General features: G+C 71.1%; 82 protein-coding genes (1 of these 82 running past the window's edge). 37 read left to right on the top strand and 45 right to left on the bottom strand.

What is annotated here, in order from left to right; translation table 11 throughout:
* A protein-coding gene (locus AC3WXD_RS00705) for a sensor domain-containing diguanylate cyclase (protein ID WP_454733002.1) crosses the window boundary here: on the top strand, positions 1 to 1,808 show its 3' portion. 166 nt of this gene lie to the left of the window's left edge; only the last 1,808 of its 1,974 coding nucleotides appear in the window; its start codon lies off the left edge, out of view; its stop codon occupies positions 1,806 to 1,808.
* Between the two features lie 73 nt (positions 1,809 to 1,881).
* Positions 1,882 to 2,343, top strand: a complete 462-nt coding sequence (locus tag AC3WXD_RS00700) for a GNAT family N-acetyltransferase (RefSeq protein ID WP_492322797.1) — start codon at positions 1,882 to 1,884, stop codon at positions 2,341 to 2,343.
* Positions 2,344 to 2,352: 9 nt separating this feature from the next.
* Here the strand turns inward: AC3WXD_RS00700 and AC3WXD_RS00695 are convergent, their stop codons facing one another.
* Positions 2,353 to 3,774: an MFS transporter gene (locus tag AC3WXD_RS00695; protein WP_020206416.1), complete on the bottom strand. Its 1,422-nt coding sequence runs from the start codon at positions 3,772 to 3,774 to the stop codon at positions 2,353 to 2,355.
* A 157-nt stretch (positions 3,775 to 3,931) separates the two neighbouring features.
* Positions 3,932 to 5,407: an MDR family MFS transporter gene (locus AC3WXD_RS00690; protein WP_059413925.1), complete on the bottom strand. Its 1,476-nt coding sequence runs from the start codon at positions 5,405 to 5,407 to the stop codon at positions 3,932 to 3,934.
* Between the two features lie 282 nt (positions 5,408 to 5,689).
* Between AC3WXD_RS00690 and AC3WXD_RS00685 the strand changes: the two genes are divergently transcribed.
* The 8 genes from AC3WXD_RS00685 (at position 5,690) to AC3WXD_RS00650 (ending at position 30,819) form a co-directional block, all read left to right on the top strand.
* On the top strand, positions 5,690 to 5,923 hold the full coding sequence (locus tag AC3WXD_RS00685) for an MbtH family protein (RefSeq protein ID WP_020206418.1): 234 nt from the start codon (positions 5,690 to 5,692) through the stop codon (positions 5,921 to 5,923).
* Between the two features lie 2 nt (positions 5,924 to 5,925).
* Positions 5,926 to 6,711 (top strand): thioesterase II family protein, encoded by a 786-nt coding sequence (locus AC3WXD_RS00680; RefSeq protein WP_492322796.1) that lies wholly within the window; start codon positions 5,926 to 5,928, stop codon positions 6,709 to 6,711.
* Between the two features lie 59 nt (positions 6,712 to 6,770).
* Positions 6,771 to 11,408 carry a condensation domain-containing protein gene (locus AC3WXD_RS00675; RefSeq protein WP_492322795.1) on the top strand — a complete coding sequence of 1,546 codons (4,638 nt, stop codon included), beginning with the start codon at positions 6,771 to 6,773 and terminating at the stop codon, positions 11,406 to 11,408.
* 4 nt (positions 11,409 to 11,412) lie between these two features.
* The gene (locus AC3WXD_RS00670; protein ID WP_492322794.1) at positions 11,413 to 14,709 is read left to right on the top strand and encodes an amino acid adenylation domain-containing protein; all 3,297 of its coding nucleotides are present in this window, start codon (positions 11,413 to 11,415) and stop codon (positions 14,707 to 14,709) included.
* A 49-nt stretch (positions 14,710 to 14,758) separates the two neighbouring features.
* Positions 14,759 to 26,722, top strand: a complete 11,964-nt coding sequence (locus tag AC3WXD_RS00665; protein WP_492322793.1) for an amino acid adenylation domain-containing protein — start codon at positions 14,759 to 14,761, stop codon at positions 26,720 to 26,722.
* A 377-nt stretch (positions 26,723 to 27,099) separates the two neighbouring features.
* Positions 27,100 to 29,298, top strand: coding sequence for a TonB-dependent siderophore receptor (locus tag AC3WXD_RS00660; RefSeq protein WP_492322792.1), 2,199 nt, complete (start codon positions 27,100 to 27,102; stop codon positions 29,296 to 29,298).
* A gap of 70 nt (positions 29,299 to 29,368) precedes the next feature.
* Complete coding sequence (locus tag AC3WXD_RS00655; RefSeq protein ID WP_492322791.1) at positions 29,369 to 30,535, top strand: PepSY-associated TM helix domain-containing protein; 1,167 nt, start codon at positions 29,369 to 29,371, stop codon at positions 30,533 to 30,535.
* Positions 30,536 to 30,546: 11 nt separating this feature from the next.
* Entirely contained in the window at positions 30,547 to 30,819 is a 273-nt protein-coding gene (locus AC3WXD_RS00650; RefSeq protein ID WP_454732994.1) for a hypothetical protein, read from the top strand.
* Between the two features lie 35 nt (positions 30,820 to 30,854).
* On the opposite strand, the gene fhuF is transcribed toward AC3WXD_RS00650, so the two are convergent.
* Positions 30,855 to 31,634: a siderophore-iron reductase FhuF gene (fhuF, locus tag AC3WXD_RS00645; protein ID WP_454732993.1), complete on the bottom strand. Its 780-nt coding sequence runs from the start codon at positions 31,632 to 31,634 to the stop codon at positions 30,855 to 30,857.
* Positions 31,635 to 31,818: 184 nt separating this feature from the next.
* On the opposite strand from fhuF, the gene AC3WXD_RS00640 reads away from it, so the two are divergent.
* The 4 genes from AC3WXD_RS00640 to AC3WXD_RS00625 all read left to right on the top strand — a co-directional run bounded on the left by AC3WXD_RS00640 (position 31,819) and on the right by AC3WXD_RS00625 (position 37,202).
* Positions 31,819 to 33,492, top strand: coding sequence for a cyclic peptide export ABC transporter (locus AC3WXD_RS00640; RefSeq protein ID WP_492322790.1), 1,674 nt, complete (start codon positions 31,819 to 31,821; stop codon positions 33,490 to 33,492).
* Positions 33,493 to 33,535: 43 nt separating this feature from the next.
* On the top strand, positions 33,536 to 34,534 hold the full coding sequence (locus AC3WXD_RS00635) for an alpha/beta hydrolase (protein WP_454732991.1): 999 nt from the start codon (positions 33,536 to 33,538) through the stop codon (positions 34,532 to 34,534).
* A gap of 141 nt (positions 34,535 to 34,675) precedes the next feature.
* The gene (locus AC3WXD_RS00630) at positions 34,676 to 35,788 is read left to right on the top strand and encodes a GNAT family N-acetyltransferase (protein ID WP_492322789.1); all 1,113 of its coding nucleotides are present in this window, start codon (positions 34,676 to 34,678) and stop codon (positions 35,786 to 35,788) included.
* Between the two features lie 52 nt (positions 35,789 to 35,840).
* The gene (locus tag AC3WXD_RS00625; RefSeq protein WP_454732989.1) at positions 35,841 to 37,202 is read left to right on the top strand and encodes a lysine N(6)-hydroxylase/L-ornithine N(5)-oxygenase family protein; all 1,362 of its coding nucleotides are present in this window, start codon (positions 35,841 to 35,843) and stop codon (positions 37,200 to 37,202) included.
* A gap of 160 nt (positions 37,203 to 37,362) precedes the next feature.
* On the opposite strand, the gene AC3WXD_RS00620 is transcribed toward AC3WXD_RS00625, so the two are convergent.
* Positions 37,363 to 38,862, bottom strand: coding sequence for a methyl-accepting chemotaxis protein (locus AC3WXD_RS00620; RefSeq protein WP_492322788.1), 1,500 nt, complete (start codon positions 38,860 to 38,862; stop codon positions 37,363 to 37,365).
* 439 nt (positions 38,863 to 39,301) lie between these two features.
* On the opposite strand from AC3WXD_RS00620, the gene AC3WXD_RS00615 reads away from it, so the two are divergent.
* The 4 genes from AC3WXD_RS00615 to AC3WXD_RS00600 all read left to right on the top strand — a co-directional run bounded on the left by AC3WXD_RS00615 (position 39,302) and on the right by AC3WXD_RS00600 (position 47,128).
* Complete coding sequence (locus AC3WXD_RS00615; RefSeq protein WP_492322787.1) at positions 39,302 to 40,891, top strand: GGDEF domain-containing protein; 1,590 nt, start codon at positions 39,302 to 39,304, stop codon at positions 40,889 to 40,891.
* Positions 40,892 to 41,065: 174 nt separating this feature from the next.
* Positions 41,066 to 44,086, top strand: a complete 3,021-nt coding sequence (locus tag AC3WXD_RS00610; RefSeq protein WP_492322786.1) for an MHYT domain-containing protein — start codon at positions 41,066 to 41,068, stop codon at positions 44,084 to 44,086.
* Positions 44,083 to 45,108: a response regulator gene (locus tag AC3WXD_RS00605; protein WP_492322785.1), complete on the top strand. Its 1,026-nt coding sequence runs from the start codon at positions 44,083 to 44,085 to the stop codon at positions 45,106 to 45,108. The genes AC3WXD_RS00610 and AC3WXD_RS00605 overlap by 4 nt, the downstream gene beginning before the upstream one ends.
* 64 nt (positions 45,109 to 45,172) lie before the next feature.
* Positions 45,173 to 47,128, top strand: coding sequence for a putative bifunctional diguanylate cyclase/phosphodiesterase (locus tag AC3WXD_RS00600; RefSeq protein ID WP_492322784.1), 1,956 nt, complete (start codon positions 45,173 to 45,175; stop codon positions 47,126 to 47,128).
* On the opposite strand, the gene AC3WXD_RS00595 is transcribed toward AC3WXD_RS00600, so the two are convergent.
* The 3 genes from AC3WXD_RS00595 to AC3WXD_RS00585 form a co-directional block, all read right to left on the bottom strand.
* Positions 47,069 to 48,622, bottom strand: coding sequence for a sensor domain-containing diguanylate cyclase (locus AC3WXD_RS00595; protein WP_492322783.1), 1,554 nt, complete (start codon positions 48,620 to 48,622; stop codon positions 47,069 to 47,071). The genes AC3WXD_RS00600 and AC3WXD_RS00595 overlap by 60 nt on opposite strands.
* A 408-nt stretch (positions 48,623 to 49,030) precedes the next feature.
* Entirely contained in the window at positions 49,031 to 50,047 is a 1,017-nt protein-coding gene (locus AC3WXD_RS00590) for an LLM class flavin-dependent oxidoreductase (RefSeq protein WP_492322782.1), read from the bottom strand.
* A gap of 124 nt (positions 50,048 to 50,171) precedes the next feature.
* On the bottom strand, positions 50,172 to 50,912 hold the full coding sequence (locus AC3WXD_RS00585; RefSeq protein ID WP_492322781.1) for a 4'-phosphopantetheinyl transferase family protein: 741 nt from the start codon (positions 50,910 to 50,912) through the stop codon (positions 50,172 to 50,174).
* 434 nt (positions 50,913 to 51,346) lie between these two features.
* Here AC3WXD_RS00585 and AC3WXD_RS00580 point away from each other — a divergent pair, with 434 nt between their 5' ends.
* On the top strand, positions 51,347 to 51,916 hold the full coding sequence (locus AC3WXD_RS00580; protein ID WP_020203887.1) for an RNA polymerase factor sigma-70: 570 nt from the start codon (positions 51,347 to 51,349) through the stop codon (positions 51,914 to 51,916).
* Positions 51,917 to 51,949: 33 nt separating this feature from the next.
* On the opposite strand, the gene zigA is transcribed toward AC3WXD_RS00580, so the two are convergent.
* The 11 genes from zigA to AC3WXD_RS00525 form a co-directional block, all read right to left on the bottom strand.
* Positions 51,950 to 53,146 (bottom strand): zinc metallochaperone GTPase ZigA, encoded by a 1,197-nt coding sequence (zigA, locus tag AC3WXD_RS00575; protein ID WP_020203886.1) that lies wholly within the window; start codon positions 53,144 to 53,146, stop codon positions 51,950 to 51,952.
* A gap of 295 nt (positions 53,147 to 53,441) precedes the next feature.
* Positions 53,442 to 54,653 carry an acyl-CoA dehydrogenase family protein gene (locus AC3WXD_RS00570; protein WP_454732980.1) on the bottom strand — a complete coding sequence of 404 codons (1,212 nt, stop codon included), beginning with the start codon at positions 54,651 to 54,653 and terminating at the stop codon, positions 53,442 to 53,444.
* A gap of 56 nt (positions 54,654 to 54,709) precedes the next feature.
* The gene (locus AC3WXD_RS00565; protein WP_492322780.1) at positions 54,710 to 56,089 is read right to left on the bottom strand and encodes an MmgE/PrpD family protein; all 1,380 of its coding nucleotides are present in this window, start codon (positions 56,087 to 56,089) and stop codon (positions 54,710 to 54,712) included.
* A complete protein-coding gene (locus tag AC3WXD_RS00560) occupies positions 56,086 to 57,063 on the bottom strand; it encodes a tripartite tricarboxylate transporter substrate binding protein (RefSeq protein WP_492322779.1) in 978 nt (325 codons plus the stop codon). Before AC3WXD_RS00560 ends, AC3WXD_RS00565 begins: the two co-directional genes overlap by 4 nt.
* A gap of 62 nt (positions 57,064 to 57,125) precedes the next feature.
* Positions 57,126 to 57,953 (bottom strand): 4-hydroxy-2-oxoheptanedioate aldolase, encoded by an 828-nt coding sequence (gene hpaI / locus AC3WXD_RS00555; protein ID WP_492322778.1) that lies wholly within the window; start codon positions 57,951 to 57,953, stop codon positions 57,126 to 57,128.
* Positions 57,950 to 58,987, bottom strand: a complete 1,038-nt coding sequence (locus AC3WXD_RS00550; RefSeq protein ID WP_492322777.1) for a hydroxymethylglutaryl-CoA lyase — start codon at positions 58,985 to 58,987, stop codon at positions 57,950 to 57,952. Before AC3WXD_RS00550 ends, hpaI begins: the two co-directional genes overlap by 4 nt.
* Positions 58,988 to 59,012: 25 nt before the next feature.
* Entirely contained in the window at positions 59,013 to 59,897 is an 885-nt protein-coding gene (locus AC3WXD_RS00545; RefSeq protein ID WP_059415378.1) for an SMP-30/gluconolactonase/LRE family protein, read from the bottom strand.
* A gap of 17 nt (positions 59,898 to 59,914) precedes the next feature.
* On the bottom strand, positions 59,915 to 60,403 hold the full coding sequence (locus AC3WXD_RS00540; RefSeq protein ID WP_492322776.1) for a hotdog family protein: 489 nt from the start codon (positions 60,401 to 60,403) through the stop codon (positions 59,915 to 59,917).
* Positions 60,404 to 60,407: 4 nt separating this feature from the next.
* On the bottom strand, positions 60,408 to 60,923 hold the full coding sequence (locus AC3WXD_RS00535) for an FAS1-like dehydratase domain-containing protein (RefSeq protein ID WP_063923089.1): 516 nt from the start codon (positions 60,921 to 60,923) through the stop codon (positions 60,408 to 60,410).
* Positions 60,924 to 60,950: 27 nt separating this feature from the next.
* On the bottom strand, positions 60,951 to 62,225 hold the full coding sequence (locus AC3WXD_RS00530; protein WP_492322775.1) for a CaiB/BaiF CoA transferase family protein: 1,275 nt from the start codon (positions 62,223 to 62,225) through the stop codon (positions 60,951 to 60,953).
* Positions 62,226 to 62,293: 68 nt separating this feature from the next.
* Complete coding sequence (locus AC3WXD_RS00525) at positions 62,294 to 63,457, bottom strand: NADH:flavin oxidoreductase/NADH oxidase (protein WP_492322774.1); 1,164 nt, start codon at positions 63,455 to 63,457, stop codon at positions 62,294 to 62,296.
* Between the two features lie 135 nt (positions 63,458 to 63,592).
* Between AC3WXD_RS00525 and AC3WXD_RS00520 the strand changes: the two genes are divergently transcribed.
* Positions 63,593 to 64,378, top strand: a complete 786-nt coding sequence (locus tag AC3WXD_RS00520) for an IclR family transcriptional regulator (protein ID WP_492322773.1) — start codon at positions 63,593 to 63,595, stop codon at positions 64,376 to 64,378.
* A gap of 31 nt (positions 64,379 to 64,409) precedes the next feature.
* On the opposite strand, the gene AC3WXD_RS00515 is transcribed toward AC3WXD_RS00520, so the two are convergent.
* The 14 genes from AC3WXD_RS00515 to AC3WXD_RS00450 all read right to left on the bottom strand — a co-directional run bounded on the left by AC3WXD_RS00515 (position 64,410) and on the right by AC3WXD_RS00450 (position 80,766).
* Positions 64,410 to 65,273: a GntR family transcriptional regulator gene (locus tag AC3WXD_RS00515; RefSeq protein ID WP_492322772.1), complete on the bottom strand. Its 864-nt coding sequence runs from the start codon at positions 65,271 to 65,273 to the stop codon at positions 64,410 to 64,412.
* On the bottom strand, positions 65,270 to 67,072 hold the full coding sequence (locus AC3WXD_RS00510) for an acyclic terpene utilization AtuA family protein (RefSeq protein ID WP_492322771.1): 1,803 nt from the start codon (positions 67,070 to 67,072) through the stop codon (positions 65,270 to 65,272). The genes AC3WXD_RS00515 and AC3WXD_RS00510 overlap by 4 nt, the downstream gene beginning before the upstream one ends.
* A 445-nt stretch (positions 67,073 to 67,517) precedes the next feature.
* Entirely contained in the window at positions 67,518 to 68,876 is a 1,359-nt protein-coding gene (locus AC3WXD_RS00505) for an NtaA/DmoA family FMN-dependent monooxygenase (RefSeq protein ID WP_492322770.1), read from the bottom strand.
* A gap of 26 nt (positions 68,877 to 68,902) precedes the next feature.
* Complete coding sequence (locus AC3WXD_RS00500) at positions 68,903 to 70,603, bottom strand: dipeptide ABC transporter ATP-binding protein (RefSeq protein WP_492322769.1); 1,701 nt, start codon at positions 70,601 to 70,603, stop codon at positions 68,903 to 68,905.
* 79 nt (positions 70,604 to 70,682) lie between these two features.
* Positions 70,683 to 71,600 (bottom strand): ABC transporter permease, encoded by a 918-nt coding sequence (locus AC3WXD_RS00495; protein ID WP_492322768.1) that lies wholly within the window; start codon positions 71,598 to 71,600, stop codon positions 70,683 to 70,685.
* A complete protein-coding gene (locus AC3WXD_RS00490) occupies positions 71,597 to 72,559 on the bottom strand; it encodes an ABC transporter permease (protein WP_492322767.1) in 963 nt (320 codons plus the stop codon). Before AC3WXD_RS00490 ends, AC3WXD_RS00495 begins: the two co-directional genes overlap by 4 nt.
* Complete coding sequence (locus AC3WXD_RS00485) at positions 72,556 to 74,190, bottom strand: ABC transporter substrate-binding protein (RefSeq protein WP_155888126.1); 1,635 nt, start codon at positions 74,188 to 74,190, stop codon at positions 72,556 to 72,558. The genes AC3WXD_RS00490 and AC3WXD_RS00485 overlap by 4 nt, the downstream gene beginning before the upstream one ends.
* A 132-nt stretch (positions 74,191 to 74,322) precedes the next feature.
* Positions 74,323 to 75,072, bottom strand: coding sequence for an ABC transporter ATP-binding protein (locus AC3WXD_RS00480; RefSeq protein WP_492322766.1), 750 nt, complete (start codon positions 75,070 to 75,072; stop codon positions 74,323 to 74,325).
* Positions 75,059 to 75,781 (bottom strand): ABC transporter ATP-binding protein, encoded by a 723-nt coding sequence (locus AC3WXD_RS00475; protein ID WP_492322765.1) that lies wholly within the window; start codon positions 75,779 to 75,781, stop codon positions 75,059 to 75,061. The genes AC3WXD_RS00480 and AC3WXD_RS00475 overlap by 14 nt, the downstream gene beginning before the upstream one ends.
* A complete protein-coding gene (locus AC3WXD_RS00470; protein ID WP_492322764.1) occupies positions 75,778 to 76,656 on the bottom strand; it encodes a branched-chain amino acid ABC transporter permease in 879 nt (292 codons plus the stop codon). Before AC3WXD_RS00470 ends, AC3WXD_RS00475 begins: the two co-directional genes overlap by 4 nt.
* Complete coding sequence (locus AC3WXD_RS00465) at positions 76,653 to 77,540, bottom strand: branched-chain amino acid ABC transporter permease (protein ID WP_492322763.1); 888 nt, start codon at positions 77,538 to 77,540, stop codon at positions 76,653 to 76,655. Before AC3WXD_RS00465 ends, AC3WXD_RS00470 begins: the two co-directional genes overlap by 4 nt.
* Positions 77,541 to 77,549: 9 nt before the next feature.
* The gene (locus tag AC3WXD_RS00460; protein WP_020203874.1) at positions 77,550 to 78,701 is read right to left on the bottom strand and encodes an ABC transporter substrate-binding protein; all 1,152 of its coding nucleotides are present in this window, start codon (positions 78,699 to 78,701) and stop codon (positions 77,550 to 77,552) included.
* Positions 78,702 to 78,781: 80 nt separating this feature from the next.
* A complete protein-coding gene (locus AC3WXD_RS00455) occupies positions 78,782 to 79,912 on the bottom strand; it encodes an LLM class flavin-dependent oxidoreductase (protein WP_020423830.1) in 1,131 nt (376 codons plus the stop codon).
* 17 nt (positions 79,913 to 79,929) lie between these two features.
* Positions 79,930 to 80,766, bottom strand: coding sequence for an ABC transporter substrate-binding protein (locus AC3WXD_RS00450; protein ID WP_492322762.1), 837 nt, complete (start codon positions 80,764 to 80,766; stop codon positions 79,930 to 79,932).
* Positions 80,767 to 81,087: 321 nt separating this feature from the next.
* On the opposite strand from AC3WXD_RS00450, the gene AC3WXD_RS00445 reads away from it, so the two are divergent.
* Positions 81,088 to 81,756: a CGNR zinc finger domain-containing protein gene (locus AC3WXD_RS00445; RefSeq protein ID WP_454732963.1), complete on the top strand. Its 669-nt coding sequence runs from the start codon at positions 81,088 to 81,090 to the stop codon at positions 81,754 to 81,756.
* Positions 81,757 to 81,790: 34 nt separating this feature from the next.
* On the opposite strand, the gene AC3WXD_RS00440 is transcribed toward AC3WXD_RS00445, so the two are convergent.
* The 3 genes from AC3WXD_RS00440 to AC3WXD_RS00430 all read right to left on the bottom strand — a co-directional run bounded on the left by AC3WXD_RS00440 (position 81,791) and on the right by AC3WXD_RS00430 (position 85,534).
* Entirely contained in the window at positions 81,791 to 83,320 is a 1,530-nt protein-coding gene (locus tag AC3WXD_RS00440) for an aminotransferase-like domain-containing protein (protein WP_492322761.1), read from the bottom strand.
* Between the two features lie 106 nt (positions 83,321 to 83,426).
* Entirely contained in the window at positions 83,427 to 84,482 is a 1,056-nt protein-coding gene (locus AC3WXD_RS00435) for a threonine aldolase family protein (protein WP_492322760.1), read from the bottom strand.
* Entirely contained in the window at positions 84,479 to 85,534 is a 1,056-nt protein-coding gene (locus tag AC3WXD_RS00430) for a carbon-nitrogen hydrolase family protein (protein ID WP_020203868.1), read from the bottom strand. Before AC3WXD_RS00430 ends, AC3WXD_RS00435 begins: the two co-directional genes overlap by 4 nt.
* A 299-nt stretch (positions 85,535 to 85,833) precedes the next feature.
* Between AC3WXD_RS00430 and AC3WXD_RS00425 the strand changes: the two genes are divergently transcribed.
* Entirely contained in the window at positions 85,834 to 87,951 is a 2,118-nt protein-coding gene (locus AC3WXD_RS00425) for a hydantoinase/oxoprolinase family protein (protein WP_492322759.1), read from the top strand.
* Positions 87,948 to 89,573, top strand: coding sequence for a hydantoinase B/oxoprolinase family protein (locus AC3WXD_RS00420; protein ID WP_492322758.1), 1,626 nt, complete (start codon positions 87,948 to 87,950; stop codon positions 89,571 to 89,573). The genes AC3WXD_RS00425 and AC3WXD_RS00420 overlap by 4 nt, the downstream gene beginning before the upstream one ends.
* Positions 89,574 to 89,596: 23 nt before the next feature.
* On the opposite strand, the gene AC3WXD_RS00415 is transcribed toward AC3WXD_RS00420, so the two are convergent.
* Positions 89,597 to 90,574 carry a LysR family transcriptional regulator gene (locus AC3WXD_RS00415; RefSeq protein WP_020203865.1) on the bottom strand — a complete coding sequence of 326 codons (978 nt, stop codon included), beginning with the start codon at positions 90,572 to 90,574 and terminating at the stop codon, positions 89,597 to 89,599.
* A gap of 485 nt (positions 90,575 to 91,059) precedes the next feature.
* Here AC3WXD_RS00415 and AC3WXD_RS00410 point away from each other — a divergent pair, with 485 nt between their 5' ends.
* Together AC3WXD_RS00410 and AC3WXD_RS00405 are read left to right on the top strand one after the other, a co-directional pair.
* Entirely contained in the window at positions 91,060 to 92,052 is a 993-nt protein-coding gene (locus AC3WXD_RS00410; protein WP_492322757.1) for a Bug family tripartite tricarboxylate transporter substrate binding protein, read from the top strand.
* A gap of 213 nt (positions 92,053 to 92,265) precedes the next feature.
* Positions 92,266 to 92,376, top strand: coding sequence for a hypothetical protein (locus AC3WXD_RS00405; protein ID WP_492322756.1), 111 nt, complete (start codon positions 92,266 to 92,268; stop codon positions 92,374 to 92,376).
* A gap of 843 nt (positions 92,377 to 93,219) precedes the next feature.
* Here the strand turns inward: AC3WXD_RS00405 and AC3WXD_RS00400 are convergent.
* Positions 93,220 to 93,915 carry a GntR family transcriptional regulator gene (locus tag AC3WXD_RS00400; protein WP_020205312.1) on the bottom strand — a complete coding sequence of 232 codons (696 nt, stop codon included), beginning with the start codon at positions 93,913 to 93,915 and terminating at the stop codon, positions 93,220 to 93,222.
* Between the two features lie 276 nt (positions 93,916 to 94,191).
* On the opposite strand from AC3WXD_RS00400, the gene araD reads away from it, so the two are divergent.
* The 4 genes from araD to AC3WXD_RS00380 all read left to right on the top strand — a co-directional run bounded on the left by araD (position 94,192) and on the right by AC3WXD_RS00380 (position 97,953).
* The gene (gene araD, locus AC3WXD_RS00395) at positions 94,192 to 95,931 is read left to right on the top strand and encodes an L-arabinonate dehydratase (protein WP_020205313.1); all 1,740 of its coding nucleotides are present in this window, start codon (positions 94,192 to 94,194) and stop codon (positions 95,929 to 95,931) included.
* Positions 95,931 to 96,668: a ribonuclease activity regulator RraA gene (locus AC3WXD_RS00390; RefSeq protein ID WP_454732960.1), complete on the top strand. Its 738-nt coding sequence runs from the start codon at positions 95,931 to 95,933 to the stop codon at positions 96,666 to 96,668. Before araD ends, AC3WXD_RS00390 begins: the two co-directional genes overlap by 1 nt.
* 95 nt (positions 96,669 to 96,763) lie before the next feature.
* On the top strand, positions 96,764 to 97,702 hold the full coding sequence (locus tag AC3WXD_RS00385; protein ID WP_059415307.1) for a 2-hydroxyacid dehydrogenase: 939 nt from the start codon (positions 96,764 to 96,766) through the stop codon (positions 97,700 to 97,702).
* Positions 97,703 to 97,818: 116 nt separating this feature from the next.
* Positions 97,819 to 97,953: a hypothetical protein gene (locus AC3WXD_RS00380; protein WP_020205316.1), complete on the top strand. Its 135-nt coding sequence runs from the start codon at positions 97,819 to 97,821 to the stop codon at positions 97,951 to 97,953.
* A gap of 29 nt (positions 97,954 to 97,982) precedes the next feature.
* Here the strand turns inward: AC3WXD_RS00380 and AC3WXD_RS00375 are convergent, their stop codons facing one another.
* Positions 97,983 to 98,666: a GntR family transcriptional regulator gene (locus AC3WXD_RS00375; protein WP_020205317.1), complete on the bottom strand. Its 684-nt coding sequence runs from the start codon at positions 98,664 to 98,666 to the stop codon at positions 97,983 to 97,985.
* Between the two features lie 204 nt (positions 98,667 to 98,870).
* Between AC3WXD_RS00375 and AC3WXD_RS00370 the strand changes: the two genes are divergently transcribed.
* The 3 genes from AC3WXD_RS00370 (at position 98,871) to AC3WXD_RS00360 (ending at position 103,024) form a co-directional block, all read left to right on the top strand.
* Entirely contained in the window at positions 98,871 to 100,295 is a 1,425-nt protein-coding gene (locus AC3WXD_RS00370) for an amidase (RefSeq protein WP_492323344.1), read from the top strand.
* Positions 100,296 to 100,332: 37 nt separating this feature from the next.
* The gene (locus AC3WXD_RS00365) at positions 100,333 to 101,334 is read left to right on the top strand and encodes a tripartite tricarboxylate transporter substrate-binding protein (protein WP_492322755.1); all 1,002 of its coding nucleotides are present in this window, start codon (positions 100,333 to 100,335) and stop codon (positions 101,332 to 101,334) included.
* 103 nt (positions 101,335 to 101,437) lie between these two features.
* Positions 101,438 to 103,024, top strand: coding sequence for a Na+/H+ antiporter (locus AC3WXD_RS00360; protein ID WP_492322754.1), 1,587 nt, complete (start codon positions 101,438 to 101,440; stop codon positions 103,022 to 103,024).
* A 17-nt stretch (positions 103,025 to 103,041) separates the two neighbouring features.
* Here the strand turns inward: AC3WXD_RS00360 and AC3WXD_RS00355 are convergent, their stop codons facing one another.
* A complete protein-coding gene (locus AC3WXD_RS00355; RefSeq protein ID WP_043367104.1) occupies positions 103,042 to 103,551 on the bottom strand; it encodes a helix-turn-helix transcriptional regulator in 510 nt (169 codons plus the stop codon).
* A gap of 78 nt (positions 103,552 to 103,629) precedes the next feature.
* Positions 103,630 to 103,842, bottom strand: coding sequence for a hypothetical protein (locus AC3WXD_RS00350; RefSeq protein WP_492322753.1), 213 nt, complete (start codon positions 103,840 to 103,842; stop codon positions 103,630 to 103,632).
* A gap of 244 nt (positions 103,843 to 104,086) precedes the next feature.
* Here AC3WXD_RS00350 and AC3WXD_RS00345 point away from each other — a divergent pair, with 244 nt between their 5' ends.
* The gene (locus tag AC3WXD_RS00345) at positions 104,087 to 104,617 is read left to right on the top strand and encodes a Fur family transcriptional regulator (protein ID WP_492322752.1); all 531 of its coding nucleotides are present in this window, start codon (positions 104,087 to 104,089) and stop codon (positions 104,615 to 104,617) included.
* Positions 104,618 to 104,626: 9 nt separating this feature from the next.
* On the opposite strand, the gene AC3WXD_RS00340 is transcribed toward AC3WXD_RS00345, so the two are convergent.
* The 5 genes from AC3WXD_RS00340 to AC3WXD_RS00320 are packed head-to-tail and all read right to left on the bottom strand — an operon-like array spanning position 104,627 to position 109,382.
* Positions 104,627 to 105,088, bottom strand: a complete 462-nt coding sequence (locus tag AC3WXD_RS00340; protein WP_059415295.1) for a hypothetical protein — start codon at positions 105,086 to 105,088, stop codon at positions 104,627 to 104,629.
* 23 nt (positions 105,089 to 105,111) lie between these two features.
* The gene (locus AC3WXD_RS00335) at positions 105,112 to 105,951 is read right to left on the bottom strand and encodes an FAD:protein FMN transferase (RefSeq protein ID WP_492322751.1); all 840 of its coding nucleotides are present in this window, start codon (positions 105,949 to 105,951) and stop codon (positions 105,112 to 105,114) included.
* Positions 105,952 to 105,958: 7 nt separating this feature from the next.
* On the bottom strand, positions 105,959 to 106,519 hold the full coding sequence (locus AC3WXD_RS00330; protein WP_029044107.1) for an FMN-binding protein: 561 nt from the start codon (positions 106,517 to 106,519) through the stop codon (positions 105,959 to 105,961).
* Between the two features lie 46 nt (positions 106,520 to 106,565).
* Positions 106,566 to 107,975, bottom strand: coding sequence for a porin (locus tag AC3WXD_RS00325; RefSeq protein ID WP_492322750.1), 1,410 nt, complete (start codon positions 107,973 to 107,975; stop codon positions 106,566 to 106,568).
* A gap of 36 nt (positions 107,976 to 108,011) precedes the next feature.
* Entirely contained in the window at positions 108,012 to 109,382 is a 1,371-nt protein-coding gene (locus tag AC3WXD_RS00320) for a cytochrome-c peroxidase (RefSeq protein ID WP_492322749.1), read from the bottom strand.
* A gap of 819 nt (positions 109,383 to 110,201) precedes the next feature.
* Here AC3WXD_RS00320 and AC3WXD_RS00315 point away from each other — a divergent pair.
* The 4 genes from AC3WXD_RS00315 (at position 110,202) to AC3WXD_RS00300 (ending at position 115,176) form a co-directional block, all read left to right on the top strand.
* Positions 110,202 to 110,714 carry a sigma-70 family RNA polymerase sigma factor gene (locus AC3WXD_RS00315; RefSeq protein WP_020205328.1) on the top strand — a complete coding sequence of 171 codons (513 nt, stop codon included), beginning with the start codon at positions 110,202 to 110,204 and terminating at the stop codon, positions 110,712 to 110,714.
* Between the two features lie 6 nt (positions 110,715 to 110,720).
* Positions 110,721 to 111,701, top strand: coding sequence for a FecR domain-containing protein (locus AC3WXD_RS00310; protein WP_492322748.1), 981 nt, complete (start codon positions 110,721 to 110,723; stop codon positions 111,699 to 111,701).
* A gap of 139 nt (positions 111,702 to 111,840) precedes the next feature.
* Entirely contained in the window at positions 111,841 to 114,384 is a 2,544-nt protein-coding gene (locus AC3WXD_RS00305) for a TonB-dependent siderophore receptor (protein ID WP_492322747.1), read from the top strand.
* Positions 114,385 to 114,399: 15 nt separating this feature from the next.
* Positions 114,400 to 115,176 carry a hypothetical protein gene (locus AC3WXD_RS00300; protein WP_492322746.1) on the top strand — a complete coding sequence of 259 codons (777 nt, stop codon included), beginning with the start codon at positions 114,400 to 114,402 and terminating at the stop codon, positions 115,174 to 115,176.
* The last annotated feature ends 167 nt before the right edge of the window (positions 115,177 to 115,343 follow it).

Genomic DNA, 115,343 nt, shown 5'->3' with positions numbered 1-115,343 from the left:
ACGAGAAATTCGAGGCGCGCGCCACCGACCTGCGCCGCCTGGCGAGCCAGCTCCAGCCCATGCTCGGCCAGCCGCCCGCCGTCATGAAGCGCTTTGCCGCGCAGGCGGTGTCCATGCCGCAGAACTTCAACGCGGTGTTCCTGGTCTGGCCCGACGGCGAGATGGCCTTCAGCACCGCCGTGCCCGACGGGCAGCGCATCCACCTGGGCGACCGCGACTACTTCCGCGAGGTCCTGGACGGCTCGGCGTTTGCCGTGTCGGACCTGCTGCGCGGCAGGCTGAGCGCCGCGCCCGGCGTGGTGATGGCGGTGCCGCTGCGCGCGCCCGACGGCAGGCTGCTGGCGGTGGTGGGCGGCGCGCTGAACCTCTCGGAGAACAACTTCCTCGGCCAGATCGCGCGCAGCCGGATCGGGCTGACCGGCAGCTATTGCCTGGTGTCTTCCGGCGAGAACCCGCGCTATGCCATGCATGCCGACGCCGGCAAGGTGATGGCCCCGGCCAGGGCGATCGGCGACAACTGCGGGCTGGAGACGCCGCGCGCCGCGTGGGAGGTCGTGAGCCCCAGCCAGCCCATCGTGGCGCGCCACCTGCTGGAGACCAACGGCTGGGAGGTGGTGTCCGTGCTGCCCGCCAGGGAAGCCTATGCGCCGCTGCTGGAGGTGCGCAGCAAGACCATCCTGACCGCCGGCTTCTCGCTGGTGGTGGCGGCGCTGCTGATGTGGCTGGTGATCCGCCGCATGCTGGCGCCGCTGGAGCTGCTGCACCGCGTGGTGGGCGAGGCGCCCGGCAACCCGGCCGCGCTGGCCGCCCTGCCCACCGGGCGCAACGACGAGATCGGCGAGCTGGCGACCACCTTCGGCACGGTGATGCGGCAGCTTGCCGAGCGCGAGGCCGCGCTCTACGCCGCCCGCGACCAGGCCGCCGAGAGCGAGAAGCGCATCGAGGCCATCGCCAACCACGTGCCGGACTTCGTCTCGTTCATCGACGTGAACGAGCGCTATGTCTTCGTCAACGAAGCCTATGCGCGGCGCTTCGGCCTGCCAGCGCGGCAGATCGTGGGGCTCACGCTGCGCGAGCTGTGGGGCACGCCGACCTACGTGGCGTCGCAGCCGTACCTGGCGCAGGCCTACCTGGGCGCCTCGGCCACGTTCAGCCTCGAAGGCCAGGACGGCGGCGAGTGCATGGAAGTCACCTACCAGCCGGCCTGGAACGATGCCGGCGACACGGTGCAGGGCCTGTACATGTTCGCCCGCAACGTGACCACCGAACGCCAGCGCATCCGCAGCCTGGAGGCGCAGACGCTGACCGACCACCTGACCCGCCTGCTCAACCGCAAGGGTTTCGACCGGTGCCTGGCCGAGACCATGACGCGCGCCGGCGCCACCGGCCGCGACGCCGCGCTGATGCTGGTGGACGTGGACGACTTCAAGACCATCAACGACAGCTACGGCCACGCCGTGGGCGACCAGCTGCTGGCGGCCTTCGGCGAGCGCCTGTCGGCCTGCGTGCGCGCCGGCGACGGCGTGGCGCGCATCGGCGGCGACGAGTTCGGCATCGTGCTCGACGACGCCACCGGCACGGCAAGCCTGGAGCGCATCGCGCAGGCCATCGTGCACGCGGCGCGGCGCCCGCATTTCATCGAGGGCCATACCATCGTGGCGACCGCCAGCGTCGGCTTCGCCGTGCACGACCCCCGGGACGGCCAGACCGCCAACGAACTGTTCATGCGCGCCGACATGGCACTGTACGAGGCCAAGCGCGGCGGCAAGGCCCGCTACACGCCGGCCCCTTCGCCGACCGAGGCGTGAGCGCGAGAACGCGGCGGGCCGCGCGCGCATCGGTGCCATACTGCGGACTTTGCCCCGCCGCGAGGATGACGCCGTGACCGACCCGCTCCTGATCCGCCCCGCCAGCCAGGCCGACTACCCGGCCTGGAAAGCGCTATGGGATGGCTACAACGCCTTCTATGGCCGCCACGGGCCGACCGCGCTGCCGGAGGACATCACGCGCATGACGTGGTCGCGCTTCTTCGATGCCTACGAGCCCGTGCACGCGCTGGTGGCCGAGCGCGGCGGCCGGCTGCTGGGCCTGGTGCATTTCCTCTACCACCGCAGCACCATCCAGATCGGCCCGAGCTGCTACCTGCAGGACCTGTTCACCGCCGAGGCCGCGCGCGGCGCCGGCGTGGGCCGCGCGCTGATCGGGGCGGTCTACCGGCGCGCGCAAGAGGACGGCGCGAAGCGGGTCTACTGGCAGACCCACGAAACCAACCAGACCGCCATGCGCCTGTACGACGCGGTGGCCGAGAAATCGGGCTTCGTGGTGTACCGCCGGCAGTTCTGAGGCGCGCCGCTACGCCTTTCCCGCCGCCCGCGCATTGACGCGCGCGCGGCCGGAAATGTCGGCGCCGGCGTCATGGGCAAGCCGCCGCGTGACGGGAATCGACGCGAACGAGCACAGCCCCACCACGATGAAGGCCGGCCAGAAATCCGACCACTGCAGCGCCGCATGGCCGTTCACCGTGCGCGTGATCTCCAGCACGATGCCGCTGATCGTCACGCCCAGGCCGAGCGAGATCTGCTGCACCACGCTGCCCAGGCTGGTGGCGCGGCCCACGTCGGCGCTCTTGATCTCGGCATAGGTCATCGAATTGAGGCTGGTGAACTGCAGCGCGGGGAAGAAGCCGCCCAGCAGCACCACCAGCCAGATCGCCCACGTCGGCGTGCCCGGAAAGAACGCGCCGCACGCCGCGATGGCGAGGCCCGAAAGCGCCGCGTTGTACATCAGCGTGTTGCGGAAACCGAAGCGCCCCAGCACCTTGGACGCGAGCGTGCGCATGAACATGCCGCCGAACGCCGAGGCGCAGGTGATCAGCCCCGAGCGGAACGCGCTCATGCCCAGCCCTTCCTGCAGCACCAGCGGCAGCAGGAACGGCACCGCGCCCAGCCCGATGCGGAACAGCGAGCCGCCCAGCACGCTGGCCTGGAAGGTCGGCACGCGGAAGAAGCGCAGGTCCAGCAGCGGCCGCGGCACGCGGTATGCGTACCAGGCGTAGACCGCCAGCATCGCCACGCCGGCCAGCGCCATCGCCAGCGCCACCCGGGCCGAGGCCAGGCCGCCGTCGACCAGCGACAGGCCGAGCAGGAACAGCGACGCGCCGCCCGCCGAGAGCACGAAGCCGGTCCAGTCCAGCGGGCCGGGATGCGGCTCGTGCGTGTTCTTGATGTAGCGGTTGGCCAGATAGATGCCGAGGATGCCGACCGGGATGTTGATGAGGAAAATCAGGCGCCAGTGGAGATAGGTGGTGATGAAGCCGCCAAGCAGCGGCCCCGCCGCCGGCCCGAGCATGGCGGGCACGCTCAGGTAGTTCATGGCGCGGATGTATTCCGAGCGCTCCACCACGCGGAAAATGATGATGCGGCCCACCGGCACCATCATCGCCCCGCCCACGCCCTGGATGAAGCGCGCCACCGTGAACGCGAGCAGCGACGTGGACACCGCGCACAGGATCGAGCCGGCGACGAAGATGCCGATCGCCGCGCGGAACACCGAACGCGCGCCGTAGCGGTCGGCCAGCCAGCCGCACACCGGAATGAACACCCCGAGCCCGAGCACATAGCTGGTGACGGCGATCTTGAGCGTGACCGGATCGTGGCCGAAGGCGCGCGCCATCTCGGGCAGCGCGGTCACGATCACGTTGGCGTCCAGGCTTTCCATGAACATCGCGCACGCGACGATCACGGGCACGATGAAAGCCTTCAGGGCAGGTAGCATGAGTGGCGCACGGGCAGGCGGAGGGCGAAACGAACGGCTGCCGCCCGGGAGAATCGCGGAAAAGACCGCGATTATCGCACCGATGCCCGATGCTTGCACGGTGCGCCGGCGCCCGGGTGCCGCCCGCCCCCGGGGCAGGTCCCGCCCGCCCCGCGCGCTATTCCGCCGGCACTTCCTGCCGGCGCGCGATCTCGATGCCCGGCAGCAGCAGCATCGCCGCGATGGCGCCGAGCGCGATCACCAGCATCGCCAGGAAGGTGACGTGCAGCGAATGATGCAGCGCCTCGCGCACCGGCGCGCTGCCGGCCAGGTGCCGCCCGGCGCCGTCGAGCACCTGGCGCAGCTGCTCGGTGCTGACCACGCCCAGGCCCGCGGCATGGTGCATGCCGAAGTTCTGCACCGCGCCCAGCAGCGCCGCGCCCAGCGTGTTGCCCAGGTTGCGCGCGAACAGGTTGGAGGCGGTGGCGCTGCCACGGTCGGCCAGCGGCACGATCTCCTGGATCAGCACCAGCGAGCACACGCTCTGGATGCCCATGCCGAAGCCCATCACCAGCGAGCCCAGGCCCGCCAGCGCCGGACTGCTCCCGGGCGTGAGCAGCGCGAAGACCAGCGCGCCGGCCGGCAGGAACAGGCTGCCGCCGATCAGCAGGCGGCGCAGGCCGATGCGGTGGAAGGTGCGCGACGAAATGGTGGCGCCGGCGGGCCAGCCCACCATCATCATGGTCAGCGCGAAGCCGGCCACCACCGGCGTGCGGTCCATCGCCACCTGCACGTACATCGGCAGGAAGGTGGTCAGCCCCATCAGCGCCATGCCGGAGAACAGCGTGGCGCCGTTGCAGGCCAGCACCGGGCGGTGGCCCCACAGGCGGAACGAGATCATCGGATCGGCCGCGCGGCGCTCCTGCCGCACGAACAGCAGCAGGCTCGCGCCCAGCACGGCGATCTCCACGGCCAGCCGGCCCGCGCCCGCCGCGCCGGCATCGGTCAGCACCATCATCAGCGCCGCCACCGCCACGGTGAAATACGCGGCGCCGGCGGCGTCGATGGCCGGGCGCTTGCGCAACGGCTGCTCGTGCAGGAAAGCGACGAAGCCCAGCGCGGCCAGCACGCCGATCGGCAGGTTGATCCAGAAGATCCACGCCCACGACAGCTTGCCGATGATGAGGCTGCCCGCCATCGGCCCGAGCACCGCCGAGACCGCCCACACACTGGCCAGGTAGCCCTGCACCTTGCCGCGCTCGTGCGCGGGATAGAGGTCGCCGACGATGGTCAGCGTGACCGGCAGGATGGCGCCGGCGCCGGCGCCCTGCAGCAGCCGGAACACGATCATCGCCGGCATCGACCAGGCGAAGCCCGCCAGCACCGAGCCCAGCAGGAACACCGCGATGCCGGCCAGGATGACCGGCTTGCGCCCGTAGAGATCGGCCAGCTTGCCGAACACCACGGTCATGGCGGTCTGGGTCAGCAGGAACGACGAGAACACCCAGCTATACAGGCGCAGCCCGCCGAGCTGCGTGACGATCTGCGGCATGGCCGTGGAGACGATGGTCGCTTCGAGCGCGACCATCGCCATCGACGCCATCACGGCCGCGATGACCAGGGGGCGGTTGGTAACTGGAGCTTGGGAGGACATGGATAGGGGGAAAAGGAAGCCGGTACGACGCGGCGGCGCCGCGTGCCGGCACGGGACAGGGCCGGCCGGGGGGCGCGCAGGGCTACATGCTAGCGGCAAACCGGCAAACGTGCTGGGCGCCGCTTCGCTCTCCGGCGGCTCTCTCTGCCCATCGCGGCGTCCCCGTCTAAATTTCCGCTCCCCTGCTTCGTCCAACTCAGTGATGCGCGCCATGCCGCCCGAAACGCCGGCGTGGCCGCGATAGCGCATTGCATGACCGCCACGACAGATACGGGAGCCACCATGAGTTTCGACCGCGACGACGCCACCTTCCTGGTCCTCGTCAACCACGAAGAGCAGTACTCCATCTGGCCCGACTACAAGCCCGTGCCGGGCGGCTGGCGCGCCGCCGGCTTCAGCGGCAACCGCCAGGCGTGCCTCGACCATATCGAGCGCACCTGGACCGACATGCGGCCGCTGAGCCTGCGCCGCCATATGGAGGAACAAGCGAAGGAACAAGCCGCGGCAGACGCCTGAGCATGGCCGGCCTGCTGCTATTCTGCCTGCCCTACGCCGGCGCCAGCGCCACCGCCTACCTGCGCTGGCGCCGGCTGCTGCCGGCCCGCGTGGAACTGGTGCCGCTCGAGCCGCCCGGGCGCGGCGCGCGCCTGGCCGAGCCGCTGCTGCGCGATTTCGAAGCGCTGGCGGCCGACCTCGCCGGCGCCGCCGGCGCGCGGCTCGGACGTGGCGCAAGTAGCGACAGAAGCGGGGGCACAACGCCCGATTACGCCCTGTTCGGCCACAGCATGGGCGGCCTGCTGGCCTACCGCGTCTGCCAGTTGCTGCGCGAGCGCGGCCACGCGCTGCCGCGGCGCCTGCTGGTGTCCGGCTGCGCCGCGCCCAGCCGGCGCGATCCGCGGCGCCTGGCCGCGCTGCGCGGCGACGCCGCGCTGACGGCCGAGCTGCGCAAGCACGGCGGCACGCCCGAGGCGGTGTTCGCCGACGCCGAGCTGCTGCGCCTCACGCTCGACGTGCTCGACGCCGACTACCGCGTCTGCGAAAGCTTCCGCCACACCGACACGGCGCCGCTGCCGGTGCCGCTGCACGTGCTGGCCGGGCGCGACGACGCCATCGGCGCCGCCGAGCTGCAGGCCTGGGCGCCGGAGACCAGCGCCGGCCACACGCTGGACTGGTTTGCCGGCGGCCATTTCTTCCTCCACCAGCATCAGGGCGCCGTGCTGACCCGTGTGACCGAACTGCTGGCCGAACCGCTGGCCGAACTGCCGGCCGTGCCCGCCGCCGCGGCCCGCCCCGTGCCCGCCTGAACGCCGCGCGCGGCGCCACCCTCCCACGCCAACCGTTTTCCTGGAAAGCCGATCCAAGCATGCAGCCCGATCCGAACGTCCCGGCCACGCTGGTGGCCCACCTCGGCCGCCTGGCCGCGCAGCGCGCCGGCGACACGGCGCTGATCACCCTCGACGACGCCGGCGAGCAGCGCCACGGCTACGCCGCGCTCGACGCCCGCGCGCGCGCGCTGGCCGCCGGCCTGGGCGGGCACGCCGCGCCCGGCGAGCGCGTGCTGCTGCTGATGGACAGCGGCATCGACTACGTGGCCGGTTTCTTCGCCTGCCTCTACGCCGGCCTCGTGGCCGTGCCCGCGTTCGAGCCCGGCGCCATGCGCGCGGCCCAGGTCAGCCGCCTGCGCGCCATCGCCGCCGACGCCGCCGCCGGCGTGCTGCTGACCACCACCGCGCAGGCCGAAGCCCACGGCGACACGCTGGCCGCCATCGCCCCGCGCGCGCGCGTGGTGCTGGCCGACGCGCCGCTGGCGCCGCCGCCGGCCGGCTGGCAACCGTTCGCGGCCACGCCCGACACGCTCGCCTTCCTGCAATACACGTCCGGCTCCACCGCCTCGCCCAAGGGCGTGATGGTCAGCCACGGCAACGTCATGGCCAACGAGGCCGCGATCCAGGCCGGCATGGCCGTGGCGCCCGGCGACGTGATGGTGAGCTGGCTGCCGCTGTACCACGACATGGGGCTGATCGGCGGCCTGCTGCAGCCGATCCACACCGGCACGCCGGTGGTGCTGATGCCGCCGCGGCTGTTCCTGGAGCGCCCGGCACGCTGGCTGCAGGCCATCTCGCGCCATCGCGGCACGGTGTCCGGCGGGCCCGACTTCGCCTACCGCCTGTGCGTGGAGCGCGTGCGCGACGCCCAGCTCGAAGGGCTGGACCTGTCGAGCTGGGCGCTGGCCTTCTCCGGCGCCGAGCCGGTGCGCGCCGACACCCTGCGCGCGTTCGCGCAGCGCTTCGCCGGGGCGGGCTTCCGCGCCGGCGCGCTCTACCCCTGCTACGGCCTGGCCGAGGCCACGCTGTTCGTCACCGGCGGCGAGCGCGGCAAGGGCATGGCCAGCACGCGCTTCGACACCGCGGCGCTGGCGCGCGGGCAAGGCATGCCGGCCGGCGACGACGTGCCCGGCGGCCAGGACGCCGCGCCGGCCGCCACCGAACTGGTGGCCTGCGGCTTCGCGCGCGCCGGCCACGCGGTGCGCATCGCCGATGCCGGCGGCCGCGCCCTGCCCGACGGCGCCGTGGGCGAGATCCAGGTGCGCGGCGCCAGCGTGACGCGCGGCTACTGGCGCAACCCGCGGGCCACGGCGGAAAGCTTCGCCGGCACCGATGACGGTGCGGCCTGGCTGCGCACCGGCGACCTCGGCCTGCGCCGCGACGGCCAGCTTTATATCGCCGGCCGCCGCAAAGACCTCATCATCGTGCGCGGCCAGAACCTCTACCCGCAGGACATCGAGCGCGCCGTGGAGACCCGCGTGGCCAGCGCCCGGCCGGGCCGCGTGGCGGCCTTCGCGGTGGCGGCGGGCCACGGCGAGGGCATCGGCCTCGCCGTGGAAATCTCGCGCCCCGAGCAGCGCCGCGTCGGCCACGGCGCGCTGGTGCAGGCGCTGGCCGAAGCCGTGGGCGATGCCTGCGGCGAGCCGCTGGCGGTGGCGCTGCTGCTCAATCCCGGCGCCCTGCCCAAGACCTCCAGCGGCAAGCTGCAGCGCGCCGCCTGCCGCCAGGGCTGGCTCGACGACAGCCTCGATGCCTGCGCGGTGTGGGCGCACGGCGCGTTCACGCGCGGCGGCGCGCCGGCCGATGCGGGCGACCAAGCCCGGGCCGAGCCCCCGCGCGGCACCACCGAGCTGGCGCTGGCCGCGCTGTGGCAGGAACTGCTCGGCCACGCCCCCGCCGGCCGCCACGCGCATTTCTTCGCCAGCGGCGGCAACTCGCTGGCCGCCGCCCGGCTGGTGGCGCGGCTGCGCGAGCGGCATGGCGCGGCGGTGCCGCTGCGCCTGCTGTTCGACCATCCCACGCTGGCCGCCTGCGCCGAGGCGCTCGACAGCATGGACCGCATCGACCGCAGCGCGGACAACAAGGCCGGCGGCAACGCGGCCGACCTCCACGACGCCATCGCCCCCGCCCCGCGCCACCCCGACATGCCGCTGGCGCCAGCCCAGCACCGCCTGTGGCTGGTCGACCGCATCGGCGGCGCCGCGGCGCGCTGGACCTACAACATGGCCGGCGGCCTGCGCCTGACGGGCGCGCTCGACGCCGACGCGGTGCGCGCCAGCCTGAACGCGCTGGTGGCGCGCCACGAGATCCTGCGCACCGCCTATCGCGCCGACGCCCACGGCGAGCCTTATGCGTGCATCGCCGCCACGCTGGCGCTCGAGGTGCCGCTCAGCGACCTCGCCACGCTCGGCCCGGCGCAGCGCGAACTTGCCCTGCGCGAGCTGGCCGAGGCGCAGGCGCGCGAGCCGTTCGACCTCGCTCACGCGCCGCCGCTGCGCGCGCGCCTCGCGCGCCTGGCCGCCGACGACCACGCGCTGCTGCTGACGCTGCACCATATCGCCGGCGACGGCTGGTCGGTCGGCGTGCTGCTCGACGAATTCGCCGCCGGCTACAACGCCGCGCGGGCCGGCGCCGCCGCCGCGCTGCCGCCGCTGCCGATCCAGTACGCCGACTACGCGGTCCACCAGCAGGCGCCCGCGCGGCAGGCGCAGCTGCGCGCCGACGCCGACTACTGGCGCGGCGCCCTGCAAGGCGCGCCGCAGGCGCCCACGCTGCCAACCACCTACCCGCGCCCGCCGGTGGCATCCACGGCCGGCGCCGCCTGCCACGCCACCCTGCCCGCCGCGCTGCTGGCGCAGGCCGACGCGCTCGCCCACGCCCACGGCGCCACCCGCTACATGGTGCTGCTAGCCGCCTTCCACCTGCTGCTGCACCGCGCGGGCGGCGCCGAGGAACAACTGGTCGGCATCGACGTGGCCGGCCGCCCGCGCCGCGAGCTCGAAGGCCTGATCGGCTTCTTCGTCAACGTGCTGCCGCTGCGCGCGCGCTGCGCCGCGGACCTGCGCTTCACCGACCTGCTGGCGCAGGTGCGCGCGCGCGCGCTGGCAGCGTTCGACCACCAGGCGCTGCCGTTCGAGCGCATCGTCGAGGCCGCCGGCCAGGGCGCGGCGCGGCGCGAGCGCGGCTGGCACCCGCTGGTGCAGGTGCTGTTCGTGCTGCACAACACGCCCGCCGGCACGCTGGCGATGGACGGCGTGAGCGCCAGCCGCCTGCCCGCGCCGGCGCACGCCGCCAAGTTCGACCTCGCGGTCTTTCTCGAGCCCCACGCCGGCGGCCTGCGCGCCGAATGGGTCTACGCCACCGCACTGTTCTCGCCCGCCGCCGCCGCGGCGCTGGCCGAAGCCTATGCCGCCGTGCTGGCGCAGGCCGTGGCCGATCCCGACCGGCCGCTGCCCGCCTTCGCCCTGCCCGGCGCGGCCGGCCACGCCACCCGCTCCATCGAAGCCAACGACATCATCCATACCGCCATGACGCCCAGCCCAAGTCCCAGCAGCAAGCTCGACAAGCTCAAGCAACTGACCCGCCGCGCGCCGGCGGCCCCGTCCGCCTCATCCGCCTCACCCGCGGTGGCCACCACCGCGCGCGCGCTGGTGGCGACCTCCTTCCTCGCCCCCGGCAAGACCTTCCCCATCGTGATCGAGCCCGGCACCAGCGACATCGACGCGGTGGGCTGGGCGCGCGCGCAGCGCGACTACATCGAGTCCACGCTGTGCCGCCACGGCGGCATCCTGCTGCGCGGTTTCGGCCTGCGCACGCCGCAGGAGTTCGAAGCCTTCGCCGAGGCCATCGAGCCCGGCCTGTACGGCGCCTACGGCGACCTGCCCAAGAAGGAAGGCGGACGCAACACCTACCGCTCCACGCCCTACCCCGAGCGCGAGATGATCCTCTACCACAACGAAAGCGCCCACCTGTCGCGCTGGCCGCGCAAGCAGTGGTTCTTCTGCGAGCTGCCGGCGCCGGTGGGCGGCGCCACGCCCATCGTCGACTGCCGCGAGATGTACCGCCGCCTGCCGCGCGCGCTGGCCGAGCAGTTCGAGCGCCGGCAGCTGCGCTACGTGCGCACCTTCAACGACAAGCTCGACGTGAGCTGGCGCGACTTCTTCAAGACCGCCGAGCGCGCCGAGGTCGAAGCGCGCCTGCGCGCCTCCGGCACCGACTTCCGCTGGCTCGACGCCGACACCCTGCAGACCCGCGAGCTGTGCCCGGCGGTGATCGCCCATCCCGTGACCGGCGAGCGCAGCTTCTTCAACCAGGTCCAGTTGCACCACACCGCCTGCCTGGACCCCGAGGTGCGGCGCGACCTGCTGGAGATCGTCGGCGCCGAGCGCATGCCGCGCCAGGTCACGTTCGGCGACGGCAGCCCCATCGGCGACGACGTGATGGCGCTGCTCGGCGAGCTCTACGAAGCCTGCGCGGTGCGCTTCGACTGGCGCCAGGGCGACGTGGTGATGCTCGACAACATGCTCGCCGCGCACGCCCGCGACCCCTTCCAGGGCCCGCGCAAGATCGTGGTGGCGATGGGCGAGATGTTCGAGCGCCACGCGCTGCGCCCGCTCGCCGGCAGCGCCGCCGCCGATGCGGCCGCTGCCGCCACCACCGCCGGCACGGAGGGCTGAAGCGATGAACGCCATCGTCCACGACTTCTCCGCCGCGGCCCAGCCGCTGGGCCGCGAACAGCGCGCGCGCGAAGCGCGCGCCACCGCGCCGGTCACGCTCGCCGCCACGCTGCGCGGCCCGCTGGACGTGCCGCGCCTGCGCGACGCGCTGCTGCGCGTGGCCGCGCGCCACCCCAGCCTGGGCCTCGCCTTCGGCCACGCCGAGGGGCTGCGCGGCCTGCGCCAGCGCTTCGAGGGCGTGCCGCCGCAATGGGCCGAGGCAGCCGAGGCGGCCGATGCCATCGCCGCTCCCGCCGCTCCCGCCAACCCCGCCGCTCCCCTGCCCGCGCTGCGCGCCACGCTGCTGCCGCTCGGCCCCGACCACCACCAGCTGCTGCTGGCCGCCAGCCCGCTCGCCGCCGACGGCGCCAGCCTCGTCACGCTGTACCGCGAACTGGCGCGGGCTTATGCCGGCGAAGACGCCAACGCCGCCGAGGACCCGCAGGAGGCCCCGCTCGCCTACGCCGACTACCTCGAATGGACCGCCGGCCTGGCCCAGGACAACGCGCAGGCCGGCCACGACTACTGGCACGGCATCGCCGGCGCGCTCGCCGCGCTGGACGCGCCGCGCCTGCCGTGGCAGCGCGCCGCGCCGCACGCGGCGCCGGCGCCGGCCGAGCTGAACGCGCGGATCGGCAGCGATGAGGCCGCCGCGCTGCAAGCCTGGGCGCAGGCGCTCGGCCAGCCGCTGCCGCTCGCGCTGCAAGCCGCCTGGTGGCTGCTGCTGTGGCGCCTGGACCCGGCCGATGCGTTCGCCGCCGGCTGGCTGCACGACTGCCGCCGCGACTTCGACGCGCTGGCCGGCGCGGTGGGCCGCTACGAAGCGGTGCTGCCGCTGGCGGTGCGCCCCGACCCGGACGCGCCGTTCGCGCACTGGCTCGCGCAGCTTGCCGCGCAGGCCGGCAGCCACCTGGACTGGCGCGAGCACTGCCCGGCCGACGCCGCCGCCGGCGCGCCCGGCCGCATCGGCTTCGCCCTCGCCACGCTGCCGCCGGCCATGCCGGCGCGCGGCGGCCCGCACTGGCAGGCGCAGCCGCCGCAAGCGCTGCCCGGCTTCGAGCTGGCGCTGGAAATCCGCGAGGACGAACATGGCGCGCCGCGCCAGTTCGCCCTCCACTACGACGGCGCGCGCTACCGCGCCGACGCCATGAGCTGCCTGCTGGACCAGTACCGCACGCTGCTGGACACGCTGCGCGCGCGGCCCGGCACCGCCATCGGCGCGCTGCCGCTGGCCACCGCCGCCGACGCCGCGCGCGCCGCCGCCATGCACGCCGCGCCGCTCGACGCGGGCACGCGGATGCTGCCGCAGCGGCTGGCGCAATGGGGACGCGAGCGTCCGCACCAGAACGCATTGAGCGCCGCCGGCCTGCAGCTGGACTACCGCGCGCTGAACCAGCGCGTGGACGCGCTGGCCGCGCGCCTGCCCGCCCTCGGCCTGCGCCGCGGCGCGCCGGTCGGCCTGCTGCTGCCGCGCGGCGGCGAACTGGTGCTGGCGCTGCTGGCCGTGCTGCGCGCGGGCGGCGCCTACCTGCCGCTGGACCCGTCGTGGCCGGCGCCGCGCCGCGCGCGGATCCTGGCCGATGCCGGCGCCACGCTGGTGCTGGCCGAGGCGAGCCACCTGCCCGGCGGCGCCGATGACACCGATGAGACCGCCGACCTGCCGCCGCACGTCGACGTGGCCGCGCTGCTGGCGGACAGCGCCACGGCGCCAGCCGATGCCGGCGAGCCGGACATCGCCGCCGGCCAGCCCGCCTACGTGCTCTACACCTCCGGCTCCACCGGCACGCCCAAGGGCGTGGTGATCGAGCACGGCCAGTTGCTCAACTACGCCGCCGCCGCCGGCCACGCGCTGGGCCTGGACCGCTGCGAGCGCTTCGCGCTGACCTCCACCGTGGCCGCCGACCTGGGCAACACCACGCTGTTCGGCGCGCTGTGGCACGGCGCCTGTCTGTGCGTGGCCGACGACGCCGACACGCAGGACGCCGCCGCCTTCGCCCGCTTCCTCGCGCGCGAGCGCCCGGACTGCCTGAAGATGGTGCCGTCGCACCTCGACGCGCTGCTCGGCGACAGCGAGCACGACAACGAAGACAACAGCGCCGGCGCGCCGCTGCCCGCCGGCGCCGCCATCGTGCTGGGCGGCGAAAGCGCGTCGCCCGCGCTGCTGGCCCGCCTGCGCCGCCGCGCGCCCGCCGCGCGCCTGTGCAACCACTACGGCCCGACCGAGACCACGGTCGGCATCCTCGTGCATGCCGACGATGCCGCCGATGCCGACGACGCCAGCGACGCCGCCAACGACCCCGGCGCCGGCCTGCCGCTCACCACCGTGCTGGCCAACTGCGAGGCGCACGTGCTCAACGCCGCCGGCGAACTGGCCGCGGCCGGCGAGACCGGCGAGCTCTACCTCGGCGGCGCCCAGCTTTGCCGCGGCTACCTGGGCCGCGACAGCGACGCCTTCGTGCCGCATCCGCGCCGCGCGGGCGAGCGCCTCTACCGCAGCGGCGACCTCGCGCGCTACCTGCCGCGCGGCGGCCTGGAACTGGCCGGCCGCGCCGACGGCCAGCTCAAGGTGCGGGGCTTCCGCATCGAGTGCGGCGAGATCGAGCACGCGCTGCTGGCGCTGCCCGGCGTGCGCCAGGCCGCGGTGGTGCCGATGGCCGGGCCGGACGGCGCCACCGGCGAAACGCGCCTGGCCGCCTGGCTGGTGCCCGACGACGACAGCGCCGTCCCGCTCGGCGGCGCCCGCCGCGCTGCCCTGCGCGCGGCGCTGGCCGCGCGCCTGCCCGAACCGATGGTGCCCGCGCACTGGATCGCGGTGGCCGAGCTGCCGCGCCTGCCCAACGGCAAGGTCGACCGGCGCGCGCTGGCCACGCGCGCGCTGCCCGGAGACGATGCGCCCGCCGGCGCCATCGCCCGCGAGCCGGCCGACGCGCTCGAAGCGCTGCTGCTCGAACAGATGCGCGAGCTGCTCGACGCCCCCGCGCTGCGCGTGACCGACGACCTGTTCGAGGCCGGCGGCCATTCGCTATTGGTCATCAAGCTGGTGGCGCGCATCCGCAAGCTGCTCAAGCAGGAGATCGCGCCCGGCGCGGTGTTCGACGCGCCCAGCGCCGCCGCGCTGGCCACCGCGCTGCGCGCCGCCAGCGCCGACCCCGCGCAGCTGGAAACGCTGGCCGGCCTGCAGCGCACGCTGGCCGCGATGTCGCCCGAGGCGCGCGCGGCCCTGCGCGCCTCGGCCGGCGCGCCCGCCGCCACCGCCGGCTGATCCCGCCCGGACCCCGCACCGCCCAAGCTCACCGCACAGGACAGCCCCCATGACGCAATCCCCGACCCGCCAGCAGGACGCCGCGCTGCTGGCGCTGCTGCTGGAAGACGAGGCCGAACAGGCCGCTGCCGACAATGACAGCGGCGATGACAGCGGCGATGGCGGCGCCTTGCCGTCGCCCATGTCCCCCATGTCTTTCTCCCAGCAGCGGCTCTGGTTCCTGCTGCAATACGAGCCCGGCAGCACCGCCTACAACCAGACCCGCGCGTTCCGCCTGCATGGCCGGCTCGACCGCGCCGCGCTGGCCGCCGCGCTGCGCGCCGTGGTCGACCGCCATCCCGCGCTGCGCACCCGCTTCGCCGCCGACGGCGCGCCGGGCCAGCCGCCGCGGCAGGTGGTGGAGCGCGCGCCGCCGTTCGCGCTGGGCCACGAGCCGCTCGCCGCCGGCGAAGCCGCGCTGCGCGCGCGCATCGACGCCGAGGCCGCGCGCGCCTTCGACCTGTGCCGCGCGCCGCTGCTGCGCGCCACGCTGCTGGCCCGCGCCGACGACGAGCACGTGCTGCTGCTGTCGCTGCACCACATCGTCTCCGACGCGGTCTCCAACGCCGTGATCGCGCGCGACCTCGCCACCGCCTATGCGCAGGCGGCGTCCGGCGCGGAGGTGCAACTGCCGCCGCCCGCCGCCACCTTCGCCGCCCACGCGCGCCGCCAGCGCGAACGGCTCGACAGCGGCGCGCTCGACGCGCAGCGCGCGTGGTGGCAGGCCAGCCTGGGCAGCCACGTCCCCGCGCTGCAACTGCCGGTCGACCGGCCGCACGGCGCGCCGGCCGCGCGGCACCTCGCGCGCCGCGTCGACATGGCGCTGCCGCCCGCGCTGGCCGGCGCCGTGCGCGCGTTCTGCGTGGCCCGGCGCTGCACGCCGTTCGTGGTGATGCTGGCCGCCTGGCAGGCGCTGCTCGCGCGCCATGCCGGCCAGCACGATTTCGCCATCGGCGTGCCGCACGCGGGACGCGGCGAGCCGGGGCTGGACGACGTGGTCGGCTTCTTCGCCAACACCCACGTCTACCGCTCACGCACCGGGCCCGGCGTCAGCGCCGGCGCGCTGTGCGAGCGCGTGCGCGCCGACGCGCTGGGCGCGCTAGCCAACGCCGAACTGCCGTTCGAGGTGCTGCTCGACAGCATGCAGGTGCCGCGCGACGCCGGCCGCAGCCCGCTGTTCCAGGTCATGTTCAACCTGCGCGCCGGCGCCGGCACGCAGGCATTCGCGCTGCCGGGCCTGCGCACCGAGGCCATCGAGGCCCGCGAGACCGGCGCCAAGTTCGACCTGATCCTCGACGTCGAAACGCACGCCGGGACACACGCCGGGACGCACGCAGACAGCATCCACATCAGCCTCGAATACGACAGCGCGCTGTTCGACGCCGCCACCGCGCAGCGCCTGGCCCGCCACTACGTCGCGCAGCTCGACGGCATGCTGCGCCATCCCGAACTGCCGCTGACCGCCACGCCGCTGCTGGACGCGGACGGCCATGCCGACGACCGCGCCGCGCTCGCCATGCAGCACGCCGCCGGCCAGCCGCGGCGCCGCTTTGCCGGCCTCGCGCCCGCGCACCGCCTGATCCAGCGTCAGGCCGAGGCCCGCCCCGACGCGGTGGCGCTGCGCCACGGCGACGCCACCATCAGCTACGGCGAGCTGGAACGCCGCGCCAACCGCCTCGCGCACCGCCTGATCGCGCTCGGCGTGGGCCCGGAAGTGCGCGTGGGCATCGCCGCCGAGCGCTCGCCCGAGATGATCGTCGGCCTGCTGGCCATCCTCAAGGCCGGCGGCGCCTACGTGCCGTTCGACCCCGCCTATCCGGCCGAGCGGCTGGCCTACCTGTTCGACGACAGCGGCATCGCCGCGCTGCTCGCCCAGCCCGCGCTGCAAGACCTGCTGCCGCGGCGCGCCGGCCTGCCGGTGGTGCTGCTCGACGCCGCCGAAGCGGAGCGCGCGGACTGGCCCGAACACGCGCCGGACGTGCCGGTGCGGTCCGACCATCTCGCCTACGTGATCTACACCTCCGGCTCCACCGGCCGCCCCAAGGGCGCGCAATTGCAGCACGGCAACCTGTCGCGCCTGCTGGCCGCCACGCAGGACTGGTTCGGCTTCGGCCAAGACGATGTCTGGACCCTGTTCCACTCCTACGCCTTCGATTTTTCCGTATGGGAAATCTTCGGCGCGCTGTGCCACGGCGGCCAGTTGGTGATCGTGCCGTTCCTGGTCAGCCGCGCGCCGCAGGACTTCCTCGCGCTGCTGCGGCGCGAGCGCGTCACCGTGCTCAACCAGACCCCGTCCGCGTTCCGCGCGCTGCTGGCCCAGCCCGAGGCCTGCGCGCAGCCGCTGGCGCTGCGCCACGTGATCTTCGGCGGCGAGGCGCTCGAGCCGCAGGCGCTGCGGCCCTGGCTGGAGCGCTTCGGCGACGCCGCGCCGCGCCTCGTCAATATGTACGGCATCACCGAAACCACGGTGCACGTGACCTTCCGCCCCGTCACGCTGGCCGATCTCGATCCGCGCCACGGCGCGCGCAGCCCCATCGGCGAGTGCATTCCCGACCTGGGCGTGCGCGTGCTCGACGCCAGCCTCAACCCGGTGCCGCCGGGCGTGGCGGGCGAACTGTACGTGGGCGGCGACGGCCTCGCGCGCGGCTACCTGAACCGGCCCGGCCTCACTGCGGAGCGCTTCGTGCCCGATCCGTTCTCCGACGGCGGCGCGCGCCTCTACCGCAGCGGCGACCTCGCGCGCTGGCTGCCGGACGGCCAGCTCGAATACCTGGGACGCATCGACCAGCAACTCAAGATCCGCGGCTTCCGCATCGAGCCGGGCGAGATCGAGGCGCGTTTGCTGGCGCAGGCGGGTATCGCCAATGCAGCGGTGATCGCGGTGGAGGGTCCGACCGGCGCGAGGCTGGCTGCCTACGTGGTGCCGGCAGAGGGTTGCGTCGTGGATGTGGCGTCGTTGCGCGCGGCACTGGCCGCGCAACTGCCCGACTACATGGTCCCCGCCGCCTTCGTCGTGCTCGCCGCGCTGCCGCTCACGCCCAACGGCAAGCTCAACCGCCATGCGCTGCCTGCGCCCGAGTTCGGCGGCACGCAGGCATTCGTCGCGCCCGCGGGCGAGGCGGAAACCGCGCTTGCCGCCATCTGGGCCGAGGTGCTCGGCCTGCCGCGCGTGGGCCGCGCCGACAATTTCTTCGAGCTGGGCGGCGACTCCATCCTCAGCCTGCAGATCGTCGCGCGCGCCCGCGCCGCCGGCTGGCTGCTGACGCCGCGCCAGTTGTTCGAGCGGCAGACGCTGGCCGAGCTCGCCACGGTCGCGCAGCCGCTGCCGCGCGATGGCGCGGCCGAAGAAGCCGTGCCAACCGGCGCCGTGCCGCTGCTGCCGATCCAGGCGGATTTCTTCGCCATGCCGATGGAACGCCGCGGGCACTGGAACCAATCCGTGCTGCTCGATTGCCGCGAGGCACCCGATACGGCGGCGCTGTCGCTGGCGTTGGGCGATCTGGTGGCGCACCACGATGCGCTGCGGCTGCGGTTCTCGCAGGCGGATGGTGCCTGGGTCCAGACCTATGCAGATGCGGAAACCGCGCCGGACTTGCTGTGGGTGCGCGAATTCCCGAACGAGGCCGAACGCATTGCCCATTGCGAAGCGGCACAGCGCAGCCTCGATCTCGCGCACGGACCGCTGCTGCGCGCCGTCGCGCTGCACGGCGCGGCGGGTCAATGGCAACTGCTGCTGGTGGTTCACCATCTTGTGATCGATGGCGTGTCCTGGCGCATCCTGATCGAAGACCTGCTGACCGCCTACCGGCAGCGCCGCTCCGGCCAGCCGGCCGCGCTGCCCGCGCGCACGGCGTCCTGCCAGCGCTGGTCGGAAGCACTGCGCCGGAATACGGCATCGCGCGCGGATGAGCTGCCGCATTGGCTGGCCCTGTCCGGCACAGCCGCCGAATTGCCTTGCGACGATCCGAGCGGCTCGCTCACCGTCGCCGAACGCGACAGCCTCACGCTGACGCTGCCCGCCGACGCCACGCAAGCGCTGCTCCAGCACGCGCCCGCCGCCTACCGCACCCGCATCAACGACCTGCTGCTGACCGCGCTTGCGCGCGTGCTGTCGCGCTGGAGCGGCAACGCGCGGACGTTGATCGACCTCGAAAGCCACGGCCGCGTGGCCGGCGTCGATGATGCGCTCGACCTGAGCCGCACCGTGGGCTGGTTCACCACGCTGTTCCCCGTTGCGCTCGACGGCGCCGGCATGCTGCCGGACGCGATCAAGGCCGTCAAGGAACAATTGCGCGCCGTGCCCGGCGAGGGCATCGGCTTCGGCCTGCTGCGCCGCTTCGGCACCGCCGAACAGCAAGCCGTCATCGCGGCCCTGCCCAAGCCCGAGGTCGTGTTCAACTACCTCGGCCAGTTCGACGCCAGCCTGGCCGAAGGCGCGCCGTGGCAACCCGCTTTCGGCAACACCGGCGCCAGCCAGGATGCCAGCGCGCCACTGTCGCATCCGCTGTCGGTCAGCGGGCAGGTGCATGGCGGCGAGCTGCGTCTGTCCTTTGCCTTCAGCCGCGCGCGGCACAGGCACGCCACCGTGCAGCGGCTGGCCGAGGACTACCGCGCCGAACTGCTTGCCGTCATCGCGCATTGCGCGTCGAACGAAGCCGCCGGCTTCACGCCGTCCGATTTCCCGCTCGCGCGGCTGTCGCAGGCGCAGCTTGATGGCCTCGGCCTCGATCCGGCACAGGTGCAGGATCTCTATCCGCTCTCGCCCATGCAGGCCGGCATGCTGTTCCACAGCGTCTATGCCCCAGCCGGCAGCGCCTACACCAACCAGTTGCGCGTCGACATCGACGGCCTCGATGCCACGCGTTTCGCCGCCGCGTGGCATGCCGCGCTCGCGCGCCATGACAGCCTGCGTTGCGGCTTCCTGCACCGCGGCGAGCAGCCGCTGCAATGGGTCGCGCGCCATGTCACGCTGCCGGTCGTCATGGAGGACTGGTCGGACCGCGATGCCGCTCAATGCCAGCGTGATCTCGACCAGCTTGCCGTCGATCAACTGGCGCAAGGTTTCGACCTCGAACGCCCGCCGCTGATGCGCGTCGCGCTGATCCGCACCGGCGCCAGTCGCCATCACCTGCTCTGGACCGTCCACCATCTGCTGCTCGATGGCTGGAGCACGTCCCAGTTGCTCGGTGAAGTCCTGCGCCACTACGCCGGCGAAACCCTGCCCGCCACGGGCGGCCGCTTCGCCGACTACATCGGCTGGCTGCAAGGCCGCGACGCCGACGCGAGCCGCGCCTTCTGGTCCGCGCAACTGGCCGCGCTCGATACCCCGACACGGCTGATGGCCGCGCTGCCCGCGCCCGAACATGGCGAGGGCCATGCCGAGCAGCATCACACGCTCGATGCCGACCGCACCGCCGCGCTGGCGGCATTCGCCCGCGCGCAGAAGGTCACGCTCAACACCCTCGTGCAAGCCGCGTGGCTGTTGTTGCTGCAACGCTATACCGGACAGGACTGCGTAGCTTTCGGCGCCACCGTCGCCGGGCGCCCGGCGGACCTGCCCGGCTCGCAACAGATGCTGGGCCTGTTCATCAACACGCTGCCGGTGATTGCCACGCCGCGCCCCGAGCAAGCCGTCGGCGACTGGCTGCGCGAGGTGCAGGCCCTCAACCTCGCCACGCGCGAGCACGAACACACGCCGCTCTACGAAATCCAGCGCTGGGCCGGACAAGGCGGGCAAGCGCTGTTCGACGCCATCCTCGTCTTCGAGAACTACCCGGTGGACGCCGCGCTGCGCCGCGCGCCGGGCGGGCTGGCGTTCTCCGACGTGCGCAACCGCGCCGAGACCAACTATCCGCTGACGCTGGTGCTGGCCCACACCGACACGCTGCGTCTGACCTGCCGCTTCGACCGCGCCTTGCTGGGCGAGCCGCATGCCGCCGACCTCTCGCGCGCGCTGCTGACCGTGATGGCGCAGATGAGCGAGGATGCGGCGCGGCTGCTCGGCGGCATCTCGCTGGTGGCGCCCGCCGAACGGCCCGCGCTGCTGACGCTTGGCCGCAACCCGCAGCCCTATCCGGCGCCGGTGCCGGTGCACCGCCTGTTCGAGGCGCGCGCCGCGTCTCATCCCGAGGCCGTTGCGCTGGTCTTCGGCGCGCGGCAGCTTGGCTACGCCGAGCTGAACCGCCGCGCCAACCGCCTCGCCCATCGCCTGATCGCGCGGGGCGTGGGGCCCGACGTGCCGGTCGGCGTGCTGGCCGAGCGTTCCGTCGAGATGGTCGTCGCCCTGCTCGCCATCCTCAAGGCCGGCGGCGCCTACGTGCCGTTCGATCCCGACTACCCCGCCGAGCGCCTCGCCTACATGATCGGCGACAGCGGCGTGGCCCTGCTGCTGGCGCAGCGCGCCGACCTGCTGCCGACGCCGCCGCGCGCGGTCGAGGTAATCGACCTGACGCAGCCTGTGCAGGAAACCGATGGCGCAGACCACGACCCCGCGCCGGTACTGCTGCCCGACCACCTCGCCTACGTGATCTACACCTCCGGCTCCACCGGCCGCCCCAAGGGCGTGGGCAACCGCCACGGCGCGCTGCACAACCGGCTGTGGTGGATGCAGGCGCAATACGGCCTCGGCGCGCGCGACACGGTGCTGCAGAAAACGCCGTTCAGCTTCGACGTCTCGGTGTGGGAGTTCTTCTGGCCGCTGATGACCGGCGCGCGGCTGGTGCTGGCCGCGCCCGGCGACCATCGCGACCCGGCGCGCATCGCCGCGCTGATCGCGCGCCACGGCGTGACCACGCTGCATTTCGTGCCGGCCATGCTGCAGGCCTTCGTCGCCCACGACGAGGTGGCGGCCTCGTGCGCCACGCTGCGCCACATCGTGTGCAGCGGCGAGGCGCTGCCGGCGGCGCTGGCGCGGCGCGCCATGACGCTGCTGCCGTACGCCGGTCTGCACAACCTGTACGGGCCGACCGAGGCCGCCATCGACGTCACGCACTGGACCTGCCGCGACGACGGCGGCAGCGCGGTGCCGATCGGCAGCCCCATCGCCAATGTCGACGCCCACGTGCTGGACGGCGCGCTGCATCCGCTGCCCGACGGCGTGGCCGGCGAGCTCTACCTCGGCGGCGCGGGGCTGGCGCGCGGCTACCTGGGCCGCGCCGCGCTGACCGCCGAGCGCTTCGTCGCCGATCCGCATGGCGCGACGGGCGAGCGCCTGTACCGCACCGGCGACCTGGCGCGCCGCCGCGCGGACGGACAGATCGCGTACCTGGGGCGGCTGGACCATCAGGTCAAGATCCGCGGCCTGCGCATCGAGCTGGGCGAGATCGAGGCGCGCCTGCTGGCCCACCCGGGCGTGCGCGAGGCGGTGGTGGTGGCGCCGGCCGGCGAAGGTCCGGCGCGGCTGGCCGCCTACGTGGTCGGCGCCGCCGGCGCCAGCCCGGACGTGGCCGAACTGCGCGCGTGGCTGGCGCAGGCGCTGCCGGACTACATGGTGCCCGCCGCGCTGCTGGTGCTGGAGGCGATGCCGGTCAGCGCCAACGGCAAGCTGGACCGGCGCGCGCTGCCGTCGCCGGAGTTCGCCGGCAGCGCCGCCTTCGCGCCGCCCGCCGGCGCCGCCGAGACGCAACTGGCCGAGGCCTGGGCGCGGGTGCTGAAGGTGGCGCGCGTGGGCCGCGCCGACAATTTCTTCGAGCTGGGCGGCGATTCCATCCTGAGCCTGCAGATCGTGGCCAGGATGCGCGGCGCCGGCTGGCTGCTCACGCCCAAGCAGCTGTTCGAGCAGCAGACGCTGGCCGCGGTGGCGGCGGCACTGGTGCCGCTGGCCATGCCGGCCGCCAGCGCGCAACCGGCGCCGCGCGCGGCCGCGCCGCGCACGCGCCTGCGCAGCGAGGACTTTCCGCTGGCGGGCCTGCGGCAGGACCAGCTCGACGCATTGCAGGCGCAGGGGCTGGCGCCCGCCGAGGTGGAAGACCTGTATCCGCTCTCGCCGATGCAGGCCGGCATGCTCTACCACAGCGCCAGCGCGGCCGATGGCGGCGGCGCCTACGTGAACCAGTTGCGGGTGGACATCGACGGGCTGGACGCGGCGCGCTTCGCGCTGGCCTGGCGCGCGGCGCTGGCGCGCCACGACACGCTGCGCAGCGGCTTCCTGCAGCGCGGCGAGCAGCCGCTGCAATGGGTCGCGCGCGAAGTGGAACTGCCGGTCACGCACGAGGACTGGTCCGCGCGCGCCGCCGGTTGCGAGCCGGCGCTCGACCGCTTCGCCGCCGACGATCTCGCGCGCGGCTTCGACCTCGAGCGCCCGCCGCTGATGCGCCTGGCGCTGATCCGCACCGGCCCGCGCCGCCATCACCTGGTCTGGACCGTGCACCACCTGCTGCTCGACGGCTGGAGCACCGCGCAACTGCTGGGCGAGGTGCTGCGCCACTATGCCGGCGAGGCGGTGCCCGCCGCCGCCGACCGCTTCGCCGACTACATCGGCTGGCTGCAAGGCCGCGATGCCGGCGCGGCGCAGGCGTTCTGGAGCGCGCAGCTGCGCGGCTTCGACACGCCGACGCGGCTGGCCGAGGCCGTGCCCGCGCCCGATGCCGGCAGCGGCTACGGGCTCCTGCAGCACGAATGCGACACCGCGCAGACGGCGCGGCTGGCGGCCTTCGCGCGCGCGCAGAAAGTCACCGTCAACACGCTGGTGCAGGCCGCGTGGCTGCTGCTGTTGCAGCGCTATACGGGCCAGCGCCGCGTGGCGTTCGGCGCCACCGTGGCCGGGCGCCCGGCGGAGCTGCCCGGCTCGCAGCAGATGCTGGGCCTGTTCATCAACACCCTGCCGGTGATCGCCGCGCCGCGCCCCGAGCAGGCCGTGGGCGACTGGCTGCGCGAGCTGCAGGGCTTCAACCTGGCCGCGCGCGAGCACGAGCACACGCCGCTGTCCGACATCCAGCGCTGGGGCGGCCAGCCCGGACAGCGGCTGTTCGACAGCATCCTGGTGTTCGAGAACTTCCCGCTGGAAGACGCGCTGGCCCCGGCCGCGCGCAGCGGCCTGGCCATCGAGACGCGCGCCAGCACCGGCCTGACCGAATACGAGATGGACGTGGAAGTGAGCCTGCGGCAGACGCTGCGGCTGGGCTTCACCTATATGCGGCGCGCCTTCGACGAGGCCCAGGTCGAGCGCATCCGCGCGCAGCTGCTGGCGCTGCTGGAAGCCATCAGCACGCGGCCCGGGCAGGCGCTCGGCTCGCTGGGCCTGCTGGCCCCGCGGGCGTCCGCCGAGCTGCTGGCGCTGGGCCAGGGAGAAGCGCCGCCCGCCGATGGCCTCGCCGTGCACCAGCACATCGCCCGCCATGCCGCCGCAAGGCCCGACGCCATCGCCGTGATCTGCGGCGACCAGACCCTGCGCTACGGCGAACTGCTCGCCCGCGCCGACCGCCTCGCCGCCGTGCTCCACGCACGCGGCATCGGTGCCGAGAACCGCGTCGGCATCGCGCTGTCCCGCTCGCCCGACATCCTCGTCGCCCTGCTCGCCGTCATGCGCAGCGGCGCGGCTTACGTGCCGTTCGATCCGGCTTATCCGCCCGAACGGCTGGCGTACCTGTTCGGCGACAGCGCCATTGCGCTGCTCGTCACCGAGACCGCCTTGCTCGATACGCTGCCCGCGCCCGCTTCGCTGCCGGTGCTGACGCTCGACATGGTGCCCGACAATATCCCCGCGCTGCCTGAACAGCCGGTGCACCGCGATCAGCTTGCCTATCTGATCTATACCTCCGGTTCCACCGGCCAGCCGAAAGGCGTGTGCGTCTCCCACGGACCGCTTGCCATGCACGTGGCCGCTACCATCGACGCCTACGAAATGGGTGCGCATTCGCGCGAGCTCCATTTCCTGTCCTTCGCCTTCGATGGCGCGCATGAACGCTGGCTGTGCGCGCTCGCCTGCGGCGGATCTCTGGTCCTGCGTGACGATACGCTGTGGACGCCCGAGCAGACCTGCGATGCCCTGATCCGCCATCGCGTCACCAACGCCGGCTTCCCGCCCGCCTACCTGAAGCAGCTTGCCGAATGGTGCGCGCAGAGCGGTCAGCGGCCCGAGGTCTCGCTCTACTCCTTCGGTGGCGAGGCCATGCCGCGGCCGGTCTTCGAACTGGCGCGCCGCGCGCTGGCGCCGCGCACCTTCATCAACGGTTATGGCCCGACCGAAACGGTGGTCACGCCGATGGTGTGGAAGGTGCGTGCCGACAGCGCGGAGGCCGACTTCGCCGGCACCTACGCCCCGATCGGCCGCCCGGTCGGCGCGCGCTGCGCCTATCTGCTCGATGCCGAGCTCAACCTCGTGCCGCCCGGCGTGGCCGGGGAGTTGTATCTCGGTAGCGAGGGCCTCGCGCGCGGCTACCTGAACCGGCCCGGCATGACCGCCGAGCGCTTCGTGCCCGATCCGTTCTCCGACGGCGGCGCGCGCCTCTACCGCAGCGGCGACCTCGCGCGCTGGCTGCCGGACGGCCAGCTCGAATACCTGGGACGCATCGACCAGCAACTCAAGATCCGCGGCTTCCGCATCGAGCCGGGCGAGATCGAGGCGCGCTTGCTGGCGCAGGACGGCGTGGCCAATGCCGCAGTGATCGCCGTCGACGGCCCGAACGGTGCCCGACTCGCTGCCTACGTGGTGCCGGCAGAAGGTTGCATCGTGGATGTGGCGTCGTTGCGCGCGGCGCTGGCCGCGCAACTGCCCGACTACATGGTCCCCGCCGCCTTCGTCGCGCTCGCCGCGCTGCCCCTCACACCCAACGGCAAGCTAGACCGCCGCGCCCTGCCCACGCCCGCCGCCGAGGGCGAGCGGCCCTACGTGGCGCCGCGCACGGAGGCACAGCGCTGGCTGGCGCAGGTATGGCAGGAGGTGCTGGGCGTGGAGCGGGTCGGGCTGGACGACCATTTCTTCGAGCTGGGCGGCGACTCGCTGCTGAGCCTCAAGGTGATTTCGCGCGTGCGCGCCAACAAGGCGCTGGGGCTGGCGCTGAAGCTGCGCGACCTGATGCGCACGCCGACCATCGGCGAGCTGCTGCCGGACGCCGCCGCCGCGCCGGTGGCCGGCGCCACGCCGCCGGCCGCGCTGCGCGTGCTGGCGCAAGGCCCGGCCGGCGCCGCGCCGGCGCCGCTGTGCTGCGTCCACGCGGCGCTGGGCACGCTGTTCGACTACGACGAGATCGCACGCCGCCTCGGCGCCGGGCGCGCCGTCTACGGCCTGCAGTCGCGCATGCTGCTGGACCCGGACTGGCGCGACGCCTCGCTGGAGGCGATGGCGCGCGACTACGTGCGCGAACTGCGCGCGGCGCGGCCGCAGGGGCCTTACCTGCTGCTGGGCTGGTCGCTCGGCGCCACGCTGGCCACGCTGATGGCGCGCGAGCTGGAGGCGCAGGGCCAGCAGGTGCAGTGGCTGGTGCTGGTCGATCCGTTCGTGCCGCAGCCGGATGCCGGCGCCACGGCGCCGGCGCCGCGCTGGCGGGCCGCGCTGGCCGATTTTGCCCGCCGCATGCTGCCGCACGCGCCGCCGCTGCCGATGCCGGCCAGCGCGGACGTGGACATGGACGCGGAGCCGGACGCCGCGGCCGTGCGCGCCCTGCTGGCGCCGCTGATGGCCGGCGCGCCGGCGCGGCAGCAGGCGCTGGGCGCCGACGAGCTGGCGCAGATGTTCCTGGCGGCCCACCGCCTGGGCACGCTGGCCGGGGCGCTGCGCGCGCTGCCGCCGGTGCGCGCGCCGCTGGCGGTGTGGTGGCGCGCCGGCCGCGCCGGGGCCGCCGCGCGGCTGGCGCAATGGCAGGGCGCGCCGCTGCGCGAGGCCGTGCTGGACGGCGTGGACCATCACGCCATCGTGCGCGATGCCCGCCTGGTCGAGGCGCTGGCCGCGCTGGCGCCGGACCGGCAGGCCCCCGGCAATGCCACTGCCGGCGGCGCGGGCAATGGCATGCAAACCACAACCCTGCTGACGGAGTAGGGTAAAAACGAAAATTCGGATGCGAATACTAATGATTTGCATTTAGAATTGCGGTCGATATGACCGCCCGGCGCCAAGGCGCCACCGGACCGGCCCGCCCTGCCTCGCAGGCGGGCCGGCGCCGTCGGGGCGGGCCGCACCGGCTCCCCATCGCCAATCGCGGCCATCACGGAATTCCAGGGACCACCCGCAGGCCGCGCCGCCGCAGAACCGGCCCGGCCCGCCGGGGCGTGCCCATCTGTCGGGCCGCCCGGCCGCCAGGCGCGGGCCCGGCCCTCCAGCGGGTTTTGCGCGCCGTGTGGCGTGCTGCTTCGCCATCGCGGAACACGCGGCGCCGCGCGCCGCCGCCGCGATGATTTTTGACTTAGGGGAGAAACATGAAAACGGGCAAATCGGTCGGGTCGCGCAGGGCGCAGGCCAATCACCGACATCTTGCGCTGAGCGCGCTGGCCTTGGCGGTATCGGCGCAGATGGCGCACGCGCAGTCCGGCGCCACCACCACGGCAGCCTCGGGCGAGGCGCAGTTGCCGGCGGTCAGCGTGCGCGCCGACAGCGCCGCCGCGCCGGTCTACGGGGCCAGGAACACGGTGTCGGCCACCAAGACCGACGCGACCATCGCCGAGACGCCGCAGTCCATCAGCGTGGTGACGTCCGACCAGATCCGCGCCCAGGGCGCGGAGCGGGTCGAGGAAGCGTTGCGCTACACCGCCGGCGTGCGCACCGAGCCGATCTACGACACGCGCCGCGGCAACTACCTGATCCGCGGCTTCCTGGCCTCGCAGCAGGGCCAGTACTGGGACGGCCTGAAGCTGCCCCACTCCGGCGGCTACGGCGGCTGGGAGCTGGAGCCCTACAGCCTGGAGCGCATCGACATCGTGCGCGGGCCGGCGTCGGTGCTGTACGGCCAGAGCTCGCCGGGCGGCATGATCAACCAGGTCAGCAAGCGCCCGCAGGACACCCCGGAGCACGAGCTCAACGTGAGCGTGGGCAACAACGCGCGCAAGGAAGTCTCCGGCGACTTCACCGGCCCGATCGACCAGGACGGCAAGCTGCTGTACCGCGTCACCGCGCTGGCGCGCGACAGCGGCACGCAGACCCCGCACGTGGACGACAACCGCCTGTTCATCTCGCCGCAGATCACCTGGCGCCCGACCGACGCCACCAACTTCACGCTCTACGCGCAGGCCTACAAGGACCGCTCGGGCAACAGCGGCAACTTCCTGCCCGCGGTGGGCACGGTCAGCCGGCTCGGCAACGGCCAGCGCATCCCCACCGACCTGTTTACCGGCGAGCCGGACTTCGACCTGTTCAAGCGCGAGCAGTACATGGTCGGCTACGAGTTCTCGCACCGCTTCAACGACGTGCTGACGGTGCGCCAGAAGCTGCGCTACGCCCACCTGCACGTGAGCTACGAGGACATCGGCGGCAACGGCGGCCTGACCAACTACACCACCGGCCCGTTCAACCTGCGCCGCATCGGCCTGATCTCGAACGAGTCGTACAGCCTGTTTACGATCGACAACCAGGCCCAGGTCAAGCTCTCGCACGGCATCTTCGACCACACCTTCCTGGTGGGCGTGGACTACCAGCGCTCCACCTTCGACCGCCTGTTCGGCCAGAGCGCCAACGAGCCGGCGCTCAACGTGTTCAACCCGGTCTACGGCAACTTCGTGCGCCCGGCCTACCAGACCGACACCGACACCACGCGCGACCAGGTCGGCTTCTACCTGCAGGACCAGGTCAAGATCGACAAGCGCTTCGTGGTGCAGCTGGCGGGCCGCTACGACAAGGCCAAGGTCAACACCGACACGCGCACCATCGCCACCAACGCCACCTCCACCACCAAGACCGACGATGGCCGCTTCACCGGCCGCGCCGGCCTGCTGTACGAAGGTCCGTTCGGCCTGTCGCCGTACGTCAGCTACTCGACCTCGTTCGAGCCCGCCATCAGCACGCTGATCTATGGCGGCGGCACGCCCGAGCCCACCACCGGCCGCCAGTACGAGGCCGGCGTCAAGTGGCAGCCCGCCAACTCGCGCAGCTTCGCGCAGATCTCGCTGTTCGACCTGACCCAGCGCAACGTGCTGACCACCGCGCCGGTCAACGGCTTCTATTCGCAGATCGGCGAGGTGAGCTCGCGCGGCATCGAGCTGGAAGGCACCTGGGCGGTGACGTCGAACTTCAACGTGCTGGCGTCCTACACCTACACCGATGCCGAAGTGACCAAGGCCGGCCCGGGCGCGCCCAATGCCGGCAAGGTGCCGCCCTACGTGGCCAAGCACATGGCTTCGCTGTGGGCCGACTACCGCCTCTCCGGCGGCCCGCTGGCCGGCGTGTGGCTGGGCGGCGGCGTGCGCTACGTGGGCGGCAGCTTCGATGCCACCAACACGATTTCGGTGCCGTCGTTCACGCTGGTCGACCTGGCGGCCAGCTACACCATCGCCAAGCACTACACGCTGCGCGTGAACGTCAACAACCTGTTCAACAAGACCTACGTGGCGGCCTGCGACAGCGCCACCAACTGCTATTACGGCCGCAACCGCACCGTGGTGGGCACGTTGAGCTACCGCTGGTAAGCACCGCGCGGCCCGCCCGGCGACGGACGGGCCGGCGGCAGCGCACCGGCACGCATAAGAAAGGACCCCCATGAAAGCGCCTACGCTGCGCATCTGGTACGCCATCCACCGCTGGACCAGCCTGCTGTGCACGCTGAACCTGCTGGTGCTGTGCGTGACCGGCCTGCTGCTGATCTTCCATGAAGACATCGATGCCATGCTGGGCCAGGACCACCACGGCAGCGTGGCGGCCGAGCGCGGCGCGGGGGCCAGCGCGCCGCGCCCGCCGCTGCAGGCGCTGGTGGACGCGGCGCGCGCCGCCAGGCCCGGCTGGGCGCCCAAGTCGGTCTCGTTCAGCGACGACGACCCCGACGCCGTGGGCGTGCGCGTCGGCCCGCCCGGCGAGCCCAGGCTGCGCAACGGCGCCACCGTCCAGTTCGACGCCGCCACCGGCGCCACGCGCAAGCCCGGCCCGCCCGGCGAGACCTTCAGCGGCTTCATCCTCAAGCTGCACCTGAACCTGTTCCTGGGCCTGCCGGGCCAGTTCTTCATCGGCTTCATCGGCGTGCTGCTGGTGGCCAGCCTGGTCAGCGGGCTGGTGCTGTACGGCCCGTTCATGCGCAAGCTGGCCTTCGGCCTGCTGCGCTTCGGCAAGCCGGTGCGCGTGGTGCAGGCCGACCTGCACAACCTGTTCGGCATCGTGGTGATGGTGTGGGCGCTGGTGGTCGGGCTGACCGGCACCTTCCTGTCGTTCTCGCCGCTCATCATCGGCCTGTGGCAGAAGACCGAGCTGCAGCACCTGATCGCCACCCTGCCCGGCCCCGCGCCGGGCGCGCTGGTGCCGGTGGACCGCGCGCTGGACGCGGCCCGCGCCGTGGTGCCCGGCAAGGACCCGGCCTTCGTGTTCTATCCCGGCACCGAGTTTTCCACGGGCCGCCACTACGGCGTGGTGCTGCGCGGCCATACCGAGCTGCAGAAGCGCGTGTACGCCATCGTGCTGGTCGATGCCGGCGACGGCAAGGTGGCCGCGGTGCGCGGCATGCCGTGGTACCTGCAGGTGCTGCTGCTGTCGGCGCCGTTCCATTTCGGCGACTACGCCGGGCGGCCGCTGCAGGTGCTGTGGGCGCTGCTCACGGCCATCACCGCCGGCGCCACCGTGACCGGCTTCATCTTCTGGCTCAAGCGGCCGCGCCGCGGCGCCGCCGGCGCGCGCGCACCGCAGCCGCAGCCGCCGCAGCTTTCGGGGGACCAGGCATGAAGGACACGGACGTGAACGACCACAACGGCGGGCGCCTGATGCGCGACACCTGGCCGATGCCGGCCCTGCTCGGCCTGCTCTCGCTGGGCGGGCTGGCGGCGGGCATCTTCGGCGACGGCGCCTGGGACTGGCTGTGCTGGCTGGGGCTGGCCGTGCCGGTCGGCGTCACCGCGCGGCTGCTGTGGCGGCAGTGGCGCCAGTTCCGCGCCTGCCGCCGCGCGCCGGCAGGCGTATCGGCGCGCGGCGATGCCGGTGCCGATGAGGTGGAAGGATCCGAAATCTGAATAGCGCCGCTGAATAACGCCGGACAGGCGCGGCATCAGCGGGCCGCCACCGGGACCGTCTGCGCGACGGTTTCCATTTTCCCCGCGCGCGCCTGCGGCAGCGGACAGGTCCCGCAGTGCCCCTCGCCGGGCAGCCGGTGGTTCAGGCAGCAGATGCGCCGCAGCGGTGCCACGCCCGGCGTGCCGGGTTCCCTGCCCGGCCGGAAGGCGCCGTGGTACGGATTGGCGATGCCGCCGTCCGACACCGCCTGGCCGATCCACGCCGCCACTTCCGCGCGCGCCGGCGCGCCCAGCGCCGGATGCGCGGCCAGTTGCCGCGCCACGCCGGCCGCGGCGACCCCGCCCGTGCACCACAGCAGGCGCGGCGACACCTTCGCCACCGCCGACAGCGCCGCCACCACGCCGGGCAGATGCGCGTTCACCAATGGCGCCAGCAGGTCCGGCAGCGGCGCCTGCCGGCATTCGCCTTCGTCCGGCAGCAGCAGGCAGGCCAGCAGGCCGTCGGCCGCGCCGTGCCAGATTGCCTGCGGCGCGTCGAACGGCAGTTGCCGGCGCAGCAGCGCGGCCGCCACCAGCGCGCTGGGCAGCAGCGCCAGCGTGTAGTCGCGGAACCAGGCGGCGGCCAGCGCGCGCAGGTCGCCGCAGCCCAGCGCGCGCGCCTGCCGCGCGAGGCAGTCGCGCGCCTGCGGCTGGCCGAAGGCGCCCTGCCACGGCGCGCCGCCGGCCGGGGCTGCCGGCCGCGCGGCGGCCACGCCCACGCGCTCGCCGAACGGGCGCAAGGCCCCGGCGAAGAACGGGGCCAGCGAAGCAATCATCGGATCTCCTGACGTGACGGCGCGGCCATGCCGGCAAGGCCGCCCACGTCACCGTGACGAAGCGCGCCGCCGGAAATTTAAGGCGCCGCCGCCGCGCGGGCGATGCGCGGCCGCCGCTAACTTTCGCCGCGCGCCGCACGTCTATCCAGCAGTGCCCGCCACCTTCCGCCACCTCCGCGACCCCATGACGCTTCTCTCCTCCCTGCCGCGCAAGCTGCGCCTCACCATCGTCCTGGCCGCCGCAGCCAGCCTGGCCGCCGGCCTGTGCTCGGTGGGCATGATCGCGGTCATCAACCGCGTGCTGGCCACGCAGGGCGCCGAGGCCGCGCGGCTGGCGCTGCCGTTCGCGGCGCTGGCGCTGGCCGTGCTGGCGTGCCGCACGCTGGCCTCCACGCTGTTCGTGCAGATCAGCCAGAGCGCGCTGGCGCGCATCCGCGCGCAGATCTGCGCGCGCTTCATCGGCGCGCCCTACGCGCATATCGAGCAGACCGGCAACGCGCGCGTGCAGGCCGCGCTGGCCGACGACAGCACTCACGTGGCCAACGGCCTGTCGGTGATCCCGGTGGTGCTGACCAACGCGATGGTGGTGCTGGGCTGCCTGGCCTACCTGGCGTGGCTGTCGTGGCAGACCTTCGCCGTGGCCTGCGCCATCATCCTGGCGGGCTCGTGGTTCTACCACCGCAACCACCGCCGCGCGCTGGTGCACCTGAAGCAGGCCAGCGCCGCGCAGGACGCGCTGCATGGCCAGTTCAAGGCGCTGGTGGCGGGCGCGCGCGAGCTCAAGCTCAACCAGGACAAGCAGCACAGCTTCCTGCGCGACGGGCTGGAAGCCTCGCTGGAGGCGGTGCGCGGCGCGCGCACGCGCGGGCTGTCGATCTTCTTCGTGGCGCTGGGCTTCGGCAGCTTCCTGTTCTTCGCGGTGATCGGCGGCGTGCTGTTCATGCCGCGCGCCACGCCGCTGGCGCCGGCGGTGATGACCGGCTTCACCATCATGTTCCTGTACATCATGTCGCCGCTGGAGTCGCTGCTCAACGCGCTGCCGGCACTGAGCATGGGGCGCCTGGCCTACGCGCGCATCGAGGCGCTGGGCGCCGACGCCGAGCCGGAAGCGCCCGCGCGCGCGCTGCCCGCGGCGCCGTTCGTCTCGGTGGCGCTGGCCGGCGCCAGCCACCGCTATTTCCACGAGGCCGAGAACAGCTTCTTCGCGCTGGGCCCGCTCGACCTGGAGCTGCGCGCCGGCGAGATCGTGTTCCTGGTGGGCGGCAACGGCAGCGGCAAGACCACGCTGGCCAAGCTGCTGGCCGGGCTCTACCCGGCGCTGGCCGGCGAGGCGCGCCACAACGGCGCGGCGGTCGCCCCGGCCCACCTGGCGGACTACCGCGCGCTGTTCTCCGCGGTGTTCTCCGATTTCCACCTGTTCGAGACCCTGCTGGCGCACGACCCGCGCGACGAGGCGCTGGCCAACCGCCTGATCGAGCGCTTCCAGCTCGGCCACAAGGTCAGCGTGCGCGCCGGGCGCTTCACCACGCAGGCGCTGTCGCAGGGCCAGCGCAAGCGGCTGGCGCTGATCGTGGCCTGCCTGGAGCGGCGCCCGGTGCTGGTGCTCGACGAATGGGCGGCCGACCAGGACCCGCTGTTCAAGGAGATCTTCTACCGCGAGGTGCTGCCCGAGCTGCGCGCGCAGGGCAAGGCGGTGCTGGTGATCTCGCACGACGACCGCTACTTCGGCGTGGCCGACCGCGTGATCAAGATCGAGAACGGCCAGATCGCGCGCGACGGCGGCACGCCCGCGCCGCAGGCCGCCCCGCCGGCGCAGCCGGCGCATCGGCACGACGCCCTGGCGGCGCCGGCCGCCTGAGCGCCCGCGCCGCCGCTCCACCATTCCACGGACCCGATTTCCCATGCCACTGCATCCCGACCTCGAAGCGCTGCTCGACATGGTGGAAAGCGCCACCGCCAGCGGCAAGCGCCCCGCCATCCATCACCTGACGCCGGCCCGGGCGCGCCGCGAATTCGACGACGCGTCCGGCGCGCTCGACCTGCCGCCAGTGCCGCTGGCGCGCGTGGAAGCGCTGACGCTGCCCACGCGCGACGGCGGCCACATCGGCGCGCGGCTGTTCGCGCCGCGCGCGACGCACGCGGGGCCGCCGCTGCCGGTGCTGCTGCATTTCCACAGCGGCGGCTTCACCGTGGGCAGCCTGGACTCGCACGATTCGCTGTGCCGCTCGCTGGCCGCGCGCACGCCGTGCGCGGTGCTGTCGGTGGCCTACCGGCTGGCGCCCGAGCACCGCTTCCCGTGCGCCGCCGACGACGCGGTGGACGCGCTGGCCTGGCTCGGCGCGCACGGCGCGGCGCTCGGGCTGGACACCGCGCGCATCGCCATCGGCGGCGACAGCGCCGGCGGCACCCTGGGCGCCATGCTGGCGCTGGCCGCGCGCGACGACCCGGCGCTGCCGCAGCCGTGCCTGCAAGTGCTGTGCTACCCGGGCCTGGGCGGGCGCCAGGACACGCCCTCGCACCAGCGCTATGGCCACGGCTACCTGCTCGACAGCGAGACCATCGACTGGTTCTACCGCCAGTACCTGCGCGACGAGCGCGACCGCCTCGACTGGCGCTTCGCGCCGCTGCTGGCGCCCGACCACCGCGGCGTGGCGCCGGCGCTGCTGGTGCTGCCCGAGTGCGATCCGCTGCTGGACGAAGGCCGCGCCTATGCGCGCAAGCTGGCCGAGGCCGGCGTGGCGGTGACGCTGCGCGAATACCCGGGCATGGTCCACGAGTTCCTGCGCATGGGCAATATCGTCGGCGAGGCCGAAGACGCGCACGACGACATCGCGCGGGCGCTGGCGCAGGCGTTCGGGCTGGCCGGCGCGGAGCCGGACGCCGTGGCGCGGGCGGCCTGACCGCGCCGGCCGCCGGACTGGCCGGACTAAATTCGCGCGCGCGCGCCTCGTCTCGGTAGGGAAGGCGCGCGCGGCATGCCGCCGCCGCGCGCCGGCCCCGACCGCATCGCACCGCATTCAATCGCATCGCCAGGATTCGCCATGTCGACCCCGACTTCCGCCGCAACGCCCGCTATTACACCCGACGCCACGCCCGACGCCGTCAAACCCTTCGCGCGCTTCCGCTCCTTCGCCGCGCAGCCGGACGGCGGCTGCGAGAACCGCTTCGACGGCGCGCGGCTCACCGTGTCGCGCGATGGCGCCACGCTGGCCAGCTTCGCCTTCGACGGCGGCACGCTGCGCCTGCGCGAAAGCGCGCTGGACGATGACGCGCTGGCGCGCGCCACGCTGGCCGCGCTGGATGCCTGCTTCGCCCACGGCGCGCCGCGCGCGCTGCCCGTGCAGCTGGAAGCGCGCGGCTGCGAGCGCGCGCTGCTTGAGCGCGGCGCGCTGGTGCGGGACGCCGCGCGCGGCACGGTGGCGCTGGCCGAGATGCTGTGGCAGTTGCCCGAACTGTGGATGGCGCCCACGCCCGGCGCCTACCCGCTGCGCTACGCGCTCACCGCCAGCCGCCGCCATCCGCTGCGCCCGCCCAAGCCGGGCGGCGTGGTCTACGCGCGCCACATCCCGTGGCTGGGCCGGACGCTGACGCTGCGCGCGGCCACGCTGGAACAGGACCTGCCGCTGCTGCACCGCTGGATGAACGATCCCGACGTGGCCTACTTCTGGCAGGAGGAAGGCGACGAGGCCAGGCACCGCGCCTACCTGCAGGGGCTGCTCGACGACCCGCACATGCTGCCGCTGATCGCCGCGTTCGACGACCAGCCGTTCGGCTACTTCGAGGTGTACTGGGCCAGGGAGAACCGCATCGCGCCGTTCTACGACGCGCAGGACCACGACCGCGGCTGGCACGTGCTGATCGGCGAGCCGGCGTTCCGCGGCAAGTCGTTCCTGACGGCGTGGTTCCCCGCCATCCAGCACTACCAGTTCCTGGACGACGCGCGCACCCAGCGCATCGTCGGCGAGCCGCGCGCCGACCACGCGCGCCAGATCGCCAACCTCGACAAGGCCGGCTTCTCCAAGATCAAGGAATTCGATTTCCCGCACAAGCGCGCCATGCTGGTGATGCTGCTGCGCGAACGTTTCTTCGGCGAGCACCTGCTGCTGCCCGCCGCCAACCCCGCCCCCGCCAGTGCCAGCACGCCCGGCGCCTGATCCGCGCCGCCACGCTGCGCTTTCCGTGACCCATCCATCAAGGACCGAACTCATGACGCTACGCGACGCATCCACCGCCGTCCACGACCTGGTCGGCATCGGCTTCGGGCCGTCCAACCTGGCGCTGGCCATCGCCCTGCAGGAACAGGCCGGCGCGGGCCGCCCGCTCGACGCCCATTTCCTGGAAAAGCAGCGCACCTACCACTGGCACGGCAACACGCTGGTGGCGCAGAGCGAGATGCAGATCTCCTTCCTCAAGGACCTGGTGTCGATGCGCAATCCCACCAGCCCGTACAGCTTCGTCAACTACCTGCACCGCCACGGGCGGCTGGTGGACTTCATCAACCTGCGCACGTTCTACCCGAGCCGGCTGGAGTACGACGACTACCTGCGCTGGGCCGCCGGCCACTTCGCCGAGCAGTGCAGCTACGGCGAAGAAGTGGCCCGCATCGAGCCCGAGCGCCACGGCGACGCCATCACGCGCGTGCGCGTGGTCTCCACCGACGCCGCGGGCCGCGAGCGCGCGCGCGACGCGCGCGCCATCGTGCTGTCCACCGGCGGCACGCCGCGCATTCCCGAGGTCTTCGCCGGCCTGCGGGGCGACGCGCGGCTGTGCCACCATTCCGGCTACCTCGACTGGATCGGCCGCCAGCCGTGCGCCAGCGGCAAGCCCATGCGCATCGCCGTGATCGGCGCCGGCCAGAGCGCGGCCGAGGCCTTCATCGACCTGCACGACAGCTACCCCGGCGTGAAGGCCGACCTGATCGTGCGCGGCGCCGCGCTCAAGCCGGCCGACGACAGCCCGTTCGTCAACGAGATCTTCGCGCCGGCCTATACCGACGTGGTCTACGAGCAGGCCCAGGCCGGGCGCGACCGGCTGATCCAGGCATACCTGAACACCAACTACTCGGTGATCGATGCCGACCTGATCGAGCGCATCTACGCGCTGCTGTACCGGCAGAAGGTCAGCGGCCAGTTCCGCGTCAACCTGCTGACCTGCAAGACGGTGGTGGCCGCCCACGCGGCGCCGGCCGGCATCGAGCTGACCATCGCCGACACCGCGCCCGCCGGCAGCGAAGCCACCGAGACGCGCCGCTACGACGCGGTGGTGCTGGCCACCGGCTACGAGCGCGAGAACCACCGCCGCCTGCTGGCGCCGCTGGCGCCCTACCTGGGCGATTTCACCGTGGACCGCAGCTATCGCGTGCAGGCCGCGCCCGAGCTGGCGGTGCCGGTCTACCTGCAAGGCTTCTGCCAGAGCAGCCACGGCCTGAGCGACACGCTGCTCTCGGTGCTGCCGGCGCGCGCCGAGGAGATTGCCAGCGCGCTGTACGACGCGCTGACGCCGGGCCGCCAGGACGGCGCCGCCGCACGCCACGCGCGCGCGGCCGAGCTCGGCGCGCTGCGGGCCTAGGCCGCCGCGCCGTGCACCCCCGGCATGCCCGGGGGTGCCGCGGAACGGCCGGCCGGCGGCGTTTCCCGCATCATTGAGCGGACGTCCGACCGGCCGGTCGCGGAAAGTCGCGGGAAACTGGTGGATGGCGGCGGCGCGGCGCATGGCCGGCTTCCGCACGCTATTCCCGCATCCCTCCGGCACCACTGCCGAAAGCGCTCACGACCTGGCGCAGGACCTCCGCCGATTCGTGCAGCGACGCCGCGGCCGAAGCCGCCTGCTCGACCAGCGCGGCATTGTGCTGCGTCATCTCGTCCATCTGGACGATGGTCTCGTGCACCTGCGCAATGCCCGTGGCCTGCTCACGGCTGGCGCCGGTGATGTCCCCCACGATGCGCGTCACGCGCCCGACGCTCTCCACCACCTCCCGCATGGTCGTGCCAGCCTGATCGACCAGCACGGTGCCGCTGTCCACGCGGCTGGTGGAACTCTCGATCAGATGCTTGATGTCGCGGGCGGCCGTGGCCGAGCGTTGCGCGAGGCCGCGCACTTCCGACGCCACGACGGCGAAACCGCGGCCGTGCTCGCCGGCGCGCGCCGCCTCCACCGCCGCGTTCAACGCGAGAATGTTGGTCTGGAACGCGATCCCTTCGATGACGCCGATGATGTCGACCACCTCCTTCGCGCTCTGCGCGATCCCCTGCATGGTATCGACGACCTGGGCGACCACGGCGCCGCCTTCGCGCGCCACGGTCGAAGCCGCGTCGGCGAGCCGGCTCGCGTCCTGGGCATGTTCGGCGTTCTGCTTCACGATGCGCGCGAGCGTTTCCATCGAGGCGGCGGTTTCCTGCAGGCTGCCGGCCTGGACTTCGGTTCTCCGGCTCAGGTCGGCGTTGCCGCTGGCGATCTCCATTGCCGCCCGTTCGACGCCCGAGGCACTGGCGCTGACGTCCCGCATGGCGATTTCCATCTTCGCAATGGTGGACTTGAGCACGGTCGCGATCGGCGCGGTGACCGGGATGTGCCCGACGTCGAGGCAGATCCTGCCGCCGCGATCCACCTGGCCGACGATTGCCGACAGTTCCGCCGCCTCCAGGGCCGCGACGCGCAGCCGCCGGGCGAGAAACATCTCGACGGCGGTCTGCATGACGACATAGGCCGCATGCAGCAACGTGCGCGGCAGATTCGCGCTCTCGGTGCAGAACACCATGAAGTTCAGCGCCTGGAGCCGGTCGAACGCGAGATGATGCACCGCGAACAGCCCCGCCGCGAGCAGCAGCACGCCCACGTCGCGGTAGACCAGGAGCAGCCCGAGCAGCACGAATACCCCGAAATGGAATTCGGTGGTCCCGTGGGCAAGCTGGATATGCAGCGCCACGAGAACGACATTGCAGATGGTAAGCAGGCCGCGGGACAGCGCCGTGCCGCGCGCCTGGAAGAACGCGGCGCTGCCCACCAGCAGGGACAAGCCGCCGCCAGTCAGGGCCAGCCCCGTCTGCGCGTAGTACAGCCCGATCAGCCATGCCACCACGACGGAACAGACCAGCGTGAAGTACATGATGGCGTCGGCCTGCCGCGCCATGTCGCGCAGCGCCAGGCTCGGGACGCGCGCCTGAGGGCCGCAGGCGCGCGGCAGCGCGGCGCGGGCCGGGGGAGTGATAAAGGCAATGCCGCTGTTCATGCGTATTCTTAGTGGCCAGAAGGTAAAGGGGATGCCCTGACGAACAAGTCCCCTTCCGTTATCAAGTTAACGGAGGGCTAAGTGGAAACCCTTAGAAGGCAATTGTGAAAAACTGTGAACGCGCATTCGCCGGGCGCGATGTCGGCGCCTGAGGTCGACGCCTGACATCGGCGCCTGACGCGAATCCGCGCGGGACTTCCGGCGCCCCAGGCCGCCGCGCCGCCGTACACGGCGCCACGGCAACCGGGTACAGTGCTGGCTGGTTGCCTTTGTGCCCCGGACGTTATCGAACGACCCTCTTCCGGCAGTGGCTTGCCCGCAACCCGCGGCATGCCCCGACGCGCGCCAGCCGGCGGCGGTCTTTGCGTCAGGCAAGCCGGCGGGCATTCGCCGGCCCGGACATAACGACGTTTTTCGACATGCTTCACGGAGGCCGATCATGGACGCTCCCGTCAAGGACGCTCCCGCCCCGCCTGCCGCATCGCCACGGCGCCATCGGCTGTCGCGGGCGATGGCCGGCGCGGCCCGGATGATCGGCAACCACCCGTATGCGGTGGGCATGGCGGGAACGCTGGCCGCCATCGTGGTGATGATCGTGCCGCTCGCGATGATGGCGGTCAGCCGCCATGAGGTCATCGACCACGCGCGCGAAACCTCGGAGAACCTGAATTCGATCATCGCGCTCGATCTCGAACGCAATTTCCGGTTCTACGACGTTCAGCTCCAGGATCTGGTCCGCAGCGTGGAAGCGCTGCGGGCGTGGCCACTGTCCACCGGCCTGCAAGACCGGGCGCTGTTCCGCAGCCTGCCCGACAGCGCCTATGTCGACGGCAAGTTCATTGTCGACGCGTCCGGCCGGATCCTCGCCTCATGGGACGGCAAGGAAACGGACCCCGCCTTGCGGCTGAGCGACCGCGACTATTTCTTCAGGCAACGGAACAACCCGTCGGCAGGTCTCGTCGTTTCGCATCCGTTCCGCTCGCGGATCAACGACGGCAAGCTGGCCATCGCGCTGACGCGCCGCATCAACGGCCCGGACGGATCGTTTGCGGGCATTGCCTTCTTCGAGGTACGCCTCGAATTCTTCCAGCGGCTGTTCGACAGGATAAACGTGGTGGCGCCGGGGATCGTCGAGATCCTGCTCGACGACGGCACGGTGCTGGCCGCAAAGCCGTTCTCGGAGAGTAGAGTCGGCACCAGCGTGGCCGGCTTGCCGGCGTTCAGGCCGATGGCCGCGCGCGGCAGCGGTTCGGTGATCGCGACCGGGACAGGCGCGATCGAGCGCCTGTATACGTACCAGCACGTTCCGGACTTGCCGCTCATTGCCGTGGTCGCCCCGTCGATGGAGGATGTGGCCGGGCGATGGCGCCGGCAATTCATCGTGACGGCCTGTGTCGCCGGCCTGTGGGGCATGGTGCTGATCGCCGGAGCGTGGCTGCTTGCCTACACGCTGCGCGACAAGTTGCGCGCGGAGGCCGAGCTGACGCGTCTTGCCACCACCGATCCGCTCACCAGGCTGGACAACCGGCGCACGCTGGATGAGCGGCTTCAGGGCGAATGGGACCGCGCGGTGCGCGACAAGAACGAGATGTCCATCCTGTTCATCGACATTGACCGCTTCAAGCTGTTCAACGACACGTACGGGCATGCCGCGGGCGACGAGATTCTCGCCACCGTGGCGAAATGCATTGCCGAGTCTGTGAGGCGATCGGTGGACGTGGCGGCCCGGTACGGCGGCGAGGAGTTCACGGTCGTGCTGCCCGGCACCGGGCACGACGGCGCCGCGCGCGTGGCGGAAACGATCCGCGGCAATGTCGAGGCCCTCGACATCTCAAATCGCGGCAGCGAAACGGGACGGCTGACGCTCAGCATCGGATGCGCGAGCTGCCGGCCCATCGACGGCGGCAGCCCGGAGAAACTGGTTTCGATCGCGGACGAACAGTTGTACAAGGCCAAGTCCTCCGGCCGGAATCAGGTACGTGCGGTCGTCGCCAAGGCGATGACGGCGCAGCCGGCGCCGCAGGATTAGCGCGACCGGCCCCGAAGCTAAAGAATCCGCCCGGCCTGCCGTTGATATTTTTCACGGAGGAAGACGCCGCTTTTTTTTGCATCACCGGAATTCCGGCCGTTCCCGACTCGCCTCGACATGGACGGCCGGGCCCGTTCAGCCCGTCATCGACCGTAGTGGAAAGGATTCCCGCACATGGGAGGATTCAAGCACATCTTTATCGACCCGTCCGTGGACATCCCGTTCCTGCACGGCACCTACGACGCGGGGCTGGTCGTGCTGTCGGTGCTGGTGGCGGCGTTCTCGTCCATCATGGCGCTGCAGATCGCCCACATCGCCCGCGGCGCCGAAATCCCCCTGCATCGCCACATCGCCATCGGCACCGGCGCCATCTCGCTGGGCGGCGGCATCTGGACCATGCACTTCATCGGCATGCTGTCGTTCCAGTTGTGCACCGCGGTTCACTACGGCACCGGGCTGACCCTGCTGTCCATCGTGCCCGCGCTTGCCGCGTCATGGGTCGCGCTGCGCAAGCTCTCGCTGCCCGAGGTCACGGCGCGGCAGGTATGCGTCTCCGGCACGCTGGTCGGCCTGGGCATCGCCGCGATGCACTACAGCGGCATGGCGGCCATGCAGATGAGCCCGCTGCTGCGCTATGACCCGCTCCGCTTCGCGCTGTCCGTCGTGCTGGCGGCCGGGCTGTCGATCCTGGCGATCTGGATCCGCTTCGGGCTCAACCGGTCGCGCCTCGGCGCGCTGCAGCGCCTCCTGGCCGGCGGCGGCGTCATGGGGCTGGCCATCGCGGGCACCCATTACGTGGGCATGTCGGCGGCCCGTTTCATCGGCCAGCCGGGCACGCCCGCCACGGGCATGATCCTCGACACCACGTTCGCGTCGCTGGCCCTGTCCACCTTCACGATCACCGTCACCGTCCTGGTGTTCGCCGCCAACGGCCTGATCCGCTATCGGCTGCTGTTCCGCAAGATGGGCGAGAGCGAATCGCGCATCCGCGCCATCGTCGAGACCGCCGTGGACGGCATCATCACCATCGACAGCCGCGGCATCATCCAGGCGTTCAACCAGTCCGCCGAGCGCCTGTTCGGCTGGCAGGCGCACGAGGTCATCGGCCGCAACATCAAGATGCTGATGCCGGAGCCGGACCAGTCCCGCCACGACGAGTACCTGGACAATTACCTGACGTCCGGGGTGCCCAGGATCATCGGCTCGGGCCGCGAGGTCGAGGGCCTGCACAAGGACGGCACCCTGATCCCCATCCGGCTCGCCGTGGGACGGGTCGAGCTGCCCGGCGCGCCGCTGTTCGTCGGCTTCGTGACCAACATCGCCGAGCGCCGCAATCTCGAGAAATCGCTGCGCGAGGCGGCCGAGCGGGCCGAGCAGGCGGCCTCGGCCAAGAGCACCTTCCTCGCCAACATGAGCCACGAGATTCGCACGCCGATGAACGCCATCATCGGCTTCACCGAATTGCTCCTCAAGGGCGAGCTGACGCCGCTGCAGCGCAGCCACCTGACCACCATCCGGCAATCGTCCCGCTCCCTGCTGGGACTGCTCAACGATATCCTCGACACGACCCGGCTGGAGAAAGGCGCGCTCGAACTGGAAACCATCGACTTCTCTCTGAAGGAAGTCACCGAGCACATCCTGGCCTCGCTGCGCCTGAGCGCCCAGGCCAAGAACCTGGCGCTGACGATGGTCTACCCGGAGGACATGGAGCGGTATTTCAAGGGCGACCCGCTGCGCATCCAGCAGGTGCTGACCAACCTGATCGGCAACGCCATCAAGTTCACCGAGCGCGGCGCGGTCACGGTCGAGTTCCGGCCCGAGAACGGCCTCGTGCACATCCGGGTCAGGGACACCGGCATCGGCATGAGCAGCCAGCAACTGCAGACCATCTTCGATCCGTTCTCCCAGGCCGATGCCAGCATCGGCCGCCGCTTCGGCGGCTCGGGACTCGGCACCACCATCGCCCGGCAGCTGGTGGAGCTGATGGCGGGCTCGATCTACGCCGACAGCGTGCCCGGCGAGGGCAGCGTGTTCCACGTGCTGCTGCCGCTGCGCCACGGCGCGAGGCCGGGCGCGCAGCCGGCGGACGCCGGCGCCGTCGCGCTGCCGCCGCTGGACATCCTGATTGCCGACGACGTGCCGCAGAACCTGGAGCTGCTGACGCTGATGCTGGCCGGGCGCGGCCACAAGGTCACGGCGGCCGGCGACGGCGACGAAGTGGTCCGCCTGGCGCTGTCGCGCCGCTTCGATCTCGTGCTGATGGACATGCACATGCCCGGCATGGACGGCCTGTCGGCAACCCGCCTGATCCGCCAGCGCGAGCAGGCCGCGAACGCCGCGCCCACCCCCGTCATCGCGCTGACCGCCAGCGTGATGGACTCCGACCGGCGCGCCGCGCGCGAAGCGGGCATGAACGGCTTCGCGGCGAAGCCGCTCGACCCGCCCAAGCTGCTGGCGGAGATCGCGCGCGCCCTCGGCCTGGACGCCACGCCGCCACACGCCGGGCCGGACCCGCAGAAGCCGGACGAGCACCGCCACCTGATCGACTGGACGCTGGGCGTTTCGCTGTGGGGCGGCAAGGCGCGCCTGGCGCAGGCGCTGCGCACGTTCCTGGCCGAGGCGGCGGCGCGGCATCCGCTGCCCGACGAGAATGCGCCGCACATCGACTGGGACGCCGCCATGTTCAGCCTGCACGGCATCCGCGGCGCCGCCGGCAACCTCGCCCTGCCGCGCGTCACCGAGCTGGCGAGCACGCTCGAGGACAAGATCCGGGGCGGCGCGCGGGAAGAGGTCCGGCCGCAGCTGACCCGGCTGCGCGACATGCTGGCCGACGCCGCGGAGGAATTGCGGCAGTCCGGCGCGCTCGCGCCGGCGCCCTCCCTGGCACCTTCCCCGCCACCCTCCGCATCGCCCTCGGCGGCCGCGCCCGTGGCGCCGGCCCCCGGTCCCTGCGACGACGCGGACGACGAGGAAACGTGCCGGCAGATGGAGGACCTGCTCGCCTGCCTGGAGCGCAGCGAGCTGAACGCGCCGGCCCTCGGCGCCGTGAACGCGTGGCTGCGCCGGCGCGGCGAACACACCCGGTGCGAGGCGCTGAACGACGCCATCGACGCCTTCGACTTCGCGCAGGCCGCGGCCCTCGCGCGGCGAATCCTGGAGAGCCTGGCCAGGCGCCCGTCCGGCAGCACCATATGAGAAAACTCACCGACCCCCGCCAGACCCTGCTGCTGGTGGACGACGAACCCACCAACCTGCAGTTGCTGCGCCACACGCTCCAGGACGACTACCGCCTGTTCTTCGCCAGGGACGGGGAAAAGGCCATCGCGCTGGCCCGCGCCGAGCAGCCCGACCTGATCCTGCTGGACGTGATGATGCCGGGCATCTCGGGCTACGAAGCCTGCCAGGTGCTGAAGCAGTCGCCGGCGACCGCCTGCATCCCGGTCATCTTCGTCTCGGCCCTTTCCCGGGAGGCCGACGAGCAGCGCGGCTTCGACCTGGGCGCGGTGGACTACATCAACAAGCCGTTCAGCCCCGCCATCGTCAAGGCGCGCGTGCGCAACCACCTGTCGCTGATACGGGTCCATGCGCTGCGCGAGACCCGGCTGCAGATCGTCCAGTGCCTGGGCGTGGCGGCCGAGTACAAGGACAACGAGACCGGGCGGCACGTCATCCGCATGAGCTACTACGCGCACACGCTCGCGCTCGCCGCCGGCTACAGCCAGGCGGCGGCCGACGACCTGCTGCATGCGGCGGCCATGCACGACGTCGGCAAGATCGGCATCCCCGACACCATCCTGCAAAAGCCGGGTAAGCTTACCGAGCAGGAATGGCAGGTCATGCGCGAGCACACCACGATCGGCGGCCGGATCATCGGCACGCACGAGGCGGGCGGCCTGTTGCACATGGCGCGCGTCATCGCCGAGAATCACCATGAGAAGTGGGACGGCAGCGGCTATCCGCGCGGCCTCAGGGGCGAGGAGATTCCCCACGTCGCGCGCATCGTCGCGCTGGCCGACGTGTTCGACGCGCTCACGAGCGTGCGCCCGTACAAGGCGGCGTGGCCGATCGGGGACGCGGTGGAGCACATCCGGCGCAGCAGCGGCTCGCACCTCGATCCCGAGCTGGCATCGCTGTTCCAGCAATGCCTGCCGGCGATCCTGGAGATCCGCGAACGCTGGGCCGACGCATCCCCGCCGGCGCCCGCCCCGGAACCGTAGCGCCGGGCATCCGGGGACGGCACGCAGAAGAAGCACAAGAGACGCGGCACGGGAGAGGAGCAAGATGATGCAACTGCAGTTGCTGGCAAGACTTCGGCGGCTCTGGTCGGTCGAGCGCGACAACCCCGCGTTGCTGAAGGCCCAGTACAGGGCGTTCTCCCGGAAGATCCCGCTGATGTATTTCGTCCTGCTGGTCAACAGCTGGGCGCTGGCCTTCACCCATCTCGACGCCGCGCCGCGCTGGCTGGCGGTCTACTGCCCCATCGCGCTCAGCGCGCTCTGCGTTGCGCGCTTCGCCTACTGGCACCGGATGCGACACACCGAGCCGACCGCGGACATGGCCTGGCGGGCCCTGGTGCTCACCAACCGCTTCTCCGTCCCGGTGGCGGTCAGCTTCACGGTCTGGGCGGTATTGCTGTTCCCCTACGGCGACGACTACGCGCGCGCCCACGTCGCCTTCTACATGGGCATCACGGTGATCAGCTGCATCTTCAGCCTGATGTACCTGCGCTCGGCCGCGCTCACCACGGCCCTGATCGTCAACGGCACGTTCATCGTGTTCTTCCTCGCCACGGGCATCCCGACGTTCGTCGCGACCGCGGCCAACATCGTGCTGGTCACGGGGGCGATGCTGGCCATCGTCATGAGCCACTACCGGGACTTCACCCGCCTGATCGACGCGCAGGTGCGGGCCGAAGCGCTCGGCAACGAGAACCTGCTGCTGGCGAACCTGGACAGCCTGACCCAGCTCCCCAACCGGCGGAAGTTCTTCGCGCTCCTGAACGCCGCCTGCGACAAGGCGCGCGCCGGCGGCAACCGCTTTGCGGTCGCCATCATCGATCTCGACGGATTCAAGCCGGTCAACGACCTGTACGGCCACGCGCTGGGCGACCGGCTCCTGACGGAGGTCGGCCAGCGCCTGCGCTGCCTGTGCGACGAGCACAGCCACGTCGCCCGCCTGGGCGGCGACGAGTTCGCGCTGATCCTGGGCGACGCGCCCGATGACGCGCAGTTGCAGGCCTTCGGCCAGCGCGTCTGCGCCGTGCTGCACGCGCCGTTCCTGCTTGCCAACACCACCATCCACATCGCCGCGTCGGCCGGGCTCGCCACCTTCCCCGACATGGCGGCCGACGCGACCACGCTGTACGAATACGCGGACTACGCGCTCTACCACGGCAAGCGCAGCAACCGGGGCGCCGTCAGCCTGTTTTCCGCCAGCCACCGGGACCAGCTCCACCGGGACGCGAACATCGAGCAGGCGCTGCGCAAGGCCGATCTCCAGCAGGAACTCTCCGTCCACTTCCAGCCCATCGTCGACGTCCGCAGCAACGCCACCATCGCCTTCGAGGCGCTCGCGCGCTGGACCAGCCCGATGCTCGGGCGCGTGCCGCCGATGCACTTCATCCCGGTGGCCGAGCGCACGGGCATCATCGGCCAGTTGACGCGCATCCTGGTGGCCAAGGCGCTGGCGGCGGCGGCGCGCTGGCCCGCCGACGTGCGGCTGTCGCTCAACCTGTCCGCGCACGATCTCGGCTCCGTCGAAAGCGTGCAGAATCTCGTCGCGCTGATCCAGGCGGCGGCGTTCGATCCGCGCCGCCTCGACCTGGAGATCACCGAGACCGCCATGATGTACGACCTCGACCAGACCCGCTGGGCCACCGACCGCCTGCGCCAGCTCGGCTGCGGCATCACGCTCGACGACTTCGGCACGGGGTACTCCAGCCTCAGGCAACTGCACGCCCTCGCGCTGACCAGCATCAAGATCGACCGGAGCTTCGTGACCGGCATCCAGGACAATCCGACCAGCTACAAGATCGTCAGGTCCCTGCTGGCATTGAGCCGCGACATGGGGCTGGGCTGCGTGGTCGAAGGCGTGGAAACCCGGGACGAGATGCGCGTCGTGAAGGAACTGGGCGGCTCGCTGGTGCAGGGCTACCTGTACTCGCGGCCCATGCCGGAATCAGAAACGGGCCCCTGGATTCTCGCCAGCCGCGACGGCACCGCGATCGCTCCCTGCTGACCAGACCGCCGCCGGTCCGAATCCCGGCCCGAACGCCGGCACCGACTCCGGCCCGGCGTCCGCAAGCAGCGCTTCCTCCTGCGGCAGGCACAGGACCAGCAGCCAGCCGTTCGCCATCGAGATTTCCTCGACGCGATAATGCCCGCCGTCATACATCTCGACCGAGATGCTCCGCTGCGGCTGGCTGCGCCGCAGCGTGTCGGCCACCGACAGCCACACCCGGATGTCGTCGGTCTCGATGCGCGGACCGCACTTGCGCCGGTAGCAGCTATACAGGATGTCGCTGAACGTGCGCGTCTTGGGCAGCACCCCGTACAGCCGGCGGAATACTTCGTTGGCCCAGGCCAGGCGATCCGACGGATCGAAGATCGCCGCGGCGATGCCTCCCAGCTCCAGCCCGACCATCAGCCGCATCCCGGGCGGCAGCGACGGCTCGCCTTTCGCGCCCTTCTTGCGCGCGGACTGGGTATCGGCGAAGGCATGATGGCCGGCGACGACCACGCGGTTCCGGCCCTGCTCCTTGGCGCGGTAGAGCATCTGGTCGGCCAGTTGTATCCACTCGTCGCGGCTCGCGAGATCCGGCGTCAGCCCCGCGATGCCGATGCTCACGGTCACGGCGCGCCCTTCCAGGATCGGCTTGTCGCGCAATTCCGCCTGCAGCCGCTTCATGAACAGGCCCGCGTCGTGCGCGGTCGTATGCGGCATCAGGACGACGAATTCCTCGCCGCCGTAGCGCCCGACCACGTCCGACCGGCGGAAGCCGCCCTTGAGCCTCGCCGCGAACCGGCGGATGACCTTGTCGCCGACCGGATGCCCCAGATCGTCGTTGATGCTCTTGAAATGATCGAAGTCGATCATGGCGAGCGCGGCCGGATCGCCGCCGCGCTGGAATCTCAGATATTCGGTCTGGATGCTGGCGTCGACGTGCCGCCGGTTGTGCAGGCCCGACAGCGCATCGTGCAGGCTCAGCTGGGTCAGTTCCTCGCGCTGCGCCTGCAGGCCGCTGATCGCCCGGTAGGCCCGCTGCCCGACCAGCAGGAGATAAGCGAACAGCAGCAGCGCGCACGCCCACAGCACCGGCATGGAAGGCGCCGGCTGCCACGCCACGCCATAGACGAGCCCGCCCGCCGCGATGCCGCCGGCATGCGCGGCCATGCCGCGCGCGAACTGGCGCCAGCCTCCGGCGATCATGCTGTCCATCGCCTTCAGAGACAGCATCAGGACGCCGGGCAGGAGACTGAAGGCCGTCGCGGCGGTCCACATGCCCACGGCGAAATGGTCCACCAGCAGCGCGCGGCGCTCCGGGCTCACCTGGTCCGCGGCGCGGCCGCGCAGCCAGCGGGCGACGTGCGGCCACGCGACCCCGTGCAGGGCCGGCCCCAGCCAGAACCACCAGGGCGCGCGCCGCTCCAGCAGCACCAGCCCCACGCACAGAAACCCGAGCCCGCAGCCGAGCACGCGCGTGCCATAACTTCCGCGCAGGAAGCTATCCATCCATGTCCTGGGAGGCGCCGGGCGCGCGCCCGTTTTCAGGGCAGGCAACGGAGATGGCGGCCGGGGCCGCATGAGAAGGGGCGCGGGGCAGGCGCCGCCGCGCCGCCGGGGTACGCGCGCGCATCGGCACGCGCGCCGCTACCGGTTTCGCAAACCGAAACCCGTGCGCGCAATTTGCGCCAGACGTGCGGCATGATCCCTGTCCTTTCGATTGCTGGCCACGAACATACCGAGATATGCCGGCGCGCCTTTTTCCGCGCGACTCAAGCCCATGATTCGGGCCCATGATCCGGGCCCGCGATTCGATTCGGGCCAGACCGGCCCGCGCGTGATTATACGTGAAGCCATCCCGGCATCCGGGCGCGCCCGGTCCGCCACGTTGTAGGAAAGCCGACATTGCCGACGATGTCAGGTTTCTCCCAAACCCAGCGCTTCGGCGAACAGCGCCAGCGCCGCGCGCGCCCTGGCCGGATCGTGCGTGGCGGGCTTGAGCAGCAGGCGGTGCGGCCCCAGGCGCTCGCGCAGCCTGCGCGCCTGCGCGGCGCAGTGCGCGGGATCGCCGATCACGGCATTGGCCATGATGACGTCGTCGCTCGCGTCCGCGGCGAACATCGGCGGCAGGTTGCCCGCGGCGAACTGCACCTGCATGGCGCTGGGATAGGCGCGCACGCCGGCCACGCCATGCGCCACCGCGCGGCCGTGGTCGCTCTCGCAATGGAAGAAGCGCGCGATGGCGAACGGGAAGTCGCCGCGCCGCGCGCGCTCGGCCGCCACCAGCGCCGCCACGCTGGCCAGGTCCGACGACGGCGTCGCCATCAGGCCGTAGCCGTACTGCGCGGCCACGCGCAGCGCATCGCCGCTCAGGCTGGCCAGCCATACGGGCACCGGCTGCTGCCAGGGCCGCGGCGACAGCGCCACGCCCTCGCAGCGATGAAAGCGTCCCGCGAAGCTCGTCACCGGCTCGCGCCACAGTTGCCGGATCAGCGCGAGCGCCTCGAGCATGCGCTCGCGCGCCTCGCCGGCCGACGCCAGCCCCGCCACCTGGTACTGCTGCGGAAACGGCCCGCCGCGCGCGACGCCGAACTCGACGCGCCCGCCGCTGAGCAGGTCGAGCGTGGCCACGTCCTCGGCCACGCGGACCGGGTCGTTCATGGCCAGCAGCGAGGCGCCGGTGCCCAGCCGGATCTGCGCCGTGCAGGCCGCGATGTGGGACAGCAGCACCAGCGGCGCGCTGCCGACGGCAAAGGGGCTGTAGTGATGCTCGGCCACCCAGGCTTCGTGAAAGCCCAGGGCCTCGGCCGCCACCGCGATGCGCACGGCCTGCGCCAGCGCGTCGCGCGCATCGTTGCCGGGGTTCTCGACGTTGATGAAGACACCGTAGCGTTGTGGGAAGTCCGACATGGCGGGCAGTGGTTTGGTGGCCATGCCCGGTCAACGCAATTTCCAGGCCCGGCGGCGCGAGCGTTCGCGCTGGCCGCGGCACATGGTTCCGCGCATGGTTCCGTCAGCCGCGCCCGGGTCCCGCGCCGGCGGCCGGCCACGAGCCGCGTCACCCGCCGCCCGGCTGCGCCAGCCACGCCACCGCGGCGGCGTAGCCCGCCGGCGCGGGCAGCGCATGCAGCTCCGGCGCCATGCCGCCGCCCAGCAGGGCCGCCATCTCCGGCGTTTCCGGCGTCAGGCCGAAGCGCATCCCCTCCACGCCGGGCAATACCGACACCTGCTGCAGATGCGCGGCGATGCCCACGCCCAGCGCCTTGAGCAGCGCCTCCTTGGCGGTCCACAGCGCATGAAAGGCCGCCGGCCATCGCGCGGGAGCCAGCACCCTCAGCCATTCGCGCTCGCGCGGCGTGAAGCACATCTGCGCCATCCCGCGCAGCGCCGCATGGTCCAGCGCGGCATCGATGCGCTCCACGTCCACGCCTGCCTGCGCCACCGCCGAAGCCTCTCCCAGCGCCACCAGCCCGTGCGCGCCCGCATGCGAGACGTTGAAGGCCGGCGCGCCGGGCAGGTCGAGGCAAGGCTTGCCGTGCGCGGACGCGGCCAGCGGCAGCGCCCGCGGCGGCATGCCGAGCCGCTCGGCCAGCAGCATGCGCAGGCTGGCGCGCGTCACCGCGAAGCGCAGGCGGTCGGCCGGCTGGCGCAGCGCCGCGCAGCGGTCCCGCTCGGGGCCGCTCAGGCAGGGCAGCGCGTCGGCCAGCGCCATGCCGCGGCCGGACAGGTCGAGCCGCCACAGGTCCAGCGCCGGGCAAGGGCTGGCCACGCGGAGCGGCATGGCGGCTGGCGGGGTCATCGGCCTCCTGGGTGACGGGGCCGCGTAACGGGCCCGGAACTGGGAAGACGGATGGGACCCGCGCGAATTTAAGCGCCGGACAAACGGCCGGACAAGCGCCGGATGAGCATCGGAGGCGCGCCAGGGACGCTTGCCCGACTGCCTTCGCCCGCGCCGAAGCCGACACGAAACCGCCGCCGGATTGCCTCGCGGCTGCCTCGGGATTGCCTCCGAATCGCCGCCGAATCGCCCCCGGAGCGACACGATTTCGTCATAGGAATGCTCCTAGACGAGTATCGCAGCGTGGAATTTAATGCTTTTCACACCACGAAATTGGAGCACGAAAATATAGGAATGCTAACTACAGCGTTACTTTTTTCTTAATTGACAACCATTCGCATTCTCATTAACTTGTCCTGCCCGTACCGCCAACGCTAACGTTCCAGGAGCTTCCCGTGAACCACGCTTCCGACCTGCGCGCCAATCTCGCCGATCTCGCCCCGCTGGGCTGGGACACTGGCAGCGATCTGCTGGGCCTGTTCCTGGAACATCGCGCAGCGCTGGTGGGCGCCGCCGCGCGCATCGTCGGCTCGCGCCACCAGGCCGAGGACGTGGTGCAGGACACGTTCCTGCGGCTGCGCGGCATGGACGGCGACACGCCCGCCATCCGCGCCAAGCTCAGCTACCTGTTCCAGATGGTGCGCAACCTCGCCATCGACGCCTACCGGCGCCAGAGCCTGGAGCAGAAATGGATGGCGCCCGAGGAAGACGGCATCCACGCGCCCTCGCCCGCCACGCTGCCGGAGACGATCGCGATGGACCGCCAGGCGCTGTGCGCGCTGTCGGGCGCGCTGGCCGAACTGCCCGAGCGCACCCAGCAGGCATTCGAGATGTGCCGGCTGCAGGGCATGACGCAGAAGGAGATCGCCGCGGTGCTGGGCGTGTCGCCGACGCTGGTGAACTTCATGGTGCGCGACGCCTGCATCCACTGCCGCGCGCGGCTGATCCGCCAGCAGGTGATCTGACCGGCCGGCCACGCGGGGCCGGCGCCGCCGGCGTCATTCCCAGGCGGGAAACGGGTCGTCGTATCCGAGCCAGGCCGGCGGCCCCTCGGCCATCTCGGCGTCGCGCAGCAGGCAGTCGTCGAGGCGGCGCCGCAGTTCCGCCTCGGCCATGCCGATGCCGATCAGCACCAGTTCCTGGCGCGCGTCGCCGACGCGCTCGTCCCAGTTCCGGCGGATCGCCGCCACGGCTTCGGGGTCCGCCGGCCAGTGCTCGGGCGGCACCGCGGCCCACCAGTATCCCGCCTGCCCGTGGCGCCAGACGCCGCCCGCCTGCGACCACGAGCCCGCATGAAGCGGCCTGCTGGCCAGCCAGAAGAATCCCTTGGAGCGGATCACGCCGGGCCATTCGCTGCCGATCAGGGCGAAGAAGCGCGCGGGATGGAACGGGCGGCGCGCGCGGTAGACGAAGTTGGCGATGCCGAATTCGGTGGTCTCGGGCGTATGCTCCCCGCGCAGTTCCTTGAGCCAGCCCGGCGCCCTGGAGGCGGCCTCGAAATCGAAGAGGCCGGTCCCGAGTACCTTGTCGAGCGCGATCTTGCCGAACTCCGAAACCTCGATCCTGGCGCGGGGATTGAGGCGCTGCAGGATCGCCATCAGCCGGCCCCGCTGCGCGTCCGTGACGAGGTCGACCTTGTTGAGCAGGATCACGTCGCAGAACTCCACCTGCTCGATCAGCAGGTCCACCACGGTGCGGCGGTCCTCCTCGCCAAGCGATTCGCCGCGCGACTGCAGGCTGTCGCGCGAACCGTAGTCCTTGAGGAAGTTGTAGGCATCGACCACCGTGATCATGGTGTCCAGCCGCGCCACGTCCGACAGGCTGCGCCCGTCCTCGCCGGTGAAGGTGAAGGTCTCGGCCACCGGCAGCGGCTCGGAAATCCCCGTGGACTCGATCACCAGCTGGTCGAACTTCCCTTCCCTCGCCAGGCGGCCGACTTCCAGCAGCAGGTCTTCGCGCAGCGTGCAGCAGATGCAGCCGTTGCTCATCTCGACCAGCTTCTCGTCGGTGCGCGACAGCTCGGCGCCGCCATCGCGCACCAGCGCCGCGTCGATGTTGACCTCCGACATGTCGTTGACGATGACGGCCACGCGGCGGCCTTCCCGGTTGTTCAGGATGTGATTGAGCAAGGTCGTCTTGCCCGCGCCGAGAAAACCGGACAGGACGGTGACGGGAAGGCGGGGGGTCGTATTCATGGGCTGTGCCTGCTGGTGCCTTTCGGACGGGGTCGATGCTGCGTGGCCGCCGCCGTGCGGCGCCTCCCTGCGGACCGGCAAGCCGCCTCCGCGCACCGGATTCCGGGTCCGCCGCCACCGCGTCGCCAGCCACGCTCTCTTGCAACTCAGTTGCACGGCAATCATAAATGCAACATAGTTGCATTGCAAGCACGAAGCGAGCAGTCCGGGAGGGCCGAGGAACCGATGCGCCCCGCGGGCCGGCGGAGGCCGCGCCCGCCGCGCCCGCCACGGACACGAGGGCGCGGCAGGCGCGTCAGCCCTTGAGCAGCTTGCGCGCGATCAGCACGCGCTGGATCTCGCTGGTGCCGCCGCCGATCTGCGCGTGGCGCAGGTAGCGGTAGAACAGCGTCAGCGGCAGTTCCAGGGCCTCGCCCATCGCGCCATGCACCTGGATGGCCTCGTTGACGCAGCGCGCGCCCCATTCCGTCGAGACCAGCTTGACCATCGCCGCCTCGGTCCGCACGTCCTCGCCGGCGTCGGCGCGCGCGGCCACCGAGTAGGTGAGCGAACGCAGGGCTTCGATATCGATCGACATGTCGACCAGTTTCCACTGGATGGCCTGGCGCTCGGCAATGGGCTTGCCGAATGTCACCCGCTGCTTCGCCCAGTCCACCGACATGTCCAGCGCGCGCTGCATCTTGCCGAGCGCATACGGGCCGCGCAGCAGGCGGTCGTGGATGGTCAGCCATTTCTGGCCGAGGGAGAAGCCCGCGCCCACGTCGCCGAGGACGTTCGCGCCGCTCACCCGGCAATTGTCGAAGTGCACCACGTATTGCGACGGCTTCGGCCCGAGCCACGTGCGGATGCCGCATGCCTCGATGTGCACGCCGGGGTTGTCGCGCTCCACCAGGAACATGGTGATGCCGCCGCGCTGGCGCTTTTCGGAATCGGTGACCGCCTGGACCATGATGATGTCGGACTCGGCCGCCATCGAAATCCACATCTTGGTGCCGTTGATGATCCAGTCGTCGCCGTCGCGCACCGCGCGCGTCTGCATCATGCCGCCGGGGTCCGAACCGGCGTTCGGCTCCGTCTGCGCGAACGACGTGGTCATCTCGCCGCGCACGACCGGCTCGAGGAACCGCTCCACCTGCTCCCCGCGGCACTGGTAAAGAATGTTCGGGACGTTGGCGAACGGAAACGGCACCGGCGTGTAGTTGAACTGCTCCAGGATGGCGATCTGCGCAAGCATGGAAAGCCCCGATCCGCCGTGCTCCTCCGGCACCATCAGGTTCCACAGCCCGGTTTCCTTCGAGATCCGCGTCAGGCGCTCGACCACGTCGGGGCCAAACACGTTCTTGAGGTTGATGGTTTCCTTGACGCCATAGGCGTGTTCGGAGCTTGCCAGGTATTGCTGCTCGAGCGGGAGCAGTTCCTCGCGGACGATGCGCGCCGCGACGTTGCAGAACTCCTGCACGTCGTCGGGAAGCTTGAATACGTTTTCGGTGCTGGGTGTTGAATTCACGGGAATTTCCTCAAACGGAAGGATGGGGGAAACATGGCGAGCGGCGTTCACGCCGTTCACGCCGGAATGATCCGGTCGAGCAGTTGAGCCATCGGCATCGCGTCCGCCGCGTCGCTGAACAGGGTGGCGCCGATTGCCTCGCCCGCGCCCGGCTGCCGGCCGCAGCGGGCCAGCCGCTGCCCGAAGATCCGCGTGGACGTGGCGGCGTCGTGATAGAGCCAGGTCCTGGGGGCATCGGCCGCGTGACATACGCGGGAGGTGCCGTCCTCGAAGTGGACCGTCAGGACGGCATCGAGCTTGGTGCCCTCGTCACTGGGAACGATTTGGGTCTTTCCGACCAGCGCCAGCAGCGCCGGGTCATGACGCCGATGCAGCGAAACGTCGTATTCGAGATCGCCCAGCACCAGCATCGCGGCGGTTGCGAAGGCCGTGCTGGCAAGTGCCTGGACGGGCAGGTCGAACGGCCCCTTGTACTGGGTGCCGGGGTACTCCGCATAGGCGCGCCAGATGCGGATCTCGATGCGCGTTATCCGGCTGGTGTCGATGCCCTCGTCATGCATCAGCCTGGCCGCGCGGACCGCCGCCATGTTGTCGCCCAGCGTGGCCCAGGGCTTGGCATAGATGTCGAGCATGGCGTCGTCGCGCAGCGGCAGCGTCCAGCCCGGCGGAACGGCATCGAGTCCCGCCAGGGCCTGCAGCAATCCCTTGGGCCCGGCCAGCGCGGTGCGCGCGCCGACGACGTCGCGCTGCGCCAGCTGGGCCGCCAGCAGCCCGCCGCGCGCGGCCTGCGCGTTTTGCGCGCGCCATTCGTCGGAGCCGCAGCGCAGCGGCGCCAGCGTGCCGCCCGTGATGCTGGCCGCGATCGCCAGCGCATTCGCCGTGCGGGCCGCGCTCAGGCCCAGGACGACACTGGCCGCCGCCGCGGCGCCGATGGTGCCGAGGGCCGGGCTGGTGCGCACGCCACGCTGGATCAGGGCATGCGCGACATGCTCGTGGTCGCCCAGCCAGTTCAGCACCGTGTAGCCGGCAATCAGGCCGCGCACCGCGCGCTCCACGCTGGCCCCGGTCGCCTCGGCCACGCCGACCGCGACAGGCGTGATCAGGGAACCCGGATGGCACCACGAGTGCGGATCGGAATCGTCGTGGAAGTGCGCGTGCACGGCGACGGCGTTGGCCGTGACCGCTTCGGACAGCACCGCGCGGATGCCGTACGGCCAGAGCCTGGGGCTGGCCGCGTCCGGCGGGAGCGCCGTGGTCGCGTCGCGCATGGCCAGCGTGGTGGCCTCGTCGCGGGCGATCTGCGCCAGGCCCAGGGCGTCCAGCAGGCAGGCCTTGGCCTTCTCCCGGACGGCGGGCGAGAACGTGCGGGTGGCGAAGCCGGCCACGGACTCGCCCAGCCCCGGGATCAGCGTGTCGTCGGTAGTGGACGTGCTCATTTCTGTACCTCGCTCTTGGCCACGACCCTGGCCCACTGGGAAACCTGATCGGACAGGAACTTCGCCGATTTCTCCGGCGAATAATTGGCCACGATCATTCCCTGCTTCTCCACCCACTCCTTCATTTCGGGGGAGGCCATGATCCGGTTCACCTGCTCGCTGAGCCATTTCATTCTCTCGGCCGGCATCCTGGCCGGCGCGGCCAGGCCCAGCCATCCGTCGACCACATATCCCGGCAGGCCTGCCTCCTCCATCGTGGGAACGTCCTTCAGCAGCGGCGAGCGCGCCTTGCCCGTGACCGCCAGGGCGCGGACCTTGCCCGAGCGGATCTGCGGCTCGCCCGTCGTGATGGCGTCGAACATCATGGGCACCACGCCGGCCATGACGTCCACCATCGCAGGCCCCGCGCCGCGGTACGGGATATGCGTCATCTTCACGCCGCTCATCTGCCCCAGCAGCTCGCCCGACAGATGCGGCGTCGTGCCCTTGCCCGACGACGCATAGCTCAGTTGCAGCGCGCCCGAGCGCCCGAGCGCCAGCAGCTCCTTGACGGAATGCGCCGGAACGTTCGGCCCCACCACCAGCACGTTGTTCGAGAGCGTCAGCACCGAGACCATCGACAGGTCCTTCAGGACGTCGTAGGACGGCTTGGGCGGCATGCTGACGTTGATCGCGTGCGACGTGATGATCATGCCGAGCGTGTAGCCATCGGGATCGGCCTTGGCCACGGCGTCCATGCCGATGTTGCCCCCGGCGCCCGGACGGTTGTCGACGACGAACGGCTGGCCGCTGGCCTCCGTCAGCTTCTTGGCCAGGATGCGCCCGAGCACGTCGGTGGTGCCGGCGGGCGCGAACGGAATGATCAGCCGCACGGGCTTGTCCGGATACGCGCCCGACGCGATGGCCGCCTGCGACCAGGCGGCGGCGCCAAGCGCGGTGGCTGCGATGAGTACTCCCAGTCTTTTGTATTTCATTTATGTCTCCTTTGGTGCCTCGTTGGTCTGCCGAGCGGACAGGCGCGGGATGGACCAGAAAATCAGTACGTGACTTGCGGGTTGTGCGCTCCTCCTCTTCCACGGCCGAAGTGGCCAGCCAGACTGTCGATGCCGCGCGCCAAGAGCGTGACGTCGGTGCCCACGGCGACGAAGCGGGCGCCCAATTCCAGATACCTGCGCGCCAGCGCGGGGTCGCTGGTCAGAATGCCGGGCGCCTTGCCGGCGGCGGCGATGCTGGCGATGGCGCCTTCGATCGCCTGTTGCACGGCGGGGTGCGACGGGTTGCCGGGATGGCCGAGCGAGGCCGCCAGATCGGCCGGGCCGATGAAGACGCCGTCGACGCCGTCGGTCCGTGCGATGGCCGCCAGGTGTTCGAGGGCGGTCGAGGTCTCGACCTGCACCAGCAGGCAGACCTGCTCGTCGGCACTTGCGATGTAGTCGCCGCGGCGGCCGAACCAGGAGGCGCGCGCCAGGGCCGCGCCCACGCCGCGCACGCCAAGCGGCGGATAGCGCGTTGCCGCGACCAGCGCCCGGGCCTGCTGCGCCGTGTCCACCATCGGAACCAGCAGCGTCTGGGCGCCGATGTCGAGGTACTGCTTGATCATCCAGGCCTCGCCGCTGGGCGGGCGCACCACCGGCGCGGCGCGATGGGATGCGACGGCCTGCAACTGCCCGAGAATGCTGCGCACGTCGTTGGGGGCATGCTCGCCGTCGATGAGTACCCAGTCCATGCCCGACGCCGCGCAGATCTCGACCGAGTACGGGCTCGCCAGGCCCGCCCAGATGCCGATCAGCGTTTCGCCCGCACGCAGGCGGCGCTTGAACGCATTCACCGGCGCCCGCTGGAAGTCCTCCGCCGGCGCACTCATGCCGCCCCCGTCGCGTTTTCCGCGCGTGCGGCGACGCGGCGGCGCAGCACGTCAAGACTCCCGGCGACTTTCAGGCTGCCCGGCAGCGGATGCCCGACGATGTCCTCGGCCAGCTCCGCCGCGGCGATCAGCGCGTCGAGATCGAGCCCGGTCTCGATGCCCATCTCGGCCAGCATGAAGGCAAGATCCTCCGTGCACACATTGCCCGCGGCGCCCTGGTTTGCCGCGAACGGGCAGCCGCCCAGGCCGGCGATGGTGGCGTCGAACAGGTCGACCCCCATCTGCAGCCCGGCGTAGGCATTGGCGATTCCCATGCCGCGCGTGTCATGCAGATGCAGCCCGACGCGCAGCGCCGGGTAGCGCTCCCTGACCGCGCCGACGACGCGCTTGATGGCTTCGGGCGTCGCCCACCCCATGGTGTCGGCCAGCGAGACCTCGCCGATGTCGCAGCCATGCTCCCGGCCGATGTCCATGATCGCGTCGACCTGCCGCAGCACCGCGTCGACGGGGACCTCGCCCTGGTAGTTGCAGCCGAAGGCGGCCATCACGCTGCCGCGGTCCACGTTCACGCCGCTGGCCTTGAACAAGGCCATCATGGCGCGCTGCGCGGCCAGGTTCTCTTCCTGCGTGCGCTGCTGATTGCGGGCCAGGAACTGGGCGGAAGCGGTGGTGGAGATCGAGCCGCGGAAGTCCAGCCGCCCGCTCGCCAGCGCGCGCTGGAATCCCTTGTCGTTCAGCCAGAGCGCCGTGTAGCGCACGCCTTCCTTGCGCCGGAACCCTCGGACCACGGCCTCCGCGTCCGCCATGCCGGGCACGCGCTGCGGGTTGACGAAGGACACCGTCTGGATCTGCTTCAGCCCGGTCTCGGACAGTGCGTCGATCAGCGCGATCTTTCGCTCGGTCGGGATGTTTCCCTTCTCGATCTGGAAACCCTCGCGGGGCCCCTCCTCGTTGATCTGGACAAACTTCGGAAAATCAGACATCTCAAACTCCTCGGCAATGTTTCTGTTGGCATCGATTGCTGATGAACCCATCCGGCACCGCGCCGGCCATGCCGGTTCAGCCGGAGAAAAACGGCTCCGGCACCCCGCGCGCGCCAAGCCCGTGGATGGCGAACACCGCGCCGGCCAGCGGCTGCGACGCGCGCGACGCATCGGGCACCAGCACCGAGGTCGACGTCACGTACAGCACGTCCAGCCCCGCGCCGCCGAAGTTGCACATGGTGGGATGGCTGACGGGCAGCCGGACCATCCGCTCCAGCCGGCCGTGCGGATCGAACCGTCCCACCGCGCCATCGCCGATGAGCGCGCACCAGTAATAGCCGTCGGCATCGAACGTGGCGCCATCCACGCGCCACGGCAGGCCGCGGGTATCCAGGTACACCCGCTTGTTGCTGATGGCGCCGGTGTCCAGATCGAAGTCGTAGCGCCAGATGGTGTCGCCGCGGCTGTCGCCAAACACGAGCGTCTTGTCGTCCGGACTGAAGGCCATGCCGTTGGACACGATGAAGCCGCTGTCCATCTTGTGCACGCTCTCGTCGGGATCGAGCCGGTACAGCGAGCCGCCGGGATTTTCATTGCCCGCGTCGCGCGTGCCGCACCAGAAGCGCCCGCGCCGGTCGCAGCGGCCGTCGTTCAGGCGGTTCTCCGGCAACTGCGGTTCCGGGTGGACGATCGTGGTCAGCGCCCCGGTCGCCGGATCGAGCCGGCAGAAGCCCTGCTTGAGCGCCACCACGATGCCGCCATCGCGCGCGAACACGAAGGAGCCGATGTTGCTCGGCATCTCCCACGTACGCGTGGTGCCGTCGGCCTCGAGCCGGCGCAGGGCCGGGCGGCGGGTGTCGACCCAGTACAGCCGGTGCTCGGTCGGATGCCACATGGGGCACTCGCCCAATTGATCGATCTCCTGGCAGGCGATCTCGATTTCGTAACTCAGTTTGGTCATGGGAATGGCTCTTGGATTCACGCCGACGCGGGTTCGGCGGGCGCGACGAACGGGTAAGGCACGGGTTCTCCGTCGCGGTACGGCAAGGCGATCACCGCCGTGCCCGGCGTGGAGTCCTTCTGCGTTTCGTCGCGGATTCCCAGCTCCAGGTCGACAAGCCCGAAGGCCTCGGCGCGGCGCGTGTTCACGACCTTGCCCCACAGGGCGAGCCGCTCGCCCACCAGGTTCATGGCGCGGAACTGGAAGCCGATCTTCCAGACCCAGCCCGCGGACCCGGCCCACGCCTTCAGGTATTCGGCGATGAATTGCTGCTTGAGAGAACCGTTGATCAGCAAGCCGGGCAGTTCGTCGTGCTGCTGGGCGAACGGCAGGTCGTAGTGGATCTTGTGCCAGTTCTCGACCGCGGCCGACCAGCGCATCAGGTGCGCGGTGGTCAGCGGCCCTTTCATCAGCGGGGAGAGGTCGTCACCGATGCCGACGTCTTCGAAGTTCCTGCGAGAGCTCATGGTCTTATCTCCTGATCAGCGTTTTTTTCACCCGCATCAGCGGCTCGCCGGATTCCGTCTCATAGGTGGTCTCGATGACCACCATGATCATCGGACCGGAGCGGGACTCGCGTTCGTAGATGTCGGCGTAGCGCGACTGCTGGTAGATCCGCTCGCCGTGGCGCGCGTAGCGAAGCAGCTCGATCTCGGCGCCGCCGTTGAGCAGGGCCATCCCGTGGAGCGGCAGCTCCGGCAGTCCGCTGCCGACAGCGGTGACGAGGCCGTCGAAATCGGGGTCCTGCGCGCGCTCGCTCAGCGGGTCGCCCGCGCCATACGGCAGCCGGAACAGGAACGCCGGATACAGCGGGGGCGCCACCGCGCCGCCATGACGGGGATGGCGGTCATCCATATAGGCCGGATCCGCGTCCATGATGGCCTGGGCATAGCGCCGCACGGCGCCGCGCTCGACGGCGTCGCAGGCGGGCCTGCGCTCGCCCTGCATGCCGATGTGCCGGCGGACTTCGTCGGTAATCAATGTCATGAAATCTCCTCCTGGTGACCGGATGGGTTACGCCTGGACTTCGGGCTGCGCCGGCGCGTACTGCCGCCAGCCGTGGTCCAGTCCAATGACTCGGCGCGCCGCGAGTTCCTCGAGCTGCTGCGCCGTGTAGCCGAGCTCGTTCAGCACCTCGGCGGTGTGCTGGCCCAGCCGCGGCGGCGGCAGGCGCACCGCTCCGGGCGTGTCGCCCAGGCGGAAAGGCAGGCCGGCCATGCGCATCGGCCCCAGGCCCGGCAGCTCCAGGTCCTCGATCAGATGCGCGGCCTGCACCTGCGGCTGCGCCACCACCTGGTCGATCTTGTTTACCGGGGAGCACGGCACGCCCTGCCCGGCCAGCCGCGCCGTCCAGTAGGCCACCGGGTGTTGCGACACGACCTCGGCGATCAGGGCAATGAGTTCCTGCCGGTGAAGCGAGCGCACCCGCGCGTCGGCGAAGCGTTCGTCGTCGATCCACGCCTCGCGCTCCAGCGCGCGGCACAGGCCCTGCCACATGCGCTGGTTGAACGCGGCGATCACGATCCAGTCGTCGCTGCCCTGGAAGGCGCGGTAGATGGGACTGCTCAACGCGCCGCTGCCGCTCGGGCCCGGCACTTCGCCGCTGGCGAAATGGCGCGTGAGGAAATGGGCGAGCATGGCGATCTGCCCTTCGAGCAGCGACGTGTCCACCTGTTGCCCGAGGCCGGTGGCATGGCGAGCCTGCAAGGCGGTCAGCACGCCGATCGCGGCGAACATTCCGCCGCCGATGTCTGCAACCGAAATCCCCATCTTGGCCGGCGACCCGCCCATCTCCCCGGTGATGCTCATGCCGCCCGAATAGGCTTGCATGAACAGGTCGTTGGCTGGTTGCGCCGCCAGGGGCCCGGTGCTGCCGAAGCCGCTGATGCTGCAATAGATCAGCCGCGGATTGGCCCGGGAGAGCTCGGCCCACCCCAGGCCGAGCCGGTCCAGCACGCCGGCGCGGTAGTTCGTCACCAGCACGTCGGCGCCCTCGATCAGCGCGCGCGCCGCCGCGACACCCTCGGGATGCTTGAGATCCAGGGCTATGCCGCGCTTGTTGCGATTTGCCGAGGCGTAGTAGTAGCCCATCGAGCCGTGGAAATACGGCGGCCACGCGCGGCTGTCGTCGCCCTCGCCAGGGCGCTCGATCTTGATGACGTCGGCACCGTAGTCGCCCAGCGTCATGGCGCAGAAGGGCCCCGCCATGGCAACGCCGATCTCCACCACCCTGATTCCCGCCAGCGCGGCTTCCGGCACGGTGGGTCCCGCTTTCTGTTCCGTAGTCATAGGTTAATTTGCAATGCGAATAATCAATTCATTGAAAGGGCAAAAAAAAATTTGCGGCCAGGGCCGGCTCAGCGCGGCGCCTGCCGCCCCGCCTGCCACGTCGACAGGCAGCGCGCGAAACCCGCGTTGGCGCGCTTTTCGAGCCAGTAGCCGTAGTTGGCCGGAACCGTGGCGTAGGCATCCTGCTGGTCGAGCTTGGCCGCGGCATCCAGGGCCCAGTGCGGGTTGTAGAGCAGCTCGCGGCCCAGCGCGACAAGGTCGGCCTGACCGGCCTGGAGGATGGCCTCCGCCTGTTCGGCATGGATGATCAGGCCGACCGCCATCGTGCCGATGTCCAGCTCCCGGCGAATCGTCTCGGCGTAGGGCACCTGGTAGCCATAGGACGGCGAGGGGCCGGGATCGGCGACGGAGCGCGCCGTCATGCCGCCCGCGCTGCAATCGACGATGTCCACGCCGTGCGCCTTCAGGCATTGCGCGAAGCGCAGGCTGTCGGCGATGGTCCAGCCCGCCTCGTCCGTGGCCGAGATCCGGCAGAACAGCGGCTTGTCCTGCGGCCAGGCCGCGCGCACCGCGCTCACTATCTCCAGCGGGAAGCGCATCCGGTTTTCCAGCGAGCCGCCGAATGCGTCGGTGCGCTGGTTGGCGGCGGGCGACAGGAACTGGTGCAGGAGATAGCCGTGCGCCGCGTGGATCTCCAGGACATCGAAACCGGCGGCATGGGCCCGCTTTGTCGCCTCGCTCCACCTGCGCACCTGGTCCCGCATGTCGGCTGGCGTCATGGCGCGCGGCACGCTGGCGCCGGCCGTATGCGCGATGGCGCTGGGGCCGATGATTTCCCAGGCCTCCCCGTGGTCGACTCCCGGCGCCTCCGCCAGCGGCGCGCGGCCCTGCCAGGGCAGCGAATTGCGCGCCTTTCTCCCCGAATGCCCCAGCTGGATGCCGGCCGCCGCACCATGCTGGCGCAGAAAGGCGGTCACGCGGCGCAGCGGCTCGATGAAGTCGTCCTTCCAGAGGCCCGGATCGTTCGGCGTGGTGCAGCCGCGCGGGTCGACCTTGGTGGACTCCATGAAGACCAGCCCGACGCCGCCCACCGCGAACTTCCCGAGATGCACCAGGTGCCAGTCGGAGATGAATCCGTTGCGCGCCGAATAGGTCAGCATGGGCGCCAGCACGATCCGGTTCTTGAGTGTCACGCCGCGCAGCTGGAGCGGGGAAAACAGTTTCGCCTGCATCGTTTGTCTCCTTGTGTCGCACGGCGCATCGAGCGGGGCGGCCCGGGCGCCGGACACATTCCGTGCCGCGCCTCTTTATTATTCGCTATGCGAGTTATATAATTGCCCTTCGAATAAACTACCGGAAGACAGATCATGGCGCAAGCCCGCCCTCTCGCTAAGGACCGGCAGTTCGTCGCCGCGCTTGCCCGCGGCATCCAGGTTCTGCAGTGCTTCTCGGCCGCGCGCCCCGAACTGAGCGGATCGGAAATCGCCAAGCTCACCGGCATTCCCCAGCCCACCGTCTGGCGTCTCTGCCACACGCTCCTGGAAACCGGCATGCTGATCGTCGTCGCCGGCGAGCGCTATCGCCCCGGCCTGCCCGTCCTGCGGCTGGGGTACAGCGCCATTTCCGGGATGAGCCTGGTGGAACTGGCCCGGCCGCACATGCAGGAAATCGCCACGCGCTACGGTGCGGCCTGCGGGCTCGCCACGCGCGACGGCAACCGCATGGTCTTTGTCGAGCGCTGCGAGGGAAACAATCAGCTGTTGATGAACCTGCGCGTCGGCTCCGCCGTTCCGCTGGCGACGTCGGCGCTTGGCTGGGCCTACGTAGCCGGGCTGCCGACCGCGCAGCGGCGCCAGTTGCTAGACGAGCTGCGCACCCAGGACCGGGCAACCATGACGGAGGTCAACCGCGCCATGAACAAGGCGCTCGCCGACTACGACCGCCTCGGCTATGTGCTCAACGAAGGCGTGTTCCACAAGGCGTACACCACGGTGGCCGTGCCCGTGGTGGCCGCCGACGGCAGCATTCCTTACACGCTCAACTGCGGCTCGGCCGCGATATCGATATCGGTCGCCGAGCACAGGAATGTCATTGCCCCGAAACTGATCGCGCTCGCGCGCATGCTTGAAAACGCCCTGGAGATCCGTTCCTGAATGGCGAGGAATGGCGAGAATCGCGCGGCCGTCAGCCGCGGCTGTCGGGCACGGCCAGCGCCGGGTAGCGCTCGGTAAGCCGGGCCGGGAATTCCACGTCGAGGATGAAGCGGTCGCCGCGGTACCAGAAGCAGCCCGCCGTGAGCACGTTGCCGTCGACGTCGAGCGTGGTGCGCACGATCTTGGCGACCGGCGCGGCGAAGCCGCAGGCCAGCTCGCGCGCGAGCGCGTAGTCGGCCGGCTCCACCGTCATGCTCTGGTGCAGCATGCCGAGGCGCTCGCCCACGGCCTCGCGCAGCAGGCGCGCGATCTTGCGCTGCTTCTCGGCGCCGCGCGGGAAGCGGTTGAACACCGCGGAGGCCACGTACAGCTCGATCAGGCAGAACGGCTCGCCGTCGTGCAGGTGCAGCTTGCGCAGCAGCACGTATTTGTCCAGCGCCGCGCCGCGCGTGGGCAGGCCGTCGGGCAGGCGCACGTCCCGGTGTTTTTCCAGGATGCGGATCTCGAGCTCGCTGCTGCCGACCAGCTCGTCGTTGATGACCGAGCGCATGCCCGCGCTGGGCCCGGGCGGCTGGCCGGTGACGTGCGTGCCGCGCCCGCGCTGGCTGCTCACCAGCCCTTCCTCGGCCAGCACGGCGAAGGCCTGCCGCACCGTGACGCGGGCGATGCCGTAGCTTTGCGCGAGCTGCTCCACCGTGGGCAGGCGGTGGCCCAGCGGCCATTCGCCACAAACGATGCGATGGCGCAGCACGCTGGCCAGCTGGCGGTAGCGCGCCACGCCGCCGCCGTCCTCGGGCAGTTGCGCGGGCGGTGGTGCCAGCGGTGGTGCCAGCGGCGATGCCGGCGGTGATGCCGGCGGTGATGCCGGCGATGGCGCCGGCGCGGCGCGGTTCATGGCAGCAGCCCGCGCGGCACGCGCACCGGCATGGCCAGCAGGATCTGCGCCATGCCCTTGCCGAGCGGGTCGTTGCGCAGCGAGGTCATGCCGCCGCCATCGAGCGCTTCCTCGCACACCAGGTTGACGGCGTGGATGCCGGGCAGGTCGTAGCGCGTGACCGGCCCCCTGACCAGATGGCCGAGCCATTGCGCCACGCGCTCCACGGTCGCGCCCGCGCGCAGCCACGGCAGGTACTCGGGCCGGCGCGCCATCAGGCCGATATTGGAGATGTCGCCCTTGTCGCCGCTGCGGCCATAGGCGAGGCGGATCAGCGGGACTTCCTCGAAGTCGCCGGCGGACGGCGGCGCATCGAGTCCATCGGGCGCGGGCTGCGCGGAGGGAGACGCGGGCGCGGGCGCCGCCACGGGCATGGCCACCGGCTTGCACTCGCCGTCGATCAGCACCGTGGGCGACAGCTTGTCTTTCTCCAGCAGGAAGGCGTATTGCCGGATCGACGGCGAGGGGCTGGGCCGGCCGCCGCCCGAGCCGGTGGTGCCGGGCGACCAGCTGGTGCCGGCCGCCGAGATCTCGCGCGCGAACAGTTCCAGCGCGGCCTTCTCCGGGTGCATCACGGCCAGCCGCATGATGGCCTCGCGCGTGTGGCGCGTTTGCGCGTGGGGGCCGTAGCACGACTCGGCGCCCAGCACTTCGACGTGCGTGCGGCTGTAGTCGCCGAAGCCGTGCGCGGCGAACAGCGCGCGCGTGCGCGCGAGGATGGCCTGCGCGGTGCGCTCGGCCTTGGCCACCGCGTCGAAGCCGACGATGGAGAGCTGCGCGTTGCAGCGGAAGCCGTCGACATAGGTGGCCGAGACCTTGTAGCGGTCGCCCGGCGCGCGCCCGCGCGCGCCACGCACCTCGACCAGGTCGGGGCCGGCCTGCGTCAGCGTCACGCCGGTGAAGTCGCAGGTCACGTCGGGCAGCAGGTAGGCGGCGGGATCGCCGATCTCGTACAGGATCTGCTCGCCCACGGTGGCGGTGCTGACCAGCCCGCCGGTGCCGGGCGGCTTGCCCACCAGGAAGCTGCCGTCGGCGCGGCAGGCCACCACGGGGTAGCCGATGTTCGGCCAGTCCGGCACGCTGTCCCAGTCGGTGTGCAGGCCGCCGGTGGCCTGGCAGCCGCATTCGATGATGTGGCCGGCCAGGCTGCCCTGCGCCAGCAGGTCGTAGTCATCGGGCCGCCAGCCGAACTCGTGCATCAGCACGCCGAGCGTGACCGCGCTGTCCACGCAGCGCCCGGTGATGACGATCTGCGCGCCGTCGTCCAGCGCCTGCCGGATCGGCAGCGCGCCGAGATAGGCGTTGGCGCTGACCAGCTTGTCCGGCAGCGGCTGGCCCTTCTGCATGTCCTCGACACCGCTCCCGCGCAGCGCCGGCAGCAGCGGCATCACGTCGTCGCCCTCCACTACGGCGATGCGCACGTCCACGCCCTGCTCCGCGGCGATCGCGGCCAGCGCCTGCGCGCAGCCCCGCGGGTTGATGCCGCCGGCATTGCTGACCACGCGGATGTTGCGCGCGGCGATTTCCTTGAGCAGGCCCCTCATGGTCACGGCGACGAAGTCGGTGGCGTAGCCGAGCTCCGGCTTGCGCAGGCGCGCGGCGGCCAGCACCGACATGGTCAGCTCGGCCAGGTAGTCGAACACCAGGTAGTCGATCTCGCCGTGGCGCACCAGCTGCGGCGCGCCCACGCTGCTGTCGCCCCAGAAGCCGGAGGCGCCGCCGATGCGCACGGTGCGGCCGGTCTTTGTCGTTGCATCCATCTGCTTTGTCTCCTCTGTCGTGTCCGGCTCAGGCCCGCGCGCGCCGCCGGCGGGTCATCTCAGCTGGCTGGCTCGGGCGCTGGTTTAGTTCTATTAATGGAACTATAGGCCAATGACTCCGCGCGGCACAAGAAAAAGCGCCACGGAAAAAGCCAGACACGATGCTTGACAAGCCCCTCAACGCTGTGCCGGACGACGGTTTTTCTGGGCCGTGTTATCCACAATTACTGTGGATAACAACCCCCTCGGTACCCGCAAACCCGCTTGCCGACGCCAAACCGTTCGGACTGCCTAATGTTTCAGCAAGTTGACGATTCAATGTCATGACAAAGACAGCGGCGACCGGTCCGCGGACCGCAGCGCGCCGCCCGCGGCACCCGCGGCCGCCGGCGTCCGGGACCGATGCCCCACGCCGGGACGCCTTCCGGGCGGGGACGGGCGGTGCTCAGGCCCAGGGGCGCAGGCGGCGCGCCGCGTGGGTATCGGGAAGATGGGCGGCGCGGCCGAACAGCTTCTCGCGCAGCGTGCCCTCGGCGTAGCCCGACTGCATCAGGCCGCGGCGGCGCAGCACCGGCACCACCGCGTCGGCGAATTCGTCGAACCACTCGGGCATGATGACCGGGATCAGGTTGAAGCCGTCCACGCCGGCCTCGACCCAGCCGGCGATGCTGTCGGCGATCTGCTCGGGCGTGCCCGCCACCGCCTTGTTCAGGCGCTGGCGCATCACGTCGCCGAAGCGGGCGCGCTTGTCGGGCGCGGCGTCGATGACCGCGCGAATGCCGCCCTGCATGTACTCGGTCTTCACTTCGTCGAGCGGGGTGTCGGGGTCGATCGCGGACAGGTCGAAGCCGATGGTGCCCGAGGCATGCGCGAGGTAGCCCGGCTCGCTGCGCCAGTGGAGGAATTCCTCGTAGCGCACGCGCGCCTCGGCCTCGGTGCTGCCGATGACCGGGTGCAGGCTCACCAGGTACTTGAGGTCGCCGGGCGCGCGGCCGTGCGCCGCCAGCCGGCGGTTCATCTCGGCGATGTCGTTGCGCGCCGAAGCCGGCGTGATGGCCGGCAGGAACGTCAGCTCGGCATGGCGCGCGGCAAAGCCGCGGCCGGCGGGCGAGGCGCCGGCCTGCGCCAGCAGCGGCGTGCGCTGCGGCGAAGGCTGCGGCAGATGCGGCCCCGCCACGCGGTAGCGCGGCCCCTCGTGGTCGATGGCGTGGATGCGCTCCGGGTGGGCATAGATGCCGGCGGCTGCGTCCGCCGCCACGGCGTCGTCCTGCCAGCTCGCCTCCCACAGCTTGTAGACCACCTCGGCATATTCCTCGGCCCAGGCATAACGCTCGTCATGGCCGGTCAGCGCCGACTGGCCGAAGTTGCGCGCGGCGTTGTCCAGGTAGCTGGTGACGATGTTCCACCCGACCCTGCCGTCGGTCAGGTGATCGAGCGTGGAGAGCTTGCGCGCGAACGAGAACGGATGCTCCTGCAGGATCGAGCTGGTGACGATGAAGCCCAGGTGCTCGGTCACGTAGCCCAGCGCCGACACCAGGCTGGCCGGGTCGTTGGACGGGAACTGCATGCCCTCGCGCGCGGCGGTGGCCCAACCTTGCCGGTACTTGTCGTAGACCCCGACCGTATCGGCCAGGAAGATGGTGTCGAGCCCGGCGCGCTCGGCGGTGCGGGCCAGCTTCACCCACGGCTCGAGCCGCGAGAAATTCCGCTGCGCGCCGGCCTCGGGCCGGCGCCATTGCCCGTGCGTCTGGTGCGACGGCGTGACGTGGGTGAACGCGTTGTAGATGATCTTCCGGCCTGTCATGTGCTGCATTTCCTTTTTTGCATCGTTCAGGCCGCGGCGGAGCGCCTGTCCTCGCCGGCGGACCGGCGCAGCGGCAATACCGCCTCCAGCAGCCGGCGCGTGACCGGGTGCCGCGTGTGCTCGTGCAGCGCGCCGGCGTCGAAGGTCTCGACGATGGTGCCGCGCTCCATCACCGCCACCCGGTCGCACAGCGACTCGATCACCGCGAGGTCGTGGCCGATGAACAGGAAGGTCAGGTTCAGCTCCGCGCGCAGTTCGCGCAGCAGGTCCAGCACCTGGACCTGGATCGACACGTCGAGCGCGGACGTGGGCTCGTCCAGGATCACGAACTCGGGCTGCGCCGCCAGCGCGCGCGCGATGCCGATGCGCTGGCGCTGGCCGCCCGAGAACTCGTGCGGATAGCGCTCCAGGTGCGCCGCGGCCAGCCCCACGCGCTCGAGCGCCTGCACGGCGAGGTCGCGCGCGGCGCGCGCGCTGGCGGCCACGTCCAGCCGCGTCAGCGCGTCGGCCAGTTGCGCGCCGATCTGGCGGCGCGGGTTCAGCGAGGCGCCGCTGTCCTGGAACACGAACTGCACGCGCCGGCGGAACGCCTTCAGCGCCGGCCCGCGCAGCCGGGTCACGTCGACGCCGTGCGCGCGGATGGTGCCGCCGGAAGGATCGATCAGCCGCGCGGCCAGGCGGGCCAGCGTCGACTTGCCGGAGCCCGACTCGCCGATCAGCCCGAGGATCTCGCCGCGCCGGATGCGCAGGTCCGTGGGCCGCACCGCCGCGACCTCGGTCCCCTTGCCCCAGAATCCGCCGCCCAGGCGGAAGCTGCGCGATACCTGCTCGAGCACCAGCACCGCGTCGGCATCGTCGCGCGCGTCCGCCGGCGCGATCGGGGACGCGGGAGTCGCGGCGCTCACGGGCGCCGCGGCCAGTTGCCGCTGCGCGCGCCGGATCTCGGCGGAATCGGGCACGGCCCGCACCAGCGCCGCCGTATACGGATGCGCGGGCGCCGCCAGCACGTCGCGGGTGGCGCCCTGCTCGACCACCACGCCGGCGCGCATCACGGCCACGCGGTCGCTCAGGTACGACACCACGCCGAAATCGTGCGTGATGACCAGCAGCGCCGTGCCCTCCTCGCGGTTGATGTCGCGCAGCAGGTCCAGGATCTGCTTCTGGATGGTGGGGTCCAGCGCCGTGGTCGGCTCGTCGGCGATCAGCAGCTTCGGGCGTCCCATGACCGCCATCGCGATCATCACGCGCTGGCGCATGCCGCCCGACAATTCATGCGGATAGGCGCGCAGCACGCGCTGCATGTCGCGGATGCCCACGCGATCCAGCCACCGCGCGGCCTCGGCGCGCGCCGCCGCCGCATCGAGCCGGCGGCGGAAGCGCAGGCCTTCGGTCATCTGCTCGCCGATGCGGAAGGACGGATCGAGCGAGCTCAGCGAGTTCTGGAAGATGATGCCGATGCCCGCCCCGCGCACGCCGTTGAGCGCCGCTTCGGGCAGGCCGAGCAGTTCGCGCCCCTCGAAGCGGATCGAGCCGCGCGCGCGGCTGTCGCGCTCCGGCAGCAGCCCGAGGATGGCGGCCGCGGTCACGCTCTTGCCCGAGCCCGATTCGCCGACCACCGCCAGCACCTCGCCCGCGCCGAGGTCCAGGCCGATGCCGTGGATCACGCGCTGCGGGCCGCCGGCGCCGTCGAACTCGACTTCGAGATTTCTGATGGAGAGTAGGTTCATCAACTTGTTCCCGGCGCCGGATCGGGGCGCCATGTCCGGTGCCATGTGTGGCGCAATATCCCGCGCCATGCCGCGCGCGTCAGCCGCGCGGGTCCAGCACGTCGCGCAGCCCGTTGCCCAGCCAGTTGAAGGCCAGCGCCAGCGCCACGATGACCAGCGCCGGCGCGGTGGCCACATGCGCCGCGCCCAGCACCAGCACCTGCGCGCCCTCGGCCACCATGCGGCCCCAGTCCGCGTCCGGCGGCTGCGTGCCCAGCCCGAGAAAACTCAGGCCGGCCTGGAACACGATCATGCCGCCCGCCAGCGTGGTGCCGTACACCACCGCGGCGGTCGCCACGTTGGGCAGGATCTCGCGCAGCAGCACGTCCGCCGTGGTCGCGCCGCAGGCGCGCGCCGCCTCCACGTATTCCTTGTCGCGCTCGGCGCGCACGCCGGCATAGACCACGCGCGTGAGGTAAGGCGTGGCCGAGAACACGATGGTCAGCGCCACGGCCCAGATGCCGGGCCCGAGCGCGGTGGCCAGCCCGATGGCCAGCAGCACCATCGGGAACGCGAACAGGATGTCGATCACGCGCATGATCAGCGCCGGCCAGCGGCCGCGGTGGTAGCCGGCCAGCAGGCCCAGCGCCAGGCTCAGCAGCACCGCCACCACCACCGGCGGGATGCTGGCGAGCAGCGCGCGGCGCCCGCCCCACAGCAGGCGGCTGAAGATGTCGCGCCCCTGCGCGTCCAGGCCCAGCCAGTAGCCGGGCGTGCCCGGCGGCGCCAGCCGCAGCTGCGGCTCGGCCACGTTCGGGTCGTGCGGCGCGAGCCACGGCGCCGCGGCGCTCACGGCCAGCGCCAGCACGATCACGACCAGCCCGAGCAGGGCCAGCCGGTTGGCCCGCAGGCGGTGCCAGCGGCCCCGCGCCGCGGAACGGAAAGCGTGCTGGCCGCCGCCGTCGTTGTCATTGTCGTTGTCGTCGGCGGCGACCGTGGTGGTGACGGCGTGGTTCATGCGGGTCCGCCTCCGTTGCGCAGGCGCGGATTGAGCAGGTCCAGCGCCACGTCGGTGGCGAGGTTCACGGCGATGAAGCAGCCCGTCACCAGCATCACGCCGGCCTGGATCATCGGGTAGTCCTTGCCGGCCGCCGCGTTGTAGAGCTGGGTGCCGATGCCGGGCCAGTTGAACACGTTCTCGACGAAGATCACGCCCGACAGCAGGTAGCCGACCTGCAGGCCGGTGACGTTGATCACCGGCGAGAGCAGGTTGCGCCCGAGGTGGCGGCGCAGCAGGAGGGACCTGGGCAGGCCCTGCGCGCGAAACGTGCGCAGGTAGTCCGAGCCCATGATGTCGATGACCTGGGCCCGCACCAGCTGCGCCAGGATCAGCATCGAGATCACCGCCGCGGCGATGGCCGGCAGCACCAGGTGGTGCAGCAGGTCGAGCCAGTCCTGGTCGCCGCGCATGTCGTACATGCCGGAGACCGGGAACCATTGCAGCCGCACGCCGAACACCCAGATCAGCAGCAGCCCCGACCAGAACACCGGGAAATTGTGGCCGACCTGGATCACCAGCATGGCCGCGCCGTCCATCCACGAGCCGCGCTTCAGGCCGCTGAGCACGCCCACCGCCACGCCGCCGGCCAGGCACACCACCACCGCGGCGGCGGTCAGCAGCAGCGTGTTGCCGAAGCTGCGCGCCAGCACCTCGAACACCGGCGTGCGCAGCACCAGCGAGGTGCCCCAGTCGCCCGCCATCAGGTGCTCCAGCCACAGCGCGTACTGCACCAGCACCGGCTGGTCGAGGCCGTACTCCTTGCGGATCGCGTCGATCGATTCCTGCGGCAGCGTGCTGGCCAGCGCGTTGGTGATGGGATCGCCGTCGCCCGCGTGGGCGATCAGGAAGACCAGCACCGACACCACCAGGAAGATCGGGATGGCCTGCAGGAAGCGGTAGACGATCGCGCGCGTCATTTCTTCAGCCAGACCTTGGAGAGATCGTAGAAGTTCTGCGCCGGCACGTTGAAGCCCTGCACGTTCTGGCTGTTGGCGAAGTGGTTGCGGAACGTCACCAGCGGCAGGAACACCGCGTCGCGCTGCGCCAGCGCGTTGGCCGACTTCCACGCGGCGACCGCGGCGCGCTCGCTGGTCTGCGAGGCGGCCTTGGCGATGGCCGGCGCGATGGCCTGGTCCACCACCTTTTCGCCGCCGCCGCGCGTGATCACGTAGCCGTCGAAGGCGAGCTTGAGCCAGTACGGCGTGACGAAGCCCCACTCCATCGTGAACAGGCCGGTGTCGGGCGCGAGATTGGCCAGCTTGCTGGTGTAGGTCAGCCACTCCTGCGAGATCACGTTGACCTTGATGCCGACCTTGCCCAGGTCGCGCTGGATCCATTCGACCGAGGGCTGGTTGGCCACGTCGGTGATGATGGTGAAGTGGACGTCGCCCTCCTTGTAGCCGGCCTTCTTCAGCAGCTCGCGCGCGCGCGCCGGGTCGTAGGCGAAGTCCTTCTGCGCGGCGTCATAGGCGGTGTTGCCGATGTTGAAGATGCTGTAGGACGGCACCGCGCGGCCCTTGAAGATGGTGCGCGCCAGCCCTTCGCGGTCGATCGCCAGCAGGATCGCCTGGCGCACCGCCTGCTTGCTGGTGAATTCGTTGCGGAAGTTCCAGCCCAGGAAAAGCTGGCCGGCCGTGGTGCTGTCGCGCACCGTGTAGCCGCTGCCCTCCAGCCCGTCCGCGGCGTCGGCCGGCACGCGCGTGAGGATGTCGATCTCGCCCGAGCGCAGCGCCGCCAGGCGCGTGGCGTCGTCCGGGATCGGGCGGAAGATGATGCGGTCGAGATACGGCCTGGCGCCCCAGTACTTGTCGTTGCGCACCAGCACGGTCTTCTCGCCGTGCACGCGCTCGACGAACTTGAACGGTCCCGTGCCGGTCGGATGCAGCGCCAGCCCGTCCTGGCCGTATTTCTTCAGCGCGGCCGGGCTGAAGATGCCGGACACGTAGTTGCCTTGCGGCAGCAGCCGCGGGAAATCGACGAACGGGGCCTTGAAGACGAACTGCACGGTGTGGTCGTCGACGACCTTCACTTCCTGCAGATTGCCGTAGACCGGCTTCATGGTGGCCGCGGCGCGCACATCGTAGAACTCGAACGCCGGGTCCGTGTAGCGGCGCACGTTGAACTGCACCGCCTGCGCGTTGAAGTCGGTGCCGTCGTGGAACTTGACGCCCTGGCGCAGCTTGAAGGTGAAGGTGCGGGCGTCGTCGCTGACCTGCCAGCTCTCGGCCAGCGCGGGCACCAGCGGCGGCGGGCCGTCCTTGGCCGGGCGCGAGAGATCCTCCGCCACCAGCGACTCGTAGATATGCTTGTCTACGCGGTAGGTCTCCCACGAGTACTGGCGGTTCGGGTCGTACACCGTCGGCTCCTGGTACTGCCCCACCACCAGCGTGCCGCCGGTGCGCGGCGTGCCCTGCGCCTGCGCGATGCCGTGCGCGCTCCAGGCCACCACGCCGGCGAGCAGCGCGGCGGCCAGCCGCAGGCCGGCATGCCGGCGGGTCTCCGCGCCTGAACGCGGAACAGAAGATGAAACACGTCCAGGCACCGTCATGGCAATCTCTTTATCTGAAAGCTTCGTCTGAAAGAACGGAAATTCTATTGGCGCGCCCAGCAAACGCGAACGACGCATTTCGCATGTCGTCATAGCAAACGGGAAAGCACGCGGCGGCCCCGGCGCGCGCGCTCACGCGGCGTGGCGGCCGCCGAGATAGGCCGCCAGCACGGCGGGGTCGGACGCCACCTGCGGGCCGGTCCCCGCCAGCACGATGCGACCCTGCTCCAGCACGTAGGCGCGGTCGGCCAGCGCCAGCGCCTCGCGCGCGTTCTGCTCGACCAGCAGGATGGTAGTGCCGGTCGAGCGGATGTCCGCGATGATGTCGAAGATCGCGGCGATGATGCGCGGCGCCAGGCCCATCGACGGCTCGTCGAGCAGCAGCAGCCGCGGGCGCGCCATCAGCGCGCGGCCGATGGCCAGCATCTGCTGCTCGCCGCCGGACAGCGATCCGGCCAGTTGCTTCTCGCGCTCCCCCAAGCGCGGGAACAGCGCGTAGATCCGCGCGATGTCGGCCTCCACCTGCGCGTCGCGGCGCAGGTAGGCGCCGATGCGCAGGTTCTCCGCCACGCTCAGGCCAGGCACCGTCTGGCGCCCTTCCTGCACCAGGCTGACGCCGCGCGCGACGCGCCGCTCGACCGCGAGGCCGTCGAAGCGCGCGCCGTCGAACGCGATGCGCCCGGCAGTGGCCGGCACCAGCCCCATCAGCGCCGACAGGATGGTGGTCTTGCCGGCGCCGTTGGCGCCGATCAGCGCCACGATCTCGCCCTCGCGCACCTCGAGACTGACGTCATGGACCACCGCCAGCGCCCCATAGGCCACCGACAGCCCCTGCACCGCGAGCATCGCCGCCGGCGCGGCGTCCCGCTCAACGCTTGGCATGGCGCACCCCCAGATAGGCTTCGATCACCGCCGGGTTGTCCTGCACCTGCGCGGGCAGCCCCGACGCGATGGCCTGCCCGGCGTTCATGACCACCACGAAATCGCTCACGCCCATGATCAGTTCCATATCGTGCTCCACCAGCAGCACCGTGATGCCCTGCCCGCGCACATCGCGCAGCAGGCTTTCCAGATCGCGCTTCTCGGTCGGGTTCATGCCGGCCGCGGGCTCGTCCAGGATCAGCAGCGCGGGTTCGGCCGCCAGGCTGCGGGCGATCTCGAGGCGGCGCTGGTGCCCGTAGGACAGCGCCTGCGCCGGCCAGTCGCGCGCGTGCAGCAGGCCGAGCCGCTCGAGCAGGGCCTGCGCGCGCCGCCGCGCGTCCTTGCCGCGGCGGCGCTCGGCGCCGATCAGCACGTTGTCGAGCACGCTCAGGTCGGCGAACAGGCGGATCTGCTGGAAGGTGCGCCCGATGCCGAGCCGGGCGATGCGGTGCGGCGGCAGGCCGCGCAGCTCCACGCCGTTGAAGCACAGGCTGCCGCCGTCGGCCTGGTAGAAGCCCGTCAGCAGGTTCATCAGGCTGGTCTTGCCCGAGCCGTTGGGCCCGATCACCGAGGTGATGGTCCCGGGCGCCACGTCGAACGACAGCCCGTCGAGCGCGGCGACGTTGCCGAAGCGCTTGCGCGCGTCGCGTACCGACAATACCGGGCTCATCGCGACGCCTCCGCGGTGGCCGGACGCGCCGCGCGCCTGCGCCCGCGCGGCGCCGCCAGCCCGCCGACCGACAGCATGCCGCGCGGCAGGAACACGATGGCCAGCAGCAGGATCAGCGCCATCAGGATCTCGCGCGCCTGCGCGGAGAAGCGCAGCACCTCGGGCAGCACGGTAAACACCGTCGCGCCCGCGATCGCGCCGGCGACGTGGCCCAGCCCGCCCAGCACCGCATAGGCCACGGCATCCAGGCTGCGCTGCAGGCCGAAGTCGTTGGGGCCGATGAACGAATTCATGTGCGCCGCCAGCGCCCCGCCCAGCCCGCACACCGCGCCGCTGAACACGAACACGGCCAGGCGCACGCGCGCCACGTCGATGCCCAGCGACTGCGCCGGCATGTCGTCCAGGCGCGTGGCTTCCATGATGCGCCCGAGGCGGCCGCCGCGCAGCGCCAGCACGGCGATCACCAGCGCCGCCAGCACACCGGCGAGCTGCGGCAGCGTGGTGCGCACCGGAATCGCGTCCAGGCCCAGCGCGCCGCCGGTCACGCTGTCCCAGTTGAACGCGATCACGCGGAACACCTCGGTGAAGGCCAGCGTGCCCAGCGCGAAGTAGTCGCCTTCGAGCCGCAGCACCGGCGTGCCGAGCAGCAGCGCCACCAGCGCCGCGGCCAGCGTGCCCAGCGCGACGGCGGCCGCGAACGGCAGGCCGGTATGCAGCGTGGCGAGAGCCGACACGTAGGCGCCCATGCCCACCAGCCCGCCGGTGGCCAGCGAGAAACGGTTCACGCTGAGCATCAGGTACACGCCGATGCCGAGGATGGCATTGACGAAGACGAGCGCGATGACGTTCTCGTACGATTGCAGCCACTCGATCATGCGCGCTGCCTCGTCGCGGTGCCGAACAGGCCGGAGGGCCGGCACACCAGCACCAGGAAGATCGCGCCGAATGCCACCGCGTCGCGCAGCGACGACTGCAGGTAGGCCACGCTGTAGACCTCGGTCAGGCCCAGCACCAGGCCGCCGATGGCCGCGCCCGGCACGTGGCCGAGGCCGCCGAGGATCAGCGCCGAAAGTCCCTTGAGCAAGATGTTCTCTCCCATGAACGGGGATACGGCGTCGTAGAGCACGCCAAGCTGCACGCCGGCGGCGCCGGCCAGCGCGCCGGTGAGGAAATACGTCAGCAGCCGCAGCCGCGCCACCGGCACGCCGACCAGCTGCGCGACGCTGGGCCGGAACGCCATCGTGCGGATCGCCAGGCCTACGCGCGTGCGCCGCAGCACGTAGGCCAGCACCGCCATCAGCACCACCGCCGCGACGATCACCACCACCTGCAGGCTCTGCACCCGCACCGCGCCGAGCTGCCAGACGTGCCCGGTCCAGGGCGCCGGCGGGAAGCGCCGCACCTGGGTGCCGAACACCTCCTGCACGATGGCGATGAGCAGGCGCGACAGCGCCAGGCTGGCGACCAGCCCCATCCAGCGGTTGGCGCCGCGCCGCGCCAGCGGCCCGAACACGAGCAGCTCGCTGAGCAGCGCGATGCCGCCCGCGATGGCCATCGCCACGAGGAACGACGGCAGCAGCGGCCAGTGCAGGGCCAGCGTCAGCTCCAGCCCGGCGAAGGCGCCCACCATCAGGATCGAGCCCTGCGCCAGGTTCAGGACGTTGAGCACGCCGAACAGCAGCGTGAAGCCGACCGCGAACACCGCGTAGGTCGCGCCGAGCGCCACGCCGTTGATGGTCTGCTGGAGGAATACGTTCATGCCGCGGCCTTACTTCGCCTCGAACGGCACGAACCGTCCGTTCCTGCCGACCAGGATCTTGGGCTGCACGGTCGGGTCGCGGTTGGCGTCGAAGCCGATCGGGCCGAGCACGCCCGGATAGTTCCTGATGCCGACCAGCTCCGCGCGGATGCGCTTGCTGTCGCCCGAGCGCGCGCGCCGGATGGCTTCCACCAGCAGCGACGCGGCATCGTGGCCATAGGCCGAATAGATGTCGGGCGGGTGCTTGTAGCGGCTGGCGTAGTTGGCGATGAAGGCCTTGCTGACCGGATTGTCCAGCTCGGCGAACCACGCCGTGCCGACGATCACGCCCTCGGCGCCGGCGCCGCCGAGCTCGAAGAACTTGGTCGAGATGGCGGACTGCGTGCCGACGAACACCACCTTCTGCGAGATGCCGAGCTGGCGCGCCTGCCGCACGATGCCCGCGGCTTCCTCGGCCAGCGCGCCGATCACGATCAGGTCCGGGTTCTGCGCCTTGATCTTGGTGAGCTGCGCGGCAAAGTCCACGTCGCCGCGCTGGAAGGTCTCGGTGGCGACGATGGGAATGCCGTTGTCTTCCAGCGCCTTCTTCTGCACGCCGTAGGCGGACTTGGTCAACTGGTCGTCGATGCCGTAGATCTGCGCGGCGCGCTTGACGCCGTAGCGGCCGATCACGGTCTTGAGCACGTTCGGCGTGACGTTGTCCTCGGGCGGGCTGACGCGGAAGATGTAGTCGCCCAGGCGCGTGGTCAGGCCCGCGGCGGTGTTCGACGACGCCACCACCGGGATGCCGGCCTTCTGCGCCAGCGGGTCGGCCGCGTAGGCGGAGGTCGCCAGCGTCGGCCCGAGGATGGCGGATACCTTGTCCTGCGCGATCAGGCGCTGGAAGATGTTGACGGTCTGGTTGCGGTCGGCGCCGTCGTCGTAGTGGATCAGCTCGAGCTTGAGGTCGCCCAGCTTGCCGCTGGCGTTGGCCTCGTCGACCACGAGCTGGATCGCGTTCTTCTGCTCGATGCCGTACAGCGCGGCGGAGCCGCCGGTGGTGGTCTGCACCAGGCCGATCTTGACGACTTCCGCGGCCGCGCCGGCCGGAATGGTCAAGACGGTCGAGATGGCCAGGCCCAGCACGCCGAGCGCGAGGAGATGTTTCTTGATGGGCAACATGGGAGTCTTGGTCTTGTAGCTTGTTGCGAAACGATGGAAAGGGAAAGCGGGAAGCGGGAGCCCGCGGCCCGCGCCGGGCGTCACGACGCCTGCGTGCGCCAGCCCGCGTCGCGCTCGCTGGTCCAGGCGGATGTGGCGCCAGCGTCCGCGCGGCGGTCCACCGGCAGGTGCGGCAGGACCAGCTCGGCGAAGCGGTAGGCTTCCTCCAGCAGCGGCATGCCGGACACGATCAGCACGTCGATGCCGGCCTCGCGGTACTCGCGGATGCGCGCCAGCACCTGGGACGGGCTGCCGATCAGCGCGGTGCCCGGCCCGTGGCGCACCAGCCCGATGCCCGACCACAGGTTCGGCGCGATCTCGAGCTCGCGGATGTCCTTGGGCTTCTTGCCGCCGTGCAGCGCCGACATGCGCTGCTGGCCGACCGAATCGATGCCGGCGACATAGGCCTGCGCGCCCGCGATCGCCGCGTCGTCCATGTGGTCGTACAGGTCCTGCGCGGCGGCCCACGCCTCGGCCTCGGTCGGGCGCACGATGACGTAGAGGCGGATGCCGAAGCGGATCTTGTCGGCGCGGCCGTGCGCGCGCGCGAGTTCGCGCACCTCGCGGATCTTGCTGTCGGCCTGCTCCACCGTCTCGCCCCACGACAGGTAGGTGTCGATGTGCTTGGCGGCAACCTCGTGCGCCGCGCGCGACGAGCCGCCGAACCACAGCTCCGGCGTGCGGCCGCCGTAGGGCGGCAGCGGCAGGCCCGCGTCGACCACGTGGATGTGGCGCCCCTTGAACGTCACCGATTCGCCGCGCAGCAGGCCGCGCAGGACGGTGAGGTATTCGTCGGTATAGGCGTAGCGTTCGTCGTGGCTGAGGTGCACGCCGAACTGCGCCATCAGCTTGGCGTCGCCGTTGACGATGTTCACGCGCAGGCGCCCCTTGGAAAACTGGTCGAAGGTGGTGATCATCTTGCCCAGCAGCGTGGGCGAGAGCAGCGGCGGATGCGCGGCGATCAGATGCTGGAACTGGTCGGTGTAGGGAATCAGCGATGCCCCCTGCACCCACGCGTCGTGCGTGCCCGTGGCCAGCAGCGCGCCGGTGAAGCCGAGGTGATCCACGGCGCGGGCCAGTTGCTGGAAATACGGATAACTCAGTGCGCGCGCGCCGTCGGCGCGCCACGGGTAGCGCCCGTCCGGGCCGGTCAGATACCACAAGACTTCCATGAAGTTCGTCCTCGCTGTCATGCCGCCGCCAGGGCGGGATAGTTCTCCGTCACCGTGTCGGCGACGTCGATCGGTTCGGGAATGAGCCCGAAGCGGGCAAAGATGTCGGCATGGCGCTGCTGCTCGGCCAGGAACCCGGCGTCCGGCACGTGCACGCCCCACGGGCGCGCGGCGAGCGCGGGCAGCCATTGCGCGGCGCTGTTGCCGTTGACGCCGTCGAGCAGGCGCGCGGCCGCTTCCGGGTCGGCCGCCGTCAAGCGGTCCGAGTCGGCCAGCGCGTCGACCAGGGCATGCACCGCGGCGGGCCGCTCGCGCAGCGCGTCCTGGCGGCCCCAGTAGACCGAGCGGTTCGAGAAGGCGTGGCCCGGCCGCGCGAGGACGCGCACCGGCACGGCCTGCTCGATCTGCCCGAGCAGCGGATCGGTGGCGACGATGGCGTCGAGCAGCCCGGCGACGAACGCGTCCCGGGCCGTGGCCGGGGTCAGCTCGACCGCGTTCACCTCGCGCCAGTCGAGGCCGGCCGCGTCGAGTTCGGCGGCCAGGAACTGCGTGTGCCAGGAGATCGGCATCAAGGCCACGCCGCGCCCGCGCAGGTCGGCCAGCGTGCGCACCGGCGAATCGGCGCGCACCACCAGCCCGCCGCGCTCGTGGCGCGGCCCGGACATGCCGAAGGCGGCCACCGCCAGCCCCTGCGCCTTGGCCAGGATCGGCGGCGTCGCCCCGGTGCCGCCGAGGTGGATCACGCCGAGCCGGATCAGCGGAATCGTGACCGCGCCGGCGCCGTAGACAAAAAAGGAAAGTCCCTCCGCGCGCAGCGCGGCGACATGCGCCTGCCGCCTGGCAAGGATCGACAACGAAGGATTCTGGGGGTGCGCCCCCACGACCAAGGCCATCCGTGACACCTATCGAAAACAGCGGGAAGAAACGGCGCCACGGGCTGGCGCCGGCCGGGAAGCCATGACGCCAAGCGATTTTTGTCATGGGTTAAACTCATGACGGAAAGTCTACGCACAAGGTATCCGGCCAACAAGCGCGCATTTCGAATATGCATATCCGGTGCCGCCATTGGCGCCATCGCCGCTTCGGCAGGCGCGCGGACGGAACATGGGCCGGCACCTTTTTTTTCGGGGACGTAACTGCGATGATATGGGCCACATCCATAGCGACAACCTGCCATGAACGCACCTGAACTGCCCGCAGCGGGCACAGCGGGAGAAGCCGCTGCCGCGCCCGCGCGGCCGGTGACAAAGAAGGAACTGACCCTCAAGTTCCGCGGCGGCGTCGCCAGCCTCTATCTGGTGGAGACGCTGGGCGAGTGGACCGGCCGGCAATACGAGCGCATCCACAGCGCGCGCCGCTGGGACGAATGGCTGCGCGGCGCCAAGCTGCCGAAGCCGCCCCAGCGGGCGACCGAAGACGAGCTGGCGCAGATGCGCGAGCTGCGGCGCGCGATCTACGGCGTGGTGCAGGCGGTGCGCGCCGGCCACGCGCCGGCGCGCGGCGAGGTCGAGACCATCAACGCCTTCGCGCGCGAGATGCCGCCCCCGCCGCAGCTCTCCAGCACCGGGGACAAGAAGCGGCTGGGCAGCCCGATCAGCCATGCGCAGGTGCTGGGACTGATCGCGCAGGACGCGATCGACCTGCTGACCGGCGACCTGCGCCACAGGATCCGCGCGTGCGCGAGCCCGGTCTGTCCGGTGCTGTTCGTCGACAAGTCGCGCCGCGGCGACCGCCTGTGGTGCTCGGCGGCCTGCGGCGCGCGCAAGGCCACCGCCAAGTACCGGCTGCGCCTGGCCGGGCGGGAGCTCGACGAGGAAACCGCGTTCTGCGTCGAACAGCACTGAGGCGGCACCGAGGCAGAGCGGCGCGCGCCGGCCCCTACCGCGGGCCGGCCATCCGCCCGGCAAGCTCGCCGAGCCGCAGCAGGCCCTCGCGCGCCCTGGGCGAATCGGGCACGCCGCAGTTCATGCGGATGCAGTGCCCGTAGTCGCCGTGGGGCGAGAACAGGATGCCCGGCGCGACGCCGACGCCGAGGCCGACGGCGCGCTCCTGCAATGCGAGCGTGTCGACCTCGCCGGGCAGCTCGACCCAGAGCAGGAAGCCGCCGCTGGGCAGCGCGAACGAAGTGCCTTCCGGGAACACGCGCGCCACGTTCTCCGCCATGCGATAGACCTGCGCCTGCATGGCGCGGCGCGTGCGGCGCAGGCGCCGCGCCATGCCGCCGCTGGCGAGGTACTCGGCCAGGGCCAGCTCCAGCACCTGGGGCTGGCCGACGCTCGATACCCGCTTGAGAAACGCGATCTGCTCGCTGAAGCGCCCGCCGTCGACCCAGCCCACGCGCATGCCGGGCGCGATGGTCTTGGTCAGCGACGCGCACAGCATCACCAGGCCGGATTCGTCGAAGCCCTGCGCGGCGTGGCAATCGCCGGCGAAATGCAGGTCGGCGAAGGTGGCGTCTTCGATGACCGGGATGCGGCAGCGGTTGGCCAGCTCGACCAGCTGGCGCTTGCGCGCGAGCGGCATGGTGGCGCCGGACGGATTGCTGACCGTCGTCGACAGCAGCACCGCCGCGATCTTGCCGCCCTCCGCGGCGCGCGCCAGCGCGTCGACATCCATGCCGTCGCGGTTCGCGCCGACGACCGGCAGCGCGCGCAGGCCCAGCATCTGCAGCGTCTGCAGGAAGCCGTAGTAGGCCGGCGCCTCCACCGCCACCGTGTCGCCGGGTTTCGTGACCGCGCGCAGGCACAACTGGATCGCTTCCACCGCACCGTTGGTGATGACCACGCGGCGCGGGTCCACGCTGGCGCCCCACTCCACCACGCGGCGCGCCACCTGCTGGCGCAGTTCCAGCGAGCCGGGCGCGAAGTTGTAGTTGCCGACCAGCGCCGGCTTGCGGCGCAGCAGGTTGGCGATGCCGGTGGCCAGCCGCTCGCACGGAAAGAACGAGGCGTCGGGGATGGCGGCGCCGAACGGAATCAGGTCCTCGCGGTAGGCCAGCGCCGAGGCCGGCCCGCTGCTGGCGAGATAGCGCGTGACGGCGCCGCCGCCGGGCACCGGCTCCGGCCGCGCGATCTCCGGCAGCCGCGGCGCGACGTAGCAGCCGCTCTGCGAGCGCACGACGACCCACTGCTCGTCTTCAAGCTGCCGGTAGGCTTCCTGCACGGTGCTGATGGAAAGCTGCTTCGAGCGGCTGAGCGCGCGCACGGAAGGCAGCTTCTGCCCCGCCACGAACACGCCCTCGAGGATCTGCTGCTTCAGCTCCGCGGCCAGGCGCGCGTACAGCGTGGTGCGCACCGCGCCGACCGGCCTCGCCGCCGCCGCGGGCTGGTCCGCGCTCCCGGCCGTGGGTTCGGCCACGGCCTCGGGTCCGGCCACCGCGGCGGGTTTCTGCCTGGCACTGGCGTTCATGCTGCGTTCCTCGCATTGCGTTCACTGGCCGGCGCCGACCCGCATCCACGCCGGGGCCGCGCCAGCAGCGATTATCCTCGACCGGGCCGCAAGCGCGCGCGGCATCTCAGGCGCCCGCGGCCACGGCGCGCGCCACCGCCACCATTGCATGCGCGGCCTGCTCGGCCTCCTGTGGCGCCACGTCGAGATGCGTGGTGGCGCGGATGAAGTTGCCGCCGATCGCGCGCACGCGCACGCCTTCGGCCAGGCAGCGTTCGGCAAACGCCTCGGCACGCACGGCGGGCGCGTCGAAGGTGAAGCGCAGGATGTTGGAGTCCGGCCGCGGCGGATCGAAGCGGAACAGCCCGCACGCGGACAGGATGCGCCAGATCGCCAGCGCGTTGGCGTGGTCGGCCGCCAGTCGGGCGACGTGGTGTTCCAGCGCGTACAGGCCGGCGGCGGCCAGCACGCCCGACTGCCGCATGGCGCCGCCGAGGCGGTACTTCCATTGCCAGGCGTCGCGCACGAACGCCGCGCTGCCGCACAGCACCGCGCCGACCGGGCAGCCCAGCCCCTTGCTGAGGTCGATCCAGGCGCTGTCCCAGCCGGCGGCGTAGTCGGCCGCGGCGATGCCGGTGGCCGCGCTCGCGTTGAGCAGGCGCGCGCCGTCCAGATGGCAGCGCAGGCCGTGCCCGCGGGCGGCGTCGCGCACCTCGCGCAGCTGCGCCAGCGGCCACACCGCGCCGCCCGAGAAATTGGTGGTCTGCTCGACGCACAGCAGCGCCGAACGCGGCGCGGTGCGCGCGCGCGGGCGGATGCCGTCGGCCACCTGCCGCGCCGTGAAGATGCCGTGCGGGCTCGGCAGCGCGCGGATCGACACGCCGGCCAGCGCGGCGGCGCCCGCGGCTTCGGTGCCGTAGATATGCGATTGATGGTCGCAGATCACTTCGTCGCCGGGCGACGTGTGCACCAGGATGGCCACGAGGTTGCACATGGTCCCCGACGGCATGAACACGCCCGCCTCCTGCCCCAGCAGCGCGGCCACCTCGGCGCACAGCCGCAGCGTGGTCGGGTCGTCGCCGGACTGCTCGTCGCCGACTTCCGCCGCCGCCATCGCCGCGCGCATGCCGGCGGTCGGCCGGGTCTGGGTGTCGCTGTAGAGATCGATCAGGCGCGGCTTCATGCGGCGCCCCCGGGAATGGCGTCGCCCGGCGCGAAATCGGCGCCGGCCGGCGGCAGCGCCGCGAGGTCGTGCAAGGCGTCGTGGAACGCGGCCGGCTCCAGCGCCGCGCGGTTCACGTGCAGCGTGAAGACGTCGAAGCGGTTGTAGGCGCCCACCACGTCGTGGAACTGCTTGGGCACGATGCAGTCGTCGAGGTCGATGTCGGCATAGACGATGCCTTCCTCGTCCTGCAGCGTGTCGCTGATGACCGCGCCGGTCGGGCCGATGATCATCGACACGCTGCGCGGCGCGCTCTCCACCAGCGCGCGCGCGGCGGGCTCGCCGCGGCACACCAGCTCGGCGGCGGCGTCGCTGAAGAAGCCGGAGGCCACGATGGTGAAGCACTTGGCCTCGAAGCTGTGCGCGCCCGAGCGGATGCGGATCGCCGCGGCGAGGTCGTAGCGCTCCTTGCTGGCGGCCGGATGGGTCGGCCAGCACGGCGAATAGGAAGCGATGTGGATCTGCTCGCCCTGCGCCATCAGGCTGTAGCGCGCCAGCGGGTTGGTGTTCTCGCCGCACACCAGCGCGCCGACCTTGCCGACCGGCGTGTCGACCACGCGCAGGCCGCTGCCGTCGCCATTGGCCCAGGTCAGCTTTTCCCAGTAGGTCGGCACCAGCTTGCGGTGGCGGTTGAGCAGGCTGCCGTCGGCGCCGATCAGCAGGTTGGTGTCCCAGATGCAGCCGACGCTGGCCTTCGAGGCCTCGTTGATGCCGAGCGAGACCACGATGCCGTGCGCGCGCGCGGCGCGGCGGATGCGGTCGATGGCCGGGTGGTCGATGGTCACGGCGCTCCTGGCCATGCGCACGAAGAACTCGTGGTTCTCCACCGGCGCGCGCACGCCGGACCACACCGGGAACGCGCACAGGTGGGCTTCCGGGAACGCCACGATCCTGGCGCCGTGGCCGGCGGCCTCGGCGATCAGCGCGCAGGTCTTGTCGACCGTGGCGTCCAGGTCGAAGTAGATCGGGCAGACGTGGCAGGCGGCGGCCTTGAACCGGGTGGCAGAAGACATCGGGGAGACTCCGGGGAAAGCGCCCAAGTTTGCCGGCGGCCCCGCCGCCCGGGTAGACGCAGTTGGGGCCATCGGCGTGCCGTACAGTTGGCTGCCGGGCCGGCCCGGCGGTGGCGCGGCAGCGGCGCGGCGGCGTGGCAGGCACTTCTTGCGGCGCCGGGCGGCCCGAGGCGCGCGGCCCGGACCCACATATCGTCCGAACTTAATAATCCATCTTTATTTTTCATTGGCCATTGTTAATGGCCATTTTTATCATGCCGTCATGAACCTCGAAACCTTGAACACGCCGGGAGCGTCTTGTGACAACTTGGGCAATTGGTATTGATATTGGCGGCACCTTCACCGACGTGGTGGCGCTGGACTACGGCGCCGGCAAGCTGCATAGCCTGAAGGTGCTGACCACGCACGGCGACCCCGCCCAGGGCGTCGCCGACGGCGTGAGCCAGCTGATCCGCTCGTGCGGCATCCGCGCCGAGCGCGTGGCGCGCGTGGTGCACGCGACCACGCTGTTTACCAACGCGCTGATCGAACGGCGCGGCAGCACCACCGGCCTGCTGGCCACGCGCGGCTTCAAGGACGTGCTGGAGATCGGCCACGAGCGCAAGTACGATCTCTACGACCTCGCCATCGAGGCCGCGCCGGCGCTGGTGCCGCGCAGCCTGCGCGCCGAGATCGGCGCCCGCATGGACGCGCGCGGCAACGAGATCGAGGCGCCCGACGCCGACGAGGTGCGCCGCGTGGTGGCGGGCCTGGCCGAGAAGGGCGTGGAATCGGTCGCGGTATGCCTGCTGCACGCGTATGCCAGCGCCGCCCACGAGCAACTGGTGCGCCAGTGGATCGAGCGCGATTTCCCCGCCCTGCACGTGACGCTGTCGTCCGACGTGGCGCCGGTGATCCGCGAGTTCGAGCGCAACTCCACCACCGTGGCGAACGCCTACATCAAGCCGCTGGCCGAGCGCTACCTCGATGCGCTGGAAGCGCGCCTGAGCGCGCTCGGGCTGCCCGCGGGCGTGCTCATGATGCTGTCCAACGGCGGGCTGTCCCACATCGAGGAAGCCAAGCGCAACCCCATCGAACTGCTGGAGTCGGGCCCCGCGGCCGGCGCGATTTCCGCAGCCCACTACAGCCTGCGCGACCAGCAGGCCAACCTGCTCGCGTTCGACATGGGCGGCACCACCGCCAAGCTCTGCCTGGTCGAGCGCGGCAAGCCGTCGATCGCGTTCGGCTTCGAGGCGGCGCGCCGCAAGCGCTTCGCCGAGGGCAGCGGGCTGCCGATCCGCATCACCACCATCGACCTGATCGAGATCGGCGCGGGCGGCGGCAGCATCGCGCACCAGGACCAGCTCGGCCTGCTCAAGGTCGGCCCGCAGAGCGCGGGCTCGGAACCGGGGCCGGCCTGCTACGGCCTGGGCGGCACCGAGCCGACCGTCACCGACGCCAACCTCGTGCTCGGCTACCTGAACCCGGACTACTTCGCCGGCGGCACCATGTCGATCGACCGCGACCAGGCCGCCGCGGCGCTGGGCCGCATCGGCGAGCACCTGGGCCGCGACGTGACCGGCGTGGCCTGGGGCATGCACGACATCGTGGCCGAGAACATGGCCGGCGCGGCGCGCGTGCACGTGGCCGAGCGCGGCCGCGACGCGCGCGACTTCGTGCTGCTGTGCACGGGCGGCGGCGGCCCGCTGCATGCCTACTACGTGGCGCAGAAGATCGGCGTGCGCACCATCATCTGCCCGCCCGCGGCGGGCGTGGCCTCGGCCTACGGCCTGCTGGTCGCGCCGGCGCGCGCGGACCGCTCGCGCACGGTGAGCTTCCGCCCGGCGACCGATTCGCTGGCGACGCTGGAAGAGGCCTTCGCCGCGCTGGAAGCGCAGGCGCGCGGCGCGCTCGACCAGCTCGCCGAAACCTTCGGCCCGATCGCGCTGGTGCGCCACGCGGACGGGCGCTTCGCCGGCCAGGGCTTCAACCTGTCGGTGGCGCTGCCCGCCGGGCCTTACACGGCGACGGCGGCGGCCGGCGGCCAGACCGAGCAGGAGGTGCGCGCGGCGCTGGTGGCGGCCTTCGAATCCGGCTACCGCGAGAAATTCGGCCGCACCCCGCCGGACGTGCCGGTGGAGCTGGTCAACCTGCGCGTGACCGGCGAGGCGCCGCCGCGGCAGGCGTTCGACGCCGAGACGCTGGCAGGCGGCGAGCCGGCCCGGCCCAAGGGCTCGCGCCTGGTCTATTTCAGGGAAGCCGGCGCCTACGTGGAGACCCCGGTGTTCGAGCGCGGCGCGCTCCAGGCCGGTTTCTCGGCGGCGGGGCCGCTGCTCGTGGAGGACGCCAGCTCGTCGCTGGTGGTCGGGCCGAAGGGCCATGTGAAGCAACTGGCGAGCGGCAATCTGGTGATCACCATTGAGGAGCAGGCAGCATGACAAGCGACAGGCAAACCCACGGCGGCGCGGCCGCCGACCCGATCTTCCTCGAAGTCTTCTGGACGCGCGTGCGCTCGGTGGTCAACGAAGCCGCCAAGCTGATCGTGCGGACCTCGTTCTCGACGCTGTCCACCGAGGCCAACGATTTCGCGGTGGTCATCACCGACTCGCAGGGGCGCTCGCTGGCCGAGAACAGCGGCAGCATCCCCTCGTTCATCGGCACGCTGCCGCGCACGGTGCAGGCGGCCATCGCCCGCATCGGCGCGCAGGCGATGCGCCCGGGCGACATCTACATCACCAACAACCCGTGGATCGGCACCGGCCACCTGAACGACGTGTGCCTGGTCAAGCCGCTGTTCCACCAGGGCGTGCTGACCGGCTTCGCGGCGACCGCCGGCCACGTGCCGGACATCGGCGGCAAGATCCGCTCGGTGGACGCGCGCGAGCTGTTCGAGGAAGGCTTCCACATCCCGATGATGCACCTGCTGCGCGAGGGCCAGGCCGACGAGACGCTGCTGTCGCTGATCCGCACCAACGTGCGCACGCCCGAGCAGACCGTGGGCGACATCTGGTCGCAGGTGGGCGCGGTGGAGCTGATCTCGCGCCGGCTCGACGATATCCTCACCGAATACGCGCTGCCGGGCATCGACGACCTCGCCCACGCGCTGTTCGAGCGCAGCGAGGCCGCCATGCGCCAGGCCATCGCCCGGCTGCCCGAGGGCGAATACCACTACGAGATGGAGACCGACGGCTTCGACCAGCGCTTCCGCTACGTGGTGGCGGTGCGCGTGAAGGACGGCGAGATCGAGTGCGATTTCGCCGGCACGTCGCCGCAGCAGCCGCGCGGCATCAACTGCGTGCTGTCGTACACCAGCGCGATGACGGTCTACGCCATCAAGTGCCTGCTGCTGCCGGACCTGCCCAACAACGACGGCCTGTTCCGCCCCATCCGCGCGGTGGCGCCGGAAGGCAGCATCCTCAACCCGCGCTCGCCGGCGCCGGTGGGCGGGCGCTCGTGCACGGGCCACTACGTGCCGACCGTGATCTTCGGCGCGATGTACCAGATCCTGCCCGAGAAGGTCATGGCGGGCGTGGGCTCGCCGCTGTGGATCGCCAACCTGAGCGGCACCCGCGACGACGGCAAGCCCTTCGCCACGGTGCTGTTCTACAACGGCGGCCTGGGCGCGACGGCGGGCAAGGACGGCGCCTCGGTGATGTCGTGGCCGAGCAATATCTCGCCCACGCCGGTGGAGGTGGCCGAGCGCGACGCGCCGCTGTTCTTCAAGTACAAGACGCTGCGCGAGGGTTCCGGCGGCGAAGGCCGCTTCCGCGGCGGCCTGGGCGAGGAGATCTGCTTCGTGAGCCAGCACCGCACGCCGCTGTCGATCGTGTTCCTGACCGAGCGGCTGCAGGTGCCCGCGCCCGGCCTGGGCGGCGGCGCGCCCGGCGCGTGCGGGGAAGTGCTGATCAACGGCCGCGCCATCGACTCGCGCCGGCCCCAGGTGCTGGAACCGGGCGACGAGGTCATCCTGCGCACGCCCGGCGGCGGCGGCTACGGCCCGCGCGCGGCGCGCGACCCGCGCCTCGTCGCGCACGACCGCGAGCATCAATACGCGTCCTGAGCGCGCCCCGGGCCCGGCGCCGGCTAGGCCGGCTTCGCGGCGCCCTTGCGGGGGCGCCGCGCCGCGGCCGCCTCGATCATCGCCACGCCGTCGGGCAGCGGATGCTGCCTGATGGTGTCGAGGATGACGTCGAGCATGCGCTGGGAGCTCGGCGACAGCGAGCGCAGCCGCCGCGTGATCAGGCAGATCTCGCGCGACAGCACCGGCCCGCGCAGCTCGCGGAACGACAGCTCGTTGAAACCCGCCACCCTGGCCGCCAGCGCCGGCACGATCGAGAAGCTGCCGCCTTCGCTGAGCACCGCGAACAGCGAGGTCGTGCTCGAGATCTCGTCGTGGCTGCCCTGGAACACCGGCCACTGCCCGGCGTTGTGCGCCAGGAACGTGCCGATGCCGGTATCCGCCGTGAACGCGACGAAATCCTTCGACTTCAGATCGGCCCACCGCAGCGGCCCCGTGCCCGACGCCAGCGCATAGTCCGCGCGGCACACCACGCCGAACCGGTCTTCCAGCAGCGGCGTGTAGTCCAGGTCGTCGAAACCCTTGTGCTTGCTGGTGATGGCGAAATCGAGCTCGCCGTCGATCACCAGTTGCTCGACCTGCTCCGCGCCGGCGTCGCGCAGCGAGAAGGTGACGTTCGGGTATTCCCGCCGGAACGTGGCGATCGATTTGACCAGGAACTGATAGATGACCGAGGCCGCCGCCGCGATGCGGATGTGGCCCTGCTGGCCCTGCGCGAACGACTGCAGGTCGGCGATGGCGCTGTCGAACTCCTTGAGGATCTTGTCGGCCTCGTCCTTGAAGCGCATGGCTTCCTGGGTCATGACCACGCGCCGCGTGTTGCGGTCGAACAGCTTCAGGCCGACCGCCTCCTCGAACTGCTGGATGGTGGCGGTCAGCGCCGACTGCGTGACGAACAGGCGCGCGGAGGCCGTGGTGAAGGACCCGGCATTGGCCACCTCGACGAAACAGCGCAGGTGCCGCAGGGAGATATTTCTGCTCATGGGGAACGGGAGAATGGGACGCCGCGGCGCGGCCGCCATGCCCGGGTGCCGGGAATGCGCTGCCGGGGATGCGACGCCGGGAATCCGGCGAGGGATGCGGCCGATGTTATATCGCCGAAAACGAACAATCAACAAAAACCAATCATCCGCGCCGAATGCCTTGCGGCCCCTGGCCGCAAGCCGCGGCGGCGCCCGCGCAGGGTGCCCGACTTATCGCTGGTCGTGATTAGTTCATCGTAAGTTTTCAGTAGTGCTCATTAGTCAAACTCCCTAGAATCGACCTGACTGATGAGGCAATGCCTGTGCCGGACGCCCTTTCCCAGGCAGCCGGCACGGTGCTTGCACACAGATGATGTTCCAGAAAAAGAGAACGACCGTCCGCCTTTGCGGGCAGGTTGTCTCACTATGCTCCAGCACTTCTTTCCAGTTCCCAACCCCACTCCGGTCCTGATGAACGGCCCGGATCGCATCATGGAGAGAGAGTCATGTTTGGAAAGATTGCCCCCGTGCTACTGGCGCTGGCATCCGCAGGTTGTTTCGCGAACGCCGCTGCCGCGGCGGAGGCGCCCTCCGACTATCCCGGCAAGCAGCCGGTGAGAATCATCGTCCCCTATCCGGCCGGCGGCTCCACCGACCTGCTGGCCCGCGTGCTGGGCCAGAAGGTCGGCGAGCAGATCGGCCAGACCGTGGTGGTCGAGAACCGCCCCGGCGCCAGCGGCAACATCGGCGCGAGCTACGTCGCCAAGTCGCCGGCCGACGGCTACACGCTGTTCCTCGGCACCTCCACGGCGCTCGCGGTGAACCCGAGCCTGTACAAGACCCTGCCCTACTCGCCCGACAAGGACTTCTCCCCGATCATCCTCGCCACGCTGCTGCCGAGCCTGGTGGTGGTCGGCAACTCGGTGCCGGTCAAGACGATGAAGGAGCTGCCGGCGTACCTCAAGAGCAATGCGTCGCAGGTTGCCTATGCCTCTTCCGGCAACGGCACGCCGGCGCACCTGGGCGGCGAGCTGTACAAGAAGACCGTGGGCCTGCCGACGCTGTCGCACGTGCCGTACAAGGGCGGCGTGCCGGCGCTGACCGACCTCGTGGGCGGACAGACCACGGTGATGTTCGCCATCCTGCCGGAAGCCTATCCGCTGGTGAAGGAAGGCAAGCTGCGCGCGCTCGCCGTGACCACGGCAAACCGCCTGCCCCAGTTGCCGAACCTGCCCACGGTGGCCGAGTCCGGCGCGCCCGGCTACGAGCTGGTGGGCTGGTACGGCTTCCTGGCGCCGGCCGGCACGCCCGCGCCCATCATCGCCAAGCTGAACCACGCCTTCGACCACGCCCTCAAGGACGAAGAGGTCAAGGCCAAGCTGGTCGGCATGGGCTTCGAGATGGCCGGCGGCCCGCCCGAGGTGCTGGCCAACAAGATGCGCAGCGAAACCGCCAAATGGCGCAAGGTCATCAACGACTCGCACATCACGCTCGACTGAGCGCGGCAAGGCCCGGCGGCGGCGCGGTCCGCCGCGCGCCGTTCCTTTGCCAATCTACAGGCGGCACGCGGTGGCCCAACCCCGGGCGGGCGCGCCCCACGTTGGTGCTGCATGCCGTGCTCACGCCGCGCGAGCGCGACATCATGGGGCTGATCGCGCAAGGCCGCGACAACGCGGCAGGTCGCCGCGTACCTGGGGTTGCGCGAAAAGACCGTGAGGAATCACATTACGAGTGTTTTTGCCAGGCTTGCGCTGGAGAACTGGCTGCAGGCTATTGTGCTGGCGCGCACGGTGGGATTTCGGGATTTTTTGGGTAGCTTTTGATTCGGGGTTTTAAAGTTAAAGGCTTAACTTCGGCTTCAAAGTCAACTTCAAAGTCAACATCAACTTCAAAGTCAAAGTCAAAGTCAAAGTCAAAGTCAAAGTCAAAGGCTTTCGCTCCCCCGGAGCGACCTACTTTCTTTTCCCCGAAAAGAAAGTAGGCAAAGAAAGCGGGCTGCCTGGCCGGCAGGGGCAGAAACGTTGGGGTTTCTTGTGTTTCTGGTTTCGTGGTGGGGCCTGCGGTTCTGCTGGCCTGCTGCCGTTACCGGTTCGGCTGGCCACGATCTGGCTGGCGGTATGGGTTGCGGGGTCAGACCTATGATGGCAGGCGCACTGCTGGTTCGGGCATCTGCCGTTACCGGTTTTGGCCACCCCGACATAGCACCCTCATGGTTTCGTGGTGGGCGTGGTGGACCGGGGCGCAGGTGTCAGTGGGTACTCTTGCATTGGGGCCACCGTGCCCACCACGAAACCAGTACCGTCCCCATGCCGTGTGCATCCGCCCCGGTCGCGGCAGCAGCTTGAAGGGCCTGGGCCTACGCCACCATGCAGCGCCACCACGAATCCAACACCACCCAAGAGAGCGTGGCCACCAGAATCGGTACCGGCAGAATCCCAGCAGAACCACCACCCCCACCACGAAACCACCAACCTCGGCAACTCTGTTCGGCTCTGCCCCTGCCGGCAAGGCAGTCCGCTTTCTTGGCTTACTTTCTTTTCGGATAAAAGAAAGTAAGTCGCGCCGGGGGCGCGAAAGCCGTTGACTTTAAGCTTTTGAATTTTAATTTGAATTTGACTTTGAAGTTAAAGCCTTTGACTTTGACACTTCAAATCCCAAAACTCCCCCTACTCCAAATAATCCCCATACCTCCCCCGTATCTCCTCAAGATTAGCAAGCGTACCCGACAGATGCCGCCGCAGGCTGGCCTGCGCCTCGTCCACGTCGCCGCGCGCGATGGCATCGACGATGGCGGCATGGTCCGCCACCACGGCGCCGGCCTTGCCGGGAATCGGCAGGTGCAGGCGCCGCAGGCGGTCCAGGTGGCCGCTCTGGCGGCGCACCAGCAGCCACAGGTCGGGCACCTGCGCGGCGTCGTACATCTGGCGGTGGAAGGCCAGGTCGAGCTGGGCGAATTCGGCGAAGTCCGGGGCGGGCAGCAGCGCCTGCTGGCGCGCCACCATCTGGCGCAGGCGCTCGGCCAGCGCGGCGTCCGGCGCCCCGGCCAGCGTGCGCACGATCTCCACCTCGACCGAGCGGCGCAGGAAATGCGCCTGCCGGGCCAGCGCGATGCTGATCGGACTGACCACGGTGGCGTGCTGCGGGAAGATGTCGACCAGCCCTTCCTCGCTCAGGCGCATCAGCGCGTCGCGCACCGGCGTCTGGCTGATGCCGTACCGCGCGGCCAGGTCGGTGCGCGAGAGCACCGTGCCGGGCGTGAGCGCCATCGAGATGATCTGCTCGCGCATGTGCTCGAACACCTGCGGCGCGGCATGGCGCGTGCGGTCGAACTGGAACTGGATGTGCGCGGCGGTGGCTTCCATCGGGCGGCGGCGGTCTTTGTCGGGGGGCACGCGGTGGTATGCGTATCCGGAATATCAGGTTTGGCAAAAGGCGGGGGCGCAGCGCCACGCGCTGTGGTGCACTTACGCTTGGCTGCGCGTGGCGCAGCCGCGGCGAGGCCCGCTGCCCCGCATTCTAGAGCAAACGCCCTTGGTTTGACACACTAATATATTAGTGCTCTAATTGGCCGCCATCCTATCAGATGTCATACCTCTGCTGCCGGCGGAGGCCCACGACGAACATCCCAGGAAGAGACAATGACGTCCCGAAAGAAGACGCCCGAGACATTGCGCAGCGCGCGCTGGTTCGCGCCCGACGACCTGCGCTCCTCCGGCCACCGCTCGCGCATCATGCAGATGGGCTACGCGCCCGAGGAATGGCTGGACCGCCCGGTCATCGCCATCATCAACACGTGGTCCGACATCAATCCGTGCCACTCGCACTTCAAGCAGCGCGTGGACGACGTCAAGCGCGGCGTGCTGCAGGCCGGCGGCTTCCCGATCGAGCTGCCCGCCATCTCGCTGTCCGAGAGCGCGGTCAAGCCGACCACCATGCTGTACCGGAACATGCTGGCGATGGAGGCCGAGGAGCTGATCCGCTCCCACCCGGTCGACGGCGCCGTGCTGATGGGCGGCTGCGACAAGACCACGCCGGGCCTGCTGATGGGCGCCTCCAGCGCCGGCGTGCCGGCCATCTACGTGCCGGCCGGGCCGATGCTGCGCGGCAACTACAAGGGCAACGTGCTGGGTTCGGGCTCGGATGCGTGGAAGTACTGGGACGAGCGCCGCGCCGGCAACATCAGCCAGGCCGAGTGGACCGGCATCGAGGGCGGCATCGCGCGCAGCCACGGCACCTGCATGACGATGGGCACGGCCAGCACCATGACGGCGATCGCGGAGACCATCGGCATGACGCTGCCGGGCGCCTCGTCGATTCCCGCCGCCGACGCCAACCATATCCGCATGTGCTCGGAGTCGGGCCGGCGCATCGTCGACATGGTGTGGGAGGACCTGACCCCGGCGCGCATCCAGACGCGCGCCGCGTTCGAGAACGCCATCGCCGTGGCGATGGCGATGGGCTGCTCCACCAACGCCATCATCCACGTGATCGCGATGGCGCGCCGCGCCGGCTGCGAGATCGGCCTGGAAGACTTCGACGCGGCCAGCCGCCGCGTGCCGGTGATCGCCAACATCCGGCCCAGCGGCGACAAGTACCTGATGGAGGATTTCTTCTACGCCGGCGGCCTGCCCGCGCTGATGAACCGCATCCGCGACAAGCTCCAGCTCGACGCGCTCACCGTCACCGGGCGCACGCTGGGCGAGAACATCGCCGGCGCCGAGGTCTACAACGACGACGTGATCCGCACCCCGGACAACGCGCTCTACCAGGAAGGCGCGCTGGCCGTGCTCAAGGGCAACATCGCGCCGGACGGCTGCGTGATCAAGCCGAGCGCCTGCGAGCGCCGCTTCTTCAAGCACACCGGCCCGGCGCTGGTGTTCGACGACTATCCGTCGATGAAGGCCGCGGTGGAGGACGAGAGCCTCGACGTCACCGCCGACCACATCCTGATCCTGCGCAACGCCGGCCCGCAGGGCGGCCCCGGCATGCCCGAGTGGGGCATGCTGCCGATCCCCAAGAAGCTGGTCAAGCAGGGCGTGCGCGATATGCTGCGCATGTCGGACGCGCGCATGAGCGGCACCAGCTACGGCGCCTGCATCCTGCACGTGTCGCCGGAATCGTATATCGGCGGCCCGCTCGCGCTGGTGCGCACCGGCGACCTGATCTCGGTGGACATCGACCGCCGCAGCATCCACCTCGAAGTCTCCGACGAGGAACTGGCGCGCCGCCGCGCGGCCTGGACGGCGCCGCCGCCGCGCTTCGGGCGCGGTTACGGCTGGATGTTCTCCAAGCACATCCGCCAGGCCAACGACGGCTGCGACTTCGACTTCCTGCAAACCGATTTCGGCGCGCCCAGCGGCGAGCCCAGCATCTACTGATGACCGCCATGACCGAAACCAGCCAGCTCAGCCCGCGCACGCGCGACCAGCTCAAGACCGTCAGCACCGCCACGCTGTGCACCGCGCTGTTCAAGCGCGGCCTGCGCAACCAGTTCCTCCAGGACGTGCATCCGCTCAACCCGGCGCACGGCAACATGGTCGGCGAGGCCTTCACGCTGCGCTACATCCCCGCGCGCGAAGACCTCAACCCGATCACGGTGTTCCAGGACCCCGACCATCCGCAGCGCCAGGCCGTGGAGCAATGCCCGCCGGGCGCGGTGCTGGTGATCGACAGCCGCAAGGACGCGCGCGCGGCCTCGGCCGGCTCGATCCTGGTCACGCGCCTGATGCGCCGCGGCGTGGCCGGCGTGGTGACGGACGGCGGCCTGCGCGACGCGCCCGAGATCGCGCGACTCGCCATCCCCGCCTACCACCAGCGCCCGTCCGCGCCGACCAACCTGACGCTGCACCAGGCCATCGAGATCAACGGCCCGATCGGCTGCGGCGACGTGGCCGTGTTCCCCGGCGACGTGATGGTCGGCGATGGCGAGGGCGTGGTCGTGATCCCGCGCCACCTGGCCGAGGAGATCGCCGCCGAGGCGGTGGAGATGACCGCGTTCGAGGATTTCGTCACCGAGGAAGTCAACAAGGGCCGCTCCATCATCGGCCTCTATCCGCCGACGCAGGAACAGAGCCGGCTGGATTTCGCCGCCTGGCGCGAGAAGAACGGCCGCTAGGCCGGGACCAGGCAGAGCACTGCCGCCAAGACACAAGACGGAGCCACCGCGGCTCCGCCCACCCCAACCCGACCGACCACAAGGGACCTCTTCTCATGAAACACCGCCTTCTCCAGCACGGCCGCCTGCCGGCCGCGCTCGAAGCCAGCCTGGCCGAGCACTACGACGTCCACCCGCTGTGGGCCGAGACCGACCCCGCCGCCTTCCTGGCCGCGCGCGGCGGCGAGTTCGTGGCGCTGACCACGCGCGCCGCCAACGGCGTGGACGCCGCCATGATGGACGCCATGCCGGCGCTCAAGGTCATCTCCAGCTTCGGCGTGGGCCTGGACAAGATCGACCTCGACGCCGCGCGCGCGCGCGGCATCGCCGTGGGCTACACGCCCGACGTGCTCAACGACTGCGTGGCCGACACCGCGTTCGGCCTGCTGATGGACGTGGCGCGCGGCTTCAGCGCGGCCGACCGCTTCGTGCGCCGCGGCGAATGGCCCAGCGGCGCGTTCCCGCTGAGCACGCGCGTGAGCGGCAAGCGCATGGGCATCATCGGCATGGGCCGCATCGGCCGCGTGATCGCGCGGCGCGGGCTGGGCTTCGACATGGACGTGCGCTACCACAGCCGCCGCCCGGTGGCCGACCTGACCTACCGCCACGAGCCGTCGCTGGCGGCGCTGGCCGAGTGGGCCGACTTCCTCGTCATCGCCACCGCCGGCGGGCCGGAAACCCGCCACCTGGTCTCGGCCAGCGTGCTCGAGGCGCTCGGGCCGCGCGGCTTCCTGATCAACATCGCGCGCGGCACGGTGGTGGACGAGGCCGCGCTGGTGGACGCGCTGGCGCACAAGCGCATCGCCGGCGCCGGGCTCGACGTGTTCGAGCACGAGCCGCAGGTGCCACCCGCGCTGTTCGCGCTGGACAACGTGGTGCTGCTGCCGCATATCGCCAGCGCCACCAACGAGACCCGCCAGGCGATGGCCGACCTGGTGTTCGAGAACCTGCAGAGCTTCTTCGCCACCGGCGCGGTCAAGCGCGAGGCGACCTGACGCCAGGCGCGAGGCGCGGCGGCGGCCCCCTACCACCGTGTGGTAGCGCCCCGCCCGCGCCTTTGCGCATACTTCACGCTCGACGCAAGGACAGAACCGACAACAAAGGGTCGAGCATGGAAGTCATCACGTTTGCCGCGTATCTCCTGGTCTTTCTGCTCGCGCTGCTGCTCGGCGCGCGCAGCGTGAGCCGGCATCACCCAGCCCTGCGCCAGGATGCCGCGCCGTCGCTGAAGCGCCGGCAGTCCTGACGCCGGACGCCCGAAACCGGCTTTTCCCTTCAGGCCTGCGCCACGTCCGCGCCGGCCTGCGCCATCACCCTGAGGCGCGCCATCGAACTGCGGATGTGCTGCCGCGCCACCTGCTCCGCCCGGTCGCCGTCGGCGCTCTCGATGGCCGCCACGATCTGCTCGTGCTCGTCGATGGCCGCCAGCGCGCGGTCGCGCGGGAACACGGTGCGCGGCGCGAACACCTGCGAGGTCATGTGGACGATCGGCACCTGCCGCGCCAGGTATTCGTTCGACGCCAGGCCGATGATGGTGGTGTGGAATTCCACGTTGGCCACCGTGTATGCCTCGGGCTGCCACGGCGCCAGGCTGCCGCGCTGGGCGCCGATGACGGCGCGCAGCGGCGGGCCCGCCAGCTTGCCGGCGCGCTCGGCGGCCAGCCGCGCCGCGAGGCCGTCGATGACTTCGCGCAGGGCGTAGGCGTCCATCAGCTGCCGGAAGTCCGCGCTGACCACGGTGACGCCGCGCGCGGTCTCGGCGCTGACCAGCCCTTCGCGCTCCAGCATGCGCAGCGCCTCGCGCAGCGGCGTGCGGCTGATCTTCAGGTCCTCGGAGATCTCCACCTGGCGCAGCGCCTTGCCCGGCGGATAGACGCCGCGGTAGATGCGCTGGCGCAGCACCTGCGCCACCTCTTCCACCAGGCGCAAGCGCCCCTGCCATTCGAACGTTTCTGCCATTTGCCTCTCTGAGCGCCGCGGCGCAGTGGAAGTGCGGATTTTGTCGGCGCAGTTTACAAGCGCATGACACACGTCTACTATAGCCGCAAAGAATGGATTCTGGATCCAGAAACCAATGGTGCGGGCGCCCTAGCGCGGCCGCGCCGTGGCGGCGCCTCCGATCCGCTCCGAGACGTTTTCTGGAGAAGCTCGCCAATGAGCGATATGAGCGATGCGCTTTGCTTCCTGTCCGCCACCGAACTCCAGGGCCGCATCGCGCGCCGGGAGGTCTCGCCGGTGGCACTCATGCGGGCGGTGCTGGAGCGCGCCGCGCGCCTGCAGCCCGAGCTGAACTGCTTCATCACGCTGTGCGCCGAGCAGGCCCTGGACGCGGCCCGCGCGGCCGAGCAGGCCGTCATGGACGGCAAGCCGCTCGGACTGCTGCACGGCATCCCGTTTACCGCCAAGGATCTGGTCAACACGCAGGGCGTGCGCACCACCTTCGGCGCGGCGCCCTACCGCGACAACATCCCCGGCACCGACGCCGTCGCCGTGGCGCGCCTGCGCGCGCAGGGCGCCATCCTGATCGGCAAGACCACCACGCCCGAGTTCGGCTCCAAGTGCCTGACCGACTCGCCGCTGTTCGGCCGCACGCGCAACGCCTGGAGCGCCGCGCGCACCAGCGGCGGCTCCAGCGGCGGCGCGGCGGTGGCGGTGGCCAGCGGCATCGCCCCGCTGGCGGTGGCCACCGACGGCGGCGGCTCCACGCGCATCCCGGCCGCGTGCAACGGCGTGGTCGGCATCAAGCAGAGCAACGGCGTGATCCCGCACAGCCAGGCGCAGGACCTGTTCGGCAACCAGACCTACGTCACGCCGACCACGCGCACGGTGGCCGACACCGGCCTGATGATGCAGGTCATGGCCGGCGAGCACGCGTGCGACCCGTGGTCCATCGGCGTGCCCAAACCCGATTACGTCGAGGCGGCGCAGGCGCGCGGCGACCTGCGCGGCAAGCGCATCCTCCATTGCCTGGCGCCGCCGGGGCGTCCCGTGGCGGCCGGGGTGGCGCGCGCGTTCGAGGCCAGCCTGGCGCGGCTGGCCGGCCTGGGCGCGGAGCTCGAGCCGTTCTCCGGCGAAGGCTTCGACGTGGAGCCGATCTGGCGCGCGATCAACCACACGGTCTGGCGCGCGCGCTTCGCCGCCATCGCCGCCGAGCACGGCGAGCAGCTCAGCGCCACCTTCCTGCGGCAGGTGGCCTCGGCCGCGCAGGTCAGCGGCGTCGAATACCAGCAGGCCATGTTCGACCGCTCGGCGCTGTTCCAGCGCGTGCAGGCGCTGCTCGCGCGCGCGGATTTCCTCGCCATGCCCACGCTCACGCGCACCGCGCTGCCGCTCGGGCAGGACCTGTTCGGCACCATCGACATCGACGGCCAGCACTACGAGAACGTGCGCGCGCACTGGTTCCCGTGGACCATGCCGTTCAACATGACCGGCCACCCCGCCATCAGCCTGAACAGCGGCTTTGCCGCCGACGGCCTGCCGGTCGGCTTCCAGCTGGTCGGGCAGTTCCGCGGCGACGCGGCGCTGCTGCGCGCCGCCGCGCTGTTCGAGTCCGCGCACGGCCTGCTGGGCCGGTGGCCGCAAGCCTGACGACTTCCCCCCCGAACGACCTGACCCCGCCCGCGCCATGATCCAAGCCTCCCGCCGCAAACTCACGCTCCACCTCCTGGCGCTGCCGGCCTGCGCCGCCGCCGTGCTCGCCCTGCCCCGGCCGGCGCACGCCGCGGACGGCGGCGAGCCGATGCGCATCGTCGTCGGCTACGCGCCCGGCGGCGCGGCCGACAGCCTGGCGCGCCTCTATGCCGAGCAGCTGCGCCAGAACGGGCAAGGCACGGTGATCGTGGAAAACCGCCCGGGCGCCTCGGCGCGGCTGGCGCTGGACTACGTCAAGCGCGCGAAGCCCGACGGCAAGACCGTCTTCATCGGGCCGTCGCCGCTGTTCACCATCTTCCCGCTCACGTACAGGAAGCTCGGCTACGACGCCGACAAGGACCTCGTGCCCGCCGCCGTGCTGACCGACGTGCCGACCGTGGTGGCCGCCGGCGCGCAGCAGCCGTACAAGAACATGAAGGAATACGTGGAGTGGGCGCGCCGCAATCCGGCCGGCGCCAGCCTGGGCCTGGCCACCATCGGCAGCGCCGGCCACCTCGGCACCGTGGCGCTGGGCAAGGCGGCCGGCGTCGCCATCACGCCGGCGGCCTACCGCGGCGCCTCGCCGATGCTGGTGGACGTGATCAGCGGCAACGTCTCGATCGGCTGGGACGCGGTGGCCAGCATGATGACGCTGTACAAGGCCGGCAAGCTCCAGTTCCTGGGCGTGAGCGGCACGCACCGCGCCAAGGCGCTGCCCGAGGTGCCCACGCTCAAGGAGCAGGGCTTCGGCCAGTACGAGTACGCCACCAGCTGGTACGGCGCCTTCCTGCCGGCCGGCACGCCGCCGGACGTGGTGGCCAGGGTGGAGAAGATGTTCATCGCCGCCTCGGGCAACGCCGCCACCGCCGCCAAGCTCGAAGCGCTGGGGCTGGAGGTCGCGCCGAAGCCGGGGCAGGACGCGCGCCACCGCATCCAGGTCGAGCGCGCCGCGTGGAAGCCGATCGTGGAGGCCACCGGCTTCGTCGCCGAGGACTGAGCCGGCGGGCGGAGGGCGGTTCCTGCCGGCGCGGCCTGCATCGCGCGGGCCGGCGCCTGTAGTATTGCAGGCTGGCGCAGCCACCTTGCGAGGAACCCCCATCGTGTCCACGGCATCGGCGTTCGAGTTCATCCTGGTACTGGTCGGCGTCATCATCGGGCTGGAGCTGCTGGCCCGGCGCCTGCACCTGCCGCCTGCGGCGGCGCTGCTGGCCGGCGGCATGGCGATCGCCTTCCTGCCGGGCGTGCCGCAGCTGGAGTTCGACCCCGAGCTCATCCTCATCATCTTCCTGCCCCCGCTGCTGCTCGACGGCGCCTACTTCACGGTGTGGGAAGACTTCAGGCGCAACCTGGGCGGCATCCTGTGGCTGGCCATCGGCGCGGTGGCCTTCACCACGCTGGCGGTGGGCGTGGTCACGCACTGGCTGCTGCCGGCGCTGCCGTGGGCGGCCTGCTTCGCGCTCGGCGCGGTGGTGTCGCCGCCCGACGCGGTGGCGGCCAAGGCCGTGCTGGAGCGCGTGAGCCTGCCGCGCCAGCTGATGGCGCTGCTCGAAGGCGAGAGCCTGCTCAACGACGCCGCCGGGCTGGTGCTGTTCCGCTTCGCCATCGCCGCGGCGCTGACCGGCGCCTTCAGCCTGTGGCAGGCCTCGGCCTCGTTCGCCGTGCTCGGGCTGGGCGGCGTGGTGGTGGGCGGCTTCATCGGCGCGGTGATGGTCACGCTGCAGCGCACGCTGGGGGTGGACCACCTCGTGATCGCCGCCTCGCTGCTGTCGCCGTGGCTGAGCTACACGGTCGGCGAATCGATGCACGTGTCCGGCGTGATCTCCACCGTGACCTGCGGCCTGATCATGGGCTGGCGCCAGCACGAGGTGCTGTCCGCGCGCATCCGCGCCAAGGGCACGGCGTTCTGGCAGGTGATGGTGTTCCTGCTGGAGGCGCTGGTGTTCATCCTGATGGGACTGTCGCTGCGCGGCGTGCTGGCGCGCCTGGGCGGCGCGGCGCATGCGTTCGACACGCTGGCGCTGCCGGTGGCGGCGGTGGTCGCCGCGGTGGTGGTGTCGCGCTTCGTGTGGATCTTCGCCACCGGCTGGCTGCGCGCCGCCTGCGCGCGGCTGGCCGGGCGCGCCGCGCGGCCGCATTCGGCGGCCGGCTCGGCCGTGCTGTCCTGGGCCGGCATGCGCGGCGTGGTGACGCTGGCGATCGCCTTGTCGGTGCCGGAATCGATCCCGGGCCGCGACCTGATCCTGGCGGCGGCCTTCGCGGTGATCCTGGTGACGGTGCTGCTGCAAGGCTCCACGCTCGGCCTGCTGATCCGCGCGCTGCGCCTGGGCGACGCCGAGGAAGCCAACCCGGCCCACCTCACCGAGTCGCAGGCGTGGGCGCACCTGGAGGCCGCCCAGTTCAAGGCGGTGGAAGCGCTGGCCTACGACGCCGGCGGCGCGCTGATCCACCCGCGCCTGCTGGAGCAATACCGCTACCGCGCCGACATCACCGCGCGCTACAGCGCCGACACGGCCTCGCGCGCCGGCGTGGCCGCCGAGCACTACCGCGTGGTGCTGGCCGCCATCGCCGCGGGGCGCGCGGAACTGCTGCGCCTGCATCGCCTGGGCCAGATCCACGACCACGTGCTGGAAGTGCTCGAGCGCGACCTGGACCTGCAGGAGATCGCCGCGGAGGACGCGCGCGGCTGACGCGCCGCGCGGCGCGCTCAGTTCCCGGAGGCGGGCGTGGGCGCCATCAGGTCCTCGAGGAAGTACGCGGCAAGCTGGTGGCGCCCTTCGAGCCGCGCCTTGGCGTAGACGTTGGCGGCATGCTGGCGCACCGTCTTGGCGCGGCTCTCGCGCAGCGCGGCGATCTCTTCCAGCGAAAGCCCCTTGACCAGCAGCAGGGCCACGTCCTTCTCGGCCGGGGTCAGCTTCCAGGCGTCGAACTGCTCCTGCATGTGATCGAGGAAATGCCGCGTGCTCTGCCGGGCGGCGGCGTCGCGCTCCATCATGGCGCGCTCGCCGGCCCGCACCGCGTTGCGCAGCTCGGCGAAATCGCGCGCCACCCGCTGCCGCTCGCGGATGAAGACCAGCAGGATCGCCACGAACGCGATGGTCGCGGCCGTCTCCGCCAGCAGGTGGTAGTGCACGCCGACGTTGCGGTAGATCTGGCTCAGATCCCATATCTGATAAGCGGGGAAGAAAGCGAGCAACAGCAAAAGCCTGGGTGACATGTAGTGAGATTCCTGGGACAAGCTCCTCGGCACCATCCGTGCGAGGTCCGACTGGGCTTTAAATGTAACTGATTCTCGTTAGTGGGAAAAGCCGGCCCGCCAGCCCGCCGCGCGGGCGCGGACCGCCGCCGCAGCCGCGCGGATGGCCGCTTCCGGCGGCACGGGACATTTGTCCCGCAGGCCTGCCGCGCCGCCCGCGATGCCCGTGGCGGCGCGGCAAAGGGCCCGGACGGGCGGGGCATATGTCCCGCCTTTTCGCTCCCGGCCGCTGCGCGCATTGAGCTTGCGCATGATCCACATTAGCCTGCTCTGACTCCGTTCGCGGCCCTCGCCGGCCTGTCGGACGCTGCCTACCGGCCGGTCCCGCCGGCCATCCTCCGTGAGTCCGAGCTTCATGACTGGTGCATCCCGCCTCCGCCTTGCCATGCCTTCCCGACCAGCCCGGTGCGGCGCCATCGTCCGCGCCGCCGGGGCCGCGCCGTCGTCCGTGCCACCCTTCGCGGCGCGCTTCCTGTAGCGCGCCGCGCGGTTGCCGATGTCCACCAGAACCGATCGCCGCTTCGCTCCCCGGCCCGCCGCCGCGCACCCCGGCGCGAAGGACGGCACGCCCGAAGCCGTGTGGGGAGAGCCCGGCCGCCAGGCCGCGCAGGCGCTCGCCGCGCGCGGCGTCGCGGTGTCGCCGGGCAGGGTCGCGGTGCTGCTGGTGCTCGGCGAGGCGCCGTCCCGCCACGTGACCGCGGACGGCCTGTGCCGGCTGATGATGGCATCGCCCTACCGGATGGCGCTCTCCACGTTCCGCGCGGCGCTCTACGAGCTCACCGAATGCGGGCTGCTCTGGCGCGTCTCGGTGCCCGGCGGCGACCATACCCTGTCCCACTACTACGAACTGGCGGACCAGCCGGTCCACGAGCATTTCTTCTGCACCGCCTGCGGCCGCTTCGAGGAGGTCTTCGACGCCACGCTGCTGGCGATGCAGGAAGCCCGCCTGGCAGCGCGCGGATTGCGCCCGGCGCTGGTGCGCAGCGCGCTGGTCGGCAGATGCGCGGCGTGCGTGGAGCAGGCGTAGCCGCCCGCCTCAGTCGTGGCCGGCGGCCTGCCGGCGCCCTCGCGCCAGGTGCAGCCAGAACAGCGCGCCGACGGCGAGGCCGCCGCCCCAGTGCAGCCATTCGGTCGCGCCGCGCAGCGCCTCGCCATTGAAGTAGTACAGGCCGAAGCCGGTCGCCACCAGCAGGCCGACCACCGCCGCGAACAGCCCGCCGGCGAGGCGGTTCTGCCGCTGGATCCAGCACATGCGGATATGCGCCGACCAGACGATGCCGAGCAGGAAGGTGGCGTACATCGCCGCCGCGCCGTGCAGCTTCATGCTCCACGCCTGCCACGGCGCCAAGGTCTCGGGCTCGAGTTCGAGCCAGCGCGCCAGCAGCCACGCCAGGCCGGTGAGCAGCAGCAGCGCGAACGTGGCGTACAGGGCCAGGCGCCGGTGCGGGCCGAGGCGCGCGGCGCGGCGCCGGCGGGCGGGAACATGGGGCTGGTACATCGGGCGAGATCGGGTTGGATAGGCTAGTTGCCGGGGTTGCCGCCGCGGCCGTCGCGATAGAGCAGCGCGCGGGCGCCGTAGCGTGCCAGCAGCGGATGATCGGGCGCGCCGCACACCAATACCACCTTGGTCAGGGCGTCGGCAAGCATGCACGAAGGCGCCAGCACGCTGGCGCCGGCGCCCGCCGGCAGCACCGACGGCGCGCGCCGGTCTGCGATGCGCGGCGCCGCGGACAGGCCGAGGCCGCCCGCGCTGGAGCCGGCCAGCGCCGCGTTGTCCAGGTGCCAGCGCAACGCCACGCGCGCCGGCGCGCCCGGCTCGCGCAAGGCCACGGCGGCCGGCGCGCGGCCGGCATGGCGCATGTCGCCGCCCGCGTTGACCAGCACGTCGTCGATGTCGAAGCCGAGCATGGCGCGGACCGCGCAATCCACCGCGTAGCCCTTGGCGATGCCGCCGAGATCGAGGCGCGCCGGCCGCAGCTTGCGCAGCATGGCGCCCTCGATCGCCCAGGCCGGGCCATGCGCGCCGACGGACGCGCCATCGAGCGCGCAGTCGAACACGCAGTCGAAGGCCCCCTCGCTCTCGGCCTGCAGGCGGGCCGCGGCGGCGAGCACGGCCAGCGTGTGCGCATCCACCGCGAGCATCTCGCCCGGCGCCGCCCGGTTGAAGCGGCCGATGTCGCTGCCGGCGGCATGGCGGTTCATCAGGCCGTGGATCCTGCCGACCTCGGCGAAGCCCGCGCGCACCGCCTGCGCCGCGGCGGGGCCGCTCGCCCGTATCTCCACCAGCGTGCCCAGCAGCGGGCGCGCGCGGCGGCACGGCGCGGCCGGCGTGGCCTGTGCGGTCTGCGTGGCAAGGCTCACGGCGCGGTCAGCCTTTCGCCAGCGCCATCTGCGCCATCACGGCGATGCGCCGGATGCCGTCGGTGATGTGCGTGCACGACAGCGTGGCGCCGCTGATGTTGTCGATGTCCTCGCCGACGCGCAGCTTCGCCTGCGCGGACTTGCCGGTGAACTGGCTGCGCCACGGCTTGTTGCGGACTTCGTAGCCGTGGCTCTCGCGGTAGGCCAGGATCTCCACGTCGCGGATCTCGCCGGCCGGGCTCAGGGCCACCGCGTAGTTGATCAGCTCGAACTTGCCGATCACCGCGTCGGCCACCACGTAGCCGAGCACGCTGGCGCCCTGGCGCGCCTGCCAGATGCGCCACGCGCCCGGGCGCGGCGGCCCGCCGGCGCGCTCCGCGAGCTGCCGGAGCTGCTCCGGATTGAGCGCCACCACGACCGGCGCGAACTCGGTCGCGTCGGCGAACATCAGTTTCTGGCTTTCGGCCACGCTCATGTAGTCGGCGGCATAGGCGCGGGTCGTGACGAGCCCGGCGGACGCCGCCGCCGCGGCACAGATCAAGACGCTGGGAACAGAGCGGTAGTGCATTGAAGCTTCCTCCGGCCGCGGCGCGCCGCGGCCGCATGTCATGACACTAGAAATAGATCCCCAGCCCGAGGTCGAAGCGGCTGAAGTCGCGGTTGACGCGGAAGCGCTGGTAATCGACCTTGAACACGACGTTCGGGTTCAGGTAGAAGTTCAGGCCCGCCGTCCAGACCGTATCGTAAGGCTTGGGGAACACCGCGCCGCTGGCCGTGACCGGCTGCGACGGCACCGCCGAGAAGCCCGGCGCCAGGCCCTCGTAGCGCGCGCCCATGTTGTACCGCTCGAAGCGCGCGAACGGCACCGCGCGATAGCTGCCATGCTGCCACACGCTGTAGGCGGCCTGCAGGTACCAGCCGTAGAACGAGGCCGGCATCGGGTTGGCGGTGCCCGGGAACTGCGCGTTGACCTTGGCGGTGTTGCTGATGTAGCCCTGCGCGTAGAGCGCCGACAGGTCCCACTTGCCCGGCGTCCAGCGCGCGTGGGTTTCCCACAGGGTCGAGCGCTGGCTGCCCGCGCCCGCGGCCGGATTGGCGTTGCCGGTGAAGACCGAGCCGCCCAGCAGCAGCCCCGGCACGCCGCGGTAGTTCAGCGACAGGTATTGCGAGGCGTTCTTGGCGTTGGCCAGCGACATTTCCTGGTGGGTGGCCTGGAACGGCGCCGAGCCGTTGTTCTGCAGCTCCAGCGCCGAGCCGTACAGCGGCGTCTCGGGCGTGAAGTTCCACTTGGACAGGTCCAGGCCGGTGGTCAGGCCCACGTTCCAGTCCAGCCCGATGTCGGTGTTGCCGTGCAGCGCGAAGCCGCCCTCGCGCCACGTGCTGGGAATGATCAGGGTCTCGATGAAGTTGCGGTAGACGCCGTAGTAGGCGGTGGGCTCGTGGTGCTCGTTGATGAGGCCGACCGGCATCAGGAACACGCCGGCGGTCACGCCCACCTTGTCGGTGAACATGTGGTCGACGTAGAACTGCTCCACCTCGAACTCGCCGGCATCGGACGACGAGGCGATGGCGTGCTCCACCTCGAACTCGGAGGCGAAGCGCGTCTTGTCGTCGAAGCGGTAGCCGAAGCCGAACACCGCGCGCCCGAGGTCGGCGCGCGTGTCGTTGGTGTTGCGGCTGGGCCGCGAATAGCCGATCTCGCCGTAGCCGAACAGGCTCAGGTTGTCCAGCGGCGAAGGCTTGGCCGCCGCCTGCTGCAGGGTTTCCTGCGACGCCTGCAGCTGCGCGACCTGCGCGGTCTGGTCGGCCTGCTGGCGGGCCTGCGCCTGCTGCTGCGTGGCCATCGCGGTGTTCTGCTCCTTCATGGCCCTGAGCTCGGCCTTGAGCGCATCGAGCTGGCCGGCCATGTCGTCGATCTTCTTCTCCAGCTGCTGCACCACCGCCGGACTGGCGCTCGGCGGCGCGGCAAGCGCAGGTGTCCCCGCCACGGCGAGCGCCGCCGCGGCAATCATGGTCCTCTTCATTGCATTTCCTCCCTGTTTTTCCTGGCTCGTTCCGGGCTATTTCCTGTTCTTGGCGACAGTGGCTGCGGTGGCGGTGTTGGTGACGGCAGCGGGCGCGGCCGCGCCGCCGGCGCGCGTGGCGGCCACGCTGGCCGCGGTGGACTGGCACTGCGCGGGCGGCTGGTAGGCGGACGGATTGGCCGCGTCGAAGCCGTCGGTCAGCGTGCACAGGAAGCGCACCAGGTCGGCGATCTCGCCGTCGCTCAGGTTCGGCGCCAGCGAGGGAATGTAGGGAACCTCGGACACGTTGACGTTGCCGGCGTAGGCGACCGGCAGGTCGTTGTAGAGGATGTCGGGCGTGCCGTCGGCCTTGCGGTACCAGCGCGCGGGATCGGTGTCGCGCGTGATGTACCACGCCACCGCTTCTTCCAGCGTGTCGAACACGCCGTTGTGGAAATACGGCGCGGTCAGCGCGATGTTGCGCAGCGTCGGCACCTTGAAGGCCCCGCACAAGCTGGTGCGGCCGGCGAACTCCGCGCGCAGCGGCCCGCACAGGCCCAGGTCGTAGTAGTCGTGGCCGGGATCGCCGAGCGCCGCGCCGTTCCGCGGCACGTAGCCGAGCGTGTTGCCGTCGACGTTGGCCGCGATCTTCCAGTTGCGCGGGATGCCGACGTTGTCGTAGGTGAAGTCGGTGAACAGCGCCGGCGTGGTGGCGGTCGGCGTGGACACGTGGCAGGCCGTGCAGTTGCCCTTGGCCGGGTTGTTGAACAGCGCCAGCCCGTTGAGCTCCTGCGGCGTGAGCTGGGCCGTGCCGCTCAGGTAGGCGTCGTACTTGCTGGAGAAGCGGTGGAACGACGGATCTTCCTTCTGGTACTGCGCCAGCGCCTGGCCGATGTTGTGCAGGGCCGTGGTCGCGTCCGTCACCGAGCTCTCGCCGAATACCGCCTTGAAATCGCTGATGTAGGGCCGCGTCAGCAGCCGCGCCAGCACCTCGTCCGCCGAGGCGTTGGCCATCTCGAACGGCGTGATGAACGGCTGCTCTGCCTGGTCGGCGATCGACGCCGCGCGCCCGTCGCGGAAGAAGCCGCCCACCGGCGTGCCGTCGGGCTGGAAGCTGAAGGCCGGCGTGAACTGCATGTAGGTCAGCGAAGGCGCGTTGCGCAGGCCCGGCAGGTCCATGTCCGGGCCGCCCAGCGGCACCGCGAGGCCGTCGTCGGCGGCGTAGCCCCGGCTTTCCACGTGGCACGTCGCGCACGACTGCCGGCCCGAGGCCGACAGCGCGGTGTCGGAGAAGATCTTTTCCCCGACCTGCGCCATCGCCGACAGCGAACCGGCAACCGGCGCCGTGGCGGCGCTGTTGCCGGACGAGCCGTCGTCGCCGCCTCCACCGCAGCCCGCCAGCCACATGCCAAGCAGGACCGCGGCCAACAGGCCGCGCCGCCCTCCCCTCCGATGACGCCGCTCAGGGCCCTCTTTGATAGTCATTGTCTTGTGGCGTGCGAGACGCTGCCGAGATGGATGGATCGTTCGGTATGAAATTTACGAATCAGAATGATTCGTGTTTATCGTATTATAGAAGCGGACTTTCAGGAATGAACAGGGGGGTCCCCACATAAATCTGAGGCGCTCAGGTAAATGTGTTGTGGCGGCGCGTCACCCGGTACCGCACCGATTAATTTCGCGGCCCTTGTCTTGAATCAATCTGGCCCGACTTCAAATGCATTTTCTTAATAACAAAGAAACTTGTGCGTCGTCCTGCCGGCTCTACCAGCATCCCGCAATCCCTTTGTTCAAGCCGAACTTCGTTGATTCCCTGCCGCTCCCGCGTATCCCGCGAGAGGTTTCTCCGTCATTTTTCTTATCGCCAGCAGGCGTTTTCCCGGATCAAGACATCCGTAATGCCGAGCGGCATCGGATTACTCTGGTCCGGCCTTAATTTTTCCTTAATGGAGGATGATTTATCATTTAGCTTGCGTGTATTGACCCTGGTCAAAAGATGCGCTGAAAAATACGCCGGTTATTATCTTTATTCAGGCGGAAGTGAATTTACAGGCTCACGACTGATCGCCCGCCCCGCCCGCCTGGCTTGCCTCGCTTGCGGCGGCCGCCGCGCCCCGGCGATGTTGCGGCAATCCCCGACACACGCGTCCGCGCAACCGCCCGGTCTCCGGCTTTGATATAATGAGAATCGTTCTCATTTTTTGGCCATGACCGGTGCTGCGCACCGTATGATCGGGAAGGACTGCCATGCCGGCCGCGGAATCCGCACCACAGCGCGAATTGCTTGCGCTCTACACCGACCATCACGGTTGGCTGTGCCGTTGGCTGCGCGGCAAGCTCGGCTGCACGCATCGCGCGGCCGACCTCGCCCACGACACCTTCCTGCGCCTGCTGGCGCGCGAGGACACGCTCGGCATCGAGGAGCCGCGCGCGTTTCTCACCACCGTCGCGCAGCGCGTCCTGTCCAACCACCGCCGGCGCGAGCAGCTCGAGCACGCCTACCTCGATGCGCTCGCGCACATGCCGGAGCCGATGGCGGCCTCGCCCGAGGAGCGCGCCATGCTGCTGGAAACCCTGTTCGAGATCGACCGCCTGCTGTCGGGCCTGCCGACGGCGGTCAAGCGCGCGTTCCTGCTGTCGCAACTGGACGGCATGGAGCAGGCGGACATCGCCGCGCAGCTGCGCGTGTCCGTCACCACGGTCAAGCGCTATCTCGTGCGTGCCGCCACGCAGTGCTATTTCGCCGTCGCGCCGGAGTAAGCATTCATGAGCGCGGAAACGGTACCTGGCATCCCGCCCGAAGTGGCCGCGCGCGCGGTCGAATGGCTGCTCCTGCTGCAGGAAAAGGACACCTCGCCGGCCACGCGGCAGGCCTGGGAACGCTGGCGCGCGGCGCACCCGGACCACGCCCGCGCCTGGGCGCGCATCGAAGCGGTCAACGCGCAGTTGCGGCAGTTCGCCTCGCCCGGGGCCGCCGCCGTCGCGCGCGCGGCGCTGCTGCCGCCGCGCTCGGCCGGCCGCCGCCAGGCGGTCAAGACGCTGGCCCTGCTGCTGTTCGCCGGCGGCATCGCCTGGACCGCGGAAGAACGCGCGCCCTGGCGCGAGTGGCTGGCCGACGAGCGCACCGCGGTCGGCGAGCGGCGCAGCCTCATGCTGGCCGACGGCACCGTGGTGTCGCTCAACACGGACAGCGCCATCGACGTGCGCTTTACCGCCGCCGAGCGCCGGGTGCGGCTGGTCGGCGGCGAGATCATGATCGTAACCGGCAAGGACGGCGCCGCGCCGCGGCCCTTCGTGGTGGAAACCGAGCAGGGCGAGCTGCGGCCGCTCGGCACGCGCTTCACCGCGCGGCGCCTGCCGGACGCAAGCCAGGTCGGCGTGTTCGAAGGCGCGGTCGACGTGCGCCCGCGCGACGGCCACGGACTGGCGCGCACGCTGCGCGCCGGCGAGCAGGCCCGCTTCACGCGCACCGCCATCGGCGACATCGGCGCGGCCAGCGAGACAGACGCGGCCTGGGTCGACGACATGCTGGTCGCGACCCGGATGCGCCTCGACGGGTTCCTCACCGAAGTCAGCCGCCACCGCCCGGGCCGCCTGCGCTGCGATCCGGCGATCGCCGCGCTGCAGGTGTCCGGCACCTTCCCGCTGGCCGATACCGACCGCATCCTCGATGCGCTGCGGACCACGCTGCCGGTGCAGATCCACTTCCTGACCCGCTACTGGGTGACAGTGCAGCCGGCCGGCTAGTCCGCCGCCGGCCGCGGCCAGCCGGCACGCACGAAAGCCGCCTGCGATTTTTTTGCGCCCGAGGTGGTCTGTTTCCGATTCTCGCGGGACATAAGAGATAAGCGCACCACATCTCCGAACCTCCTCCGAGTCACCGATCATGGAACATCACCGCATCGCCGCACGCGCCCTCCGCGCCAACGAGGGCTCTCCAGCCACGCCGCACGGCCCCGCCCCGCGCCGGCTGCCCACCGCGCGCCGCCCGCTGGTGGCGGCGCTGGGCCATGCTGTGGCGGCGCTGGGGCTGGGCGTGGCGGCCCTCGCGCCCGGCGCCGCCACCGCCGCCGACGCGCCCGCGTCGCAGCCTTCGCCGGCCAGGGCCTATGACATCCCGGCCGGCCCGCTGGAAGGCGCGCTCAACCGCTTCGGCCGCGAAGCCGGCATCCTGCTGTCGTTCCCGCCGGAGATCGCCGCCGGCCTGCAAAGCAAGGGGCTGCGCGGGCAATACGGCGTGCCGGAAGCGCTGGGCGCGCTGCTCCAGGGCACCGGCCTGGCCGCGGTGGCGCAGGGCTACGGCGGCTACGCGCTGGTCCGGCGCGTCGAGCCGGCCGCCGCCGTGCCGCCGCTGGCGCCGGGCGAGGCGGCGCTGCCGCCCGTGGTGGTGCAGGCCGACGCCGCGCGCGAGGAAAGCTACCGCCCGCCGCCCAACGCGGTCGTCACGCGCTCGGACACGCCGCTGCTCGACATCCCGCAGGTGGTCAACATCGTGCCGGCGCAGGTGCTGCGCGACCAGCGCCCGCGCAACCTCGACGACGCGCTCGGCAACATCAGCGGCATCACCCAGGGCAACACGCTGGCCGGCACCCAGGACACCATCCTCAAGCGCGGCTTCGGCGGCAACCGCGACGGCTCGGTGATGCACAACGGCATGCCGCTGATCCAGGGCCGCGGGCTCAACGCGGCGGCCGACAACGTGGAAGTGCTCAAGGGCCCGTCCTCGCTGCTGTACGGCATCATGGACCCCGGCGGCGTCATCGACATCGTCAGCAAGCGGCCCATGCTGCAGCAGTACAACGCCATCTCCGTGCTCGGCACCACCTACGGCCACGGCAAGAACGGCGCCGGCGGCACGCTCGACACCACCGGCCCGATCGGCACTTCCGGCCTGGCCTACCGCCTCGTGGTGGACCAGGTGGACGAGCAGTACTGGCGCAACTTCGGCGAGCACCGCGAGACGCTGGTGGCGCCGTCGCTGGCCTGGTACGGCAAGGACACGCAGGTGGTGCTGTCGTACGAATACCGCAAGTTCCTCTATCCGTTCGACCGCGGCACCGCGCTCGACCCGCGCACCAACGAGCCGCTGGCGATTCCCAGCCGGCGCCGCCTGGACGAGCCCGTCAACAGCATGGACGGCCAGTCTCACCTGGTCCAGCTGGTGGCGGACCACCAGTTCAACGCCGACTGGAAAGGGCACTTCGGCTACAGCTACAACCGCGAGACCTACGACGCGGGCCAGCTGCGCGTGGCCGGCGTCAACACCACCACCGGCATCCTCACGCGCAGCAACGACGCCACCCACGGCGCGCTGAGCACCGACAGCTACGCCATCGGCTACCTCGACGGCCGCTTCCAGGTGGCCGGCATGCGCAACGACCTGCAGGTCGGCGTGGACAGCGAATACCGGCGCATCTACCGCGCCGACCTGCTGCGCCAGGCCACCACGTCGAAGTTCAGCTACCTCAACCCCGTCTACGGGCTGGAGCCGGCGTCGAGCACCGTGTCGCCCAGCGACAGCGACCAGACCGACACCCTGCACGACACCTCGGTGTTCCTGCAGGACAGCCTGCACCTGACCGACAAGTGGATCCTGGTCGGCGGCGTGCGCTTCCTGTCGTACAGCCAGGTGGCCGGGCGCGGGCGGCCGTTCGTGACCAACACCGACCTCGACGGCAACAAGTGGCTGCCGCGCGCGGGCCTGGTCTACAAGTGGTCCGAGGCGGTCTCGCTGTACGGCAGCTACACGCAGTCGCTCAAGCCGACCTCCACCATCGCGCCGCTGAGCACGGGCGTGGTGATCGACTCCTCGGTGCTGCCGGAAGAAGCGAAATCGTGGGAGCTCGGCACCAAGCTGGACTTCACCGGCGGGCTGACCGCCAACCTCGCGTTCTTCAACATCGACAAGAAGAACGTGCTGGTGTCCCAGTACAACGACGCCACCAAGCTGACCGACTGGCGCACCTCCGGCCGGGCGCGCTCGCGCGGCATCGAGCTGGACGTGGCGGGCCAGATCGGCAACCGCTGGAGCGTGATCGGCAGCTATGCGTTCATCGACGCCAAGACCACCGAGGACCCGCTCTACGCCGGCATGCGGCTGTGGAACGTGGCGCAGCAGACCGGCTCGCTGGCGGCGGTCTACGACTTCGGCCAGATCTTCGGCGCCGACCGGCTGCGCCTGGGCGCGGCCGGGCGCTACGTGGGCCGGCGCCCGGGCGACTCGGCCAACAGCTTCGCGCTGCCCGCCTACGTGGTGGCGGATGCCTTCGCCACCTACGAGACCAAGGTCGGCGCCACGCAGAAGCTGCGCTTCCAGCTCAACGTCAAGAACCTGTTCAACCGCACCTACTACCCGTCCAGCGCCAACCGCTACTTCGTGGCGATCGGCGACGCGCGCCAGGTTTCCCTGCTGACCACGCTGGAATTCTGAGGAACGAGGAAACCCATGAACACGCACGACCTCCAGCGAGGCGCCAGCCGCGCGCCGCGCCACGGCGTTGCCGCAAACCCGCGCCGCCGCGCGTTCGCCGCGCGCCTTGCCGGCCTGCTGCTGCTTGCCTGCAGCATGATCGGCGGCGCGCACGCCGCCGAGCCGGCGGGACACGGCCGGAAGATCGCGCTGGTCGTCCAGGCCGGCGGCCCGGACCTGCCGGTGGACCTCAAGATCAAGGCGCACCTGGAAGCGCGCGGCTACGCGGTCAGCCTGCTGGCGCAGGACCAGCCCGCCGACGCCGCGCTCGGCGCCGACCTCGTGGTGATGTCGTCCACCATCGCCGCCAAGAACGTCGCCGCTGGCTGGCGCGAGCTGCCCCGGCCGCTGCTGACCTGGGAGAACGACCTGCTCGACGACCTCGCCATGACCGGCAAGCGGCACGACACCGATTTCGGCGAAGCGCCCAAGGAACGCTACCTGTGGCTGGTCAACGCGCCCCATCCGCTCTCGGCCGGGCTGCCCGCCGGCGTGGCCAACGTCTACGAGCGGCAGGCCGCCATGAGCTGGGGCAAGCCCGGCCTGGGCGCCAGCATCATCGCCACGCTGTACGGCCAGCCCGACAAGGCCGCCATCTTCGCCTACGAGAAAGGCGCCACGATGGACTACGAAGCGCTGGCGCCCGCGCGGCGCGTGATGTTCTTCCTCGGCAACGATACCTTCGCCAACCTCGCCGCGCCGGGCCGCCAGTTGTTCGATGCGGCGGTGGACTGGGCGCTGGGGCTGCGCTAGCCGGCCACCAGTACCCGGCCCCGCGCGCGGGCCGCACGCGCCAGCCCCGAGACGCGGCGCGGCGCCCCTGCCCCCCGGGAATTGCGGCCGCGCCACACTCATGCACTGGCGCGGGGGGGGGGCGGGGAGTATGGTCTGGGCGCAAAATGCGACCAAAAGACCCAAAG

It is taken from the genome of Cupriavidus sp. FW216-B1, assembly GCF_058789195.1.
This window is presented reverse-complemented; position numbering and strand designations above follow the sequence as displayed.

Excerpts from the sequence above, each read along its gene's own strand:
- AC3WXD_RS00630 (WP_492322789.1), top strand. The coding sequence starts at position 34,676 with ATGTCGACCCCGACTTCCGCCGCAACGCCCGCTATTACACCCGACGCC.
- AC3WXD_RS00355 (WP_043367104.1), bottom strand. The coding sequence starts at position 103,551 with ATGTCACCCAGGCTTTTGCTGTTGCTCGCTTTCTTCCCCGCTTATCAG.
- AC3WXD_RS00505 (WP_492322770.1), bottom strand. The coding sequence starts at position 68,876 with ATGACAGGCCGGAAGATCATCTACAACGCGTTCACCCACGTCACGCCG.
- AC3WXD_RS00515 (WP_492322772.1), bottom strand. The coding sequence starts at position 65,273 with ATGAACCGCGCCGCGCCGGCGCCATCGCCGGCATCACCGCCGGCATCA.
- AC3WXD_RS00435 (WP_492322760.1), bottom strand. The coding sequence starts at position 84,482 with ATGAAGCCGCGCCTGATCGATCTCTACAGCGACACCCAGACCCGGCCG.
- AC3WXD_RS00660 (WP_492322792.1), top strand. The coding sequence starts at position 27,100 with ATGAAAACGGGCAAATCGGTCGGGTCGCGCAGGGCGCAGGCCAATCAC.
- AC3WXD_RS00375 (WP_020205317.1), bottom strand. The coding sequence starts at position 98,666 with ATGGCAGAAACGTTCGAATGGCAGGGGCGCTTGCGCCTGGTGGAAGAG.
- AC3WXD_RS00420 (WP_492322758.1), top strand. The coding sequence starts at position 87,948 with ATGACAAGCGACAGGCAAACCCACGGCGGCGCGGCCGCCGACCCGATC.
- AC3WXD_RS00550 (WP_492322777.1), bottom strand. The coding sequence starts at position 58,987 with ATGGGTTCATCAGCAATCGATGCCAACAGAAACATTGCCGAGGAGTTT.
- AC3WXD_RS00525 (WP_492322774.1), bottom strand. The coding sequence starts at position 63,457 with ATGCAGGCGAAACTGTTTTCCCCGCTCCAGCTGCGCGGCGTGACACTC.
- AC3WXD_RS00595 (WP_492322783.1), bottom strand. The coding sequence starts at position 48,622 with ATGGATAGCTTCCTGCGCGGAAGTTATGGCACGCGCGTGCTCGGCTGC.
- AC3WXD_RS00465 (WP_492322763.1), bottom strand. The coding sequence starts at position 77,540 with ATGAACGTATTCCTCCAGCAGACCATCAACGGCGTGGCGCTCGGCGCG.
- AC3WXD_RS00620 (WP_492322788.1), bottom strand. The coding sequence starts at position 38,862 with ATGAACAGCGGCATTGCCTTTATCACTCCCCCGGCCCGCGCCGCGCTG.
- AC3WXD_RS00305 (WP_492322747.1), top strand. The coding sequence starts at position 111,841 with ATGGAACATCACCGCATCGCCGCACGCGCCCTCCGCGCCAACGAGGGC.
- AC3WXD_RS00610 (WP_492322786.1), top strand. The coding sequence starts at position 41,066 with ATGGGAGGATTCAAGCACATCTTTATCGACCCGTCCGTGGACATCCCG.
- AC3WXD_RS00350 (WP_492322753.1), bottom strand. The coding sequence starts at position 103,842 with ATGCGCAAGCTCAATGCGCGCAGCGGCCGGGAGCGAAAAGGCGGGACA.
- AC3WXD_RS00635 (WP_454732991.1), top strand. The coding sequence starts at position 33,536 with ATGCCACTGCATCCCGACCTCGAAGCGCTGCTCGACATGGTGGAAAGC.
- AC3WXD_RS00530 (WP_492322775.1), bottom strand. The coding sequence starts at position 62,225 with ATGACTACGGAACAGAAAGCGGGACCCACCGTGCCGGAAGCCGCGCTG.
- AC3WXD_RS00685 (WP_020206418.1), top strand. The coding sequence starts at position 5,690 with ATGAGTTTCGACCGCGACGACGCCACCTTCCTGGTCCTCGTCAACCAC.
- AC3WXD_RS00345 (WP_492322752.1), top strand. The coding sequence starts at position 104,087 with ATGTCCACCAGAACCGATCGCCGCTTCGCTCCCCGGCCCGCCGCCGCG.
- AC3WXD_RS00410 (WP_492322757.1), top strand. The coding sequence starts at position 91,060 with ATGTTTGGAAAGATTGCCCCCGTGCTACTGGCGCTGGCATCCGCAGGT.
- AC3WXD_RS00340 (WP_059415295.1), bottom strand. The coding sequence starts at position 105,088 with ATGTACCAGCCCCATGTTCCCGCCCGCCGGCGCCGCGCCGCGCGCCTC.
- AC3WXD_RS00370 (WP_492323344.1), top strand. The coding sequence starts at position 98,871 with ATGAGCGATGCGCTTTGCTTCCTGTCCGCCACCGAACTCCAGGGCCGC.
- AC3WXD_RS00560 (WP_492322779.1), bottom strand. The coding sequence starts at position 57,063 with ATGAAATACAAAAGACTGGGAGTACTCATCGCAGCCACCGCGCTTGGC.
- AC3WXD_RS00500 (WP_492322769.1), bottom strand. The coding sequence starts at position 70,603 with ATGAACCTACTCTCCATCAGAAATCTCGAAGTCGAGTTCGACGGCGCC.
- AC3WXD_RS00385 (WP_059415307.1), top strand. The coding sequence starts at position 96,764 with ATGAAACACCGCCTTCTCCAGCACGGCCGCCTGCCGGCCGCGCTCGAA.
- AC3WXD_RS00640 (WP_492322790.1), top strand. The coding sequence starts at position 31,819 with ATGACGCTTCTCTCCTCCCTGCCGCGCAAGCTGCGCCTCACCATCGTC.
- AC3WXD_RS00480 (WP_492322766.1), bottom strand. The coding sequence starts at position 75,072 with ATGCCAAGCGTTGAGCGGGACGCCGCGCCGGCGGCGATGCTCGCGGTG.
- AC3WXD_RS00310 (WP_492322748.1), top strand. The coding sequence starts at position 110,721 with ATGAGCGCGGAAACGGTACCTGGCATCCCGCCCGAAGTGGCCGCGCGC.
- AC3WXD_RS00545 (WP_059415378.1), bottom strand. The coding sequence starts at position 59,897 with ATGACCAAACTGAGTTACGAAATCGAGATCGCCTGCCAGGAGATCGAT.
- AC3WXD_RS00460 (WP_020203874.1), bottom strand. The coding sequence starts at position 78,701 with ATGTTGCCCATCAAGAAACATCTCCTCGCGCTCGGCGTGCTGGGCCTG.
- AC3WXD_RS00365 (WP_492322755.1), top strand. The coding sequence starts at position 100,333 with ATGATCCAAGCCTCCCGCCGCAAACTCACGCTCCACCTCCTGGCGCTG.
- AC3WXD_RS00440 (WP_492322761.1), bottom strand. The coding sequence starts at position 83,320 with ATGAACGCCAGTGCCAGGCAGAAACCCGCCGCGGTGGCCGGACCCGAG.
- AC3WXD_RS00455 (WP_020423830.1), bottom strand. The coding sequence starts at position 79,912 with ATGGAAGTCTTGTGGTATCTGACCGGCCCGGACGGGCGCTACCCGTGG.
- AC3WXD_RS00445 (WP_454732963.1), top strand. The coding sequence starts at position 81,088 with ATGAACGCACCTGAACTGCCCGCAGCGGGCACAGCGGGAGAAGCCGCT.
- zigA (WP_020203886.1), bottom strand. The coding sequence starts at position 53,146 with ATGAATACGACCCCCCGCCTTCCCGTCACCGTCCTGTCCGGTTTTCTC.
- AC3WXD_RS00300 (WP_492322746.1), top strand. The coding sequence starts at position 114,400 with ATGAACACGCACGACCTCCAGCGAGGCGCCAGCCGCGCGCCGCGCCAC.
- hpaI (WP_492322778.1), bottom strand. The coding sequence starts at position 57,953 with ATGAGTGCGCCGGCGGAGGACTTCCAGCGGGCGCCGGTGAATGCGTTC.
- fhuF (WP_454732993.1), bottom strand. The coding sequence starts at position 31,634 with ATGATTGCTTCGCTGGCCCCGTTCTTCGCCGGGGCCTTGCGCCCGTTC.
- AC3WXD_RS00415 (WP_020203865.1), bottom strand. The coding sequence starts at position 90,574 with ATGAGCAGAAATATCTCCCTGCGGCACCTGCGCTGTTTCGTCGAGGTG.
- AC3WXD_RS00565 (WP_492322780.1), bottom strand. The coding sequence starts at position 56,089 with ATGAGCACGTCCACTACCGACGACACGCTGATCCCGGGGCTGGGCGAG.
- AC3WXD_RS00670 (WP_492322794.1), top strand. The coding sequence starts at position 11,413 with ATGAACGCCATCGTCCACGACTTCTCCGCCGCGGCCCAGCCGCTGGGC.
- AC3WXD_RS00655 (WP_492322791.1), top strand. The coding sequence starts at position 29,369 with ATGAAAGCGCCTACGCTGCGCATCTGGTACGCCATCCACCGCTGGACC.
- AC3WXD_RS00490 (WP_492322767.1), bottom strand. The coding sequence starts at position 72,559 with ATGACGCGCGCGATCGTCTACCGCTTCCTGCAGGCCATCCCGATCTTC.
- AC3WXD_RS00535 (WP_063923089.1), bottom strand. The coding sequence starts at position 60,923 with ATGACATTGATTACCGACGAAGTCCGCCGGCACATCGGCATGCAGGGC.
- AC3WXD_RS00330 (WP_029044107.1), bottom strand. The coding sequence starts at position 106,519 with ATGCACTACCGCTCTGTTCCCAGCGTCTTGATCTGTGCCGCGGCGGCG.
- AC3WXD_RS00325 (WP_492322750.1), bottom strand. The coding sequence starts at position 107,975 with ATGAAGAGGACCATGATTGCCGCGGCGGCGCTCGCCGTGGCGGGGACA.
- AC3WXD_RS00690 (WP_059413925.1), bottom strand. The coding sequence starts at position 5,407 with ATGTCCTCCCAAGCTCCAGTTACCAACCGCCCCCTGGTCATCGCGGCC.
- AC3WXD_RS00585 (WP_492322781.1), bottom strand. The coding sequence starts at position 50,912 with ATGACCCCGCCAGCCGCCATGCCGCTCCGCGTGGCCAGCCCTTGCCCG.
- AC3WXD_RS00520 (WP_492322773.1), top strand. The coding sequence starts at position 63,593 with ATGGCGCAAGCCCGCCCTCTCGCTAAGGACCGGCAGTTCGTCGCCGCG.
- AC3WXD_RS00625 (WP_454732989.1), top strand. The coding sequence starts at position 35,841 with ATGACGCTACGCGACGCATCCACCGCCGTCCACGACCTGGTCGGCATC.
- AC3WXD_RS00510 (WP_492322771.1), bottom strand. The coding sequence starts at position 67,072 with ATGGATGCAACGACAAAGACCGGCCGCACCGTGCGCATCGGCGGCGCC.
- AC3WXD_RS00615 (WP_492322787.1), top strand. The coding sequence starts at position 39,302 with ATGGACGCTCCCGTCAAGGACGCTCCCGCCCCGCCTGCCGCATCGCCA.
- AC3WXD_RS00400 (WP_020205312.1), bottom strand. The coding sequence starts at position 93,915 with ATGGAAGCCACCGCCGCGCACATCCAGTTCCAGTTCGACCGCACGCGC.
- AC3WXD_RS00315 (WP_020205328.1), top strand. The coding sequence starts at position 110,202 with ATGCCGGCCGCGGAATCCGCACCACAGCGCGAATTGCTTGCGCTCTAC.
- AC3WXD_RS00590 (WP_492322782.1), bottom strand. The coding sequence starts at position 50,047 with ATGGCCACCAAACCACTGCCCGCCATGTCGGACTTCCCACAACGCTAC.
- AC3WXD_RS00380 (WP_020205316.1), top strand. The coding sequence starts at position 97,819 with ATGGAAGTCATCACGTTTGCCGCGTATCTCCTGGTCTTTCTGCTCGCG.
- AC3WXD_RS00485 (WP_155888126.1), bottom strand. The coding sequence starts at position 74,190 with ATGACGGTGCCTGGACGTGTTTCATCTTCTGTTCCGCGTTCAGGCGCG.
- araD (WP_020205313.1), top strand. The coding sequence starts at position 94,192 with ATGACGTCCCGAAAGAAGACGCCCGAGACATTGCGCAGCGCGCGCTGG.
- AC3WXD_RS00680 (WP_492322796.1), top strand. The coding sequence starts at position 5,926 with ATGGCCGGCCTGCTGCTATTCTGCCTGCCCTACGCCGGCGCCAGCGCC.
- AC3WXD_RS00470 (WP_492322764.1), bottom strand. The coding sequence starts at position 76,656 with ATGATCGAGTGGCTGCAATCGTACGAGAACGTCATCGCGCTCGTCTTC.
- AC3WXD_RS00675 (WP_492322795.1), top strand. The coding sequence starts at position 6,771 with ATGCAGCCCGATCCGAACGTCCCGGCCACGCTGGTGGCCCACCTCGGC.
- AC3WXD_RS00390 (WP_454732960.1), top strand. The coding sequence starts at position 95,931 with ATGACCGCCATGACCGAAACCAGCCAGCTCAGCCCGCGCACGCGCGAC.
- AC3WXD_RS00600 (WP_492322784.1), top strand. The coding sequence starts at position 45,173 with ATGATGCAACTGCAGTTGCTGGCAAGACTTCGGCGGCTCTGGTCGGTC.
- AC3WXD_RS00475 (WP_492322765.1), bottom strand. The coding sequence starts at position 75,781 with ATGAGCCCGGTATTGTCGGTACGCGACGCGCGCAAGCGCTTCGGCAAC.
- AC3WXD_RS00605 (WP_492322785.1), top strand. The coding sequence starts at position 44,083 with ATGAGAAAACTCACCGACCCCCGCCAGACCCTGCTGCTGGTGGACGAC.
- AC3WXD_RS00665 (WP_492322793.1), top strand. The coding sequence starts at position 14,759 with ATGACGCAATCCCCGACCCGCCAGCAGGACGCCGCGCTGCTGGCGCTG.
- AC3WXD_RS00495 (WP_492322768.1), bottom strand. The coding sequence starts at position 71,600 with ATGAACCACGCCGTCACCACCACGGTCGCCGCCGACGACAACGACAAT.
- AC3WXD_RS00695 (WP_020206416.1), bottom strand. The coding sequence starts at position 3,774 with ATGCTACCTGCCCTGAAGGCTTTCATCGTGCCCGTGATCGTCGCGTGC.
- AC3WXD_RS00430 (WP_020203868.1), bottom strand. The coding sequence starts at position 85,534 with ATGTCTTCTGCCACCCGGTTCAAGGCCGCCGCCTGCCACGTCTGCCCG.
- AC3WXD_RS00540 (WP_492322776.1), bottom strand. The coding sequence starts at position 60,403 with ATGAGCTCTCGCAGGAACTTCGAAGACGTCGGCATCGGTGACGACCTC.